Raw genomic sequence first — 113,031 nt, forward strand, 5'->3', positions numbered from 1 at the left:
TTCGGGGCTCCCCCCCGGGGCGGGGGCGGGGGGGGCGGGGGGGGGGGGTGGGGGTGCCGTGCCGGGGGGGCGGGGGGGCCTGTCTTCCCCCCCCCCCCGCCACCGCCGCGCGATCAGTCCAGGTCGAACTCGCCGTCCTGCGCGCCGGCGACGAACGCGTCCCACTCGGCCTGGGTGAAGACGAGCACGGGGCCGTCGGGCTCGGCGGAGTTGCGCATCCCGATCAGATCATCGACGAACGCGACCTCGACGGCGCTCTCCGAGGTGTCCCCCTCGGCCCGTTGCCAGACCGCCCGGGAGAGGTCGAAGTCGCCCTTGGGGTGCTGCGCCATGGTTCTTTCCTCCAGTGCCGGGGCCGTCTAGGGACCGCGTGCCGATCCCCATCGGGCAGGATAAGCGGATGCCGAGCCTGACCCGTGTAGAGGCGACCGCGCGTGGCGCGGCGATTACTGTCGAGTCCTATCAGGTGGACCTCGACCTGACCGGCGACGGGGACGTGTTCCGTTCCCGCGTCGAGATCCGGTTCCGGGCGACGCCCGGCACCGCGACCTTCGCCGAGGTCAAGCCCGCCAACCTCCTGGCGGTACGCCTCAACGACCGCGACCTCGACCCCGGCTCGTTGACCGACAACCGGCTGCCGTTGGCCGACCTCGCCGCGACGAACACCCTGTTCGTGGAGGCGGAGATGGCGTATTCCAACGCCGGGGAGGGGATGCACCGCTTCGTCGACCCGGCCGACGGCGAGACCTACCTCTACGCGGTGACGTTCCTCGACAACGTGCAGCGCATCTTCGCCGCGTTCGACCAGCCCGACCTCAAGGCGTCGTTCACCCTCACTGTCACCGCGCCGCCGCAGTGGACGGTCTCCAGCAACGCCGAGGTGGCCGCCAACCCGGCCCCGGGACGCTGGGAGTTCGCCCCGAGCGTGCCGCTTTCGACGTACTTCTTCTCGCTGATCGCCGGTCCGTACCACGTGTTGCGGGCCGAGCACGACGGGGTGCCGCTGGGCCTCTACTGTCGACTGTCGCTGGCCGAGCATCTGGACGCCGACGCCGAGGAGATCTTCACCGTCACCCGGCAGTGCCTGGACCGGTTCCACCAGCTCTTCGCGGAGCGCTACCCGTTCGGCAAGTACGACCAGGCGTTCGTCCCCGAGTTCAACGCCGGCGCGATGGAAAATCCGGGCATCGTCACGTTCCGCGACGACTACGTGTTCCGTTCGGCGGTCACCGACACCCAGCGCGAGCTGCGGGCCACCACCATCGCCCACGAGATGGCCCACATGTGGTTCGGCGACCTGGTCACCATGCGCTGGTGGGACGACCTGTGGCTCAACGAGTCCTTCGCGGAGTACCTGGGCACCCGGGTCACCGCCGAGGCGACACGCTTCGACCAGTCCTGGACGACGTTCGCCATGCGCCGCAAGGCCTGGGGGTACGCGGCCGACCAGCGCCCCTCCACCCACCCGGTGGCCCCCGAGGAGGTGGCCGACGCCGACGAGGGCCTGCTCAACTTCGACGGCATCTCGTACGCCAAGGGGGCCTCGGTCCTGCGGCAGCTCGTGGCGTGGCTCGGCGACGAGGCGTTCCTCGCCGGCCTGAACGCGCACTTCGCCGCGCACCGCTTCGGCAACGCCACCCTCGCCGACCTGCTGGCCAGCCTGAGCGCGGCCAGCGGCCGGGACCTGTCCGGTTGGGCCGACCTGTGGCTGCGTCGGCCACAGGTCAACACGCTGCGCGCCGAGGTCGCCGTCGACGCCGACGGCCGCTACACCGAGGTCGCAGTGGTGCAGACCGCGCCCGACTCGCATCCGGTGCTGCGTCCGCACCGGATCGGCGTGGGCCGGTACGCGGCGGACGGCACCGTGCGGCGTGCCGAGGTGGATCTCGACCCGGCCGTCGACGGCGGTCGGACCGTGCTCGGCGAGTTGACAGGCGAGCCGGCGGCCCAGCTGCTGCTGCTCAACGACGGCGACCTCACCTTCGCCAAGGTGCGCCTCGACGAGGCGTCGGCGGACGCCGTCGCGCTGGTCCTGCCGAGCCTCACCGACCCGCTGACCCGGGCGGTGCTCTGGAGCGAGGCACTGGACGCGGTGACCGACGGCGAGCGGCCGGTCGGCGGCCTGGTCGACCTGATGGTCGCGGCGCTGCCCGCCGAGACCGAGGTGATCATCGCGGAGGACATGCTGACCCTGAGCCGGTCCCTGGTGGACCGCTATCTCGACCCGCTGGCCCGGTCGGCGGCGCTGGCCCGGATCGCCCTGGCCTGCCGGCGGCTGCTGGACGGCGCCACGGCGGGGGAGTCGCTGCAACTCGCCGCCGCGCGCGGCTGGATCGCCGCGACCACCGACACGGACCTGCTCGTCGGTTGGCTCGCCGGCCGGGACGTGCCGGCCGGGTTGAAGGTCGACGCCGAGCTGCGGTGGGCGGTGCTGCGCCGACTCGTGGTGCTGGGCGCGGCAGGCGAGGCGGAGATCGCCGCCGAGGCGGCCGCCGATGTGAGCTCCACAGGTGCGGAACGGGCAGCCCGCTGCCGGGCCGCCGTGGGCGACCCGGTCGCGAAGCAGGCGGCCTGGGAGATCATCGTGCGCGACACCGAGCTGTCCAACCGACTGCTGGAGGCGACGGCCGAGGGGTTCTGGCAGCCCGAGCAGGCCGACCTGACCGCCTCGTACGTCGAGCGGTACTTCACCGAGATGCCGGCTGCCGCGCGTCGGCGTACCACGTGGACGGCCGACCGGGTCGCCAAGCTGGCGTTTCCCCACTACGCCGTGGCGCAGCCGACACGGGAGGCGGCCGCGGCGCTGCTGGCCCGCGACGACCTGACCCCGGGCCTGCGCCGGGTGGTCACCGACGCGGACGACGACCTGCGGCGCGCGCTCGTCGCCAGGACGGCGGTGGCCGCCGCGGCGGCCTGAGCCGAGGCGGGCGCGGGGCGGCGTGACGGCCACCCCGCGCCAGGCGTTCAGCGCAGCGCGGGCTCCGCCGTCACCGGTGCGTCGAAGTCGATGACGTAGCGCTGCTCGTGGGCGATGGTCCGCTCCGGGTCCATCGCCGTCCGCACGAGCAGCGGCATCAGCAGCGGCATCAGCGTGCGGGCGACCGGCCCCGGCGCCTTGGCGTGGTTGATCCGCGCCGCGCGGGCGGCGACCTTCTCGACCCGGTCGCGGCGCAGCCGCACGTACGCGTCGAACGCCGACGCCACGTCGGGCAGGTCCCGCAGGCAGCGGGCGAGCTGCACGCCGCTCTCGATGGCGAGCGAGGCGCCCTGCCCGGAGCTGTTCGACGGCGCGTGTGCCGCGTCGCCGACCAGCACCATCCGCCCCCGGTGCCAGTGCGGCACCGGCGGCATGATCTGCAACGAGCCGACCACCTGAAGTTCGTCGGCGGCGCTGGTGGCCATCAGCTCGCGCCCCGGGTCGTCGTCGCCGTAGCTGCTGCGCAGCGTGGCCAGCCACTGGTCCGCCGGCACCGCGCGGGCCTCGACGAGACTCATGGGTCGCTGCTGCGGCAGGTTGGCGCCCCAGCGGGTGCCGCCGCCGGGCTCCGGCCAGTACAGGTAGTAGCCACGTCGCCCGAACGCGAACGTCATCGTGCCCGGCGCGACACCCACCTCGTGCCGGGCCACCGCCTCGAAACTGAGCAGCCCGGTGAACCGGGGGCCGGGCGCGGCCGGGTCGATGAGGCCACGGACCGTGGACCGGATGCCGTCCGCGCCGACCAGGACGTCGGCGGTGGCCGTGCTGCCGTCCTCGAAGCGGGCTGTCACGCCGCTGTCGGTCTGCTCGACGGCCACCAGCCGCCGGCCGTACGCGAAGGCGACGCCCTCGGCTACCGCCCGGTCGTGCAGCACGCGGTGCAGCTCGGCACGGTGCACCACGCGCAGCGGCGGCACCCCGGCAAGCGTGGGCAGGTCGATGCGCCGACGGCCGACGGCCATGACACTGCTGTCGATCGGGGTGGCGGTCGCCGTCACCGCCTCGTCGGCGCCGACCGTCCGCAGGGCCGCCACGCCGTTGGGCGCGAGCGCGAGGGTGCCGCCGATGCCACCCACCCCGCTGGCCGTGGCCGGGTACGCCTCGTGGACGGTGGCGGTGATGCCGGCGCGGTGCAGTGCGAGTGCCGTCACCGGGCCGGCGATGCCGCCGCCGATGACGATCGCGGTTCGTACCGTGGTCATGCTCTCTCCCTGGGTGTCGTCGGTGCGTGCGCGTGAACCGACCTGGGAGGGAACCCGGTTATCCTCGTGGTTGCCGCTTCGGGCCGGGTGCCTGCTCAGGTGTCGGTTCGAGGTAGGGCTCCGGCGGGGTGTTGGCGCACCCCGCCGGAGCTGTCTTTCTCAGTCGGTGGTGTCGGGGCCGCTGGTCCTCTCCGCCAGCTCGGTCAGCTCGGGGGGCATCTCGCCGGTCTCGTGGAAGGCCCGCCAGGTGTCCAGGCCGGGATAGCTGCCCGAGGTCAGCTCCGCGAGCAGGGCCCGCAGCCAGGTCGTCTCGGCAGCTCGCATGGCGAGGTCGTACTCCGACTCCACCAGGAACAGCCGGGGGACCTCCCGCAGGTGGGTGTCGAGCGTCTCGCGGTCCCGGCGGAGCGCGTCGTCCAGCCGGTCGAGCCGCTGTCGGAGCAGGTCGATGGCCTCGTCCGGGTGCAGGGCGGCGAGCACGGACAGGCCGGCCCGGAAGCGGGGATGCTCCGGCATCGGGGTGGAGACCAGCTCGCGTGCCCAGTCGACCAGCTCCGCCCGCCCGGCGTCGGTGATCCGGTAGACGGTGCGTTCCGGGCGTCGCCCCTCGCGCAGGCTCTCGACCGCCTCGACCATGCCGTGTTTGTCCATATTGCCGATGACTGTGTAGAACGAGCCCCACTTGATCTCCATGTCCTGGTCCTTGCCCCAGGCGCGCAGTGTGGTTGCCATCTCGTACGGGTGCATCGGCCGCTGGACCAGGGCGGACAGCACGGCCAGCGCCAGCAGATTGCCGACCTTGCGCCGCTTCGGCACGACATGCCTCCGTTGCTCGTGGACGATTACTCGTAAACGAGTATACGCCTCCTTCTGCGCGGCGGGGCCGCCTGGGAGTGATCGACTCGCGTTCCGTGAAGTCGCGGTGTCGGGACGGGTACGACGCACCGATTTCCAGGAAGCCGAGTCGATCACCGCGGGAAGCCGAGTCGGCCGACGCCTGCCGTTGCCGGGCCGGGATGGCTGCCCCGGACGCCCGGCCTACGATCACGGGGTGGAGGAAGATATCCGGCGGATCGGGATCATGGGCGGCACCTTCGACCCGATCCACCACGGGCACCTCGTCGCGGCCAGCGAGGTGGCGGACCGGTTCGGCCTGGACGAGGTGGTCTTCGTCCCGACCGGGCAGCCCTGGCAGAAGGCTGACGAGCCGGTCAGCCCCGCCGAGGACCGGTACCTCATGACTGTCGTCGCCACCGCCTCCAACCCCCGGTTCCAGGTCAGCCGCGTCGACATCGACCGCAGCGGGCCGACCTACACCGTCGACACCCTGCGTGACCTCCAGGCCGAGTACGGCCCGAAGGTGCAGCTGTTCTTCATCACCGGCGCGGACGCGCTGCAACGCATCCTGTCCTGGAAGGACCTGGACGAGATCTTCGAGCTGGCCCACTTCATCGGGGTGACCCGGCCCGGCTTCCCGCTTACCGACAAGCACCTTCCGGCGGACACGGTCAGCCTGATCCAGGTGCCCGCGATGTCCATCTCGTCGACCGACTGCCGCGCCCGCGTGGCCCGGGGTGAGCCGGTCTGGTACCTGGTGCCAGACGGTGTGGTGCAGTACATCGCCAAGCGGCGCCTCTACCAGTCCTGATCCTGCCCGCTATGCACCGTTTCGTGCCGCTAACCGACCAGAACTCACGGGTCGGGACCTCGCCGGGTGTGAGACGCTTGGAGCATCGTAGGTTGATCGAAGGAGAACGGTGACAGTTTCCGCACGCGCTCACGAGCTGGCTATCGCTGCCGCCCAGGCCGCCGCCGACAAGAAGGCGCAGGACATCTCGATCATCGACGTCGGCGACCAGCTCGCCATCACCGACGCGTTCCTGCTCGCCGCCGCCCCCAACGAGCGTCAGGTGCTCGCCATCGTCGACGCCATCGAGGAGCGCCTGCTGGAGCTTCCGGAGAAGGCCAAGCCGATCCGGCGCGAGGGTGAGCGGGGCGGCCGCTGGGTGCTGCTCGACTACGTCGACATCGTGGTGCACGTCCAGCACACCGAGGAGCGCGAGTTCTACGGGCTCGACCGCCTCTGGAAGGACTGCCCCACCATCCCGTTCGTCGACCGCGACCTGGTCGAGGCCGACGCCGGCGGGACCGCCGCGGCCGAATGACCCGGCTGATCGTCTGGCGGCACGGCAACACCGACTGGAACGCCGCCAACCGCGTCCAGGGGCAGACCGACGTACCCCTCAACGAGCTCGGCCGCGACCAGGCCCGCGCCGCCGCCCCGCTGCTCGCGGCGCTGCGTCCCGACGCCATCGTGTCCAGCGACCTGAGCCGCGCCGCGGAGACCGCGGCGGCGTTGGCCGCGCTGACCGGGCTTCCGGTCCGCACCGACGCCCGGCTGCGCGAGCGGCACTTCGGCCAGTGGCAGGGCCTGCACCTCACCGAGGTCGCCGAGCGTTTCCCCGCCGAGTACGCCCGCTGGCGAGCCGGCGACCCCGACCCGGGCGCCGATCTCGAACCGCTGCACGACCTCGGCGAACGGGTCGCCGCAGCCCTTCGGGAAGCGGCCGATGCGGCCCCCGACGGCACAGTGGTCATCGCCACCCACGGTGGCGGCTCCCGGCAGGGCGTCGGTCACCTGCTCGGCTGGGACCCGGGCGTGCTGCGCGGCGTCGGCTCCCTGGCCAACTGCCACTGGACCGAGTTGCGGCGCGCACCCAGCGCGCCGGCCGTCGGCCGTCCCCAGGACGTCCGGGGTTGGCAGCTGCGGGCCCACAATGTCGGCCTGATCACCGCGCCGGTCGCCGTCGACGCGATCTGAGGGTTCGCGCTTCGGCGTTCGGGGCCCCGATCGGCTAGCGTGCCGGGCATGCCCGTCGCGGTCGTCATCGATTCCACCGCCTACCTCCCGCCCGAGCTGTCGCAGGCGCACCGGCTGACGGTGATTCCGCTGACCGTCGTGCTCAACGGCGCGGAAGGGCTGGAAGGGGTGGAGACCCAACCCGCCGACGCCACCCGGGCGCTGAGCGCCCGCCGGGTCACGGCGACCACCTCCCGCCCGGCGCCCGAGCAGTTCGCCCGGACGTACCGCCGCCTCCTCGACGACGGCGCCGACGGCATCGTCTCGGTGCACCTGTCCTCCGGCCTGTCCGGCACCGTCGAGGCGGCCCGGCTGGCCGCCGCCGACCTCGACGGTCGCGTCGAGGTCGTCGACAGCCGCTCCGCCGGCATGGGACTCGGCTTCCCGGCCATCGCCGCCGCCACGGCCGCCGAGGCCGGAGCAGACCTCGCGGGTGTACGCGACGCGGCTCTCGCCGCCGTCGCCCGGACCACCGTCTGGTTCTACGTCGACACGTTGGAGTTCCTCCGCCGGGGCGGCCGGATCAACGCGGCCGAGGCGCTGCTCGGCACCGCCCTGTCGGTCAAACCGATCATGCACATGCCGGACGGCGCGATCGTGCTGCGCGAGAAGGTGCGTACCGCCAGCCGGGGAGTGGCCCGTCTCGTCGACCTGGCCGTCGAGGCGGCCGGCGACGACGACGTGGACCTCGGCGTACACCACCTGGCCGCGCCGCAACGCGCCGAGGCGCTGCTCGCCGCGCTCACCGAGCGGCTCGGAGCACGGCTACGCGACACGTACGTCTCCGAGGCCGGCGCGGTGGTCGCCGCGCACGCCGGGCCGGGGCTGGCGTGCGTGGTCGTACACCGCCGGTCGGAGGGCTGAGCCGGTGGCCACCGCCTGCGTGGTGACCGGGGGCGGCCGAGGCATCGGCCGGGCCGTGGTGCAACGGCTGGTGACGACAGGGGTCACAGTCGTCGTCGTGGAGCGCGACGCCGACGCGGTGGACTGGCTGGCCGGGCACCCGGCAGCCGACCGCCTGCTGTCGGTGGTCGGCGACGCCGGCGACGAGCGGGTGGCCGAGCAGGCCGCCGAGGTGGCGGAGCGCGCCGCCCGACTCACCGGCTGGGTGAACAACGCTGCGGTCTTCCGGGACGCGGCGCTGCACTCGGCGTCGGCCGACACCGTGCTGGACCTGATCGGGCTGAACCTGCGCCCGGCCGTGGTGGGCGCGGCGGTGGCGGTCCGCCGGTTCCTGGCCGCCGGCACGGGCGGGGCCATCGTGAACGTCTCGTCGCACCAGGCCCGCCGGCCGGTGTCGGGCGCCCTGCCGTACGCCACGGCGAAGGCCGCCGTGGAGGGGCTGACCCGGGCGCTGGCCGTCGAGTACGGGCGGCACGGCATCCGCGCCAACGCCGTCGCGCTCGGCTCGATCGCCACCGAGCGGCACGCCGAGTTCCTCGCCGCGCAGGAGCCGTCCCAGGCCCAGTGGATCGACGCCGAGCTGACCCGGCTGCACCCGGTGGGCCGGATCGGGCGTGCCGAGGAGGTGGCGGAGGCGGTCGCGTACCTGCTGTCGCCGGCCGCCAGCTTCGTCAACGGGGTGACACTGCCTGTCGACGGCGGACGAGCTGTGCTCGGCCTCGATCCGGAGGCCCGCTGATCCGCTGATCCGCTGCTCGGTTGGTCGGTTCGTCACTTGGTCCGGCGCGCGCGTGCTGCCTCCGCGTCGTGGTGCTGACGCCGAGGCAGCACGCCCGGCTGCCTGATCAGCTACGCAGGGCCCACTGCTGGTTCTGCTGCCCGTTGCAGGCCCAGAGGATGAGCTTCGTGCCGTTGGCGGTGCCGGCGGCGTTGGCGTCGAGGCAGAGCCCCGACTGGACGCCGCTGATGGAGCCGTTGGAGTTGAGGTTCCACTGCTGGTTGGCCTGCCCGTTGCAGTCCCAGATGATCACCTGGGTGCCGTTGGTGGTGCCCTGGCCGTTGGCGTCGAGGCACTTGTTGCCGTACACCTGGATCTGCTTTCCGGCGGTGTAGGACCAGCGTTGGGCGGCGCTGTTGCTGATGCAGTCCCACAGTTGCACCTGGGTGCCGTTGGTGGTCGTGCCGTTGGGGACGTCAACGCAGCGGCCGGACTGGGCGCCCACGACCTGCACGTTCTGCTGGGGGTTGCTGCTGCCGCCGGCGGGGGTGTAGGCGGCAGCGGCGATGTTGGCCTGGACGGCGTCGTCGGTGGCGGCCGACGGGTAGCCGGACGTCAACACACCCTCGAAGAAGGTGCCCCGGCCGGTGATGCTGTTGTCGCCACCGATACCGAGCAGGATCGCCCCCTCCTTCTTCATCGGGTTGTAGCCGTTGGGGCGTCGGCCGTCGAAGTAGGTCGTCAGGCCGCCCGACTGCGCGTTCCCACCCCGGATCGCCCAGTGGTTCGGCTCGCCCTTGACCATGGCGGTCACGAAGCGGTGGTTGATGGGCGCGATGTTGTTGTAGCCGGCGTTCACGCCGGAGAACAGCCCCCACTCCAGGTCGGCCATGATCCAGGGGCCGGCCCCTGCTCCGTAGCCCCACTGCTTGTTGGCGCCGAAGTAGACCGTCTCCATGATGGCGCGTTCGTCGGCCTGGACGTTCGTCTGCGCGTTGCCGTAGTCGAAGCAGCACCACTGGTTGTAGTGCGTGCCGTCGACGACGGCATAGATGCCCTCGGGCTGGTCGCCGGTCGCGACGCCGTTGGTGTTGTTGTTGCGGTAGCCGGTGCCGGGGGCGATGTAGACGCCGTACGCCTTCTGGCCGCCGATGGTGACCGGTGCCGCCTTCGCGTCGGCGAGGTTGTCGTACCCGCCGGCTGCGGGGCCCCTGAAGCCGCCCGGAGGTGCCTGGGTGAGGCGGTTGTTGCGGCCGGACTGGTCGTAGATGACCGTGATCACGCAGTTCGTGTTGGCGCAGAACGTGTCCTGCGTCGCGGCGTTGGCGACGCCGCCGGCAGCGAGCACGCCAATGTCGCGTGTGGTGTTGTCCGACGAGCGGCGGACCTGGTAGAGCGGGCCGTTGTACGCGCCGTACAGGGCTCGGGTGGTGCTGTGCGCGGCCACACACGGCGTGCCGCCGGCGGCGTAGATGTCACACGGGCCGGTGCCGGCGGCGCGGGCGACGCCGGGCGTCTCCGAGACCACGTAGGCGCCGGCACCGGCGGCGAGGACCAGCAGGGTCCCCGCGGCGGCCAGCGAACGGCTCAGCCTTCTCTTGACGTCCATGGATTCCTCTTCACTGCTGGTGGGGGTGGTGGGGATGGGTGGCGGCCAGGCGGTCGGGAGCCCACGGACGTCGACGGAGGGGGTGTCCGTCGTGCGGGCGCGCGCCCCAGCGGGACGGCACGGGTCGGCGGTGCGGGACGTGCCGCGTGCCCCGTTTCCGGTGGGTGGGCGCGGTACGGGATCGATCCGCTGGGCGCTGGTTCACCGTGACGTCACACGTCACACCTCTCACATTAATGGTTGTCCATGCATCCGCGCTACCTCTCGTGCCTGGCCCCGGTGCGTCACGAGGGGCCGTTGCCCCGGGTTGCCCGATAGCAGATCCGGACATGATCAGGGCGTTGTCCACAGTGGCGCCGGTTGTCCACAGGTCCAGGTCGCGGCGCCCCGGCGTTCCGCCCGTCGTCCTAGCGTCGCGGTGTGTCGCAGGACGAGGAGACAGAGGTACGCCAGCGTCTGCGCCGGTTGACGGCCCGGACGGGTGGCGGCGGGCCGCTCGGGGAGGCGCTCCCGCCGCCACTCAGGAACGGTGCGCCGCTGACCAGTCCGGCGGACGTGCCCCCCGAACCCGACGGCGGTGCGGCACGGCTGCCCGGCCCCGGGGCGTTCGATCCGGGGCGGCGCGGTGTGCGGGCGCTGGCGGTCGTCGCCCTCGTGGTGGTGCTGGCCGCCGCCGGTTGGGCCTGGCGGTCCCGGCCGCACGCGGAACCGGTCGCCCCGTCGACCGCCGAGGCGGCCCCGGCCGTCGCGGCGGAGCAGGGGAGCGCGTCGGCGGCCGGCGAGCTGGTGGTGGCGGTCGCGGGCAAGGTCCGCAGGCCCGGGTTGGTGCGCCTGCCGGCCGGTGCGCGGCTCGCCGACGCCGTGCAGGCGGCCGGCGGCCCGCTGCCCGGGGTCGACGTGGCGCTGCTCAACCCCGCCCGCAAGGTCACCGACGGCGAGTTGATCGTGGTCGGGGTGACGCCACCACCGGCGCCGGGGGGTGGGGCCGATCCGGCGGCTGGCGGAGCACCTGCCGCCGGCGGTCCGCTGAACCTCAACACCGCGACGCTGGCCCAGCTCGACGCGCTGCCGGGGGTGGGGCCGGTGCTCGCCCAACGGATCCTCGCCTACCGGGATCAGCACGGCGGGTTCAAGGGCGTCGGTGACCTGCGCCAGGTCGACGGGATCGGTGACGCGCGCTATGAGCAGCTCAAGGACCTGGTGACGGTGTGAGCGGCGGTCACCAGGCACCGTCGCGTCGCGCCGCCGTTGCTCCACCCGGGGCCCCGCCGCCCGATCTTCGGCTCGCCGGGCTGGCCGTGGCCGCCTGGCTCACCGCGCTCACCGGCCTGCACGTCGGCGTCCGCCCGCTCCTGCTGGTGGGCGGGACAGCGGCCGTGCTGTCGGCGGTGAGCGCCCTGCACCTGCTCGGCCGACTCGGTCACCCCGGGGCTTCCGCCCGTCGGCACGGCTGGATCGCCGTCGCGGTCGGCCTCGGCGTGCTCTGTGGCGCGGCGGCGACCGCCGGCCGCCTGGCCGTCCGGGACGCGCCGCCGATCCGCGTCCTGGCCGAGCAGCGCGCTCCGGTCACCGCCGAGCTGGTCGTCCGGGATGACCCACGCCCGATCCGATCCGCCGGCCGTCCCGGCATGCTGCTGGTGTCGAGTGAGCTGATCCGGCTGACCGGGCCGAACGGCCAGCGGGTCCACACATCGGCGCGACTGCTGGTCCTGGCCACCGACCCGGGCTGGCGAGGTCTGCTGCCCGGGCAGCGCGTGACCGCCGAGGGTCGCCTCGGTGTTCCACGCGGCGGCGATCTCACCGCGGCGGTGCTCGGCGTCACAGGTCCCCCCGAGCGCCACGGTGCGCCGTCCTGGGCGCAGCGCGCCGCCGGCACGCTGCGAGCCGGCCTGCAACGGGCCTGCGCGCCCCTCCCCGACGACCCGGGTGGCCTGCTGCCGGGGCTGGTCGTGGGGGACACCACCCGCCTGCCACCCGCCGTCGAGGAGGACTTCCGGGCGACCGGGATGACACACCTCAATGCCGTCTCGGGCAGCAACGTCGCGATCGTGTTGGGTGCGGTGCTGTTGGCGGCCCGCTGGGCGCGTGCCGGCCCGTGGCTCGCCGGCCTGCTCTGCGGGGTGGCGCTTGTGGGTTTCGTCATCCTGGTCCGCCCGTCGCCGAGCGTCGTCCGGGCCGCCACGATGGGGGCGATCGGGCTCGTCGCGCTGGCCGCCGGTCGGCCCCGGGCCGCACTGCCCGCACTGGCCGCCGCTGTCACGGTGCTGGTGCTGGCCGACCCCGAGCTGGCCGGCGACGCCGGGTTCGCGCTGTCCGTGCTGGCCACCGGTGGTCTGTTGCTGCTCGCGCCGCGCTGGCGGGACGGGCTGCGCCGCCGAGGTGTCCCGGCCGGGCTGGCCGAGGCGTTGGCGGTGCCGGCGGCCGCCCAGGTGGCCTGCGGGCCGGTCGTCGCAGGCATCTCCGGCACGGTCAGCCTGGTGGCCGTGCCGGCCAACCTGCTGGCGGTGCCGGCCATCGCTCCGGCGACGGTGCTGGGCGTGACGGCTGCCGTGCTGTCACCGGTCTGGCCGGCCGGCGCCGGGTTCGTCGCGTGGCTGGCCAGTTGGCCGGCCTGGTGGCTCGTCGTCCTCGCCCGCCACGGCGCCCGCCTCCCCGCCGGTACCCTGCCCTGGCCGGGCGGCGCGTGGGGTGCCCTGCTGTTGGCCGGGCTGACCGTGGCGCTGCTGGTCGCCGCACGTCGACCGGTGGTACGCCGGCTGGTGGCGATCGTCGCTCTCGCCGCGCTGCTCGGTGCCCTCCCGATCCGGCTGCTGGCCACCGGCTGGCCGCCGCCCGGCTGGGTGGTGGTGGCCTGTGCCGTGGGGCAGGGCGATGCCCTGGTGCTGCCAGTCGCCCCCGGCCGGGCGGTGGTGGTCGACGCCGGACCGGACCCGGGCGCGGTGGACGGGTGCCTGCGGCGGCTGGGCATCCGGGAGGTGCCGCTGCTGGTGGTCAGTCACTTCCACGTCGACCATGTGGGCGGTGTGGCCGGGGTGTTCCGCGGCCGACGGGTGACCGCCGTGCTGACGCCACCATCGACGGACCCGGCGAGCGGCCGGGACGCGGTCCGCGCGGCGGCGCTGAGCGGGCGGGCCGCGCTGCTCGGCACCACCGCCGGGGCGCTGCATCGGGTCGGCGGTGTCGACCTGCTCGTGCTCGGTCCTCCGTACCCGCTGGCCGGCACGAGGTCCGACCCGAACAACAACTCGTTGCTGCTGCGCGCCACCGTCGCCGGCGTGCGAATCCTGCTGCCCGGCGACGCCGAGACCGAGGAGCAGCACGCCGTGTTGGCCCGGACGGCACCGGAACAGCTACGCGCGGACGTGTTGAAGGTCGCCCATCACGGCTCGGCGTATCAGGACGACGGCTTCCTGGCCGCTGTCCGGCCGGCGGTCGCGCTGGTGCCGGTCGGTGCGGGCAACACCTACGGGCACCCGAACCCGGCGCTGCTGGCCCGGCTGAGCAGGAGCGGCACCCGGGTCCTGCGGACCGACACCGACGGTGACCTGGCGGCGATCCGAACCGGCGCCGGTCTCGCGGTGGCCCACCGAGGGGTGCCACCCGGACGGCCGCCATGAGAGGCGACCGCCAGGGGGCGCCCGGACGGCCTCCATGAGAGGCGACCGCCAGGGGGCGCCCGGACGGCCGGCGTGAGAGGCGACCCGAGGGGGTGCCGGACCGGCCGGCGTGCAAGGCGACCACCGCCATTCGGGCGGCCCTGCCGTGGAAATTGCAGCGTCACGGACGAAATAGCGACCGTCTTGCGGATTAGATGGTGAACCGAGGTAAATGTCTGGATTTGCGCTTAGTGCGGGCTGTACCGACCGGGCGGCGAATGAGCAGGCCCGTACCCGCCATGGGCCGTGCGAATATGGGCGACGTGACCCCCGCCAGCCTCGCACCCATTCTGCTCGTCCTCGGCGACGAGGAGTTGCTCGCCACGCGCGCCGTGACCGAAGCTGTCGAGCGGGTCCGCGGCATCGACGCCGGGGCGGACGTTCGCGAGTACCAGGCAGGTGCGCTCACCGTCGGCGAGATCGCCGAGATGCTCAGCCCGTCGCTGTTCGGTGGGCGGCGGCTGCTCATCCTGCGCTCCGGTCAGGACGCCCGGAAGGACCTGGTCGCCGCGCTGCTGGCGTACGCGAAGAATCCCGACCCGGACGTCCAACTGCTGGTCCTGCACCTGGGCGGGGCCAAGGGCAAGGCGTTCGCCGACGGGCTGCGGTCGGCCGGCGCGACGGTAGTCCCGGCGGCCAAGCTCAAGGGGCACCGCGAACGGGTCGCCTTCGTCCGCGACGAGATCCGCCGGGCCGGCGGAAAGTGCACCGACGACGCCGCCGAGGCGTTGATCGCGGCCGTCGGCAACGACATGCGCGAGCTGGCCGCCGCCTGCTCCCAGCTCATCGCCGACACCGACGGGCGGATCAGCGCCGAGACGGTGGCCCGTTACTACCGGGGACGGGTCGAGGTGACCGGCTTCACGGTGGCGGATGCCACCATGGTCGGCGACGTGCCTGCCGCTCTGGAGGCGCTGCGCTGGGCCCTGCACGTCGGCGTCGACCCGGTGCCCATCGCCGACGCCCTGGCCGACGGGGTGCGCACTGTGGCACGGGTGGCGTCGGCCGGGCGAGGCAACCCGTACCAGCTCGCCAGCAGCCTCGGGATGCCGGCCTGGAAGATCGAGCGGGCGCAGCGGCAGGGGCGCGGCTGGACGCCGGAGGGGCTGGTCCGGGCCATGCAGGTCGCGGCCGAGTGCAACGCGGCCGTCAAGGGCGGCTCGGACGACCGGGCGTACGCCCTGGAGCGGGCGGTCTTCTCGGTGGCGGCCGCCCGGCAGGGCAGCAGTCGGTGACGGGGCCGAACCGTACGGCGTGGGCCACCATGCCCGCCGACGAGGAGCGGTACCGGCCGCTCTACGCCCGGCTCCTCGGCCTGCGGTTCGTCAACCCCGGAGGGGTGCTCTGCTTCCTCTTCTTCGAGGGTGCCGTCGCCCTGGCGGTGCTGCTCGCCCTCGCGGAGCTGGTGACCTGGTGGGCGGTGCTGGTGCTGCCCGTCGTGGTGGCGGCGATGGTCAAGCTCAACGACATGGTGGCCGCCGTGGTGGTGCGTTCCGCCGCGCTCGTGCCCGAGCAGGAGCGGGACCGTTTCCGCCGACAGATGGAGCCGGTGGTCGGTCGGGCGCGGGTGGCGAACGCCATGACCGGGGTGGTGGTCAGCGCCGACCCGATGCGGCCCGCCCGCCGCACCGACCCGTCGGACTGACCGTCGCCGAGCGCGCTGCCGGCGTGGACGACGAGCCCGGCGGGCCACGGCGTCGCCGACAGCACGGATGCGCCGATCGGCCGCCGACGCCACGCCGACCCGTTCGTGGACACACGGAAGCCCCGGACCGAGGGCCCGGGGCTTTCCGAATCAGTCTGACGGTGAGCCGTCAGGCGGAGAGCGCCACCACGCGCTTCGCGATCGCGGACTTGCGGTTCGCGGCCTGGTTGGAGTGGATCACGCCCTTGCTGACGGCCTTGTCCAGCTTGCGAGAGGCGTCCAGCATGAGCGCGGTGGCCTTCTCGACGTCACCGGCCTCGGCAGCCTCGTTGAACTTCCGGACGGCGGTCTTCAGCGACGACTTGACCGACTTGTTGCGCAGCCGGGCCTTCTCGTTCTGCCGGTTGCGCTTGATCTGGGACTTGATGTTCGCCACGCGACAGCCTCGTCTTGATAGCTCGGGTTGGTCAGCTTCTGTGCGCCGGATGACGAACATGCGTCATCGCTGCGCGAAGAGCCAGGTTACCAGGTCGTCCGGGACGAGCCAAAACGGCTCGGCCGGATACGGCGTCCGCTCGGGTCGTAGACGGCAACCGGACGCCTCGGCTTCCTGCAAACCAGGGTATCCGCCCGCGGTTGAGAGCCCGGTTTCCAGGAACCCGAGTCGATCACGGCCCGCCGTGGCCGCCGCGCTCCGAGGCAACCGGGATCGCGGGCCGCCGTGTCCCGTCACCCCCAGCCCTGCCGGCGGGCGAGCCAGTCGAGGGCCTGTTCGCCGCTCCACCGCTGGTGGGCGGAGCGGTGCGGAGAGGCCGTCACAGGTGTCGCGTCCGCTCCGGTGAGGTAGTAGCCGGCCAACGCGGCCAGTGTGGCGTCCAGCGCGTCCGGGGGAGCGCCCGCCGACGCCGGGTGCCCCGCGAAGAGCCGGTCGGTGTCCAGGCCGCTGGCGTACGCGGTGAGCAGCAGGCCGGCCAGGTCGAACCAGGCCGGCCCGGAGCAGGCCCAGGTCCAGTCGCAGAGCCAGGCCCGACCGACCGCGTCGATGAGCACGTTGTCCACCCGCAGGTCGCCGTGGATCATGCCGGTCGCGCCGTCCGCGTACCGGGGGAGGCGGGACTCCAGCGCCACCAGCTCGGGCAGTCGACCCCGGGCGGCGGCGGGCAGCGCCGGGGATGGTTCCCGGCCGGCGGCGACCTCCTCCCACCAGAGGATGTCCGAGCGGGCCAGTTCGGCGAGCTGTGGCAGGTTGAGCGCGGTCAGCTCGGCCGGCGGGGTGGCCAGGGCGGTGGCGACCTCGGCGTACGCGGCGAGCGTGGCGTCCAGCTCGGCGGGCGCCCAGGGCAGGCGCGGGGTGTGGCCGTCGACCGCGTCGGTGCAGAGCGCGAACCAGCCGGACTCGTCGAGCGTCCACCGCAGGCGGGGCGCCGGCAGGCCGGGCGGCAGCCGGTCGAGGATCGCGGCCTCCCGCGCGTACCCCTGCACGAGGCGCGGTTGCTCGACGGCGGGTGCCGCCTTGACGAAGGCCCGGCCGCCGTCGGCGGTGTCGAGCACGGCGGCGAAGCCGCGGGTGAAGCCGGCGGCGGCGATCCGGGCGGTGACCACCGGCGAGCCGAGGCGGCCGGCGATCGCGGCCCGCAGCGCCGCCGGCAGCGTCGGCCACGACGGGCGCAGCGCACCCGCGTGGTACGGCAGCGGGGGCAGCGGCGGGGAGGACACCACACCATGCTGCCCCGGGGTACGTGCGCGGCGCGCGGCGACACTGCCAGACTGCCAAGCCATGAGGACCGAGGACTTCTGGCAGCTGATCGACCAGGCCCGCGCCGGGGGCGGGGGAGAGCCCGGGCCGGTCGCCGCGCGGGCCGTCGCCCTGCTCGCCGAGCGCGACCCGGAGGACATCATCGGGTACGCCCACCACCAGCGCAGGGTGCTGGCGGCCTCGCACAAGGCGGACCTGTGGGGCGCGGCGTACCTGATCAACGGCGGTGCCTCGGCGGACGGCTTCGAGCACTTCCGGGGTTGGCTGATGACCCAGGGGCGGGCGGTCTTCGCTCGCGCGGTCAGCGACCCCGACTCGCTGGCCGAGCTGGCCCAGGTGCGGGCCGCCTCGCTCAGCGGGGAGGAGTTCTCCGCCGAGCAGATGCTCTCGGTGCCGTGGGACGCGTACCGCAAGGCCACCGCGTCGGATTTGCCGGAGGACCGCGAGCCGGTGCGGACGCCCGATCTGAACGACTTCTGGGACTTCGACGACGAGGAGGAGGCCCGCCGCCGCCTGCCCCGGCTGGCAGCGCTGTTCGTCGAGCCGCCCCTGGAGTGAGGGGTCCCGGGGGCGATCCGTCGCCCGCGCAGCGGGCGTACCCCGACGGCGTGGGAACATGGAGGGGGTCGGCGGCGCGCCGGCCTGTTCACGTCAGCCGACCAGAACGGACCGCTGTGCCACCGAAGCTCGATCCCGGCGCGAACGCCCCTGGTGCCACCGACCCCGGTCGCATCCGGAACTTCGGCATCATCGCCCACATCGACCACGGGAAGTCGACCCTGGCCGACCGGATGTTGCAGCTCACCGGCGTGGTCGACCCCCGGCAGATGCGCGCGCAGTACCTGGACCGGATGGACATCGAGCGCGAGCGCGGCATCACCATCAAGAGCCAGGCCGTCCGGATGCCGTGGACCATCCGTGAGGGCGAGCGGACCGGCGAGCACGCGGTGCTCAACATGATCGACACCCCCGGACACGTCGACTTCACGTACGAGGTGTCCCGGTCGCTGGCCGCCTGCGAGGGTGCCGTGCTGCTTGTCGACGCCGCGCAGGGCATCGAGGCGCAGACCCTGGCCAACCTCTACCTGGCCCTCGAGAACGACCTGCGCATCATCCCGGTGCTCAACAAGATCGACCTGCCGGCCGCCCAGCCGGAGAAGTACGCCGAGGAGCTGGCCCACCTCATCGGCGGCGACCCCGCCGACTGCATCCGGGTCTCCGGCAAGACCGGCGAGGGCGTACCGCACCTGCTCGACGAGATCGTCCGGCAGTTCATCCCGCCGGTCGGGGACGCCGAGGCGCCCGCCCGGGCGATGATCTTCGATTCGGTGTACGACGTCTACCGTGGCGTCGTCACGTACGTCCGGGTCATCGACGGCCGGATCAGCGCCCGCGACCGGATCAAGATGATGTCGACAGGCGCGGTGCACGAGCTGCTGGAGATCGGCGTCATCTCACCGGAGATGGTGAAGGCGGAGGCGCTCGGCGTCGGCGAGGTCGGCTACCTGATCACCGGTGTGAAGGACGTCCGGCAGTCCCGGGTCGGTGACACGGTCACCATCAACAGCCGGCCGGCGGCCGAGGCGCTGGGTGGCTACAAGGACCCGAAGCCGATGGTCTACTCCGGCCTCTACCCGATCGACGGGTCCGACTACCCGAACCTGCGTGAGGCCCTGGACAAGCTCAAGCTCAACGATGCCGCCCTGGACTACGAGCCGGAGACCTCCGGCGCGCTCGGGTTCGGCTTCCGCTGCGGCTTCCTCGGCCTGCTCCACCTGGAGATCATCCGGGAGCGGCTGGAGCGCGAGTACAACCTCGACCTGATCTCCACCGCGCCCAACGTCGTCTACCGGGCGATCACCGACGACGGCGAGGAGATCGTCGTCACCAACCCCAGCGAGTACCCCAACGGCAAGATCGCTGAGGTGTACGAGCCGGTGGTGCGGGCCACGGTCCTGACGCCCAACGACTACGTGGGCGCGGTGATGGAGCTCTGCCAGGGCCGGCGCGGCAGCCTGCTCGGCATGGACTACCTCTCCGCCGACCGGGTGGAGCTGCGCTACACGCTGCCCCTCGCCGAGATCATCTACGACTTCTTCGACCAGTTGAAGAGCCGGACCAAGGGCTACGCCTCGCTCGACTACGAGCCCTCCGGCGAGCAGGCGTCCGACCTGGTGAAGGTGGACATCCTGCTGCACGGCGAGCCGGTGGACGCGTTCAGCGCCATCGTGCACAAGGACAAGGCGTACAACTACGGCGTCACGATCGCCGCCAAGCTGCGTACGCTCATCCCGCGCCAGCAGTTCGAGGTGCCGATCCAGGCGGCCATCGGCAGTCGGGTCATCGCCCGGGAGACCATCCGCGCGATCCGCAAGGACGTGCTCGCCAAGTGCTACGGCGGTGACATCAGCCGTAAGCGCAAGCTGCTGGAGAAGCAGAAGGAAGGCAAGAAGCGGATGAAGATGGTCGGCCGCGTCGAGGTGCCGCAGGAGGCCTTCATCGCCGCGCTGTCCTCGGACTCCGGCGACGCCAAGACCACCAAGAAGTAAGCCCACCCCACCCCACGTGCCCGCGGTCCCGCCTGGGCGGGGCCTCTCCGCCCGCGGCCTTGCCTGCCCCTGCCCGTGCCGCGCGGTGATCAAGAGGTTTGGCGTCATCCGCTCCCCGGATCCTGATGCGAACGTCTTGATCACCGGTGGCGGGCGGCCGGGGGGCCCGGCCGGGGGAGAAATTTTTTGGGGCGTGGCGTGCGGTCGTCGCCCTGGGCAACATGATGCCTGACCTGTGTGGACGCGTTTCCCCTCCAATCGACGCAGCCGCTCCCGCATCGACCGCGACAACTTCTTCGGGGTTGAGTCGGTTTGGATTTTTGGTGGGTCGGGAACTTAGTCGTCACGACAGGAAGCACACATTGTGTGTCAGACATTCTTAGAAGGAGGGCGACCGTGGAGCTCACCGTGTGGGGCATCATCACTGCCATCGTTGTTGGTCTCATTGTCGGGGCGCTCGGCCGCCTGGTTGTTCCGGGTCGGCAGAACATGCCGATGTGGCTGCACCTGCTGATCGGTATCGGTGCGGCTCTGCTGGGGACGGTGCTGGCGCGGGCGATGGGTATCGCGACCGAGACGTCCGGTATCGACTGGACGGAGCTGCTGGTGCAGGTCGTGGTGGCCGCGATCGCGGTCGCGCTGGTGGCTGGCGTGGGTGGCCGCCGCCGCGTCACCCGATGACAGCAGCACACCCGTAACACCGCACCACTTCCGAGGGGCGCCCGGCCGACAGGCCGGGCGCCCCTCGGCGTTCGGGATCGGCCCAGCGGCGTCGTGATCGACTCGGCTTCAGTGAAAGCGCGGTGTCCCCGGTGCTCGGACACCCCGACTTCAGCGAAGCCGAGTCGATCACGATGGGGCGGGCGCCCAGTGGAACGTCCCCTCGTGGCCAAGTCGTGATCGTCTGGGCCCCGAAGTCGGTTTGGATTTTTGGTGGGTCGGGAACTTAGTCGTCACGACAGGAAGCACACATTGTGTGTCAGACATTCTTAGAAGGAGGGCGACCGTGGAGCTCACCGTGTGGGGCATCATCACTGCCATCGTTGTTGGTCTCATTGTCGGGGCGCTCGGCCGCCTGGTTGTTCCGGGTCGGCAGAACATGCCGATGTGGCTGCACCTGCTGATCGGTATCGGTGCGGCTCTGCTGGGGACGGTGCTGGCGCGGGCGATGGGTATCGCGACCGAGACGTCCGGTATCGACTGGACGGAGCTGCTGGTGCAGGTCGTGGTGGCCGCGATCGCGGTCGCGCTGGTGGCTGGCGTGGGTGGCCGCCGCCGCGTCACCCGGTAACAACCTGGCATCACCGCACCACGGAAAAGAGCGTCCGACCACCGGTCGGGCGCTCTTTCGTGGTGGAGTGCCCGGGTTCGGCCCTGTGCCACCGCCCTTCGGGTCGGTGCCCTGCGGTACCGTCGCCTCGCTTTGGCCAGCCCGCCCACTGTCGTAAAGGATTTCTTCGTACTAGGGTGCGGCGGAGAAGGTTAGTTCCAAGCGGCGCGAGGGGAGAAGTGGCGTGAACAGGTGGAAGCGGCTGGCCCCGGTCACCGCCGTGGTGGCCTCGGCCGCGATGGTGCTGACCGGCTGCGGAGGCTCCGACGACAAGGCGGCCGACGACAGCAAGCTCACGGTCTGGATGATGGGCGAGGGCGGCGACGCGCAGAACAAGTTCCTCGACGGCGTCGAGGCGGAGTTCCGCCAGAAGCACCCCGACACCGACGTGGTCGTGCAATACATCCCCTGGCTGGAGGCGCCCAAGAAGTTCCAGGCCGCGCTCGCCGGTGGTGCGGGACCGGACGTCACCGAGCTGGGCAACACCGAGACCCAGGGCTGGGCCGCGCAGGAGGCGCTCGCCGACGTGAGTGGTCGGATGGGCGGCTGGGCGGACGGCAAGGACCTGCTTCCCGACCTGGTGCGCAACGCGCAGCTCGACGGCAAGCAGTACGGCGTGCCCTGGTACGCCGGTGTGCGCGCGATCTACTACCGCACCGACTGGTTCGCCGAGGCCGGCGTGCAGCCCCCGAAGACCTGGGACGAGCTGGTCACCGTGGCCAAGGCCGTGCAGGCGAAGAAGAAGGGCACCTACGGCATCGCGCTGCCGGGCAACTCCGAGCTGCCCTTCTACTCGTTCCTCTGGGGCGCCGGCGCGGAGATCGCGACCAACCAGGGCGGCGCCTGGAAGTCCGGCTACAACACGCCGGAGGCGCAGCGGGCCGTCAAGTACTGGACCGACCTCGTGACCGTCCACAAGGTGGCCCCGCCGGCCGCCGCCGGCTGGAACGAGATCGACGCGCGCACCCAGTTCGCCACCGGCAAGGCCGCCATGGCGTTCGCCGGTAGCTGGCAGCAGGGCGCCATCAAGAAGGACAACCCCGAGATCGAGAAGGTCTGGGGTACGTTCCCGATCCCCGGCCCGGACGGCAAGGCCGCGCCCGGTTTCGCAGGTGGTTCGGATGTGGCGATCTGGAAGGACAGCGAGCGTCAGGATCTGGCCTGGGACTACCTGACCGTGCTGCTGAACAAGAAGAACGCGCAGAGCTTCGCGAGCAGCCTCGGCTTCTTCCCGGTCTACAAGGACCTGGTCGCCGGTGACACGTACGCCAACGACAAGGTGATGGCGGCGTTCGCCACCACCATGCAGAACACCAAGCTCACGCCGCTCACCCCGAAGTGGGTGGAGGTCAGCCGCACGAAGACGGTGACCCAGGCGATGAACAGCTCGGTCATGAAGGGTCAGAAGACGGTCGAGAAGGCTACCGCCGACGCGGCCGGTGAGATGGAAAGCATCCTCAACTCCAAGTGACCACGCTGACCGAGGTGCCGGAGACGGCCGCCGCGCGGGAGAACCCCGCGCGGCGGCGTCGCCGGGTGGACCGCCTGCCCTACCTGCTGCTCCTGCCCGCCCTGGTGATCATCGGGGTGCTGCTGCTCTGGCCGCTCGGCCAGGTGGTGGCCATGTCCTTCTACCGGCTGAACAGCGTCCGGCAGTTGCGCGGCGACCGGGAGTGGCCGTGGGTGGGGCTCGGCAACTACACGGACATCCTCTCCGACCCGTTCTTCCTGACGGTGCTGCGTAACACAGTGCTGTTCGCCGCGGCCAACGTGCTGCTCACGATGGTGCTCGGCACCCTGGTCGGGCTGCTGCTCAACCGGCTCGGCCGCAAGATGGCCACCTTCGTCGCCAGTTGCGTGATGCTCGCCTGGGCCACCCCGGCGCTGACCGGCACGATCGTCTGGAAGTGGATCTTCGACGACACGAGTGGTCTGGTCACCTGGCTGTTCAACGCGCTGCCGGACGGCCTGTCCAACGGTCTCTTCGGCCGCAGCGACTGGACCGGCTACGGCTGGTTCAACTCCCCGCTGCTCTTCTTCGCCATCCTGACCCTGGTGGTCGTGTGGCACTCGTTCCCGTTCATCGCGGTGAGCGTGCTCGCCGGTCTGAAGAGCGTGCCGAGCGAGTTGCACGAGGCGGCCCGCGTGGACGGCGCCAGCCCGTGGCGGGTCTTCTGGAAGATCACGTTCCCGCTGTTGCGCCCGGTCTTCGGGATCCTGATCGTGCTCTCCACCATCTGGGACTTCAAGGTCTTCACCCAGCAGTTCGTCCTGGCCGGCGGCACCCAGGACCGGCCGACGTTCATGCTCTCCATCTACTCGTACGCCGAGGCCTTCTCGCCGCCGCCGAAGTACGGCCTCGGCGCGGCCATCGCGGTGATCCTCACGCTGATCCTGCTCGTGGTGACCGGCTTCTACGTACGGATGGTGCTCAGGCAGGAGGACGAGTCGTGAAGAAGGTGGCCCTCAACGCCGCCGGGCTGCTGGTCGCGCTCTTCGCGGCGTTCCCGGTCTACTGGATGATCTCGACCTCGTTGAAGCCGAGCAGCGAGATCTTCTCGTCGACCCCGCAACCGGTGCCGGCCCACCCGACGCTGGCGCACTACCGGGAGATCCTGACCGGCAACCTGATCCCCGGCGTCAGCTTCCTGGACTTCTTCGTCAACAGCGCGATCGTCGCCGTCTCGACCGTGGTGCTCAGCGGCCTGGTAGCCCTGCTCGCCGCGACGGCGGTGGCCCGGTTCCGCTTCAAGCTGCGGACCAGCTTCCTGATCATGCTGCTCGTGGTGCAGATGATCCCGCTGGAGGCGTTGGTCATCCCGCTGTTCCTGATGATCCAGCGGCTCGGGCTCTACAACACCCTGCCCAGCCTGATCCTCACGTACCTCGGCTTCTCGCTGCCGTTCGCGGTCTGGATGCTGCGCGGTTTCGTCGCCGCCGTGCCGAAGGAGTTGGAGGAGGCGGCGGCCATCGACGGCGCGAGCCGGGCCCAGACGTTCCGTCGGGTGCTGTTCCCGCTCGTCGCGCCGGGCCTGGTCGCCACCAGCATCTTCTCCTTCATCACCGCGTGGAACGAGCTGATCTTCGCGTTGACGTTCATCAACGACCAGGGTCGCTACACGCTGCCGGTGGCGATGACGTTCTTCTTCGGGCGCGACGACACCAACTGGGGGCCGGTCATGGCCGCCTCCACCCTGTTCACCCTGCCGGTCATCATCTTCTTCCTGCTGGTGCAGCGGCGGATGGTCTCCGGCCTGGTGGCCGGCGCGGTCAAGGGCTGACCCACCGGCCGAGGGACGAGCCCCCGGCTCGAGGGTCGAGCCAAGCCGGAGGTTGCGGACGGTCGGGACACCGCCCCGCAACTAGGCTGTCGGTCATGACGGGCAGGGTGGCAGCGGTGAACATCGGCGTCGTGACCGAGGCGGCGTGGGCGGGCGACGCGAGCGGTCGCAGCGGCATCGACAAGCGACCGGTCGACGGGCCGGTGTCGGTGCTCACCCAGGGCCTGGCCGGTGACTTCGTCGGCGAGCGGGCCGTGCACGGCGGGCCGGACAAGGCCGTCTACGCGTACGCCGAGGAGGACGCCGCGTGGTGGTCGGCCGAGATCGGCCGGTCGATCCGCTCGGGCGGCTTCGGGGAGAACCTGACCACGTACGCCATCGACCTGACCGGCGCGGTCATCGGCGAGCAGTGGGCGGTGGGCACTGCGGTGCTCCAGGTGACGATGCCGCGTTACCCCTGCACGACGTTCGCTGGTTTCTGGGGAGTGCCAGACCTGATCCGGCGCTTCACCGTGCGGGCCAGCCCTGGGGCGTACCTGCGGGTGCTGCGCGAGGGTGAGGTGGGTGCCGGCGATCCGGTCGAGGTGGTCGACCGCCCCGCGCACGGGGTGACCATCGGCGAGGTGTTCCGGGCGACCAGCCTGGAGCCGGAGCTGCTGCCCCGCCTGCTCGACGCGGACGACCTGCCTTCGCCGATGCGCGAGAAGGTCCGCCGCCGCCTCTCCTCCCGCGGCTGACCGCGACTCCGCGCGGCCGGCGGCCGGTAAGAACCGGATGACGGGACTGCCGGCAGGGAGTTGCCCGTATTGTCCCCACTGAGGGCATGCGGTGGAGGCCGGGTGGGGCGCGATGTCGATGGCAACGGACGGCGACGCCGCCGCGGCGATGCCCACCGATCCGGACCTGGGGCGTCCGGCATTCCTGGAACTCTTCTTCGATCTCGTGTACGTCTTCGCGCTTGTCACCTTGGCGACCATGCTGGCCAAGGACCTGACCTGGACCGGCCTCGCCGAGGTGCTGGTGCTGCTGCTCGCGTTCACGATGATCTGGGCGCTTACCGTGTGGACGGCCGACACCATCGACCTGACCCGTCCATCCGGGCAGGGGCATCTCATCTCGGTGGCGGCGGCCAGTCTGCTGTTGGCCGCGGCGGCGGCCGACGCGTACGGCGATCGCGCACTGCTCTTCGCGGTCACCTTCCTGGCCATCCCGCTCAGCACCACCGCCTACTACGCCGTGTTCGTCGCGCGGGGCCGGAGCGTGCCGCGTTCGACAATCCGGATCCAGACCTGGAAGGCCGTCGCAGGCGTGGGCTGGATCGCCGGAGCGCTCGTCGGCGGCTCGGGTCAGCTGCCGATCTGGGCGCTCGCGATCGTCGTCGAGTACGTCGCGGCGGTGTTCGGCTGGCCGCTGCCCCGGATCGGCCGCTCACGACCCCGGGACTGGCGGCTGGTCGACGCGCGGGTGGCCGAGCGCTACCGGCAGTTCGTCATCATCGCTCTCGGGGTGTCGATCTTCGTGACCGGTACGACCTTCAGCAGGAGCGAGTACACCCTGGAGCGCGTCTGGGCCCTGCTCGTGGTGTTCAGCACTGTGGTGCTGATGTGGCGGATCTACATCTACCGCGCCGGTGAGCTGCTGACCGACGCGATCGCCAGGTCGACCGACCCGGCGCTGCTCACCCAGTCCGCCGCGGTCACCCACCTGATCATGGTGGCCGGAATCGCCGGCGCGGCGGTCACCAGCCACCTCGTGGTGGGTCGCCCGTTGGGCGAGACCCCGCCGTCGTGGGCCGCGGTCATCCTCGGCGGTCCGGCGTTGTACCTGCTCGGTCGGGGGGTCCTCGACTTCACAGTGTTCGGACGGATCTCGCGGTCCCGGCTGGCCGGTGTGGTGCTGCTGGCGTGCCTGGCGCCTGTCGCGCCCCTGCTGCCGCCGGTCATGGTCGCGCTGCTCGCCATGGTCGTGCTGGCCCTGATCGCCGTGGCGAACCTGGTCAGCACCCGACGACACGCCCGTACGCCGGCACCGCCGATGCTCGGGTGAGACTCCGTGCTGGCACGGTGGCCCCTCAGCGGGCCGGCGCGGTGGCCTCGACCCGTCCGCGACGGGCGGCCAGCCCTTCCCCGACCAGGGTGAGCAGCAGGACCAGGTTCGCCACCACCAGGACGGTGAGCGGCGGCAGCCGGATCACGCCGGGTGCCGCCAGGGCGCACAGCAGCACGACCGCGAGCACCGCGATCGCCAGCACCCGCGACCAGAGGAACCGGGCCGTCACCACGGCATCGAACAGCACGCTGCCGAGCAGGAACAGCACCGGCCCGCCGAGGATGGTGGCCATCAGCTCCACAGGCGTGTTACCGGACGGCCGAACGATGACCATCGAGGTGCCGGTCGAGATCACGACCACCCCGGCCACCATCACCAGATGGGTGTACGAGGTGGAGGTGCCGGAGCGGACCCGCTCCACAGTCGTGACGCTCGGTGGGGCCAGGATCCGCTGGACACGCTGGAAGTAGAGCTGGAACAGCAGGACCGCGCTGACGAAGGCGACAGCGCCGGCGGTCACCTGCCCGGCCGTGAACCCACTGCCGGCCAACCTCGTGCCGGTGCTGAGGATCAACTCGCCGAGCGCGACGATGAAGATCGCCCGGTGCCGCTCGGAGAGGTGCACCCCGGTGAAGATCTGGCTGGCGAGCTCGGTCCGCCCCAGCCCCGGCGTCGGCCAGCCGATCCGTGCCGAGCCGAGGTCGACCGCCACCGCGAGCGACCAGAGCACCAGACGAGCCGTGTCGTCCACGAACACCCCGGCCACCCAGGGCGTCGCGGTGATGCCGAACCAGAAGAAGACCCGGACGCTGCGGGCCTGGATCGGACGGTTCACCCGGGTGCCCGGGATCAGGACGGCGTCCCGGACCAGGTGGATGCCGAAGTACGCGGCGACGAAGAGCCACCCGTACCGGCCGAAGGCGTACGGTGTCGCGATCGCCATCAGCAGGGTGCCGAGCATGACCAGCAGGACGGTCGCCTGGATGATCGGCAGTCGGGGGTCGAACAGGTCGGTGAGCCATGCGGTGAGCACCCAGACCCACCAGGCGGCCAGCAGCAGGACGGCGGTCTGCGCCGCACTCCGGATGGTGAGGTCCTCGCCCAGGCTGGCAGCGAGCCGGGAGAGCAGGAAGATGTAGACCAGGTCGAAGAAGAATTCCAGGAAGGTCGGATATTCCGGCTCGCCGCGTCGGCGGAGGATCCGGGGGAGCGGAGCGGACGTCATCGCGGCTGCCTCCGGTGCCACCCCGCGCCCCGGGCGGGCGCTGCGCCCCGGGCCTGCCTACCGTCACGCTACCGACAGTGCGGCGCCGGGTGGCCCGGAAGCGGATACGAGAACGGCCCCCTGCCGCCGTTGGCAGGGGGCCGTTCTCAGCCGCGGGTGATCAGCGCAGCCAGGGAACGCTGCGGTCCAGCAGACCGCGCTCCTTGAGCTCCTTGCGCAGCGGGATCTCGTCGTCGACGTACCCGTCCCAGTTGATGCCCCAGTAGTTGGCGGTGTGGGTGCCCTCACCGATCAGCTGGCGCTGCACGGGCGTGCGGTTGCGGTACCACTCGCCGTCCAGGTCCGGGTGCAGCTCGTCGAGCGGGCGGATCCACCGGTAGGTGTAGCCGACGAAGAGCATCTTGCGGGTGATCGTCGACAGGTTCGTCGAGCGGGAGTGCCACTGCCGACGGTCGAAGATGAACGCGTCGCCCGGGTTCGCGGTGATCTCCACCGTGCCCTCCGGGTCGGGGTTCTGCACGGTGAGGTCCGCCGGCCGGGGCAGCGAGTTCTTCAGGTGGCTGCCCGGGATGACCTTGGTGGCGCCACGGCCGGTCTCCGACAGGTCGGAGAGCACGTACGCGACCTTCAGCGAGAACATCGGCCGGGGCAGGTTCGGGTCCATCGTCTCCGGGTCGGAGTTCTGGCGGTACCCGTCCTGGTGCCAGCCCCAGTACGGCTTCTCCGGCTCGAGAGCCGGCGGGGTGACGTCCAGGTGGTTGTGGTGGGTGTAGATGTTCCAGCCGGCCAGCCCCCACATGTACGGGAAGGCGATCGGGTGGGTGAGCAGCTCGCCGAAGAGCTCGTCGCGCTCCAGGAAGCCCAGCAGGTGCAGCGTGCCGTCCTTCTTGGTGTTGCCCTTGGCCTGCTCCTCCGCGTAGACGCGGTCGACCGCCGCCTCCAGCGCCGCCCGGTGGTCCTCCGTCAGGACGTTGCGCAGCAGGAGGAAGCCCTGCTCGTGAAACTCCTTGCGGTCAGTGTCGCTGATCGGTTCGTAGCCGGTCCGGTCGCCGTAATCGAACACCGCGTCGTACCCCTCCCCATGAGGTGAAACCATTTCTGGCACAGGCCGCCGATCGTAACGCGACTGTCCATGCGTCGGGGAGGGCGTGCGACGTGGGCGGGCCCCGGCCAGACCGCATGCAGCGGTACTGCTGCACACGGTGACATCTCTGGGGTCAATTGGGTGCTCTGTGGTGCCGTGACCGATTGTGCGGTGACTGCCGGTTAAGAGATCCGGGTCGCTCAGCCCTCGGCGAAGACCTCGGCCACCACCTGGCCCGCAGGACCCTGCTCGCCGGTGACCCGGCCCCAGGTGCCGTTGCGGGCGGTCCACTCCAGGTCGCCGAAGCGGACCCGTTTCACCCCGTGGTCCTGGGCGTGCGAGACCAGCCAGTGCGCGTACCGCCAGCCGTCGCGCTTGTCGTCCGCCGTCACCGCAAGCCCGGTCTGGCTGGCCGGGTCGGCGCTCGACACACCCCAGTCCAGCACCAGGTTGCGGGTCAGCTGGGCGGCCGCCGCCGCGCCGTGCATCACCGGGGTACGCCCCACCGTGCACGCCACCGCGCCTGTGACGTCGCCGAGCAGGGCCTTGGTGAGCACCTCGGAGTCGTCGGCCCACTTCTGGTACGCCTCGGGGAACGCCGAGCGCTGCACCCGCTGGGCGGCGTCGGTGACCCGCATCTTCTCCCAGCCGCGCACCTTCTTGAGCGCCTTGTAGAACCGGTTCGCCGCGTAGCGGGGGTCGCGGATCTGCGCCGACGTGCCCCAGCCCTGACTCGGACGCTGCTGGAACAGGCCGACCGAGTCCCGGTCGCCGTCGGGGAGGTTGCGCAGCCCCGACTCCTGGTACGCGGTGGCCAGCGCGATCACCACGGCCCGCTCCGGCATCCCGCGCTGGGCGCCGATCGCCGCGATGGTCGCCGCGTTGGCCATCTGCTCGACGTCCAGCGCGACCCGGCCGTCGGCCTGGACCGTGCAGGTGCGGCCCGCCAGCGGCAGGCGCAGTTCATTCCCGACCTGCCGGACGACGAGCCAGATCGCGATCACGGCGACGAGGATGAGCACCACTCCACCCGCCACGGCTGCCCGAGTTCGCACCCACACCCCCTGAACGACAGTTCGACAAGCGTACGTCCCCGTTGGCGTCGTCCGGGTCGTCCGAGCGGTTCGGGGTCCACGGTGCCGGCGCGTACCGAACGGGACGTTCCCGCTCCGGCGGCGAACTCACCTGCCGCGTCGGTCGGACTCCGGCCTGTCTTCCAGGTCACCCGAGCCTCGGTTGGGGAAGCGATCGACCGATCGGGGACTTGGGCGATTGACACGTCAATCAGGGGGCCGGAAACGGATCCTGACCAGGCAAGGAGAAGTTCGATGGGCATGCTGGACGGCAAGGTCGTACTCATCACCGGCACCGGCGGCGGTCTGGGCCGCGTCGCGGCGCTCACCTTCGCCCGCGAGGGCGCGAAGGTCGTCGGAGCCGACATCCAGGTCGACGGCAACAACGAGACGGTCGACCTCGTCCGGGCGGCCGGAGGGGAGATGACGAGCGTCGCGCCCGTCGACCTGACCGACCCGGAACAGGCCCGGAAGCTCGTCGAGGACGCCGCGACCGTCTACGGCGGGCTCGACGTGGTCTACAACAACGCGGCAGCGCTGCGCTTCGGCCCGATGCCCGACTTCTCGGTGGAGGACTGGCGCTACACGATCACCGGGGAACTCGACATTCCCTACTTCGTGTCGAAGTACGCCTGGCCGCACCTGGTCCGGCGCGGTGGCGGCGTCATCATCAACGCCGCCTCGATGGCCGGCATGATCGCGGGCCAGGTCCCCCCGATGGTGGGCCACACCGCGGCGAACGCAGGCGTCATCGGTCTGACGCGGCAGCTCGCGCTCGAAGGCGCACCCCACGGCATCCGCGCGGTGGCCGTCAGCCCCGGCCCGATCCTCACCCCGGCCAGTGAGCGGGACCTCGGTGACAACCAGGCGGCCCGGGACGCCATCACGGCGAAGACGCTCCTCAAGCGCTTCGCCCGCCCGGAGGAGGTCGCCGAGCTGGTGGTCTTCCTCGCGTCCGACCGGGCGTCGTACATCACCGGAGCGAACTACCCCGTCGACGGCGGCGCGACCGCCTGGTGACCCGACCGGACACCGGGGCGCCGACAACACGGCGGCGCCCCGGCAGGCCAACGGCCGGTCCTATCCGGCATGATCGCCGGAACCGTCGTCCAGAGCGGGCACCCAGCGCGCCGGCCTCTTCTCCCGGAACGCGGTGACTCCCTCGCGCCCCTCGTCGGAGAGGAAGTAGCCGGTGGAGAGGGCGGACAGCCGGGCCAGGTCACCTCGCAGCTCGGCGGCGCCCGGCCGGCGCAGCAGCTCCTTCGCGCCGGCCAGCGCGCCGGGCGCACCGCGCACCAGCGAGTCGCAGTAGCGCCGTACCGCGTCGTCCAGCCCGTCCGCCGGCACGCTCGCGGTGACCAGGCCGATCTCGGCGGCCCGTCGGCCGTCGAAGGTGTCGCCGGTCAGGTACAGCTCGGCGGCGGCACGCGGGTGCAGTCGGGGCAGCACGGTCGCCGAGATCACCGCCGGGATCACCCCGATCCGTACCTCGGTGAACGCGAACGTCGCCTCGTCGGCGCAGACCGCCAGGTCGGCGGCCGCGATCAGGCCCAGCCCGCCGGCCCGCGCCGGCCCGGCGACCCGCGCGAGCACCGGCTTCGGGCACTCCCACAGCGCCGCGAGGACGTCGCCAAGCATCCCGGCCGGCACCGTTCCGCTGGCGTACGCCGCGGCGGTCTCCTTCAGGTCCGCGCCGGAGCAGAAGACCGGGCCGGTGTGGTCCAGCACGATCGCCCGGACCGCGTCGTCGGCCACCGCCTCGGCCAGCCCGGCCAGCAACTGGGTCATCAGGGCTGTGGAGAGCGCGTTGCGGTTGTGCGGGCTGTCGAGGGTGAGGGTGGTCACCCCACGGGCCGTGGCGACCCGCACGAGGACGTCGGGAGAGGTCATGCCGGGCACACTAGTGGCCATGCCCGGCGTCCTTCCAGATGGTGAGACCGTCCCCGTCGACGGATCGCTGCCCGCCACCGCCACCTCGGCGGTCGGCGCGCGCGGCTTCGGCGTGTACGTCCACGTGCCGTTCTGCGCCAGCCGCTGCGGCTACTGCGACTTCAACACCTACACGGCAGCTGAGCTGGGTGGGGGCGCCAGCCGCGAGGCGTACGCCGACACCGTGCTGGCCGAGCTGGCGCTCGCCGCCCGGGTGCTCGGCGACAACCCGCCGCCCCGGGTCGACACGGTCTTCGTCGGCGGCGGCACCCCCACCCTGCTCCCCGCCGACGACCTGGCCCGCATCCTCGACGGCATCGACCGCACCTGGGGGCTCGCCGCCGACGTCGAGGTGACCACCGAGGCCAACCCGGAGTCGGTCACCCCGGAGTCGTTGCGGCGGCTGCGGGCCGCCGGCTACACCCGGATCTCGCTGGGCATGCAGTCCGCCTCCCCTGGGGTGCTCGCGATCCTGGACCGCAAACACAGCGCCGGTCGGGCCACCGCCGCCGCCCTGGAGGCACGCGACGCCGGGTTCGAGCACGTCAACCTGGACCTGATCTACGGCACGCCCGGGGAGCGCGCCGAGGACTTCGCCGCCACGCTGGAGCAGGTCGTGGCCGCAGGGGTGGACCACGTCAGCGCGTACGCCCTGATCGTCGAGGACGGCACCCGGCTCGCCGCCCGGATGAAACGCGGCGAGCTGGCGTACCCCAGTGACGACGTGGCCGCGGACCGTTACCTCGCCGCGGAGGCCGCACTCGACGCGGCCGGGCTCTCCTGGTACGAGGTCTCCAACTGGGCCCGCACCGACGAGGCGCGCTGCCGGCACAACCTGCTCTACTGGACCGGCGCGGACTGGTGGGGGCTGGGGCCGGGGGCGCACAGCCACGTCGGCGGGGTGCGCTGGTGGAACGTCAAACACCCCTCGGCGTACGCCCAGCGGTTGGCCGCGGGTGCGTCTCCCGGCCTGGCCCGGGAGGTGCTCACGGTCGACGAGGCGCACATGGAGGACGTGATGCTCCGGCTGCGACTCGCCAGTGGCCTGCCGCTGGCGGTGCTCGACGGCACCGGCCGGGCCGGTGCGGAGCGGGCGCTGGCCGACGGCCTGCTGGACGCCGATGAGTACGCGGCCGGTCGGGCGGTGCTCACCCTGCGCGGGCGGTTGCTCGCCGACGCGGTCGTGCGCGACCTGCTGCCCTGAGTGGGCTCCCGCTGCCCCGGAGCGGGGCAGCGGGTGCTGCGGGCCGGCCGGGGGAGCGGCCGGACCGGATCACTTGATGAAGTTGGCTGACATCGGGTAGCGGTAGGGGGTGCCCTCGTTGGCCTTCATGCCCGCGATGATCCCGAACAGGATCTGGATCACCACGACGGCGATGCTGGGCAGGAAGAGCAGGCACCAGCTCACGAAGAGCAGCACGAACGCGATGATCGACCAGAGGATCTGGAAGTTGAGGGCGGCCAGAGCATGCGCCCGGACGGTCGGCGACTGGTTGCCGCGGGCCAGGTAGGCGATGAGCGGGGCGACGAAGCCCAGCGGACCAAAGCTGATCAGCGCGCCGAGGGCACCGCCGAAGTGCGCGACCAACGCCCAGGTCTTGTCCTCGTTGTTGGCATAGCCGCCGCCGGGGCCGCCGTAGGCGCCACCGGTCGGGTACCCGCCAGCGGGGTAACCGCCGGGCGGGGGGTAACCGCCGGGCGGCGGATAGCCACCCGCCGGAGGGTAGCCACCTGACGGCGGTTGGTCACCGGTGGGCGGCGGATAGCCACCGGCCGGGGGATAGCCGCCCGGGCCGGGTGCCCCGGACAGTGGTGCGGTGGGCGGCTCGGCCGCGGAGGACGAGCCCGGGGGAGTCGGCTCCGGCGGGTAACTGCCGGGGTCTCCCGCACCGGGAGGGCGAGGTGGTTCAGTCATGACTGTCACGGTAGGTGCCCGCAGCAAGGTCGCACCAGAGCGACACCGGCCGGCCACGCGGGCCGATCGGCCGGATGGGGTGGCACGGGCCGCAGCGGCGGCCTGTCGTTGATCATCGCGTCGGCGGGGGCGCCGACGTAGACTGGCACTCGTTACAGTCGAGTGCCAGGGCGGCCGTCGGCCCCGGTGGGCCGTCGGCCGACGTGCGACAGGAGGTGCGGAGGATGGGTCTGGACGACCGCAAGCTCGCCGTGCTCCGCGCCATCGTCGAGGACTACGTCTCCACCCAGGAGCCGGTCGGCAGCAAGGCGCTTGTCGAGCGGCACCAACTAGGTGTCTCCCCGGCGACGGTCCGCAACGACATGGCCGTGCTGGAGGAGGAGGGCTACATCCGGCAGCCGCACACAAGTGCCGGCCGGGTGCCCACCGACCGTGGCTACCGGCTCTTCGTCGACAGGTTGTCCCGGGTCAAGCCGCTCAGCCCTGCCGAACGCCGGGCCATCGAGCGCTTCCTCGTCGGCGCGGTCGACCTCGACGACGTGGTGCACCGCACCGTACGCCTGCTTGCCCAGCTCACCCGGCAGGTGGCAGTCGTGCAGTACCCGTCGCTGGCCCGCTCCTCGGTGCGGCACCTGGAGCTGGTGCCGATCTCCACCACCCGGCTGATGCTCGTCATGATCGCCGACACCGGCCGGGTCGAGCAGCGGTTGGTGGAGCTGCCCGGGCCGGTGCCCGCCGACGACGTCACCGACCTGCGCCGAGTGATAAACGAGAAGCTCGCCGGCGCCCGCCTGTCCGACACCCCGCCGCTGGTGCAGGCGCTTGTCGAGGAGGTGCCGCCCAAGCTGCGTCCGACGATGACCACCCTCGCCACGGTCCTGTTGGAGACGCTCGTCGAGCGGCACGAGGAGCGCATCGCCCTGGCCGGCACCGCCAACCTCACCCGGGGTGGCCTGCTCGACTTCCAGGGCTCACTGCGGCCGATCCTGGAGGCTCTGGAGGAGGAGGTCGTGCTGCTCAAGCTCATCGGCGAGACCGAGCCCAGCACGACCCGGGTGCTGATCGGCGACGAGAACGAGTTCGACAACCTGCGCGCCGCCTCGGTGGTCAGCACCGGGTACGGCCCGGGGGCCACCATCGTGGGTGGCCTCGGTGTGTTGGGGCCCACCCGCATGGACTACCCCGGCAATATCGCCACGGTGCGCGCCGTGGCACGCTACGTGGGCGAGCTGCTGGCCCAGAACTGACAGGTCAGGGCCGACGGCCGGCTGCGGCCGCCGGTCGGCGTAACGCGAGACGAACATGAGGACACGGAACGCAGTGGCCAGGGACTACTACGGCATCCTCGGTGTCAGCCGGGAAGCCTCCGATGATGAGATCAAGCGCGCCTACCGCAAGCTGGCACGCCAGTTCCACCCGGATGTCAATCCGGACCCGGAGGCCCAGGAGAAGTTCAAGGACATCAACGCCGCGTACGAGGTCCTCTCGGACGACCGGAAGCGGCAGATCGTCGACCTGGGTGGCGACCCGCTCGCCCCCGGGGGCGGCGGCGCGGGCGGCCCGGGCGGCCCGGGTGGGGCCGGTCCGTTCGTCGGTTTCCAGGACATCATGGACGCGTTCTTCGGTGGCGCGGCGGGCGGTGCCCGTGGGCCGCGTCCGCGTACCCGTCCGGGCGCCGACGCGATCCTGCGCCTCGAACTCGACCTGCACGAGACGGCGTTCGGCGTCGAGGCACCGATCACCGTCGACACCGCTGTGCTCTGCACCACCTGCTCCGGCGCCGGCACGGCCGCCGGCACGCACCTCGCCACCTGTGAGGCGTGCGGTGGGCGGGGCGAGGTGCAGTCGGTGCAGCGCACCTTCCTCGGTCAGGTGGTCTCCGCCCGGCCGTGCACCGTCTGCCAGGGCTACGGCACCACCATCCCGCACCCCTGCCCCACCTGCGCGGGCGACGGCCGGGTGCGCACCCGCCGCTCGCTCACCGTCAAGATCCCGGCCGGCGTCGAGGACGGCATGCGGATCCGGCTGGCCCAGCAGGGCGAGGTCGGCCCCGGCGGCGGCACCGCCGGTGACCTCTACGTGGAGATCCACGAGCGGCCGCACGACGTCTACTCCCGCAAGGGCGACGACCTGCACTGCCGCGTCACCGTGCCGATGACCGCCGCCGCGCTGGGCACCCGGCTCACCATCAAGACGCTGGACAGCGAGGAGACCGTCGACGTCAAGGCCGGCACCCAGCCGGCCAGCACGCTGCGGCTGCGCGCCCGTGGTGTGCCGCACCTGCGCGGCACCGGCCGGGGCGACCTCTACGTGCACCTCGACGTCCGAACCCCCACCAAGCTCGACCCCGACCAGGAGAAGATGCTGCGCGACTTCGCCAAGACCCGGGGCGAGGAGGTCGCCGAGCTGACCAAGCAGGGCGGCTTCTTCTCCCGGATGCGCGACGCGTTCAACGGCCACGCCTGACGTGTCCGCGCCGCTCTTCCTGGTCGACGCGCTGCCCACCGGTGACGCGCTGACCCTCGACGGCCCCGAGGGGCACCACGCCGCCACCGTGCAGCGGCTACGCGTCGGCGAGGAGCTGCTGCTTGCCGACGGGCGGGGTGGCACGGCCGCCGCCGTGGTCACCGCCGTCGGCAGGGGCAGCCTGGAGGTCACCGTCACCTCCCGGGGGTACGCGGACGCGCCCGTACCCCGGATCGTCACCGTGCAGGGCATCGCCAAGGGTGATCGGGGCGAGCTGGCAGTGCAGGCGATGACCGAGGTCGGGGTGGACGAGATCGTGCCCTGGGCGGCGTCGCGTTCGGTCGCCCAGTGGCGCGGCGACCGGGGCGTACGGGCCCGGGAGAAGTGGGTCGCCACCGCCCGGGAGGCCGCCAAACAGGCCCGCCGGCCGTGGCTGCCCGTGGTGGCCGGTGCGCCGGACGAGTCCACCGCGACTGTCGCCCGCCGCATCGCCGGCGCCGCTGCCGCGTTCGTCCTGCACGAGGAGGCCGAGGAGCGGCTGACCACCGCCGAGCTGCCGTCCACCGGTGAGATCGTCCTGGTCGTCGGCCCGGAGGGCGGCATCGCCCCGGCCGAGTTGACCGCGTTCCGGGAGGCCGGAGGCCGGCCGGTGCGACTCGGCCCGGCCGTGCTGCGTACCTCGACGGCCGGCGTGGCGGCGCTCGCCGTGCTCGCCACCCGCCTGGGCCGCTGGTAGTCGATCTTGTCGGAGCGGGCCGTCAGCTGCGCAGGTAGGAGGCGCCGTTGAGGTCGACGATGGTGCCAGAGGCCCACTCGGCCTGCGGCGACGCCAACCAGTGCACGGCGGCCGCGATCTCCTCCGGCCGGGCCACCCGGTCGAACGGGCTCTGCGCCCGGATGGCCGCGCCGCGCTCGCCGCTCAGGTGCTCGGTCGTCATGTCGGTAGCCACGAAGCCCGGCGCGACGGTGGCCACCGTGATGCCGTACGGGGCGAGCGCCACGGCGAGGGACTGGCCCAGCGCGTTCAGCCCCGCCTTGCTGGCGCCGTACGCCGGCTGGTCCGGCTCACCCCGGAACGCGCCCCGGGACGACACGTTGACGATCCGGCCGCCACGCTCGCGCAGGTGCTGGGCGGCGCACCAGATGACGTTGCCGGCCCCGGTCAGGTTGGTCTCCACCACCTGACGCCAGCGCCGCTGCCACTGCTCGTACGAGGTGCCGAAAACCGGGTGCGGGTCGTCCCGGTCGCCGTACACCCCGGCGTTGTTAACAAGCACGTCGAGCCCGCCGAGCAGTTCGGCGGCCCGGTCGACCATGGCCCGGACGGCGTCCGGGTCGGTGAGGTCGGCGCGGACCACCACGTGCCCCGAGCCGGGCAGCCGCGCCCGTAGCTCCTCGGCCGCGTCGGCGGAGTCGCGGTGGTGGATTGCCACCCGGTCGCCGCCGGCGGCGAACGCCTCCACCACTGCGCGGCCGATGCCGCGCGAGGAGCCGGTCACCAGTACCGCCCGATCCGTCATGCCGGCCATCCTGCCCGAGCCGGTCGCGCTTACCTACACTGCCCCGATGGGATCCGACTGCCTGTTCTGCCGCATCGTCGCCGGGGAGATCCCGGCCACAGTGGTCCGGGAGACCGCCACCACGCTCGCCTTCCGCGACATCGACCCGAAGGCCCCGGTGCACGTCCTGGTCATTCCGAAGGAGCACTACGCCGACGTCGCCACGCTCGCCGGGGGCGACCCGGCGCTGGCCGGTGAAGTGCTCGCCACGGCCGCCGCCGTGGCCGAGGACGAGGGGCTGCTCGGCGACGGGTTCCGGCTGATGTTCAACACCGGGGCGTACGGCGGGCAGGAGGTGTTCCACGCCCACGCGCACCTGCTCGGTGGCGCGCCGCTCGGCCCGATGCTCGCCCGGGACCTGGCGTGACGAGCGGTACGGACGCGTACGACCGGTTGGGTCGGCTGGTCCGGCGGGTGCAGGCCGACGCGCGGGTGCCGGCGGTGTCGGCGGCGCTGCACCGCGCCGACCGGCCGCTGTGGACCTGCACCGTCGGGGGCACCGGGACCGACAGCCCGTTGGGGCCGGGCACCCAGTTCCGGATCGGCTCGGTCACCAAGACCTTCACGGCGGTGCTCACCCTGCAGTGCCGCGACGACGGGTTGCTGGACCTGGACGACGCGGTGGGCCGGCACCTGGACCTTCCCGCGCACGGCGAGTTGACCGTGCGTCGCCTGCTGTCGCACACCGGTGGCCTGCAACGCGAGCCGTACGGCGACGTCTGGGACACCCTGGACGCGCCGGACACCGAGCGGTTGGTGGGTGAGCTGGACCGCGCCGAGCGGGTGCTGCCGTCGGGCCGGCGTTTCCACTACTCCAACCTGGGCCTGGCAGTGCTCGGCCTGCTTGTCGGCCGGCTGCGCGACGCGAGCTGGGCGGAGGTGCTCGCCGAGCGTGTGCTGACGCCTCTGGGGCTTACCGACACCACAGTGACGCCCCGGCCCTCGGCGGCCACCGGCTACCTGGTCGACGCGTACTCCGACGAGGCGCACCCGGAGCCGCCCACCGACTTCGGCGCGGTCGGCCCGGCCGCCCAGCTCTGGAGCACCGCTACCGACATGGCCCGCTGGGCGGCGTTCCTCGCCGACCCGGCGGCGCTCGACCCGGCCGGCGCGGTACTCGCCCCGGGCACCCTTGACGAGATGCGCTGGCCGCTGACCACCACCGACGAGACGCTCTGGGGCACAGGCTTCGGGCTCGGCCTCATCCTCGTCCCGCAGGGCGAACGGGTGGTGCACGTGGGGCACGACGGCGCGATGCCGGGGTTCCTGGCCGGTGTGTACGGCCGCCGGGGCGGCGACGGGACGGCCGGCGCGATGGGCGCCGCGGTGCTCGGCTCGTCCGGTACGGCGGCCGAGCTGTTCGAGCTGCCGCACCGGCTGCTCGCCGAGGCGGTCGAGCACGACCCCGCCGACATCGAGCCGTGGGCGCCCGGCCCAGGCGCTCCGGCGGCCCTGCGGGGGGTGCTCGGCCGCTGGTGGGGCGAGGGTTCCGAATATGTCTTCTCCTGGCACGACGGCGCGCTGCGGGCGCGCGGGGTCCGGGACCCGGCGGGCCGCCCGCCGGCGGTCTTCGCGCCGCTGCCCGACCGCCCGGACGTGTTCCGGACGGTCTCCGGCCGGGAGGTCGGCGAGCTGCTGCGGTTGACCCGGGACGAGTCGCGGACGGTTGTCCGGATGCACTGGGCGACCTACCGGTTCACCCGCCACCAGGAGACCTTCGACAGGTACGACTTCCGGGCCGGGAGTTGATCGCGGCCAGCGGAAATGGGCGCGATGCGGCCCGCGTTGACCCGATACGATGGGTGTAACGTCCGCACGCCGTGCCAGCAGGGCCGGCGCCGAGATCGAGAGCAGGTGCGCAGGGCCCTTCGGCCCGACCTATGACCGGCACCCCACCTCCCGGCCCGCCCCGGGTGCAGACCAGGATCACCGTGCCCGACCCCAAGATCATGGTCAATCTGCTCGGCGCGGGCGACGAGATCCTGCGACTCGTCGAACGCTCGGTCGTCAGTGACGTGCACGTGCGGGGCAACGAGATCACGATCACCGGCGCCCCCGCCGACAACGCCCTCGCCGAGCGGGTCTTCAGTGAGCTGCTCGAACTCATCGAGAAAGGCGAGACCCTGACCAGTGACGCCGTCCGGCGTACCGTCGGCATGCTCGAGCAGGGCAGCGCCGAGCGGCCCGCCGAGGTCCTGACCCTCGACATCCTCTCCCGTCGCGGGCGCACCATCCGCCCCAAGACACTCGGGCAGAAGCGGTACGTCGACGCGATCGACTCACACACAATCGTCTTCGGCATCGGCCCGGCCGGCACCGGCAAGACCTACCTGGCGATGGCGAAGGCCGTCCAGGCGTTGCAGGCCAAGCAGGTCAACCGCATCATCCTGACCCGACCGGCGGTCGAGGCGGGCGAGCGGCTGGGCTTCCTGCCGGGCACGCTCAACGAGAAGATCGACCCGTACCTGCGCCCGCTCTACGACGCGCTGCACGACATGCTCGACCCGGAGTCCATCCCGAAGCTGATGGCCGCCGGGACGATCGAGGTCGCGCCACTGGCGTACATGCGGGGTCGCACCCTGAACGACGCGTTCATCATTCTGGACGAGGCGCAGAACACGACGCCCGAGCAGATGAAGATGTTCCTCACCCGGCTCGGCTTCAACTCCAAGATCGTCGTGACGGGTGACATCACCCAGGTGGACCTTCCCGGCGGGACGAGCAGCGGCCTACGGGTGGTCCGGGAGATCCTGGAGAACGTCGACGACGTGCACTTCTCCCAGTTGTCCAGCTCCGACGTGGTGCGCCACCGGCTGGTCGGGGAGATCGTCGACGCGTACGCCCGCTGGGACGCCGAGCGGGAGAACCAGCAGGCGCAGGGCGTCCATGCCGTGCCCGGGCGACCCGCCCAGGGCGGCCGGGCCGGCCGCCGCCGCTAAAGCAGAGGAAAGCAGTTGTCCATCGAGATCGCCAACGAGTCCGGTGTCGACGTCGACACCGACGCCGTGCTCGCCGTCGCCCGGCACGCCCTCGACGAGATGGGGGTCAACCCCCTCGCCGAGCTGTCCGTGCTGCTTGTCGACATCGACTACATGACCGAGCTGAACCACCGCTGGATGGGCGGGGACGGCCCGACCGACGTGCTCGCCTTCCCGATGGACGAGGGAAGCGTCGACCACGGCCCGGGCGAGAGCGCACCCGCCGGCGGCGAACCCGCCCTGCTCGGTGACATCGTGCTGTGCCCCGAGGTCGCGGCCAAGCAGGCGGCGACCGCGGGGCACGCCTCGGCCGACGAGCTGCACCTGCTCACCGTGCACGGGGTGCTGCACCTGCTCGGCTACGACCACGCCGAGCCGGAGGAGGAGCGCGAGATGTTCGCTCTGCAGGCTCGACTGCTGGCGAGCTGGCGGTCGACCCGCACCCAGTGATGTCCACTCCTCCGTTACTCGCGGTCGGCCCCACGGCCGGCCTTCCCGACCTGCAACTGATCGTCTTCGCGGCGGGCCTGGTGGTGCTGGCCGGCGTGATCGCCATGACCGAGGCGGCGCTCGCCGCGGTCTCACCGGCCCGGGCCGCCGAACTGGCCCGCGACGGCGTGCGCGGCGCGCGGACCCTCCAGGTCGTGGCCTCGGACGTCGTCCGGCACCTCAATCTGCTGCTGTTGCTGCGGCTGCTCGCCGAGCTGACCGCCACCACGCTCGTGGCGTTGGTAGCGGTGGACAGCTTCGGCGCCGGTTGGCGTGCCGCGCTTGTCACAGCCGGCGCGATGACAGTCGTCAGCTTCGTGGTGGTCGGTGTCGCCCCGCGCACCATCGGCCGGCAGCACGCGTACGCGGTGGGCCGTGCGGTCGCGCCGTTGGTCCGCTGGCTGGGCCGCGCGCTCAACCCCCTCGCGTCGCTGCTCATCCTGATCGGCAACGCGGTCACCCCGGGGCGCGGCTTCCGGGAGGGGCCGTTCGCCAGCCAGGTGGAGCTGCGCGAGCTGGTGGACCTGGCCGAGCAGCGCGGCGTCGTTGAGCACGGCGAGCGTCAGATGATCCACTCGGTCTTCGCGCTCGGCGACACCATCGCCCGTGAGGTGATGGTTCCGCGTACCGAGATGGTGTGGATCGAGGAGGGCAAGACCCTCGCCCAGGCGTTGGTGCTCTTCCTGCGCTCGGGTTTCTCCCGCATCCCGGTGATCGGCGAGAGCGTCGACGACGTGCTCGGGGTGCTCTACCTGAAGGACCTGATCCGCCGGTCGCGGGGCGGCGACCCGGACGCCGAGCAGTTGCCGGTGGCCGAGCTGATGCGCCCGGCCACCTTCGTGCCGGAGTCCAAGCCGGTCGACGACCTGCTGTCGGAGATGCAGGCGGCCCGCAACCACCTGGTCATCGTGGTCGACGAGTACGGCGGCACCGGCGGTCTGGTCACCATCGAGGACATCCTGGAGGAGATCGTCGGTGAGATCACCGACGAGTACGATGTCGAACGCCCGCCTGTCGAACGCCTCGCGGACTCCTCGGTGCGGGTGACCGCCCGCCTGCCGGTGGAGAACCTGGGCGAGATGTTCGGCGCCGACCTGCCCACCGACGAGGTGGAGACGGTCGGTGGCCTGCTCGCCCAGTCGCTGGGGCGGGTGCCGATCCCCGGAGCGCAGGCCGAGGTGGCCGGCCTCCGGCTGGTCGCCGAGGGCACCACGGGCCGGCGCAACCGGATCGACACCGTCCTGGTCAGCAGGGTGGAGTCGGGCGACGAGCAGGACAGCACCGGGCGCGGCGACCATGCCGGCCCCGGGGACGACCCGGATCATTATCGAGACGAGGAGAGGCAAGCCGCCGATGCCTGAGACACCCGCCGCGCCCGCCGCCCAGCCCACCCCCACCGCGCCGGCACCGCTGAGCGCCGAGGACGGCAAGCTCGTCGTCCTGGCCCGGGGCGCTCGCGGGCGGGTCGGTGCCGTGGAGGGCGCCGCGGTTCGGGATCAGGATGGCCGGACGTACGCGGCGGCCAGCGTCGCGCTGCCCTCGCTGACCCTCACGGCTCTGCAGTTGGCGGTGGCCTCGGCCGTGGCCGCAGGGGCGGGCCGGCTGGAGGCGGCGGCTGTGGTGACCGAGGCGTCGACGCTTGACGGCGCCGGGCACGCCGCCGTACGCGACCTCGCCGTGGACGCGCCGATCCACCTGGCCGCGCCGGACGGCACCGTGCTCGGCACGGTGACCCAGTGAGCCCCGTGCGGGATCCGGAGCCGCGTCCGTACCGGGCCGGGTTCGGCTGTTTCGTGGGCCGTCCCAACGCCGGCAAGTCCACGCTCACCAACGCCATCGTCGGCACCAAGATCGCGATCACCTCGAACAAGCCGCAGACCACCCGGCACGTCATCCGGGCGGTGCTGCACCGTCCGGAGTCGCAGCTGGTCCTGGTGGACACGCCGGGTCTGCACCGCCCCCGTACGCTGCTCGGCGAGCGCCTCAACGACCTGGTCCGCTCCACCTGGACCGAGGTCGACGTGATCGGCCTGTGCATCCCGGCGGACGAGCCGGTGGGCCGCGGCGACCGGTTCATCACCGGCGAGCTGGCCGAGCTGAAGGCAACAGTGCTGGCGGTGGTCACCAAGACCGACCTGGTCGACAAGCGCCGGCTGGCCGAGCAGTTGCTCGCGGTGAGCCAGCTGGGGGAGTTCGCCGAGATCGTGCCGGTGAGCGCGGTCTCCGGGCACCAGGTGGACACGCTCGTCGACGTGATGACCAAGTACCTGCCGCCGTCGCCCCAGCTCTACCCGGACGACATGCTCACCGACGACCCGGAGCAGGTGATGGTCGCGGAGCTGATCCGGGAGGCGGCCCTGGAGGGCGTCCGCGACGAGCTGCCGCACTCCATCGCCGTGGTGGTGGAGGAGATGATCCCCGAGGGGCAGGTCATCAAGATCTACGCCGACCTGTACGTGGAGCGGCCCAGCCAGAAGGCAATCGTTCTCGGCCACAAGGCGAGCCGGCTCAAGGAGGTCGGCACGAACGCCCGCCGGCAGATCGAGGAGTTGCTGGGCAGCCGGGTCTATCTCGACCTGCACGTACGGGTCGCGAAGGACTGGCAGCGCGACCCGAGGCAGTTGCGCAAGCTGGGCTTCTGAACGCCGCCGGGTGGGCCGGGTCGCCGGTCGGTCCGATCATCGGCCGAGCGTGGGCAGCTTCACGATCGGTGGGGGTCGGCGTCGTTTGGCGCGCGGGCCGCGGAGGGTAGGGGAAGAACACCCCCGCGTCCCCGACCCAGATGCAGGCTGATGCGCAACAGATACCTCGATCTGCTCCGTTTCCTGGCCATCGTCCGGGTGGTCGTCTACCACGTCACCGGCTTGGCGACCCTCACGCTCGTCTTCCCTGCCATGTCGGTGATGTTCGCGCTGGCCGGCTCGTTGATGGCCGCCTCGCTCGACCGCACCGGCCCGGTGGCGGTCGGCCGCCGGTTGCGCCGTCTGCTGCCGTCGCTGTGGGTGCTGGCGGCAGTCTTCGTGCCGGCCATGCTGCTCACCGGGCTGTCGCTGTCGCCCCGGGTGCTGCTGTGGCTGTTTCCGATAGCCGATCCGCCGGCGAACAACTGGGGTGCGGTGGGACTGAGCACCATCTGGTACCTGCGCGACTACCTGTGGTTCGTGCTCGCCTCGCCGGTCGCGCTCTGGCTGTTCCGGCGGGCGCCGCTGCCCACCCTGCTCGCCCCGTACGTGGTGCTGGTGACGATCGAGGTGGGAATCTACCCGGCGCCGCCGGTGGTGCGCGAGTTCGGGCTGTACTTCGGCGCGTGGTTGCTCGGTTTCGCCCACCACGCCGGGATGCTGCGCCGACTCGCCGGTCGGGTGCTGTACCCGCTGTCGCTGGCCCTCGCTGTCGCCGGCGGGGCCTGGATCGTCACGCATCCCGGCCCGCGCGGGTACGACCTCAACGAGAACCACCTCGGCAACGCGCTGTGGTCGGCCGCGTTCATCCTGATCGTGCTGGGTCGGGCTCCGGCCGGGGTGGCCTGGCTGGAGCGCAGCCGGCTGGCCGACCGGGTGGTGACAGTGGTCAACCGGCGGGCTCTCACCATCTATCTCTGGCACATGCCGTTCGTGGTGGCGCTCACTCCGCTCGTCGACGTGGTCGGATGGTCGCGCCAGGACCCGGTGGGGCTCGCCGTCCGGGTGCTGCTGGTCTTCGCGCTTGTCGGTCTGGTCACCCTTGTCGTCGGCTGGGTCGAGGACGTCGCCGCCCGTCGCCGCCCGGAGCTGATCCCCGCCGGCCCGGCGACCCCTACCAGCCGCCCGCTCCGCCCCGACCCGGCCACAGCGGGGCGGTACGGCCCACCGAGCGGTCCCGACGCGAGCCCGGCGAGTCTGCGCGACCGGAGCCCGGCGGGGCGGCCAGGCGCCGGCGGGGCCGGGACGGGTGACCGTACCGGCGCAGCCGGTGTCCGGTGCGGCGGCGACCGTTGAGATCAACGCAGGCTGATCGACATCAACGCTGGCTGATCGACACGTCGCCGCTGCCGGCCGAGCCGTCGAGCACCAGGGACGCGGCCGGGTCGTCGGCGACGGTGATCCGAGCGTCACCGGAGTCGGTGCTGGAGCGGACCCGGTAGCTGCCGGCCGGCACGACCAACGAGACGTCCCCACTTGAGGCGTGCAGACGTGCCGAGGCGGCCGTCTCCAGCTCGACGGTGACGTTGCCGGAACCGGCCTCGGCGTCCGTCGCGCCGTCCACCCGGCGAGCGGTGATGTCGCCCGAGCCGGCGCGCAGCCGTACTGCCGAACGGGCCTCACTCACCTCGATGTTGCCGGAGCCGGTCTCCACGTCGATCGCCCCGGCGACGTCGCTGATCCGCACGTCGCCCGAGCCCAGCCGCAGCTTCACCGCGCCGGTCTTGGTCAGCTCGACGTCACCCGAGCCGCTCTCGCCCTGCACGGTCACGCCCTCTCCAACTGTCACCTCGTACGAGACGCTGCACCGGTTGCCGCAGTCGGTGTCCAGCATCAGCTCGCTGTCCTTGATCTCGTACCGGGTCTTGGGTTCGCCGCCCTGGTAGCGCACCACCCGCTTGATCCGTGCCTCGCCCGCCGTGCCGGTGCCGCGGACGATCACGTCCCCGGAGCCCCCCTGCACCCGGATGGTGGTGATCTTCACCGCCTCGGTGTTGTCATAGTCGAGCCGGCGGAAGGACAGGTTGTCGCACCCGGCGAGCAGGATGAGGGCGGTGGTCAGCCCCAACGCGACGGGCGCGGCGGCGCGGCGACGACGGGCGGCGGTGGTCTGGTGCAGTGCCATGGCGAGCACGCTACGGCCGGTGACGAGCCGGGCGCATCGGGGTTCGTCCGCGCATCCACCCCGAGCCGACCCTGATTTCACACCCCGAGGGAGAATGGTCCGATGGCCGGGTACCGCCGACAGCTCTACCGCGACGACGCGGTGGTGCTGCGTGTGCAGAAGCTCGGCGAGTCCGACCGGATCATCACGCTGCTCACCCGCCGGCACGGCCGGCTGCGGGCGGTCGCCCGGGGGGTCCGGCGCACCATGAGCAAGTTCGGCGCCCGGCTGGAGCCGTTCGGTCACGTCGACCTCCAGCTCGCCGGTGACCCGAAGGGCAACCTCGGCAGCTCACTGCACACCGTCAGCCAGGTCGAGGGCATCGAGCTCTACGGCAAGCGGTTCCTCGGGGACTATCCCCGCTACACGGCGGCCAGCGCGATCGCCGAGACGGCCGAGCGGCTGACGCCTGTCGAGAGGGAGCCGTCACTGCGGCTGTTCCAGCTCACCGTGGGGGCGCTGAAGGCGCTGTCCCGGGGCGAGCACGCGACGACGCTGGTGCTCGACGCGTACCTGCTGCGCGGGATGGCCCTCGCGGGCTGGGCGCCGGCGCTTGTCGCCTGCGCGGTCTGCGGCACCCCCGGGCGGCACCGCGCGTTCTCCGTGCCGGCCGGCGGCGCGGTCTGCCCGGACTGCCGGCCACCGGGCGCGGCCCACCCCGCGCCGGCGACCATCGACCTGATGTCCGCGCTGACCACAGGCGACTGGGTGGTCGCCGACGCGACCGAGGCCGGTGTACGCCGGGAGTGCAGTGGCCTGGTCGCGGCGCACCTCCAGTGGCATCTGGAACGCGCGCTACGCTCGCTGCCGCTGGTCGACCGGGGTCCCTCGGTCGCCGGCACGGTCCCGCCGCCGGGCGGCGGTGGGGCTGCGATGCTCCGGCCACGCGGTGACGTCGAGGCCGGTGCGGACGGCACGAGCAGGGAGAGAGCCGAGTGATCCGATCGATGAGGCCCGGCCGGCGTGAGCCGACGCCACCGACGCCGCACCCGTCCGGTGCCCGGCCGCCAGCACTGCCGAGCGAGGCGGTGCCGAAGCACGTGGCGGTCGTGATGGACGGCAACGGCCGGTGGGCCAAGGACCGCGGGCTGCCCCGCACCAAGGGCCACGAGGCGGGGGAGCACAGTCTCTTCGACACCATCGAGGGCGCGATCGAGATGGGCATCCCCTACCTGTCGGCGTACGCGTTCTCCACCGAGAACTGGCGGCGCTCGCCCGACGAGGTCCGGTTCCTGATGGGGTTCAACCGGGACGTGATCCGTCGACGCCGCGACCAGTTGGTCGACCTCGGTGTCCGGGTGGTCTGGTCGGGGCGGCCGGGGCGTCTGTGGAAGAGCGTCATCTCCGAGTTGCAGACCGCGGAGGAGATGTCCCGGGGCAACTCGACGCTGACCCTGCAGTTCTGCGTGAACTACGGCGGGCAGGCCGAGATCGGCGACGCTGCCGCGGCGATCGCCCGGGACGTGGCGGCCGGTCGACTGGACCCGTCGAAGGTGACCGAGAAGACCGTCGCGAAGTACCTCTACCACCCGGAGATCCCGGAGGTGGACCTGTTCCTGCGACCCTCAGGCGAGGAGCGGATCTCCAACTTCCTGCTCTGGCAGACCGCGTACGCCGAGCTGGTCTTTCTGGACACGCTCTGGCCGGACTTCGACCGCCGCCACCTGTGGTACGCGTGCGAGCTGTACGCCCAGCGGGACCGGCGGTTCGGTGGCGCGCTGCCCAACCCGGTGGCCCCGACGGTCTGAGCGAGGCTTACCGACACGTCACGCTGGGTATCAGGAACGTCAGGCAGCTACTGACGGAGGTGAACCCACATGATCCAGAAGCGCATTGCCCAGTGGGCGGTGATGGCCGTCGCGGTGCCGCTGGCCGCGGCCGGCGCCCGCCGGCTCAGCCACACCCTGGAGGCCCGGCGTGGTCCCTCCGGGGCGACCCGGTTGCTGACCAGGGGCGCGGATCTGATCCGCCCGCAGAAGGCCAAGCGCCGCCGGTTCTGGTAGGTCGTGACTCTCCGGCGCCGCCCGCACGAATGCGGGCGGCGCCTTCTCGTGCCCGCGCCCAACCCCCTCGGGCGGGTTGGCGGTGGGCGTGGTGGCACCGCTCGGGCGGTTGGCCTGGGATGTGCGACTGTTCGCAGGTGGTGCGGGATGGGGGCGGGTAGGGTCCGGAGGTGGCGGGATGATGGCGGTTTGGGGTGGATATGCGGGATCTCCGATACAAGATGATCATGGCGTTGAACGCGGCCGATCTGGGTGACCCGATCTGCGAGCAGGTGGCCGAGATCTGCGCCGAGATCGCCGAGCAGCACTGCGCGGAGTTCGGTCACACGCCACAGCTGCGTACCGGTGAGATCGCCGAGCTGGCCACCGGCGAGCCGGCCCTGGCCTGGGCGCCGACGACCCCCGACACCGGGCAGCGTGCCTGGTGACCGCACCCGCGCCGTCGGTCGACCTGCGTCGCGCCGACGACCGGTTCGCCACCCGCATCTCCTGGTTGGACTCCAAGCACTCCTTCTCGTTCTCCCGGCACTACGACCCGGCCAACACCCATCACGGGCTGCTGCTGGTGAACAACGACGACGTGGTCCGGCCGGGCGCCGGCTTCGAGACCCACCCGCACGAGGACATGGAGATCGTCACCTGGGTGCTGCGCGGCTCGCTCGTGCACCAGGACTCCACAGGCCACTCCGGAGTGATCTACCCGGGCCTGGCGCAGCGGATGAGCGCCGGCACCGGCATCCTGCACTCAGAGAAGAACGATGCCTGGCGGCTCAACAACCAGGAGCCGCACAGCGACCCCGTGCACTTCGTGCAGATGTGGGTGCTCCCCGACGAGCAGGGCGTCGACCCCGGCTACGAGCAGTTGGAGATCGAGGACGAGTTGCTGCGCGGCGGCCTGGTGCCGATCGCCTCCGGGATGGACCGCTACGACGGCGCGTCCGCGATCCGGATCCGCAACCGGTACGCGACCCTGCACGCCGCCCGACTCGGCCCCGGCGACGAGGCCACCCTCCCGGACGCGCCCTTCGTGCACCTGTACGTGCCCAATGGCACGGTGACCCTGGAGGACAGCGGCCCCCTCGGCACCGGCGACGCCGCCCGGCTCACCATGACCGGCGGCCGGCGGGTGACAGCCGACGAGCCGGCCGAGATCCTCGTCTGGGAGATGCACGCCACAGTCGCCTGACCGGTGCCCCCGGACGCCTCCCGTCGGGCCCATGATCACGCTCGAACATGGAGGTAGGGGCCTCCCGTCGTCGGAAGGCCCCTCCATCACGGATTCAGCGCGATCTTGCGGGCGTGGAGCGCTTCCCGTTACGCCGGGGACTCGGTCTTGTCGCCGGCCCAGGTGGTGTGGAACGAGCCCTCGCGGTCGACGCGCTGGTAGGTGTGCGCGCCGAAGTTGTCCCGAAGGCCCTGGATCAGCGCCGCGGGCAGCCGCTCGGCGCGCAGCGCGTCGAAGTACGCAAGCGACGACGAGAACGCCGGCGTCGGCACACCCGCCCGGGCAGCGTCGGCCACGACCCGCCGCCAGCTCGGCACGCCGGCCGCGACCGCCTCGGCGAAGTACGGCGCCACCAGCAGCGTGGGCAGGTCGGGCTGCTCGTCGTACGCCTCGCGGATGCGGTTCAGGAAGCGGGCGCGGATGATGCAGCCGCCCCGCCAGATGGTCGCCGTGCCACCGAGGTCGATGTCCCAGTTGAACTCCTGGCTGCCGGCCCGGATGTGGTCGAAGCCCTGCGCGTACGCGACGATCTTGGAGGCGAGCAGCGCCCGGCGGACGTCCTCCACGAACGCGTCCCGGTCGGCGACCTGCCACTGCTCACCCGCGTCCGGGAATGCCCGGCGGGCGGCCTCGCGCTGGTCGACGTGCCCCGACAGCGAGCGGGCGAACGTCGCCTCGGCGATCCCGGTGATCGGAATGCCCAGGTCGAGGGCGCTCTGCACAGTCCACCGACCGGTGCCCTTCTGCTCCGCCCGGTCCTGCACGACGTCGACGAACGCGCGACCGGTCGCCGCGTCGGTGTGCGCGAGCACGTCGGCGGTGATCTCGATGAGGAACGACTCCAACTCGCCGTTGTTCCAGTCGCGGAAGATCTCCGCGATCTCCGCCGGCTTCGCGCCCAGACCGGCCCGGAGCAGGTCGTACGCCTCGGCGATGAGCTGCATGTCGGCGTACTCGATGCCGTTGTGCACCATCTTGACGAAGTGCCCGGCGCCGTCCGGCCCGACGTGCGTGCAGCACGGCACGCCGTCCACCTGGGCCGCGATCTTCTCGAACATCGGCCCGAGCTTCGCGTACGACTCGGCGGAACCGCCAGGCATGATGCTCGGCCCGAGCAGCGCGCCCTCCTCACCACCGGAGACGCCGGTGCCGCTGAAGTGCAGCCCCTGCGCGCGCAGCGCCTCCTCTCGGCGGCGGGTGTCGGCGAAGTGGGCGTTGCCGCAGTCGACGATGATGTCGCCCTCGTCCAGCAGCGGCACCAACTCGTCGATCACCGCATCGGTGGGCGCACCGGCCTTGACCATCACGATCACCGCGCGCGGCCGTTCCAGCGACGCCACGAAGTCGGCCATCGACTCACCAGGCACGAAGGTGCCCTCGTCACCGTGCTCGGCGACGAGAGTGCGGGTGCGCTCCGGTGACCGGTTGTGCACCGCCACGGTAAAGCCGTTGCGGGCCAGGTTGCGGGCCACGTTCCGGCCCATCACCGCCAGCCCGGTCACGCCGATCTGCGCCGTCGCCTGCTCAGCCATTCGTGCCGCCACCTCTCGCCGTCGAACTATCCTGCTGCGACCGTATCGCGGCGGGCGGCATCGTGGGCGGATAGGCGACGGCGGGTGCGTGTGACACGGCGGACGGTGGCGGCCGGCCTCCGGCGAGCCGGGCCGCCGCACGTCGCCGCGGCGAACCGGAGAAACCAGTGGGGCCCCGGCCGCGGCTGGGGTCCGTTCCCGGATTCGCGGGGCAGCGGGGCGTCGGCCGCCGTGCTAGAACTCTCCGATGTGGCACGGGCGGGGCGTGCCGCGCGAACGGGGAGCGGTCTGGTGGAACAACGTGAGGCAGCCGGAGATCTCAACTCCGAACTGCTGGCCAGCGACGTGTGGGCCGACGAGATGCTGGCCGGTGCCGGCATACCGGTGGTGGATGTCCCGTTCGTGACGGTCGGCGGCGGGATCGGTTCCTTCGTCACTGTGGACTACCTCCGCATCGCCGGAGTGGCTAGCGACCGGATCCGGGTGCTGTCCAACATCGACTATCCCTGGCAGACGTACGAATATCTGACCCGGGTGTCGCAGATTCCGCGCCGCGAGCGGATTCGCTCCGACTCGTCCTCCCGGCCCGACAACATCTGGGGCTTCCCGTCGTACGCGGTGGCGGAGGCCTGGCAGGAGCGCAGCCTTCGGCCGCTGCTGCACGTGCTGGGTGAGCCGTTGTTCACCGACTACTGGACGCCCCGGGCCGGGCAGGTGTTCGCCGGCCTGGAGCGGGAGGCGGAGCGGATCGGATACCGGGACATGCTGGTCAACGGCGTGGTGCGGATGGTCCGGCGGCGTGCCGGGGGCGGCTACTTCACCATCCTCACTCCGCCGGCCGGCAGCTCGTCGACCCGGCGGGTTGCCTACCGGTCCCGATTCGTGCACCTCGCGGTCGGCTATCCCGGCCTGCGTTTCCTGCCGGACCTGCAGCAGTTCCGCGAGACCCACCAGGATTTCGAGCACGTGGTCAACGCCTACGAGCCGCACGAGCACGTGTACGAGGTGCTCAAGACCCGGCCGGGCACCGTGCTGGTCCGGGGCGGCGGCATCGTCGCGTCCCGGGTGCTGCAGCGTCTGATGGACGACCGGGAACGGCACGGTCTGGGTACCGAGATCGAGCACCTGTTCCGCACCTATGTCAGCGGCGCGCACGGGCCGCACCCGTGGCTGCGCCGCCGGGGCGGCGACGGATGGGCGTACCAGGGGTTCAACTATCCCAAGTCGGTGTGGGGCGGCCAGCTCAAGGCCCGGATTCGCCGCCTCGAGGGCGCGGACCGGGCCGCCGCGTACGCCGCGATGGGCGGCACCAACACGCCGAAGCGCCGCCGCTGGCAGGAACAGATGCGCGCCGGCCGGGAGGGCGGCTGGTACCGCACCTGGCAGGGCACGGTCGCCCAGGTGGAACCGACCGTCGACGGCCGGATCGCCAGCCGGGTCACCGGCGACGCCGGCACGAGGACGCTGCTCGCGGACTACGTCATCGACTGCACCGGCTTGGAGGCCGACATCGCCGAGCACCGAGTCATCGCGGACCTGCTCGAACATGGCGGCGCCGGCCGCAACCCGGTCGGCCGCCTCGACGTGGAGCGGCACTTCGAGGTACGCGGGACCGCGAGCGGCGACGGTGCCCTCTACGCCTCGGGCACGGCTACCCTCGGCGGCTACTTCCCCGGCGTGGACACCTTCCTGGGGTTGCAGGTCGCAGCCCAGGAGATCGCCGACGACCTGGCGCGCCGAGGCTTCGGCGCCCGCCTCGGGCCGGTGCGCTCCACCGTGGAGTGGGTGCGGTGGATGCGTGGCCGGCCTGCCGGTCAGAAGGGCTGAGACGATGGTGCCCACCCTCGCCGGACGGATCCAGACCCGGCTCGTGCTCCTGGCGGTCGTCGGCTCACTCGTGACCGCGATCGTGACCCCGCTGCTGCCGTCCGGTGTCGGCTACCGGGACACCTTCGGGGTGCTGCTCACCGTCGCCGTCCTCGGCGTCGGCTGGGAGCTGGTCTACCACCTGCTCATGCAGTTCCGCTGGGAGAAGGACTGGCCGCTGCTGTTCGGTCTGGGCACGGGGGTGCCCGAGGCAGCGCTGATCTGGCTGCTGCTCGACCACCACGTGCTGCCGGGGCTCGCCGGGCCACCTCCGCTCGGTGCGTTCCTGCTGCACTTCTCGGCGGTCTGGCTGGCGGTCTGGCTGGTCGCCAACGGCCCGATGCGGGTGCCGTTCCTGCGCTGGCGCTTCTTCGGCGGGCGGCTCGGGTGAGCGGCCGGGAGCCGGACCCGGCCGTGCCGTTCACCGCGGTGCTGCTCGTTGCCGGCGCCACCGAGGTGATCGCGACGACGGCCGGTGAGCCGACGGTCGTGCTGCCGGCGATGGTCGAGGGCGTGGACTGCCGGAACGGCCACTTCAACGACCCCGGGCTGCGCTACTGCCAACGTTGCGGCATCGCCATGCATCAGCAGACGCTCGCCACCCGGCTGGCGCCGCGGCCGCCACTCGGCGTGCTGCTCACCGACGATGGGGTCACCTTCCGGCTGGACACGGACTATGTCGTCGGGCGCCGTCCGGAGCAGCATCCGGACGTCCGGGCCCGGCGGGCGCGGCAGGTCCGGCTCACCGGCGAGATCTCCGGAGTCTCCCGCCTGCAGTTGCGGATCCAGCTGCGCGGCTGGCAGGTGGCGGTGGTGGACCTAGGCTCCGCCAACGGCACCATGCTGCGCGAGGCAGCGGACGCCGACACTCGGCGGGTGCCCGCCGGCGAGCCGGTCGTGATCCGGCCCGGCACCCAGATCGAGTTCGCCGCACGGTGGCTGCGGTACGAATCCCACCGGAACCCCTGAGGAAGCCCGTGCGCGGCATCGCCGACTACACCTTCATCCGCCCGCTCGGCTCAGGTAGCCACGGGACCTTCTACCTGGCGAACCGGCCGGCCCGGCTCCCAATCCCGGCCGACCTGGTCGCCGTCAAGGTGCTGCACGCCGAGTCCGAGGAGACGGCGTTCCGGCGGGCGACCCGAGAGCTCGCCGCGTTCGCCGCGGTCAGGTCCCCGTGCCTGGTCGACCTTTACGACGCGGGTCAGCACGACGGCTTCTTCTACTACTCGACCGAATACCTGCCGGACGGCTCGCTCGCCCAGCCCGCCGTGCCTGTCGACCGGTCGACCGCGCTGCGGGCGCTCGCCGACGCGGCCCGGGCGGCGTCGGCCCTGCACGCGGCGGGCATCGCGCATCGCGACATCAAGCCGGGGAACGTGCTCCTGCGCGACGGTGGCGGTCGGCTGGCTGACCTCGGCCTCTCGCAGATCTTCACCGAGGGCGCCACCATCACCGGGATGGGGTCGGCCGACTCGGTTGAGTACGTCGACCCGGCGATGCTCCTCGGCGACCCCGCCGGACCCGACGGTGACGTCTGGTCCCTCGGCGCGACCGTGCACCGGGTACTTGCCGGCAGCGGCGTCCACGGCGAGTTGCCCCCGGGAAACGCGCTGCTCGCCCTGCGGGCGGTGCTCGCGCGACCGCCCCGCGTCGACCCCGACCTGCCGGACGCGCTGCGCGAGCTGGTGGCGGACTGCCTGGCGCCCGCGGGCGACCGTCCCACCGCGGCGCAGGTCGCGGCCCGGCTCGACGGGATCGCCGCGGAGAACGAGGCGTGACCGCGCACGCGGTCGGCCAACTCCTGCTCGCCCTGGCCGTCGTGATTGCGCTCGCCCGCCTGCTCGGGGCGGCGGCGAAGCGCCTCGGGCAGCCGCCGGTGGTGGGCGAGATCGTGGCCGGTGTGCTGCTCGGTCCGACCATCTTCGGTGCCGAGCTGAGCGGGCGGATGTTCCCCACCGAGATCCGGCCCGCCCTGTCCGGGCTCGCGAACGTCGGTCTCGTGCTGTTCATGTTCATCATCGGCTACGAGCTGGACCAGTCCCTGGTGCGGGGCCGGCTGCGGGCGGCGGCCGCGGTCTCGCTGGGATCGATCCTCGTGCCACTTGGCCTCGGCGTCGGTCTGGCCGCCTGGTTGGCGGGGCGGCACGACGTCGACCGGGTGGTGCCGTTCGCGTTGTTCCTCGGCGCCGCGATGGCGGTCACCGCCTTTCCGGTGCTGGCGCGGATCCTCGCCGATCGGGGGATGGTCCGGACGGAGTTGGGCGGGCTGGCGCTTGCGAGCGCCGCCGTCGACGACGTGGTCGCCTGGTGCCTGCTGGCCGGGGTCGTCGCGGTGGGCGGTGCGGAGGCCGGATTCCCGTGGCAGGTGCTGCTCGTGGCACCGTACCTGCTGGTGATGTTCGGCTGGGTGCGGCCGATGCTGCGCCGCTTGACGGTCGTCCGGGCACGTGCCGGCCGACTCACCCCGGACGTGCTCGGTGTCATCCTGGTCGGCCTGCTGCTGTCCTGCTACACCACGGAGCTGCTCGGCCTGCACGCCATCTTCGGTGCCTTCGTCTTCGGCGCGATCATGCCGCGGGTGGACGGTGCGGCGCTGCGGGAGGAGATCCTGGAGCGCCTGGAGCAGGTCTCCGTGCTGCTCCTGCTCCCGGTCTTCTTCGTGATCGCCGGGCTCCAGGTCGACCTGTCCCGGATCGGTCTCTCCGGTGTGCTGGACCTCGCCCTCATCCTCGTCACGGCGATCGGCGGCAAGTTCGTCGGCGCGTACCTCGGCGCCCGCTCGCAGCGGGTCGCCCGACGGCCGGCGGGGGCGCTCGCGGCCTTGATGAACACCCGTGGCCTCACCGAGATCGTCATCCTCACCGTGGGTCTGCAGCTCGGCATCCTCAACCCTGAGTTGTTCTCGCTGATGGTGGTCATGGCCCTGGTCACCACCGTGATGGCCGGGCCACTGCTCAATGTGATCTATCCCCGTCGCCTGGTGGACCGGGACATCGCCCAGGCACAGCGGGCCGCGCTCGGTGGGCCCGACACCCACCGGGTGCTGGTGGTCGTGCCGGAGGGTGAGCGGGCGGCCGAACTGACCGCGCTCGCGGTCGACCTGGCCGGATCCCGAAGACCCGCCGAAGTGGTGCTGAACCGCCTGCTGCCGTACCCGGTAGCCGCCGTGGAGGTCGGTGCGGGCCTGCATACGGAGCTGGCGGGGATGACCGCCGCGATGGGGGAGCTGGCCCGGTTGGCCGAGTCGGTCCGCAGCGCGGGTCTCGGCGCGCCGGTGCTGGTGCGGTATGCGACCGACCCCCAAGGTGAGCTGGCGGGCGAGGTGGCGACGACGCAGCCGGCCGTGGTGCTGTCCACCCAGCCCGCCGACGTGGACGTGCCCGACGCGGTGTGGGTCACGGCGCACCGGTTGCCGGCCCGCCCCTGGCCCGCCGTGGCGGTCGCCGCGGACGGCGCCGACGGGCCGGCTGCGCTGCGGGTGGCCGCCCAGCTCGCGGCGGGCGCGGGGGTGCCACTGGTGGTGGAGCCGGTCGGTTCCGGCGGCGGGGCCCGGCGGGCCAACGCGGCGGTTCGCGCGCTGGTCCGGCAGGGGGTGGCCGTGGACACTGGCGGGGAGGCGCCGACGGGGGTCCTACGGATTGCCGGCCGCGACGTCGCCTCCGACGGGGCGCACCTCACCGTCCAGGGTGGAAGGTCGGTGGACGCCGCCGCTGGGCAGTGGTTGGTTCCGCCGCGGCCTCGGGATGAGCGGGACGGGTGCGATACTGTGCCGGCTCCCGGCGCGGACCGGGCGTGAGGCACGGAAGTAGGACGGGATGACGGGCGATACCACCGAGGACCTCCAGCCGCTGCGCCCTGGCGATCCCCGGCACCTCGGGACGTGCCGGCTTCTCGGCCGGCTCGGCGAAGGTGGGATGGGCACCGTCTTTCTGGCGGAGCAGTCGGGTGGCCGACTGGTGGCGGTCAAGGTGATCCGCACCGACCGCTCCGACGACGCCGAGTTCCGGCGGCGCTTCCGGGGCGAGGTGAAGCGGGCCCGGCAGGTTCCTCCCTTCTGCACCGCCGAGGTGCTCGACGCGGACCCCGATCATGAGCCGCCCTACCTCGTCGTCGAATACGTCGACGGACCGAGCCTGGCTGCCGTCGTGGCGGAGCGGGGGCCGCTGGCCGCTGGCAACCTGCACGGTCTGGCGATCGGCGTGGCGACGGCGCTGACCGCCATCCATGGTGCCGGCGTGATCCACCGCGACCTCAAGCCGAGCAATGTGCTGCTGCCGCCGGGCAGCCCGAAGGTGATCGACTTTGGCATCGCCCGGGCGGTGGAGGGCAGCGCCGTCACCCGGACCGACCAGGTGGTCGGGACTGTCGCGTATATGGCGCCGGAGCGGTTCGAGCCGGCCGGCAGTGGGACGCTGACCGCCGCGGCCGACGTGTTCGCGTGGGGCGCGGTCGTCGCGTTCGCCGGTACGGGTCGGACCCCGTTCGCAGCGGACACGCCGCAGGCCACCGCGGTGCGTATCCTCACTCAGGAGCCGGGCCTGGACGGGTTGACCGGCCCGTTGCGCACACTGGTGGAGCAGGCGCTGGCGAAGGATCCGGCGGACCGGCCCGGTGCGCGGGAGTTGCTGGACCGGTTGCTGACGGTCGCTCCGCGGCCGGAGACCGGCTCCGCTGAAGTGACGGCCGACCGGTCCGCGCTGCTCGCCGCCGTCGAGCAGGCGCAGGCGGCGACCGACCAGCGTCCCCTCCCCGAGACCGAGCTCGCCGGTCGGCGGCACACCACCCACGGGTCAGTGGTCGCGTCCGGTGCCCCTGCCACGCCGCCTGCGGACGACGACGCCACCACCCGGTGGGGTGTCTCGTCCGCCACCCCGACGCCGAGGCCGACCTCCGTCGCGAGGCCGGCGGACGCCCTACCCGCCTCCGCGCCCCCGCCCGCGACCTCCGCGCCCGCGATGAGCCCGTCCGCGCCGACTCCCCGGCGGTGGCCGTTCGTCGCCGCCACGGTGCTCTCCGCCCTGGCGCTGGTCGCCGCGCTGGCCGGCGTCGGCGTGCTGACCGGGGTGCTGCGGGGAGGCCCGGGCGAGCCGCTCGACCTCGCCCCGACGCCGTCCGTCGGGCCGTCCGTCGGGCCGTCCGTCGGTCCGTCCGGCGTGACCCCGGCACTGCCATCGGTGGTGATCCGGGATCCGCTCACCGTCACCAACTACTGGCGGACCCGCACCGACGAGAAGAACCGGGTCAGCTGCGCGTTCGACGGGGCGTACGTGGTGACGAAACGGTCCGAGGGTCCGTACCGCTGCCTGGGGCCGCAGCAGTCCTTCGCCGACTTTCAGGTCGAGGTGGACGTGGCGTTGCGGCGGCCCGGCAGTTGCGCCGGCATCTGGTTCCGCTTCACCGACCTGACGGGTGGGCACGCCCTGCGGGTCTGCCCGGACGGATATCACCTCGTGGCGCACGGAGTGGACAGCCCGAACGCGGTCACCCCGGCGGGCACCTTCCCGTACCCGGCTGGGCAGCTGGCACTGGGCCGGACGATCAAGGTGGGCATCGTCGCCAGGGGCGGGCAGCTGCGGTTCCTCCGGGAAGGTGTGGAGATCGGCGCGGCCCGGGACGGTGCCCCGGTGCCGGGCCGGGTGGTGCTCGGCATCTTCCGCGACCCGGCCCGGGACGAGCCCGCAGAGCCGCCGTACGAGGTGGCCTTCCGCGACGTCGAGATCCGGCAGCTCGACTGAACGTCCGGTCAGTGCTTCCCGGCGCAGCAGGGCGTCGGGTCCGGCCGGCGGCGCGCCCACACGATCACACGCTGGATGGCATTGGCGACGGTCAGCGTCCCGACCGGACGGTCGACCCCGGGATGGCGCACCGCCCGACCCGAACGGCGGGTGCCGTGCTCCATGGCCGCATGTTCGGCGGCCTGTCTCAGCTCGGCGGGGCTCGCCGGCAGCCCGGCCAGCCAGTGCTCGGCCCGCCAGTGCTCGGCCTCCTGTGCGGTCCGGTGGCCCAGGCTCAGAGTCCGTCGGTGGCGGCCGTCTGGTCGTGGTCATCGCGGGGTGCCGGTCCGTGTCCCATGTGCCGCTCCAGTCGCGTTCGCGGGAGGCGTCCGGGTCAATCTGCTGCGGCCAGCGGAACGTCGGGTGTCCCGGTCACGGCAGGAACGCGAACAGGTGACTGCGTAGCCGCCCTCAGCCGAGCAGCGGGCGGAACGTGCCGAGCAGCACGCTGACCGTCAGCGCCGCCCCGGCCAGCGCCGCCGCACCGGCGACCAGCAGCCCGTCGGCCGCCGTGAAGCGCTGCCGCCGGGCGACCGTACGCGGGGTGCCGGCGTCGAATCCGCGGGCGTCCATCGCCACGGCCAGCCGGGTGCCTCGGCGGATCGCCCCGACCAGCAGCGCGAACGCCGTGGACGCGAACAGTCGCAGCTTCGCCACCGGGTTGCGTCCGGCGTCGACGCCGCGCGCCCGCCGGGCCATGCTGATCATCTGCCATTCCTGGCCGAGCAGCGGCACCAGGCGGAAGGCGGCCAGCGCGCCGATGGCGAACCGGGCTGGCGCCTTCGCGTTCTGGATCAGCGCGTCCGCCAGGTCGGTCGGGTCGGTGGTGGCGAAGACGATCACGCCGGGCAGGGCCACCGCGAAGATCCGCAGCACCAGACCGAGAGCGGTGCCCAGCACGCCGGTGCTCACCAGCACCGGTCCGACGTCCAGCAGGACCCGGCCGGACTGGTCGGCGGCGAAGAGCACGAGCGTGACCAGGATGCCTGTGGCGCTGAGCAGCAGGGGCAGGGCCCGCCGGGCCAGCACGCGGTAGCGGACGCCGAACAGCGGCAGGACGGCGAGTTCGACGGCGATGGCGATGGCCGGCGCCACCGGGTCGAGCGTCGCCAGCAGGGCGAACGAGAAGACCAGCGCGGCGGCCACCTTCGCCACCGGGTTGCGCCGGGCCAGCGGGGCGCCGGGCGCGGCGACCGGCTCGATGCTGATCATCCGCGCTCCAGGGTCACGGTCCGGTCGGCGAGCGCGGCGACGAAGTCCAGGTCGTGGGTGACCGCGACCACGCCGTGGCCGGCGTCGCGCAGGTCGGCGAGGAGATCGACAAGCTCCCGCCAGGTCCGCCGGTCCTGACCGAATGTCGGTTCGTCGCAGATCAGCAGGCGGGGCGCGGTGGCCAGGGCCGTCGCCACGCTCAGCCGCCGCGCCTCCCCACCCGAGAGGGTGTACGGGTTGGCCGCCGCGAGTCGGGTCAGCCGCAGCCGGTCCAGCAGACCCGCGACGGTCTCCCGGACCACCGCCTCGGGTTGACCCGTCCGGCGTGGACCGAGCGCCAACTCGTCGAAGACTGTTCCGGTGACGAACTGGTGTTCCGGGTCCTGGAACACCGACCCGATCCGCCGGGTCAGCGCGGGCGCCCGCCAGCGGTGCGGGGGAGCGCGGTGGTCGACCCCGGCCAACCCGACCGAGGCGGTGACCCGGCCGACGCCCGGTTTGAGCAGGCCGCCGAGCAGCAGCGCCAGGGTGGACTTCCCGGCGCCGTTGGGTCCGCGTACCGCGAGGGCCTCTCCGGCGCGTACCGCCAGGTCGGTGGGGCCCAGCCGGGGCGGCAGGCCGAGCCGCTCGGCGGTGAGCAACACGTCGCCGGGGGCGGCGGTGGCCGTGCGGGGCGCGATGGGGTGACCGGGCACCCAGACGCCCTCGGCGGCGAGGGTGTCGCCGTGCGCGGCGAAGACCGCGTCGGGCGTTCCGTCCGCGCGGACGCCGCCGCCGGGCTCCAGGACGATCACCCGGTCGACAAGCGGGAGCGCCTCGGCGACCCGGTGTTCGACGAGGATCAGTGTGGTGTCGGCGTCCACCGCGCTCGCCACCGTGCGTCGGACCAGGGCGGCCCCGTCCGGGTCGAGGTTGGCGGTCGGCTCGTCGAGCAGCAGGAGGCCGGGCCGCAGGGCCAGCGCGCCGGCCAGGGCGAGGCGTTGCTGCTCGCCGCCGGAGAGCGCGGCCGTCGGCCGGTCCCGGGGGTACGGGAAACCGACCCGCCGCAGCGCCTCGTCGACCCGGGGCCAGATGTCGTCTGTCGGCACGCCCCGGTTCTCCAGCCCGAACGCGACGTCGTCGCCGCTGCGCGCCATCACCAGTTGGCTCTGCGGGTCCTGGAAGACGATGCCTACCCGTTCCCGCGCCTTGCGGGGGTCGAGCCCGTCGATCTCGACGGTGCCCTCCTGCTCGCCGGAATCCTCGGGCAGCAGTCCGGCCAGCGCGCTGAGCAGGGTGCTCTTGCCGGCTCCCGATGGCCCGAGCAGCAGAATCCGCTCCCCGGCCTCCACCCGCAGATCCACCCCGCGCAGAGCCCAGGCCCGCCGCCCGGCATGCCGCCACCCGAACCCCCGCAACAGAACCCCGCCCCCCACACCCACCCCCTCCCGGCCCTACCGCCGCGTGATCAAGAGGTTTGCGTCAGAATTCCGCCCTCCGATGACGCAAACCTCTTGATCACCGGGGTGGGTGTGGGGGTAGGCAGTGGGGGTTAGATCAGGGCTCGGTTTTGGCCTGCGGGGAAGCGGTCCAGGGCGCCGGTGTTGGCCAGGGCGCGGGTCAGCAGCCAACCGCCCGCGCCGGCGATCACGGTGGCGCTGACGATGGTGAGCAGGGCGTACGGGATGCGGTAGTCGCCCAACGCGTAGTCGACGTTCCAGACGAAGAAGTCGAAGAGCGCCGCGCTGAGACCCGTCAGCGCACCGGCGAGCACGGCGGTCGGCAGCCGGTACGACCGGTACCGGAAGGCGGCGAAGGCCAGCTCGGCCCCGATGCCCTGCACGATGCCCTGGGGGATCACCGTGCCGGCCCACTGGCTGCCGAGCAGCGCGGAGACGACCGCGGCCACCGTCTCGCAGTAGAGCGCGGCGCCGGGCTTGCGGATGACCAGGCCGCCGACGACGGCCGGCAGCAGCCAGACGCCGTAGATCAGCGTCTGCGCCGGCGGGAAGAAGGCGAAAGCCCCCTCGGTGGCGCTCCAGACCAGGCCCCAGGCCCAGAAGATGACGCCGAAGGCGACCGCGATCACCGAGGCGACCACGATGTCGATGGTGCGCCAACGGCTTGTGGTGTTGTCCATGCTGTGCTCCCAGTTCAGTGGAACGAACCAGGAGAAGACGCACGCCGCGCGTCCGGTGGCACCGGACTCACGGCGCGGCTGGAGGTCGACCGAACTCCCTGCGCTGGCATTACCCAGATCAGGTTCGAGGGTCTGCGGGCGTGCCCGCACTCTCAGCGCTGTGCGCTCCCCTGTCGGATGTGAAGTTGTCTCGCTGACGCTAGCACCGACCAGGGGTAACGGCCCAGCAGGGCAGCCCGTCACCTGCGCGTCCGGACCGGCGCGGCGGCGGCTGGGTAGGCTGACGATCATGCAGGTCGACGCGCGAGGTCTCACGTTCGAGGTACGCACCGGCGGCCCGTCCGACGGCGTTCCCGTCCTGCTGCTGCACGGCTTCCCGCAGCACAGCGGCGAGTGGGACGAGGTCGTGCCGGCACTGCACGCGGCCGGGCTGCGCACGTACGCGCTGGACCAGCGGGGCTACTCGCCGAACGCCCGGCCGGAGGCGGTGGCCGCGTACCGGATTCCCGAACTGGTCGCCGACGCGGTGGCCGTGCTCGACGCGCTCGGTGTGCACGCCGTCCACCTCGTCGGCCACGACTGGGGCGCGATAGTGGCCTGGGCGGTGGCCGCCGCGCACCCGGATCGGGTCCGTACCTTGACGGCGGTGTCCGTGCCACACCCGGCGGCCATGGCGCACGCCCTCGGCACCGACACCGAGCAGAAGGCCCGCTCGTCGTACATCGCGCTGTTCCGCAAGCCGGGCAAGGCCGAGAAGGTGCTGCTGGCGTGGCACGCGACGGCGCTGCGCAGGATGCTCGGCGGGGTGGGCGACGCCTCCCGGGTGAACCGTTACGCCGATCCGATGCGGGAGCCGGGCGCGCTCACCGCAGCCCTGAACTGGTACCGGGCCATGTCCCGCACCGACCTGGCAAGCGTCGGTCCGGTCGCCGTGCCCACCACCTACGTCTGGAGCGACAGGGACATCGCCATCGGGCGTACCGCCGCCGAGGCGTGCGCCGCCAATGTCACAGGTGACTACCGCTTCGTACCGCTGCCCGGGGTGACCCACTGGATCCCGGACGCCGCGCCCGCCGCGCTGGCCGAGGCGGTCCTGGCCCGGGTCGCGGGGACGGCCTGAGCCGTGCCGGGCCGACGAGCGCCGGGGGGAGGCGCGCCGTGACGACCCCCGCCGACGGGCTGGGCACCCGTCGCTCGCTCGCCGCGCAGTTGCGCCTACTGGGTGTACGCCCCGGCTCGACGGTGCTGGTGCACGCCGGGATGCGCCCGCTGGGCTTCGTCTGCGGTGGGCCGCAGGCGCTGGTGCTCGCCCTGCGCGACGCGCTGGGCCCGGACGGCACGATCGTGGTGCCCACCCACACCCCCGACAACAGCGACCCGGCGCAGTGGCGTAATCCGCCGGTGCCTGTGGACTGGTGGCCGCTGATCCGCGCCGAGATGCCGGGCTTCGACCCGGCTGTCACGCCGAGCCGGCACATGGGCGTGTTCGCCGAGACGGTCCGGTGCTGGCCCACCGCGCTGCGCAGCGCGCATCCCCACGTGTCGTTCGCCGCGCTCGGGCCGATGGCCGAGGAGGTGGTCACCGGGCACGGCCTGACCGACATGCTCGGTGCGGGCTCGCCGCTGGCCCGGCTCTACGACCTGGACGCCGACGTGCTGCTGCTCGGGGTGGACCACACCGTCAACACCTCGCTGCACCTGGCCGAATATCGCCTCCCGGCGCTGGTTCGCGAGCGGCTGGGCGCGGCGGTGCGTACGGCCGACGGTGGCCGCGAGTGGGTGTGGTGGCAGGACGTCCGGCTCGACGCGAGCGACTTCGGCGCGTTGGGCGGGGACCTGGAGGCCACCGGGGCGGTGCGCTCCGGCCCGGTCGGCGCTGGGACGGGGAGATTGGTACGCCAGCGGACAGCTGTCGACTTCGCGGTGCAGTGGATGGCCCGTAACCGGACGACGGAGGATCTATGAGTGTGAGCGCCGAGGACTACCTGGCAGTGGTGACCGAGACGATCGGCCGGGTGTCCGCCAGCCAGCGGGAGGCGGTGGGGCGGGCCGCCGATCTGATCGCGGAAGCGGTCCGCGCCGACGGGGTGGTGCACGCCTTCGGCACCGGGCACTCCGAGGCGCTGGCCATGGAGATCGCCGGGCGGGCGGGTGGCCTGGTGCCCACAAACCGGATCGCGCTGCGTGACCTGGTGCTGCTGGGCGGCGAACCGGTCGAGCGTCTCGGGCCGCTGCTGGAGCGGGATCCGGCGGTGGCGCACCGGCTCTGGGAGTTGGCCCCCGTACGGCCCGCCGACGTCTTCGTGCTCGCGTCGAACTCCGGGGTCAACGGCGCGATGGTCGAGTTCGCCACGCTGATCAAGGAGCATGGTCACCCGCTGGTGGCGATCACCTCTGCGCAGCACTCCGGGCGGATGACGTCCCGCCACCCGTCCGGGCGCAAGCTGGCCGATCTCGCCGACGTGGTGCTCGACAACGGGGCGCCGTACGGCGACGCGACGCTGCCGCTGCCCGGTGGTGGCGCGGTCGGCGCGGTCTCGTCGATCACGGCGGCCCTCCTGGCGCAGCAGGTCACCGTGGAGGTGGTCGCCCGGTTGCTGGCGGCGGGGCAGCGGCCCCCGGTCTACCTCTCGGCGAACATCCCGGACGGCGACGCGCACAACAACGCGCTGGAGGCCCGGTACGCCGGCCGGATCCGCCGCGGCTCCTGACACCCTGCGTCGCGCGCTGGCGACGGATAACGCGGATAGCGGGCGGCGTGGCGGCGGCGTGGCGCGATGGCAGGCGGCGCGGGCGGCGTGGCGCGGGCGGCGCGGGGCGGGCGGCGTGGCGCGGGCGGCCCCCTGCGCGGCGGCCGGCCGATGGCCGACGGGTGACCGGGAGATGGCCCGGACATGTCGCGAACCTGTTTCGCGCTCGGTCGTGGGGGGCATTGGCGTTGCTGCCGGCGGCCGGGACCGCCGGCAGTAGCGTCTGACCGGAGGTAGCGCGTGTCCAAGGAGACCGAGAAGCAGCGTTGGCAACGCAACTTCGCCGACCTGTTGCAGGAGCTGCGGGTCGCCCAGACCGGTGTGCAGATCCTCTTCGCCTTCCTGCTCACCCTGCCGTTCAGCAACGGGTTCACCCGGACCACCGAGTTCCAGCGGGACGTCTACATCGTCGCGCTGCTCGCCGCGGCCGCCGCCACCGCGTTGATCATCTCGCCGGTGGCGTTCCACCGGGCGTTGTTCCGCCAGGGGCGCAAGCCGGAGCTGGTGCGGTTCGCGCACCGGATGGCCACCGGCGGCCTCGGCTTCATGCTGATCGCGATGGTCAGCGCGGTGCTGCTGATCACCGACTTCGTGCTGGACCGGCCGATCGCTTTCGTGCTCAGCGCGGTGGCCGGGCTCTGGTTCCTCGCGTTCTGGGTGATCCTGCCGTTCGCCCGACGCAACTGGGGTGACGACGACATCGACGACGAGGACGACGACCCGGACGCGGCCGGCGGTCGCTGAGCACGTCGATCCGCACGCAGCGCTACCCCTGGGTAACAACCGGGGGTAGCGTGACGGTAGTCACGCACGTCGACGCGGTCCGCGCCGGTCCGGCCGAGCCGCCGGGGGACGCGCAACAGCCGCAGCCGCAACCGAGCTTCGAGGGGGCAGCCGTGACCACGACGCAGAACGGCCGATCGGCACCGGACGGCCGCGACTCTCAGTCCGCGGCCGACACCGCCGGCACCGCGGCCCCGTTGCCCACCGAGGCCGGGCAGGTCTCCGAGAAGGAGGCCCGGCAGGTCGCCGAGGCCGCCCGGGAGTCCACCTGGGACCGGCCCAGCTTCGGCAAGGAGCTGTTCCTCGGGCGGTTCCGACTCGACCTCATCGACCCGTGGCCCACCTCCGACCCGGACGACGTGGCCCGCGCCGAGGAGTTCCTCGGCAGGTTCCGCGAGTTCCTCACCTCCGAGGTGGACGGCGCGGCCATCGAGCGGGACGCCTCCATTCCGGACTCCGTGTTCCACGGGTTGGCCGACCTCGGCGCGTTCGGCATGAAGATCGATCGGAAGTACGGCGGCCTCGGGCTGAGCAACCTGCACTACTGCCGGGCGCTGATGCTGGCCGGCTCGGTCAGCCCGGCCATCGGCGCGCTGCTCTCGGCGCACCAGTCGATAGGCGTGCCGCAGCCGCTGAAGATGTTCGGCACCGCCGAGCAGAAGCAGCGTTTCCTGCCCCGGCTCGCCGCCGGCGAGGTCTCCGCGTTCCTGCTCACCGAGCCCGACGTCGGCTCCGATCTGGCCCGGCTCGCCACCACCGCGGAGCCGACCGAGGACGGCACCGGCTACCGGCTCAACGGGGTGAAGCTCTGGGCCACGAACGGCATCGTCGCCACCCTGCTGGTGGTGATGGCCCGGGTGCCGGCCGCCGAGGGTCGGCGCGGCGGGATCACCGCGTTCGTGGTGGACGGCGACAGCGTGGGCATCACGGTGGAACGGCGTAACGAGTTCGTCGGCCTCCGCGGCTTGGAGAACAGCCTGACCCGGTTCCACGACGTGTTCGTGCCGGCGGAGAACGTCATCGGTGGTGAGGGCAAGGGGCTCAAGATCGCCCTGACCACGCTGAACACCGGTCGGCTCTCGCTGCCGGCCATGTGCGTGGGCGCGGGCAAGTGGTCGTTGAACGTGGCGCGCGGCTGGGCCGCCGACCGGGTCCAGTGGGGTCGGCCGGTCGGCGAGCACGAGGCGGTCGCCCAGAAGCTCTCCTTCATCGCCGCCACCACGTACGGCATGGAGACCATGCTCGACCTCTGCTGCCTGCTCGCCGACGACGACCGCAACGACATCCGGATCGAGGCGGCGCTGGTCAAGCTGTACGCCAGCGAGATGGCCTGGAAGATCGCCGACGAGCTGATCCAGATCCGGGGCGGGCGTGGCTACGAGACGGCCGACTCGCTGGCCGCTCGCGGCGAACGTCCGGCCAACGTCGAGCAGGTGCTCCGCGACCTGCGGATCAACCGGATCTTCGAGGGCTCGACCGAGATCATGCATCTGCTGATCGCCCGCGAGGCGGTCGACGCACACCTGTCGGTGGCCGGCGACATCATCGACCCGGAGGCGGGGCTCGGCCGCAAGGCCCGCGCCGGCGCACGAGCGGGCGCGTTCTACGCGAGGTGGCTGCCCACCCTCGCGGTCGGCAGGGGCCAGAGCCCGTCGGCGTACGCCGAGTTCGGCCCCCTGGCCGCGCACCTGCGGCAGGTGGAGCGGTCGTCGCGCAAGCTGGCCCGGTCGACGTTCTACGCGATGTCCCGCTGGCAGGGAAAGATGGAGCGCAAGCAGGCGTTCCTCGGGCGTGTGGTGGACATCGGCGCGGAGTTGTTCGCGATGTCCGCGGTCTGTGTCCGGGCGTCCGCCGAGCGCGACACGCGGCCGGAGAACGTCGAGCTGGCCGACCTGTTCTGCCGGCAGGCCCGGGTCCGGGTGGACGCGCTGTTCACCGCCCTGTGGGACAACACGGACTCCGTCGACACGGCCGCCGCCAAGCGGATCCTCGCCGGCCGCTACGCGGGCCTGGAGGAGGGCGTCGTCACCCCGTCCGACGAGTTGCCCTGGGTGGCCCGCTGGTCGCCCGGCCCGTCCACCGCCGAGGACGTCCGCCGTCGCATCCCGCCGAAGCCGTAACGGGTGCGACGTCGGGTGGTCAGCGGGAGACCGCCCAGGCCAGCACCGCCGCCAGGATCAGGCCGTTGAGTACCGCCAGGCCCAGGTACGCCGCAGGTGGGATCTTCTTGCCCCGGCGGACGAAGGAGACCAGGACGGCGGCGTAGCCGAGCAGCAGCACGGCGATGACGATCAGGAAGTAGAACACCCGAAGACCCTAACGGCCCTGGCTGCGTAGGCCGAAGTGGCGCGGTGGGCGTGCCCGACGGGAATGTTCGCGCGGGGCGGTGCGGCGGTGCCCGTTGATCAGGTGATGACAAGTAGGTCAGAAGTGGTTCTCAGACCTGTTCTTCATCACCTGATCATGGCAAGGGCGAGCGACCAGCGGCGGCCGAACGCGACGCGCCGACCTCAGCGGCTCCGGCCGCGCAGGCCGAGTTGGCGCAGCTCCAGCGCGGCCAGGGCGTCGACTGTCGCGTCGTCGCCGCGTCGCCACGCCTCGGCGACGTCCGGCGCGATCCGGGTCAGCCGGCCCAGCGGCTGGGTGGCCAGCGCGCGCAGCGCCAGCAGGTCCCGCCCGGCCGGTCCGGCGGCCAGCTTCGCGGCCGATCCGGCCCGGCGCATCCACCGCACCCGGAGCGGCAGCCACCCGAACAGCACCAGACCGAGCGGGAAGATCAGCACCGCGACGGCGAGGGCGAGGGCGAGTTGGTCGACCAGGTGCTGCTGGTCGCGGCCGGCGTCGGCGAGACCTCGGGCGGCGTCGGCGGCCCGCTGGAAGGGCGCGGTCAGCTCGTCGCCGACCAGCGGCACCCGCCGGACCTTGCCGCCGGCGTCGGCGAGGTTGTCGGCGAGGCCACTTCCGGCGCCCTCCAGCTTCTGCCCGGGTACGGCGAGCTTCTGCACCAGATCGTGCAGCCAGAGCGCGGAGCGGATCGCGACGTACACCCAGGCGACGACGAGCAGGTCGGTGAGCAACTGGCGGACGGCGGTCGGGAACCGATCGGCGTAGATCTTCACGCCGGACAGCGTGCCACGAACGGCTCCGGCCCGGCACCCGTCGATCGGTGGCCGGGGGCGGCCCGGGCGAAGGCGCGACCGCTTTCGGTCAGGCGAGCCGCAGGTCCACGAACGCGACGCTGTCGCCCGGCAGGACGTACCGCTCGATCTCGACGAAGCCGTGCTGTCGGGCGAACCGCAGGCCCTCGTCGTTGGACGCCAGGACGACTGTCTCGATGACCTGCGCGCCGAGCTCCCGGGCCCGCGCCAGCCCGCGCTGGTAGATCTGCTCCCCGTAGCCACGTCGGCGGCTGCCGGGCACGACCCGCGCGATCACGGTCGCGGCGTCGGGGGTCGGCGGTCGGACGGTCGAGCAGCCCACCGGCACCCCGTCGGCGTACGCGACCTCGAGGATGTTGCGCTCGGCGCGAGCGACGATCTCTTCCGCCGACAGCGGAGCCGTGCGGATGATCGAATTGTGGATGTGTTGCCAGTCGAGCAGGGTCGCTTCGTCGGGCACTGGCCGCACCGGCGTGAACTGAAGGTCGGTCACGGCGTCAGTGGGCGCAGGCCGGGCAGGTGCCGAAGATCTCCAGGGTGTGGCTGACGTCGGCGTAGCCGTGCTGCGCGGCGACCCGGTCGGCCCAGCTCTCCACGGCGGGGCCGGCGACCTCGACCGTACGCCCGCAGGCCCGGCAGACCAGGTGGTGGTGGTGCCCCTCGCTGCACCGGCGGTAGAGGTGCTCACCGCCCGGCGGGCGCATCACGTCGATCTCGCCCGCGTCGGCCAGCCCTTGGAGGGTGCGGTAGACAGTGGTCAGGCCGACCCGCTCACCGCGCTGCCTGAGCATCGCGTGCAGATCCTGGGCGCTGTGGAAGCCTTCCATCTCGCCCAGCAGCGCGCTCACCGCCGAGCGCTGCCGGGTGTTGCGCACCGCGGCGCCGCTCTCGCTCATGATCCCTCCCCGGCGTGACTGACCGCGTCCGCAACGATGTGCGCGACGTGCTCGTCGACGAGGCTGTAGGCGATCTCGCGGCCTCGGCGGGAACCGCGCACCACGCCCGCCCCGCGCAGCACCCGCAGGTGCTGGGACACCAACGGTTGTGCCGCGCCCAGCTTCTCCACCAGCTCGTGCACGCACCGCTCGCCGCCGGCGAGCTCGCTGACGATGGCCAGCCGGATCGGCGCCGACAGGGCTCGGAGCAGCTCGCTGGCTCCGTCGAAACCCTCGTAGCCCGTTGCGCTGGTCATCTTGCAACGGTAACCAATACCACCGACATCCGCCGATCAGCCTCCGTGGAGGACGACCTCGTGCGGCTCCGCCGCCGGTGCGGGGGCGGGGGCCGTGCGGCGGCGTACCGCCCGCCACAGAGCACCGGCCACGGCAACCACCAGGAAGGAGGCGATGGCCAGCAGCACCACCGAGGCGCCGGGCGGGGTGTCGGCGGTGGCCGCCACCCAGACGCCGGCGCCGGCGGCGAAGAGCCCGAGCGCCATGGCCGCGGTCATCGTGCTGCGGAAGCCTCGGGTGACCTGCTGGGCGGTGGCCACCGGAACGACCATCAGCGCGCTGATCAGCAGCACCCCGACGGCCCGCATCGCGATGGTCACCGTGACCGCGGTGGTGACCGCGATCAGCAGGTTGAGGGTGCGCACCGGCAGGCCGGAGACGCGGGCGTACTCCTCGTCGTGGCTGATCGCGAAGAGCGCCGGCCGCAGCACGATCATGGTGATCAGGATCGCCGCGCCGAGCACTCCGACGGTGATCAGGTCGGTGGTCGAAGTGGAGAGCAGCGACCCGAACAGGTAGGCGTTGAGGTTGGCGCTCGTCGCGTCGGACAGGCCGACCAGCAGGACGCCACCGGCGATGCCGCCGTAGAACAGCAGCGCCAGGGCCAGGTCACCGGAGGTCCGCCCGCGAGCGCGGACCACCTCGACGGCGATCGCGCCGACCGTGGCGACGATCACCGCCACCAGCACCGGCGAGCGGTTGAGGAGCAGGCCGGCGCCGACGCCTGTCAACGCCACGTGGCCGATGCCGTCGCCGATGAGCGTCAGTCGGCGCTGCACCAGGTAGATGCCGAGCGCGGGCGCGGCCAGGCCGATCACCAGCGCGCCGATCAGGGCGCGCTGCATGTAGGGGTACTGGAAGAGTTCCATTTTCTCAGTTGCTCCACAGCCCGGCGGGCTCGTCGGGACCGTGCGGGTGCACGTGGTCGTGGTCGGGCTCCGCGTGGTGGCCGGCCGGGTCCGGGACCGCGCCGTCGTGACAGATGCCGCCCTGGTGGACGACGACCGCCCGGGTGATCACCGGTCGCAGCGGGCCCAACTCGTGTGCCACCAGCAGCACGGTCCCGCCGTCGGCGACGAAGTCGCGCAGCGCGCCCGCGAACGCCTCCTGGCTGGCCGCGTCCACGCCGGCGGTGGGCTCGTCGAGGACCAGCAGCTCCGGCTGGCCGGCAAGCGCGCGGGCGATGAGGGTGCGCTGCTGCTGACCGCCGGAGAGGGTGGCCACCGGGTCGCCGGCCCGGTCGGCGAGCCCGACCGCGCGCAGGGCCGCGTCGACGGCGGCCCGGTCGGCCGCGCCGGGTGGACGCAGTACGCCCCGGCGGGCCAGCCGGCCGGAGGCCACCACCTCACGGACCGTGGCGGGCACACCTCCGCCGGCGCCGAGGCGCTGCGGCACGTACCCGATGCGCTGCCACTGGCGGAACTGGCGCAACGGCCTGTCGAAGAGGGTGATCGAGCCGGCGCCGAGCGGCACGAGGCCCAGGATCGCGCGGATCAGCGTGGACTTGCCGGAGCCGTTGGCCCCGAGCACCGCGACCACCTCCCCGGCGGTCACGGTGAGCGAGACGTCCCGGAGCACCGGGCGGCCGTCGTAGCCGACCGCGCCGTGCTCGACGGTGATGACGGGGGCGCTCACGAGCAGCTCAACGCCGTCCGCAGGGCCTGCAGGTTGGTACGCATCACCGAAAGGTAGTCCGAGCCGCTGCCCGCGGCGAGTCCTTCGATCGGGTCGAGCACCGCGGTCTTCGCGCCGACCTGACCGGCGATGGTCTCGGCGACCTTCGGGCTGACAAGCGACTCGAAGAAGATCGTGCTGGCCCGGTGCTCCTTGGCCTCCTCGATGACCTGGGCGAGCCGCTGCGGCGAGGGCTCGACGTCGGGGGTCAGCCCGGTGATGCCCACCTGGTCGAGCCGGTAGCGGTCGGCCAGGTAGCCGAACGCGGCGTGGCTGGTGACGATCTCCCGCCGCTGGCAGGTCGCCAGGCCCTGGGTGAACTCGCCGTCGAGGGCCGTGAGGTCGGCGCGCAGCGCCGTGGCGCGGGCGGTGTAGTCGGCGGCGTGGTCCGGGTCGACAGTGCCGAGACGCTTGGCGAGCTGGTCGCCGATGCCGGCGAGGCGGGTCGGGTCGAGCCAGACGTGCGGGTCCTTGGCGTGCCCGTGCTGCTCCTCGCCCTGCTCCTCCTCGCCCTCGTGGTTGTGGCCACCGGCGCTCGCGTCCAGCAGCGGCTGCACGCCGGCCACGTCGAACACCCGGTCGTCGTCGTCCTGCGCGACCGCCTCGTCCACCGCCGGCTGGAAGCCCTTGAGGTAGACGATCATTTCGGCCTCGGTGACCTGACCGACCTGGCTCGGGCTGAGTTCCAGGTCGTGCGGCTCGGCGCCGGGCTTGGCCAGGTTGGTCACGCGGACGGCGTCACCGCCGACGCGCTCGGCGAGGAACTGGAGGGGATAGAACGCGGCAACCACGTCGACCCGTTGCGGATCGGCGCCGCCGGCACCGCCGGTGGAGCAGCCGGCGGCGGCGCTCAGGGCGAGCAGGGCGGTCGCGGCGGCCAGGACGCGGGACGTGGTGCGGTTGGTCATGTCCCCAACTGTCCGTGGTAACGACAATGATTGTCAAAAACGCATGCTTGCATGTCAGAGCAGCTTCGCCAGACCCACAGTGACCAGCAGCGTCAGCATCAGCAGCCGGATCAGCCGGGTCTGCGGCGCCTGAACCGTCCAGGTGGTCGCCAACAGGGCGATCAGGGCGGCGGCGAGGGCCAGCGTCAGCAGCCCGCCGACCACCCCCGGCGTGAAGAACGCCACCAGCACCACCACCAGGGTGAGCAGGAACACCGACGTCGGGTTCGCCCCGGCCAACCGGGCCAGCAGAGGGCGCTGCGTACGCTGCATCCCACAGACTCTACGAGGAGGAACCCCCGGTGCTGGTGACCAACCGGTTCGTGGTCGACGTCGATGTCGCCGACGGCTTCACCGAACGGGCGCACGCTGCCCTCACCGCGCTGGCCGCCTGCCCCGGCTACCTGCGCGGCCAACTGGTCCGAGCCCTGGACGACCCCCGCTACTGGTCACTCGTCACCGAGTGGGAGTCGGTAGGCACCTACCGGCGGGCGCTGGGCGCGTTCGAGGTCAAGGTGAGCGCGGTGCCGTTGCTCGCCGAGTCGGTCGACGAGCCGTCCGCGTACGAGGCGCTGGCCAGCGCCGCGCCCGGGGGAGCCGTGGTGGTCGCCGAGAGTGATCGGGCTGCGGGTCCTTACCGCTGAGCGGCAGGACACTACGCTGCTCCTATGACCGCACCCGCCCCGCCGCCCGGTCCCGGTGTGGCTCCGCCGTTTGCCGCGCCGCCCACCGAGGGCCGCCGGACCCGGCTCTGGATCGGCCTCGGCGTCGGCGCCCTCGCCGTGGTGCTCTGCTGCGGCGGAGGAGGCACGGCGATCGTCGGCCTGGCCGTGAGTGGCGTGCAGGCGGTCCGCGAGCAGGGCCGCACGGTCACCGGCGACTACTACCAGGCGCTCGTCGAGCGAAACTACGGCCGGGCGTACGACCAGCTCTGCGACGACGCGCAGCAGCGCGAGTCCCGCCCCGAGTTCGAGCGGCGGGCGGCCGCCGAGCCGCAGGTCACCGCGTTCCGGGTGGGTGAGGTGGACACCACCAGCCTGACCGTCGGAGTCGACGTGACCCTCGACGGCGGCGACCGGGAGCGGCAGCAGGTCAGCCTGGGTCAGGACGGTCAGACCGGCGGCATGGAGGTCTGCGGGGTGAGCTGACCCTCGCCCCCGGTATTCTGCTGGGCTCGGGACGACTCTGGTCGTACCGTTGTCCCGAACCGACCGATCCATCCACATCTCGCCCCCGCCGACCGCCAGCCGGCGTAGGAGGAAACATGCCAGCCGACCGTATCGACGCCGTCGTCAGCCTCGCCAAGCGCCGAGGCTTCGTCTTCCCCTCCAGCGAGATCTACGGAGGCACCCGATCGGCGTGGGACTACGGTCCGCTCGGCGTGGAGCTCAAGGAGAACGTCCGCCGGCAGTGGTGGAAGACGATGGTCCAGCAGCGCGACGACGTCGTCGGCCTCGACTCCGCGGTGATCCTGGCCCGCAAGGTGTGGGAGGCGTCCGGCCACATCGCCGAGTTCGTCGACCCGCTCACCGAGTGCCAGTTCTGCCACAAGCGGTTCCGGGCCGACCACCTCGAAGAGGCGTACGAGGCCAAGCACGGCAAGCCGCCGGCCTCGCTCGCCGAGCTGAACTGCCCGAACTGCGGCAACAAGGGCACCTTCACCGAGCCGAAGATGTTCAACGGCCTGATGAAGACCTACCTGGGCCCGGTGGAGAGCGACGAGGGGATGCACTACCTGCGCCCCGAGACCGCCCAGGGCATCTTCGTCAACTACAAGAACGTCGAGACGGTCGCCCGCAAGAAGCCGCCGTTCGGCATCGCGCAGACCGGAAAGTCGTTCCGCAACGAGATCACCCCCGGCAACTTCATCTTCCGGACCCGCGAGTTCGAGCAGATGGAGATGGAGTTCTTCGTCGAGCCGGGCACCGACGAAGAGTGGCACGAGTACTGGCTCCAGGAGCGCTGGAACTGGTACCTCGACCTCGGCCTCTCGGCGGACAATCTGCGCCTCTACGAGCACCCCGCGGAGAAGCTCTCGCACTACTCGAAGCGCACCGTCGACATCGAGTACCGCTTCCAGTTCGGCGGCACCGAGTTCGCCGAGCTGGAGGGTGTCGCCAACCGCACCGACTTCGACCTCTCCACGCACAGCAAGCACTCGGGTGTCGACCTGTCGTACTTCGACCAGACCAAGAGTGAGCGCTGGATGCCGTACGTCATCGAGCCCGCCGCCGGTCTGACCCGCGCCGTGCTCGCCTTCCTGCTGGAGGCGTACGACGAGGACGAGGCGCCCAACACCAAGGGCGGCGTGGACAAGCGCACGGTGATGCGGTTCGACCCGCGGCTGGCCCCGGTGAAGGTGGCGGTGCTGCCGCTGTCCCGCAACGAGGCGCTGTCGCCCAAGGCGAAGGACCTCGCGACGCTGCTGCGTAAGCGCTGGGTGGTGGAGTTCGACGACTCGCAGGCGATCGGCCGCCGCTACCGCCGGCAGGACGAGATCGGCACCCCGTTCTGCGTCACAGTCGACTTCGACACCCTTGACGACAACGCCGTGACGGTGCGGAACCGCGACACCATGGGGCAGGAGCGGGTCTCCCTGGACCAGGTCGAGCGTTACCTGATCGAGCGCCTCCCCGGCTGCTGAGACGGTGGGCACGGGGCCCCGGCCGACGCGAAAAGCGCCGGTCGGGGCCCCGTACACTTGTGCGGTGACCGCCTCGACCGTTCCCGCGCTGCGCCCGTTGGCCCTCGGGCCGTACCAGGTGTCGCCGCCTGTGGTGCTCGCACCGATGGCCGGGATCACAAACGTCGGGTTCCGCCGGCTCTGCCGCGAGCAGGGCGGCGGCATCTACGTCTGCGAGATGATCACCACCCGGGCGCTTGTCGAGCGCAACCCGAAGACACTGCGCATGATCGCGTTCGGTGACGACGAGCAGCCGCGCAGCCTCCAGCTCTACGGCACCGACCCGGAGGTCACCGCCGCCGCCGTGCGGATCGTCGTCGAGCGCAACCTGGCCGATCACATCGACCTCAACTTCGGCTGCCCGGTCCCCAAGGTCACCCGGCGGGGCGGTGGCGCGGCGCTCCCGTGGCGACGCCGGCTCTTCGCCCGCCTGGTCCGGGCCGCGGTGGACGCCGCCGCACCCTCCGGGGTGCCGGTCACCGTCAAGATGCGCAAGGGCATCGACGACGACCACCTGACGTACGTCGAAGCGGGGCTCGCCGCCCAGGACGCCGGCGTGGCAGCCGTGGCCCTGCACGGGCGGACGGCCGCCCAGCGCTACTCGGGCACCGCCGACTGGGACGCGATCGCCACGCTGAAGCAGGCCCTCGACGTGCCCGTGCTCGGCAACGGCGACATCTGGGAGGCCGACGACGCGCTGCGGATGGTCGCCCACACCGGTGTCGACGGTGTGGTGGTCGGCCGCGGCTGCCTCGGTCGTCCGTGGCTCTTCGCCGACCTGGAGGCCGCCTTCAACGGGCGGCCCGAACGGCGCCTGCCCACCCTCGGCGAGGTGGCGGTGACCATGCGCCGGCACGCCGAGCTGCTCGTCGACCAGTTCGTGGCCGGCGCCCGCAACCCCGCCCGGGGTGAGCGGGACGGCTGCACCGACTTCCGCAAGCACGTCGCCTGGTACCTGAAGGGCTTTCCCGTGGGCGGCGAACTGCGTCGCTCGCTGGCGATGATCGAGAGCCTGGCCCAGCTCGACGACCTGCTCGGCAAGCTCGACCCGGCGGAACCCTTCCCGGTGGCCGCCCTCGGTCAGCCGCGTGGGCGCACCAACTCGCCCGGCAAGGTCTTCCTCCCGGACGGCTGGCTGGCCAGCCGGGACGACGACACCGTCCCCGAGGGCGCCGAAATGGACGACTCCGGCGGCTGAGCCCCTGGTTGGCCGAGCCCTTGCTCGGCCGAGCCCTTGGTCGGCCGAGCAGAGACGCCCCGCGACCGTCCCTTCCGAACGCGGCCCCGGCGCAGAGGCTGAACAGGTGAGTTGGGCGACCTATCGAGCTGATGTCGTGAACGAATCACCTGCTCGGCTCGGTCGGCCATGCTGCGATTCGTTCTCGGCTCGGTCGGCCATGCCGCGATTCGTTCTCGGCTCGGTCGGCCACGCTGCGATTCGTTCTCGGCTCCGTCGGCCACCCCCCCGATTCGTTCTCGGCTCGGTCGGCCACCCCCCGATTCGTTCACGACATCAGCTCCAAAGGACCCGTGCCGCGGTCGGCGGGTGGCCTGCTGTGCTCTGGACAGTGACCCGGTCATGCCGAAGGGCCGGACCCCGTGGTGGGGTCCGGCCCTTCCGGTGGTGTTGCTGGGTGTGCGGGTCAGCTGGTGGCGTAGCCGCGGGTGGCGATCCAGTCGGCGAGGTGCTCGACGGTGACCTCGTAGGAGGCCGTGTTCGGGTCGGCCGAGTCGGCGATCCGCACGATCGCACCGTTGTCGCGGTAACCCACGACGCTGATGTAGTGCCCGCCCTCGAACGAGTGCACGCCACCGTCGGTGTCAGTGGTGGTACCGGCGATGTTGGCGACGACGGCGCGGCCGTTGTCGACGGTCTTGACGATGTCGGCGCGCAGCTGGTCGGTCTGCTTGGCGTCGGCGTCGGGCTTGCTGATCTCGACGGAGTGGTAGGCGTCGGTCTTGCCGGTCTCCTTGTTCAGGACCGGGGTGATGTCGTTGATGCTGTTGGTGCCGGCCTCGGTGGTGCCCATCTCCTTGGCCATGTCGTCGACGCTGATGTCCTTGCCCTGCACGGACAGGGCGTTACGGGCCGCGGCGGGGCCGCAGTAGTAGAAGTTGGGCTGGGCCTCGTAGCGCACACCGAGCTGACGCTCACCCGAGGGCTTGCGGTCGGTCTGGGTCTGGGTGGTGGGCTTGGCGTCCGAGGCGGCGTAGGCGGCGGTGACGGGGCCGGCGATGGCGCCGCCGGTGAAGGCGAGGCCGGCAGCGGTCAGGGCAGTCTTACGGATCAGATCGGTACGCATGATGGCGTGCTCCTCTGCATCGGGGGATACGCGTCGGCACACGAATGGCGCGGGGGTGTGTGCCGGGCGGGAAGTCTCGGGGGATCTGCCCGGCGGCTCGGGGGCCTGCTCGGGTGTCCGGGGGTGTAACCGGTCCGGGTGGCGGGTCATTCCGCCGAGGGCTTCCGGACGCTGCCCGGCCAGTGGTGCTCGGCCGTGCGGGGGATGTAACCGTGGCGGCCGGTGGGGTGTTCCCGGCGGCTGCCACGCGGGCCGGCCAGTGGTGCTCGGCCGTGCGGGGGATGTAACGGTGGCGGCCGGTCCGGTGTTCCCGGCGGCTGCCGTGCGCCGCAGCCCGGGGGTCGCGGCGGCATGCCAGGTATAACGACCCCGCCCGGCCCGCGATTCCGCCACCCGAGTGCCGCCGACCACAGGACGCAACGGCCTATACCGGACAAACCTCGGCCCGTCGACGGCCGCCGAGACGTGATCGACTCGGGTTCGGTGAAATCGGGGTGTCCGGGCGCGCGGAATGCCCCGACTTCATGCAACCCGAGTCGGATCATCCTCCTGGCGGGGACCTACCGGGCTGTCGGATCATTCTCGGGGGTGCGGTCCTGGCGGGGGATCGTGGGAGTCGCCGGCCAGGGGATCTCGGGGGCGCGGTGGAAGGTGATCCCGGCGGTGGCCCAGCGCGGGCCGTGCCCGGCCAGGCGCTCGCGGAACCCGGCCCAGTCGTGTGCGGCCCGGGGCGACCAGCCCAGCTCGGCGATGGCGGGCAACCGGGGGAACAGCATGAACTCGATGTCGGTGAGCGAGGTGACCGATTCGGTCCACAGCGGGGCCTCCACGCCGAGGACGGCCGTGGTGGGCACGCCGGCGACGTGCGTGCCCGGATCCCAGTCGTACGCCCGGTGCACGTCGATCAGGCCGGCCCAGTCGTGCCCGATCGGGGTGTCCTCGGCGTACTTCATGTCCAGGTAGGCGTGGTTGCCGGGGGAGAGGATCAGTCGGGCGCCCCGCCGGACCGCGTCGGCAGTGGTGGGATCGTCGGCGTCGGTGCCCCACCACTGCAGGACCCGCCCGTCGAGATGCGCGGCCGGGGCGAGCTGGTGCCAGCCCACCACCGCCTTGCCGGTGTCGGCGACGATCCGCTGCACCCGCTCCACGAAGTCGGTGTAGACCGCGCCCTTCACCTTGAACGCCTCGTCGCCGCCGATGTGCAGCCACGGCCCGGGGGTGAGGGCGGCCACCTCGCCGAGCACGTCGGCGATGAAGTCGTACGTCTGCTCGTCGGCCGGGTCGACGTAGCTGAAGCCGACCTCGGTGCCGGTGTACGGCGGCGGCGCGAGCTTGTCCGGTGCGAGCCGTGGGTACGCGACGAGCGCCGCGTTGGTGTGGCCGGGCAGGTCGATCTCCGGGACCAGCGTGACGTGTCGGGCGGCGGCGTGGGAGACGATCCGCCGGTAGTCCGCCTTGGTGTAGTAGCCGCCGGGGCCGCCGCCGACCTCGCTCGCCCCACCGACGCCTGCCAGCTTCGGCCAGGAGTCGACGGCGATGCGCCAGCCCTGGTCGTCGGTGAGGTGCAGGTGCAGGTGATTGAGCTTGTAGCGGGCGAGGTGGTCGATCACCCGTAGGACGTCCTCGACGGCGAAGAAGTGTCGCGCCACGTCGAGCATCGCGCCCCGGTAGGGGAAGCGGGGGCGATCGAGGATCGTGCCGCCGGGCAGCGCCCAGCGGGTGGTCACCGGGGTCGGGCTCTCCACGGCGGCGGGGAGTAGCTGCCGGACCGTCTGGACGCCGTGGAAGAGACCTGTCGCGGTGTCGGCGGTGATGCGTACCTCGGTGGCGGTGACGTCGAGCCGGTAGCCCTCCGCGCCGAGGTCGGCGGGGGGCGCGGGGGTCGGGCCGGCGGGCGTGGTGGCCAGGGTGAGCGTCAGCGTGCCGGTCGGCCCGTCCTCGAGGGTGTCGGCTACCGGCAGGGGGAAGCCGGTTGCCGGTCGGAGCAGCTCGGCGAGGTGGTCGGCGACCTCGCGGGCGCCCGGGCGGGCGCTGACCCGGATGGCGGTGTCCCCGGTGAGCACGAAGGTGGCGCTGGGGTCCGTTTCCACCCGCTCCGGTGCCGGTACGACGGCGTCGAGGCGTACCGGAGGGGCGAGCAGGTCGTCGCCGGCCGCCCGCGCGGCGAGCACGGCCAGGTCGCCCGGGTCGGTGCTCGGCTCGGGGGCGGGGGAGGAGAGCGGAAGGGATGACACGACGACGGCTCCGGAGGGGGTTATTCGCGTCGGATATGGCAAAAGTGAGCTTCGGTAGAACCAGTGGCGTCAACAATACGAGGACCGGGGATATTGCGTGATCGTGCGCGTGGAAGCGTTCCCAAAAACCGGTACGAACGCGGATAGTCGTGATGGCTGTGCCTATTGTCACCGAACGGTCCCAGGCCGCCCGATCTTCGCTTAACCTTCGCCCTGAACCTTCGTTAAGTGTCAATCCGGCGCGCGTGGGAGGCTCTGGTGGCAGCGCAAGAGACCGACGAACACAAGTACGTCTACGACTTCTCCGAGGGCAACAAGGATCTCAAGGATCTGCTCGGCGGCAAGGGTGCCAACCTCGCCGAGATGACAAACCTCGGCCTGCCCGTTCCGCCCGGCTTCACCATCACCACCGAGGCCTGCCAGGCGTACCTGGCGACCGGGCGGGAGCCGGACGGCCTCGCCGGTCAGATCGAGGCGCACCTGGAGGCGCTGGAACGGGCGATGGGAAAGCGCCTCGGCGACCCGCGGGACCCGCTGCTCGTGTCCGTTCGCTCCGGGGCCAAGTTCTCCATGCCCGGCATGATGGAGACCGTCCTCAACGTCGGCCTCAACGACGAGAGCGTGGTCGGGCTCTCCGCGCAAGCGGGTGGGAACGACAGGTTCGCCTGGGACTCCTACCGCCGCCTGATCCAGATGTTCGGCAAGACCGTCTGCGAGGTGCCGGGCGAGGAGTTCGAGCACGCCCTCGACGAGGCCAAGGCCGCCAAGGGCACCTCCAACGACCTGGACCTGGACGCCGGCGACCTGCGGGGGCTTGTCGACGCGTACAAGAAGATCTTCGCCAAGCACACCGGTCGGGAGTTCCCGCAGCAGCCGCGTGAGCAGCTCGACCTGGCCATCCGGGCGGTCTTCGAGTCGTGGAACGCCGAGCGCGCGGTGCTCTACCGCCGCCAGGAGCGCATCCCGGCCGACCTCGGCACCGCGGTCAACGTGGTGACAATGGTCTTCGGCAACCTCGGCCCCGACTCCGGCACCGGCGTCGCCTTCACCCGCGACCCGGGCAGCGGCGCGCAGGGCATCTACGGCGACTACCTGGCCAACGCGCAGGGCGAGGACGTGGTCGCCGGCATCCGCAACACGGTGCCGTTGCAGGAGTTGGAGCAGCTCGACAAGTCCTCCTACGACGAGCTGCTCGGCATCATGGCCCGGCTCGAGGAGCACTACCGGGATCTGTGCGACATCGAGTTCACCATCGAGCGCGGCAAGCTGTGGATGTTGCAGACCCGGGTCGGCAAGCGGACGGCCGCCGCCGCGTTCGTCATCGCCGGTCAGCTCGTCGACGAGGGCCTGATCGACCTGGACGAGGCGCTGCACCGGGTCAACGGCGCGCAGCTCGCCCAGCTCATGTTCCCCCGCTTCCAGCTCGACCACGAGTTCGAGGCGGTCGCCACGGGCATCGGCGCGTCACCGGGGGCGGCGTCCGGCACCGTGGTCTTCACCTCCGCCCGGGCCGTCGAGCTGGCCGCCGAGGGGAAGTCGGTGATCCTGGTGCGCCGGGAGACCAACCCGGACGACCTGAACGGCATGATCGCCGCCAAGGGCATCCTCACCTCGCGCGGCGGCAAGACCAGCCACGCCGCGGTGGTGGCCCGGGGCATGGGCAAGACCTGCGTCTCCGGTGCCGACGCGATCGACGTGAACGTGCCGTCGAAGCGGTTCACAGTGGCCGGGCAGACCGTTCACGAGGGCGACGTCGTGTCCATCGACGGCACCACCGGCAAGGTGTACCTCGGTGAGGTGCCGGTCATGCCCTCGGAGGTCGTGCAGTACTTCGAGGGCAGCCTCGACCCCGAGCACATCGACAACGCGCTCGTCCGTGCCGTACACCGGATCATGACGCACGCCGACGGGAAGCGGCGGCTGGCGGTCCGCACGAATGCCGACACCGGCGCGGACGCGGCCCGTGCCCGGCGCTTCGGCGCCGAGGGCATCGGTTTGTGCCGCACCGAGCACATGTTCCTCGGCGACCGGCGGGAGCTGGTCGAGCGGCTGATCCTGGCGCGCGCCGCGGACGAGCGGGAGGCGGCGCTGGAGGCGCTGTTGCCGTTGCAGCGGGCCGACTTCGTGGAGATCTTCCGGGAGATGGACGGGTTGCCGGTCACCGTCCGGCTGATCGACCCGCCGTTGCACGAGTTCCTGCCGCCGTTGGAGCAGCTGGCCGTCAACGTGGCGGTCGCCCAGGAACGCGGCGAGGACGTGGCCAAGGAGGAGGCGCTGCTCGCCGCCGTCCGGCGGATGCACGAGGAGAACCCGATGCTCGGCCTGCGCGGCGTCCGCCTCGGCCTGGTCATTCCCGGCCTGTTCGCGATGCAGGTCCGGGCCATCGCCGAGGCGGCCGTCAGCTGTGCCCGTGGTGGCGGGGTCGCCAAGCCGGAGATCATGGTCCCGCTGGTAGGCGCGGTGCAGGAGCTGGAGACGGTACGCGCCGAGGCCGAGAAGATCATCGCCGAGGTGGTGGGGGACAGCGGGGTCGAGGTGCTGATCGGCACGATGATCGAGGTCCCGAGGGCGGCACTGACCGCCGGCCAGATCGCCGAGGCGGCGCAGTTCTTCTCCTTCGGCACCAACGACCTGACCCAGATGGGCTGGGGCTTCTCCCGCGACGACGTCGAGGGCGCGTTCTTCTGGCGCTACCTGGAGTTGGGCATCTTCGGCATCTCGCCATTCGAGTCGATCGACCGCGACGGCGTCGGTCGGCTGGTGCGGATCGCCGCCGAGGAGGGCCGGGCCGCCCGACCCGGGCTGAAGCTCGGTGTCTGCGGTGAACACGGCGGCGACCCGGACTCGGTGCACTTCTTCCACGAGGTCGGCCTGGACTACGTCTCCTGCTCGCCGTTCCGGGTGCCGGTGGCACGCCTGGAGGCGGGCCGGGCCGCCGTGGAGACGGGCGGCTCGGACAGCCGGTGAGCGGTGCTCCGCAGCGCCGCCGTGGTCAGCCGCGGCGGTGCTGCGGTAGCAGCAGGCTGACTACCGCGATAGCCAGGCCGATCCCGGCTGCCATGAGGAAGACCAGGTCGTAGCCGGCGGCGAGGGCGGCAGGAGTGCCCGCGTCGGCGGCGTCTGTTCCGACCTTGGCGCTGGCGGCTGTGGCGAGTACGGCCAGGGCTACCGAGCCACCTACCTGGCTGGCGGTGTTGGCCAGGCCGCCGATGATGCCCGCGTCGCCTTCGGGTGCGTCGGCGGTGGCGGCAGCCATCAGGGTGGGGAAGGTCAGGCCGATACCGACGGCGATGAGCAGCGTGGGTCCGAGCACGCTTGTGACGTAGTCGCTGTCCGTATGGGCCTGGCCGAGCCAGCCGAAGCCGGCCACGAAGCAGACACTGCCGGCCAGCACCAGAGGGCGTGCACCGGTTCGGGGGAGCAGATTGGCGGACAGTCGCGCGATCACCACGAACGTCACCGCTGCGGGTGTCTGCCCGAGGCCGGCTTCAAGCGCGCTGTAGCCGAGGGCGTTTTGCATGAACAGCGACGTGAAATACCACATGGCGATGGCGATCCCGCCGAACAGCAGCAACATGACGTTGCTGACGGCCACGGCCCGGATCGTGAACAGCCGCAGGGGCACCATCGGCTGGGTGGCGACACGCGCCTCCACCACGGCGAAGACGACGAGCAGGAGCAGGCCCGCCACGGCTGGCCCGACGAACCGCACGGACGTCCAGCCGTGGTCGGCGCTTTGCATGATCCCGTAGATCAACGCGGCCAGCCCCGCCGTGCCCGTGACCGCGCCACCGAGGTCGAGCGATTCTCGCCGGTTGGCTCGCCTGCCGACCAGCGACATCATGGCCTGCACGATCAGCATGGCGCCGATCGGTACGTTGATGAGGAAGACCCACCGCCACGACAGGCCCGTGGTGATGACACCGCCGGCGAGCGCGCCGGCCATCCCGCCCACACCGCCCGAGGCGGACCACGCGCCGAACGCCCGGGCCCGCGCCTGCGGCTCGGTGAAGTAGGTGTTGATCACGGCCAACGTGGCCGGGGCCAGCATCGCGGCGCCCACGCCCTGTGCGACGCGGGCCCCCACCAGGATCTCCGGAGCGGGCGCCAGGCCACCGACCACACTTGAGGCGGAGAACAGGAACAGCCCGGCGACCAGCATCCGGCGCAGGCCGAACAGGTCGACGGCCCGGCCGCCCAGCAGCATGAAGCCGGCGAAGGTAAGCACGTACCCGTTCACCACCCAGGCCAGGCCGGTGGCGGTAAAGCCGAGATCCCGCTGGACCGAGGGCAGCGCGACGTTAACGATGGAAACGTCCAGGATCACCATGAACTGGCAGGCGGATGCCAGCGCCAGGACCATCCAGGAGGATCCGGCCCGCAGCGTGGCCCGCTGAGTTGCGGTGCTGGTGCTTGTCATGACTTCTCTCCCTGCTTGCCCGCCGCTCACGCGGTCCGGGAGGCTGCTCCGGCGAGAGCTCCGTGGCTGTTTTCGTCACCAACGACGGCATCGGCGACGACGTGGTCGCCAAGCAGTTGACGTGTGATCGTGGCTAGCCGAAGTCCCTGGTACCTGGCCGCGTCCAGCGCCGCGGCATCGGGGCCGTCTCCGTTCGGGCTGGCCACGTGCGACGTGCCGTAGGGGTTGCCGCCTGCCGCGGACACGACCGGATCGGTGAATCCGGGCGGCACGATCAGCGACCCCCAGTGGTAGAAGACGTTGCTCAGCGACAAGATCGTTGCCTCGCTGCCACCGTGCCTGTTGAACGCCGAGGTGAAGGCCGTCACCGGCTTGTTGGCCAGCTTCCCCTCCCGCCACAGCCCGCCGGCCTGGTCGATGAACTGCTTGAGCTGCGCGGCCGGCGCGCCGAATCGAGTCGGCGTCCCGAACGCGTACGCGTCGGCCCATGCCAGGTCCTCGAGGGATGCCTGGGCAATCGACGCGGTCGCGTCGGCGTGCCGCCGCCACTGCGGGTTCTGGTCGATCGCGTTGTCGGGTGCCAGCTCGGCGACCCGCCGCAGGCGCACGACGGCCCCGGCCGAGCCGGCCCCCTCGGCGACGGCCTCTGCGAGTGTGTGCACGCTGCCTGTCGCGCTGTAGTAGATGACAGCGACCTTCACGGTCATGTCCGGCTCCTCGATGTTGCTAGAATTAGTTATCCGCATAATGTTATGCGCATAACTAATCTGTCAAGGAGAGTTCGTGGACTTCGAGTACGCCGACGCCCTCAACCAGGCCATCCGCCTGCTGAGCCTGCGCCACCGGGCCAGGGCCGCCGCGTTGCTGGCCCCGCTCGGCCTGCACCCTGGCCAGGAGGCACTCCTGCTCGAACTCGACCGGACCGGCCCGAGAATTCAGGCCCAACTCAGCGAGGCGCTCGGCTGTGAGCCGCCGAGCGTCACGCTCATGACCCGCAAGCTCGAAGCCTCCGGCCACATCCGCCGCAGGTCCGCTCCCTCCGACAAGCGCGCCAGCATCGTCGAACTCACCGACAGCGGCAAGGCGCTCGCCGACCAGGTCAAGGAGTTGTGGCATGGTCTGGCGGAGGAGACCGTGACCGGCTTGCCCGCCCAGACCGTGGCCGATCTACCCGCCATCCTCAACGCCATGACCGGCAACGTCGACACCAGGCGCCCGGCCACCCACACGGCCGCCGGCTAGTTCTTGTGCGGCAGGCCCGAGCTGTGCCGTCGAGGAGGTTCGGCGTTCGGCGTTCAGATCGGCGGGCGACGCCAGGTGGGCCGGGACGAGCGGCGCAACTGCGCCGGCAGGGTGGCCATCGGCGTACGCACGGCGAGCGGCCCGTGCGCGTCCTGAATCGAGGTGGTGCCGACAGCCCCGCCGCGCCTGTCCAGCACCGAGCCCGCCCGACGTGCCACGGCACGGGCCTCCTCGTGCAACCCTTCCAGATCCTCCGCCGCCGATGCGGTGACCAGTGTCAGCAGGGCGCTGCGCCCGGCCGGATACGTGACCACGCAGCCGCCGGTGGTGCGCACCACCGACTCGCGGAACTCGCCCCGCCGGACCGTGTCGGCGACCCGGTGGCCGAGCCCGTAGCTGGCCGCGGCGAGCGCGGCGAGGTGGGTGGCGTCGGTGCTCGGCAGGTCGCTGGAGATGAGCAGCCCGTCCGTGCCGGCCAGTACGGCGCCGGTGACCTCGGGCCGGCGTCGGCGCAGCCCGAGCAGTTCCGTTCCCACCACCGTGTCTGCATCCACGAGCGTCTCCCTAGCGGTCGGCTCCGCGTCTCGGTCGTTGGTCACTTTCCGCGCTGGGAACGCTACCGGTGGCCACTTCCGCCCGCGAGCCCGTAACCGACGGCGATCGGTTCACAACTCACAGCCGATCGGCGGTTGTGCGCCCGCCGGGGCTGCGTCGCGGGCAGGTCGAGCGGCATCGGCGGGCGTAACCTTGGCTCGCTCACACACGGTCGGCGGTGTCCGCCGTCGACGGGAGAGGTGGTTGTATGACAAGCGTCTGGGAGAACCTGACCATCGACGCCCGCGATCCGGCCCGACTGGCCCGCTGGTGGGCCGAGGCACTCGGGTATCAGGTCGTCGCCGAGAGCCCGGACGAGGTGGAGATCCGCAAGTCCGCCGACCGCCTTCCCGGGCTGGTCTTCGTGCCGGTGGCCGACGGCAAGGACCGCAAGAACCGGTTGCATCTGGACCTGCGCCCGGCCGACCAGGAGGCCGAGGTCGAGCGCCTGGTCGACATGGGCGCCCGGCACGTCGACGTCGGCCAGGGTGACGTGGAGTGGACGGTCCTGTCCGACCCGGAGGGCAACGAGTTCTGCGTCCTGCGTGAGCGCGAGGAGTGAGCCGGGTTTGCGAGCCCCGCAGTCGCGAACAACGAGAGCCCTGTGAGCGCGAGGAGTGAGCCGGGTTTGCGAGCCCCGCAGTCGCGAACAGCGGTGACTCGTGGGAAGTGAACCGGGGGCCGCTGACGCCCGGTTGGTCGAGGAGCCGCCCAAGGACACCGGCCACCGCCGGTCGCCCTACGAGCGTGACCGCGCCCGGGTGCTGCACTCGGCGGCGTTCCGTCGGCTGGCCACCAAGACTCAGGTGCACACCGCCGGCACCGACGACTTCCTGCGGACCCGGCTGACGCACTCGCTGGAGGTGGCCCAGATCGCCCGGGAGATGGGTGCCCGGCTGGGCTGTGACCCGGACGTGGTGGACGTCGCCGGGCTCGCCCACGACCTCGGGCACCCGCCGTTCGGGCACAACGGCGAGGCGGCGCTGGACCTGCTCGCCGCGCCCTGCGGCGGGTTCGAGGGCAACGCGCAGACGCTGCGGGTGCTGACCCGCCTGGAGGCGAAGGTGCTCGCCCCGGACGGTTCGTCCGCCGGGCTGAACCTCACCCGGGCGTCGCTCGACGCGATCGGCAAGTACCCCTGGCCGCGCCGCGACGGGCAGCGCAAGTTCGGGGTGTACGCCGACGACGCGGCGGTCTTCGGCTGGATCCGGGCCGGTGCGCCCGGCGACCGGCGCTGCCTGGAGGCGCAGGTGATGGACTGGGCCGACGACGTCGCGTACTCGGTGCACGACGTGGAGGACGGCATCCACGGCGGGTACGTCGTGCTGCGCCCGCTGCTCGCGGACGTCGACGAGCGGGCAGCGCTCTGCGCCGACGTGGCCGCCGCCTACTCCGGGGAGTCCGCGACCGATCTGGCCGAGGTGCTTGTCGAGTTGCTGGCCGACCCCCTGCTCGCCCCGCTCGCCTCCTACGACGGCAGCCACCGCGCCCAGGTCGCGCTGAAGGCCACCACGAGCGGTCTGACCGGTCGGTTCGTGTCGGCGGCGGTGGCGGCCACCGAGGAGCGGTACGGCCCCGGGCCGCACCGCCGCTACGCCGCCGATCTGGTGGTGCCGCGACGGGTCCGGGCACAGTGCGCCCTGCTCAAGGGCATCGCCCTGCGCTACGTGATGCGGCGCACCGGCTTCCGGGGTCGCTACGAGCGGCAGCGGACGATGCTTGCCGAGCTGGCGGCGGCGCTGGTCCGACGGGCCCCGGACGGGCTCGACCCGGTGTTCGCCCCGCTGTGGTCGGCCGCGCCGGACGACGCGGCCCGGCTGCGCGTGGTGATCGACCAGATCGCCTCGCTCACCGACCCGGGGGCGATGAGCTGGCATGCCCGTCTCACCTCCGGCGGCGCACCGCCGGAGGCATCCGCGACAACTTAGGCTAACCTAAGTGCATGTCGGAACGCCCAAGGAACGTCACAGCGGTCCAGGTGCTGCGCACCGAGCGACCCACCCCGCACCTGATCCGGCTCGTCCTCGGTGGGGACGAGCTGACCGGCCTGCCGGTGGGCGAGTTCACCGACCACTACATCAAGCTGGTCTTTCCGCACCCCGGCGTCGCGTACCCGCAGCCGCTGGACCTCGCCGCGATCCGCCGTGACCTGCCCCGGGAGCAGTGGCCCCGGCTGCGCGCGTACACCGTGCGACGGTGGGACCCGCTGGCCGGGGAGCTGACCGTGGACGTGGTGCACCACGGCGACGAGGGGCTGGCCGGCCCGTGGGCCGCCGCGCTGCGCCCGGGTGACCCGGTGCACTTCGTGGGCCCCGGCGGGGCGTACGCGCCGGATCCGGACGCGGACTGGCACCTCCTGGTCGGCGACGAGAGCGCCCTGCCGGCGATCGCCGCAGCCCTGGAACGGCTGCCGTTGGGCGCGCCGGCCCGGGTCTTCGTGGAGATCGCCGACCCGGCGGACGAGCAGAAGCTGCTCAGCCCCGGCGCGGTCGAGCTGACCTGGCTGCACCGGGGCGACCGCCCGGTGGGCGAGGCGCTTGTCGCGGCGGTGCGCGAGCTGGAGTTCCCGGCCGGTCGGGTGCACGCGTTCGTGCACGGCGAGGCCGCCTTCGTTCGGGACCTGCGCCGGCTGCTGCGCGGCGAGCGGGGTGTACCCCTCGACCAGCTCTCCATCTCCGGCTACTGGCGGCGGGGCATGGACGACGAGGGCTGGCGCTCCACCAAGGCCGACTGGAACAACCAGGTGGCAGCCGAGGAGGCCACCGCCGCCTGAGGCCACTCATTCCTCGGGTGTGCGATTCGCCGCTCCGGCCCGGGCGAGCCGTCGACTGAGCAGCACCGCGTACCCGACGACCGCCAGGGCGAGCAGCGACAGCATCACCCTCGGCCGGTGCACAGTCGCGGTGATCAGGGAGACCGAGAGCACCCCGTAGGCGGAGATCGCCAACCGGGCGAGGCTCGGCCGGTTCCACAACCAGTACAGGGCCAGGCCACACAACGTCCAGACCACCATGGATGCGCCCAGCAGCAGTCGCAGCTCCAGCGGCAGCCCGGCCGCGTTGTCGTCGACCAGCCGGACCACCTGGCCGAGCGCCCAGCCGAGCAGCAGCAGCGCACCGCCGAGCGGGATGTGCAGGAAGCTGTACGCCTGCCCGCCGCGCAGCCGACTCTGAAGCAGGCGGGTGGTCACGAATGTGGTGTAGACCCACCAGACGGCCGCCGGGATCAGAAAGGCCATCGCGGCGGTGAGGATCATGTGGGGCGGAGGGTGGTCCGGCACCGCGAAGAGCAGGCTGGCCAGCGCGCTACCCAGCACGATGATGGTGAACTGGCCGATCCGTTCCGGCAGGTGCCGGTTGTCCACCGGCCAGCGGTTGAGCCACCGCACACCGACCCAGGGCGTGGCAAGTTCGATGACCATCGCGACGATCCACAGGACCGGGCGCAGCTCGGTGGGCGTCATCAGCGACACCAGCCAGATCAGCCAGCCCGACCCGAAGCCGATCAGGTAGACAGTCGTCACCATGCGGGCCATCGGGCTGGTGGGGCGGGCCCGCAGGTACAGCAGGAGCAGCACACCTCGCACGATCAGGTAACCGACAGGCAGGAGCACGCTCTCCGGCACCTCGTCCACCCCGAGGGTCATCGCGCCCGCGCCGATCAGAGCGATGAGCACCAGCAGTCGGTGCGGCGCGTCGTCCGGGTCGAACCGGGTGTCGTAGTAGACCTGCCCCAGCCAGGCCCACTGAATCACGACGAAGAGCCCGATCACGGCCAGCACGGCCGTCGGCGACGGGCTCGGCTCGTTGCCCAGCCGGGCCACCACCGCCGCCAGCGCGTACACGAAGATGATGTCGAGGAACAGCTCCAACCAGGTGGCGTGCCGGTGGCCGGCCTCGTCGGCTTGCGGGACCAGTTCGCGCAGCCCCATCCGACCGGCCAGCCAATTCGGCAGTCGGGGAGCTCGGGTCCGTACCCTGCGCATCTGGTCATGGTCCCCGCGCGGGCCAAGCGGCCGGGCCGGAACCGCCCAGCTGGTAGCGGCGGTCGCCACACCGGCGTCCCCCGGCCGGCGTGTCGCCGGTCCGGCAGGGCAGGATGTACGCCGAGGGGGTGGCGCATGGCTGGGCGGATCCGGGACGAGGACATCGCACTGGTCCGGGAACGCACCTCGATCGGGGATGTGATCTCCGAGACGGTCACCCTGAAGTCCGCCGGCGGCGGCAACCTCAAGGGTCTGTGCCCGTTCCACGACGAGAAGAGCCCGTCGTTCAACGTCTCGCCGGCCCGCAACGTCTGGTACTGCTTCGGCTGCGGCGCGGGCGGCGACGCGATCAAGTTCCTGATGGACGCGGAGCACCTCAGCTTCGTCGAGTCCGTCGAGCGGCTGGCCGGGCGTGCCGGCATCCAGCTGCGCTACGTCGAGGACGACCGGAGCACCCCGCGTCCCCGCCCGCAGCAGGGCCAGCGCCAGCGCCTGGTCGCCGCGCACGCCGCCGCCGTCGAGTTCTACCGGGCGCAGCTCAGCACCGCCGGGGCCCGGCCGGCCCGGGAGTTCCTGGCCCAACGGGGCTTCGACCGGGCCGCCGCCGAGCGCTACGGGTGCGGGTTCGCGCCCGAGGGCTGGGACCTGCTCACCAAGCACCTGCGTCAGCAGGGCTTCACCCACCAGGAGCTGGTCACCGCCGGCCTGTCCCGGGAGTCCCGCTCGGGCACGCTCATCGACCGGTTCCGGCGTCGACTGCTCTGGCCGATCCGCGACCTGGCCGGTGACGTGATCGGCTTCGGGGCGCGCAAGCTCTTCGACGACGACGACGGCCCGAAGTACCTGAACACCCCCGAGACGCCGATCTACAAGAAGTCGCACGTGCTCTACGGCATCGACCAGGCCAAGCGGGAGATCGCCAAGCAGGGCCGGGCGGTGATCGTCGAGGGTTACACCGATGTGATGGCCTGCCACCTGGCCGGGGTGCCGACGGCGGTGGCGACCTGCGGCACCGCGTTCGGCGCGGACCACATCGGGGTGCTGCGCCGGCTCCTGCTGGACACCGACTCGGTGGCCGGCGAGATCATCTTCACCTTCGACGGGGACGCCGCCGGGCAGAAGGCGGCACTGCGTGCCTTCGCCGACGACCAGCGCTTCGTGGGCCGGACCTTCATCGCGGTAAGCCCCGACAACATGGACCCGTGCGATCTGCGCCTGGCCAAGGGCGACCTGGCGGTCCGCGACCTGGTGGCCCGGCGCGAGCCCCTCGTCGACTTCGCGCTGCGTCACGAGATCAGCCGCTTCGACCTGGACACCGTCGACGGCCGGGTCGAGGCGATGCGCCGGGCCGCGCCGCTTGTCGCGCAACTGAAAGACCGGGAAAAGCGCCCGGAGTACGTCCGTAAGCTCGCCATGGATCTCGGGATGGAGATCGAGCCGGTGCAGCGGGCGGTGCTCGCCGCCGCCAATACCCCGCCATCCGGCGCCCGGGAGGCCGCAACCGCCCCGCGATCCGCCCCGGCCCGCCCCGAGCCGGCCGTGGACAGCCCGCAGTCGATGGTCGAGCGTGAGGCGTTGAAACTCGCCCTGCAAGAGCCGGTGCTTGCCGGGCCGATGTTCGACGCGGTCGAGGCGACCGAATACCGCAACCCGGTGCACGTCGGCGTGCGGGCGGCGGTCGCGGCGGCCGGTGGGGCGGTTTCGGCGACCGGCGGCGCCGTGTGGATCGAGAAGGTCCGTGACGCCTGCGACGACCTGGCCTCGGCGGCGCTGGTAGGCGAACTGGCCGTGGAGCCGCTGCGGATCGACGGCGAGCCGGACCCACGCTACGTGTCGATCACCATGGCCCGGGTGCAGTTCGGGTCGGTGACGGCCCGCATCCGCGACCTCAAGTCGCGTATCCAGCGGATCAACCCGGTCAACAACAAGGACGAGTACTTTGCCGCCTTCGGCGAACTGCTGTCGCTGGAGCAGCATGCCCGGGCGTTGCGCGAGCAGGCCGCGGGAGGGCTCTAGATGGGACTGTTCAGCCGCAAGCCGAAGCTGCCGCCGGCCGACCGGCCGCCGCTTGCCGCCGACGAGCGGGTGCTCGCCTGGTCGGCGGCCGGCAACGGCGAGGGCGACGGGGTCGTCGTGGCCAGCAACCTCGGGCTGTGGCTGCCCGGGCGGGGGCAGCGCATCTGCTGGCACGACGTCCTCAAAGCGGTCTGGTCCGGTCGCGAGCTGACCGTCACGCCCGCCGAGACCGTCGTCGAGCGCGACGGTTACACAGTTGTCGTCGACGGGCCGGCCGAGACGTACCTGCTGCTCGACCCGGGTGAGCTGCCGCACCAGGTGCGGGCGCGGGTGACGCGTTCCGTCGCGTACACCGAACGCCACCAGGTGCCCGGCGGCGCGGCCCGGGTCGCGGCCCGGCGGGTGGCCGGCGTGGACGGTCTGACCTGGACGGTCCGCCTCGATCCCGGCACCCCGGCGGACGACGCGGCAGTGCTCGACGAGACCGACCGGCTGGTCGCCGCCGCACGGGCCGCCACCGCCCCGGTCGACGGCTGACGGGCGAATTTGCGTGGAGGTCTGTCGGACCTGGCGGTTAGGGTCGGGCGGTGACTTCGGGGCGACCACTGATTCAGGCTCGTGGGTTGGTGAAGCGGTTCGGTGACTTCACCGCCGTCGACGGCATCGACGTCGAGGTGCGCTCGGGTGAGGCTTTCGGGTTCCTCGGGCCCAACGGCGCCGGCAAGTCCTCCACCATGCGGATGGTCGGCTGCATCTCCCCACCCAGCGACGGTGAGCTGCGCATCCTCGACCTGGATCCGGTCCGTGACGGGCCGGCGATCCGGGCCCGCCTCGGCGTGTGCCCACAGATGGACAATCTCGACCCGGAGCTGACCGTCCGGGAAAACCTCATCGTGTACGCCCGCTACTTCGGCATCTCCCGTCGGGTGGCCCGGGAGCGCGCCGCCGAACTGCTCGACTTCGTGCAGCTCACCGAGCGGGCCGACAGCTTGGTCGAGCCGCTCTCCGGTGGGATGAAACGTCGTCTGACCATCGCCCGCGCCCTCGTCAACGACCCGGAGATCGTGCTGCTCGACGAGCCGACCACCGGGCTGGACCCGCAGGCCCGGCACCTGGTGTGGGAGCGACTGTTCCGGCTCAAGCAGCAGGGGGTGACGCTGGTGCTCACCACGCACTACATGGACGAGGCCGAGCAGCTCTGCGACCGGCTCGTGGTCATGGACGGCGGCCGGATCGTCGCCGAGGGGTCACCCCGCGCGCTGATCGAGGAGCACTCCACCCGTGAGGTGGTCGAGCTGCGTTTCGCGGCCGAGTCGCAGGAGCCCTTCGCCGGCAAGCTCGACGGTCTGGGGGAGCGGGTCGAGGTGCTGCCCGACCGGGTCCTGTTCTACGTCCCCGACGGCGACGCGGCGGTCGCCGAGGTCACCGCGTTGGGGCTCAACCCGGCCAACGTGCTGGTGCGCCGCAGCGGCCTGGAGGACGTCTTCCTGCACCTGACCGGCCGCACCCTGATCGACTGACCGGCCCGACCCCCGATCGTCCGGGCCGGCCGATCCCTGCCGTCGGAAGCAGAGTGCGGGCGTTCATGATCATGCGTACCATCGGCGGGCCCGGTCGAGGCACCTGCCCGACCCGAGGCTCGATCACGGGGGGTTCATGTCCACGCAGGTGACCAGTAGCCGGCATCAAGCCGGGCTGACCGCTCTCTACCTGGGCATCTTCGCGATGGTCTGGTTCAGTGTGCCGGCGGCCGAGCAGCCGTTGCGCGCTCTGCTGGTGGTGGGCAGCCTCGCCGCGCTCCTCACGGCCGTGCTGGGCGGCATGCTGTCGGCCCGCACCCGGGGCACGAGCGGCGGCCCCCGGAACCGGGCAACCGACCGCCGTTACCTGCTCATCGTCATCGTCGAGTTCGTCGCCGCCGGGCTGGGAGCAGCCGTCCTGGTCGCCGCCGGCTGGTCCGCGTACGTCCCGGTGCTGGTCTGCCTGATCGTCGGGCTGCACTTCTTCCCCCTCGCCCCGCTACTGGCGGACCCACTGCTGCGACCACTCGGCGTCGCGCTGTGCGTCGTGGCGGCGGCGGGTCTCGTCGTCGGGCTCGCCTCGGCGGTGTCCGCCGGTCTGGTGATCGGCACGGGTGCGGGTGTGTTGCTGCTCGGCTACGCCGTGCAGTCGCTGGTCCGCGCGCACCGGCCTGTCTGACGCGTGTCCGCCGGCAAGCTCGACGCCGTGGGGGAGCGGGTCGAGGTGCTGCCCGGCCCGCCGATCTGCTCGGGACCCACCGCTTATCGTGCCCTGGCCCAGGTGAGGAAGCGGTCGCGCAGGCGGTCGTGCCCGAGCTGGTCTGTGAGGTCCCCGTCCGCCTCCTGGAGAAGCATGGCGAGGTAGACCAGCAGACCCGTGCGGTTGTCGCGGTACTCCCCGAGCAACGCCAGGCGAGCGGGCGAGCACGGCCAGCCTGCGCCGCAGACCCGGCAGCGCCAGGACGGTCGTGCCGCCACGTGCGGGCGGTAGCGGGGCATCAGCGGCTGCCCCGGTCCCGGGCCAACCAGTGGCCGCCGTCCGGGCGGGCGCGTCGCAGGCACCTGAGTCGCACGGTGAAACCTCCGTCGGGTGGGAGGGGAGCGCCCCGGACTGCGGTGACGGGACGCTCCCGGCCTGGTTCCGCCCCCCGTCCGATCCCGTGAGCGGTTCCGCTGCGTGACAGTCTGGTGAGGATCCGACTACCGTGGGACGTTGCGCGCGCCGACGACAAGTGCGTGCGGTGATCGGCCCGGCGCGGTCCGAGGGTGTACGGAGGCTGTCCGTGGAGAGTTCGTCCATGCTGGAGCACTTCGCGGAGGAGCTGCGGCTGGCCCGCGCTGCCAACGGCATGTCCCAGGCGACGCTCGCCGAGGCCCTGAGCTATTCGGGGGCGCTTGTCGCCAAGGTGGAGACGTCCGAGCGGCGGCCGAGCCTGGACTTCGCGCGACGGTGTGACGCGGTGTTCGCATCCGACGGGCGCTTCGAACGCATCCAGCGGCGGATCAGCCGGGAGGCAGTGGTGCCGTGGTTCCGCGACTGGGCCGGCATCGAGCAGGAAACCACCGCGCTGCGCTGGTACGAGCCGGTCTTCGTGCCAGGCCTGGTGCAGACGGAGGGATACGCCCGCGCAATCCTGGCCGGTGCCGGGCTCTTCGCTGCCGACGAGGTCGAGCAGCAAGTGACCGCCCGGCTCGACCGGCAGGGCGTGCTCAGCCGAGACCGGCCGCCGCTGCTCACTGCCGTGATCGACGAATACGCGCTGCGCCGCCGCGTCGGCGGCCCGGAGGTGATGCGCGAGCAGTTGCGCCACCTGGTGAAGCTCGGCTCGGCCCTGCCCCGGGTCCGAATCCAGGTCGTGCCGCTCAGTGCCGGTGCGTACGCTGGGCTCGATGGTCCCTTCGTGATCGCCACCGCATCGTCCGGCGAGGATGTCGTCTTTCTGGACGGCCAGCGCCACGGGCAGGTGATCGATCGTGCCGAGTACGTGCGGCAGATGGTCGAGGTGTGGGAGTCGATCCGGGGTGAGGCACTATCGCAGCAGCAGTCGCTCGACCTGATCGCGGAAGTGGCGGAGACATGGAGCTGACCGGCGCCCGCTGGCGCAAGAGCACCCGCAGCAACGGCAGTGGCGGCGCCTGCGTGGAGGTGGCCGACAACATCCCCGGGTTGGTGGCCGTTCGTGACTCGAAGGACCCGACCGGCCCGGTGCTGGTCTTCGCGCCGGACGCGTGGCGGGCGTTCGTCGGGCTCGGCGCCCTTCGCGCGGGTTGATCAACTCCAGGTCCGCGGTATTGGGGTGTCCTGGCGACGGGATGCCGCCACATCGCCGATCCGGATTGGATCATCGCGTCAACGCGCCGCAAGCACGGCGGGATGCCGCCACAGCGCCGATGTGGAGGGTGCCGAGGTCGTCGCCCCGGGACCCGCCGGGTGGATCGTGGCGTCACTGTGCCGCGAGCGGGGCGCGCTGCCGCCGCTCGCCGGTCGCTGGTGCTTCGGACCGCCCCGGCCGCATAGATCCACTCGGTTTCCTGCAAATCGGGGTGTCACACCGCTGTGGACCCCCCGATTTCGGTGAACCCGAGTCGGTCATGACCGCGAGTGCGCCGGGACACCGCGGTTTCGGTGAACCCGAGTCGGTCATGACCGCGAGCGCGTCCGGACACCGCGGTTTCGGTGAACCCGAGTCGATCATGACCGCGAGTGCGCCGGGACACCCCGGTTTCGGTGAAACCGAGTCGATCACCAGCGCCAGCAGCGCAAAACCCGGGCGACACGTCGACGGGGTCGTCGTAGGGTGACCGGCGGCCTGTCGTACCCCGGGGGTAGGAAGGTCGGGGACGGGGGTGGTCGTGGTGAGTGTGGCGCAGCGGTCGCGGGTGCCGTGGGTGCCGGCGTACTCGGTGTTCGAGCACAACCTGGTCGGGCTTCGTCGCACCTGGCGGGCCGGGGTGTTCTCGTCGTTCCTGCTGCCGGTGCTCACCGTGCTCGGCTTCGGGCTGGGCGTCGGTTCGTACATCGACCAGGGTGTCGACGGGGCGCGTTATCTCGACTGGCTGGTCCCCGGGCTGATCGCCTCGACGGCGCTCCAGGTCACGGTGGGCGACTCGACGTGGCCGGTGTTCAGCAAGTTCCAGTGGGTCAAGACCTACTTCGCGCAGACGGCGTCACCGCTGCGGGTCGGTGACATCCTGGCCGGGCAACTGGCCTTCGTGCTGTTCCGGGTGCTCACGACGAGCGCGGCGTTCCTGCTGGTCACCGGGCTGTTCGGGGCGTTGCGGTCGCCGTGGGCAGTGGTCACCCTGCCGGTGGTGGTGCTGCTCGGGCTGGCCGTGGCCGCGCCGACCTTCGCGTACGCCGCGGTGGTGTCCAGCGACAGTTGGCTGGCGATGCTGTTCCGGTTCGCTGTCATCCCGATGACGCTGTTCGCCGGCGTGTTCTTCCCGGTCGAGTCGCTGCCCGAGGCGCTGCGCTGGCTGGCGTACGTGACGCCGCTGTGGCACGCCGTCGACCTGTGCCGTGCGGCGACCCTCGGTGTCGCTCCACAGTGGTCTGTCGCCGGGCACCTGCTCTACCTGGCCGCCTGGGCGGCCGTCGGTTACCTGCTGGCGCTGCGCACCTTCCGCCGCAAGCTCGTCGTGTAGGGAGATCCCGTGGTCACGCTGGTCCTGCCCCGGCTCGTCGACGTCTCCGCCGCGTCCCGCCGTTCGGCGTCGGTGGTCGAGCGCAACGTCGCCGCGTTGAAGTCGGTCTACTGGCTGCTGCTGCTCTCCGGCATCGTTGAGCCGCTGCTCTATCTGTTCTCCATCGGCGTGGGCGTCGGGACGCTCGTCGGTGACCTGCCGCTGCCCGACGGGCGGCTGGTGTCGTACGCCGGGTTCGTGGCGCCGGCGATGCTGGCCTCCTCCGCGATGACCGGGGCGCTCTCCGAGACGACATTCAACTTCTTCGGCAAGATGAAGTACATGAAGCTGTACGACGGGATGATCGCCACCCCGGTACGGCCGTTCGAGATCGCCCTCGGTGAGCTGGGCTGGGCGATGCTGCGGGGCACCGCCTACTCGGCCGCGTTCCTCGGCGTGATGATCGCAATGGATCTGACAAGCGTCGTCCACGCCCTGACCACCCTGCCGGCCGCGGTGCTTGTCGGGTTCGCGTTCGGGGCGCTCGGCATGGCGGTCTCCACCTTCATGCGCAGCTGGCAGGATTTCGACCTGGTGGCCTCGGCGCAGTTCACGCTGTTCCTCTTCTCCGGCACCTTCGTGCCGGCGCAGGCATACCCGACTCTGCTGCACTGGCTGGTCGAGGTCACCCCGCTGTACCGGGCGGTGCACCTGGTCCGTGGCATCGCGCTGGGCGCCGGGGGTTGGCTCTGGCTGCTCGACGTGCTCTACCTGCTGGCGATGCTGGCGGCCGGCCTGCTGGTGGCGTCGCGGCGGATGGGCAGGTTGCTCTACCCGTAGGGGTTATCCGCCTCCGTTCGCGGGGCATGTCCTCCAGACGACAGCGCCGACACCGGCGACGGCGACGGGGACACCGACGAAGAGGAGGGGCGATGGCCTCCGACGAGTCTTCCGCCCACCGCGAGCGCGAGCGTGCGCGCAGCGAACCGGTCGGGCCCGACGCGGGGCCGGCCAGCCCCACCGATCTTCCCGGCAGCGGGTGGAAGGCGGCGCTGCGCCGCACGGTCACCGAGTTCCAGGACGACAATCTGACCGACTGGGCGGCGGCGCTCACCTACTACGGGGTGCTGTCCATCTTCCCCGGCCTGCTGGTGCTGATCTCGATCCTCGGCCTGCTCGGCGAGAGCGCCACCAACGGCGTCCGGGACACGGTCAACCAGGCGGTGCCGAACGCCAGCATCAAGCAGATCATCACCGATGCCATCACCACAGCACACGACAACGGCGGCCTGGCCAGCGTCGCGGCGATCATCGGTGTGGTGGCCGCGTTCTGGTCGGCGTCGGGCTACATCGGCGCGTTCATGCGCGCGTCGAACAGCATCTACGACGTGCCCGAGGGCCGGCCGATCTGGAAGACGCTGCCGATCCGGCTCGGCGTGACCGCGGTGGTCGGGGTGCTCCTGCTGGCCAGTGCGGTGATCGTGGTCTTCACCGGCCGCCTCGCCGAGACGGTGGGAGACGTGGTCGGCCTCGGCTCGGCGGCGGTCACGGTGTGGGACATCGCCAAGTGGCCGGTGCTGCTGCTCCTGGTCAGCCTGATGTTCGCCATCCTCTACTGGGCCTCGCCGAACGCCCGGCACGGCGGGTTCCGCTGGGTCAGCCCGGGCGGGGTGCTGGCCGTGGTGATCTGGCTGGTGATCTCCGGCCTGTTCGCCGTCTACGTGAGCAACTTCGGCTCGTACGACAAGACGTACGGCGCGCTGGCCGGCGTGATCATCTTTCTGGTCTGGCTCTGGCTGAGCAACATCGCGATCCTGTTGGGCGCCGAGTTCGACGCGGAGCTGGAGCGCGGCCGTGCCATCTCGGCCGGCCACTCGGTCGACGACGAGCCGTACGTCGAGCTGCGCGACGACCGCAAGCTCAAGAAGAAGCGGAACTCGGCCGGCGGTCGTTGACCACACGACATCGCCCCGTCAGCGAAGATGCGCTGGCGGGGCGATTTCGTGTGCGTCGATGGAACTGCCCGCGAGCGCACGCGGGCACGTCGTAATCCTTTTCTTGATCAACTAGTAGCTTTTGCTCTTACGGACAAAAGTTGCCACCGGAACGGTTGAAGCTCTGGACAGGCGGTGCGCAACGCTCCTACTGTGTCGGACACAACACCTCGGCGTTGCGTCGATGTGAACGAGTTCGATGAAGAGGTGAATTCCCGGTGCGGACGGTCGAGCCCCTGCACGTCCGATTGTTGCGGTTGCTCCGCGACGAGGGGGCCGTGTCCCGGGCCGAGCTGGGCGACCGCCTCCAGATGCCCCGTCCGCGCCTGCTGGCCGAGCTGGATCGCCTGGTCGCCCTGGGTTACGTCGCCGAGGCCGGGCTCGCCGCCTCCCGGGGCGGACGTCGCTCCACTCTGGTCGAGCTGAACCCGAAGCTGCGCTTCGCGGCCGTCGACCTGGGCGCCAGCTCGATGGACGTCGAGGTGGTGAACGGTCGTCTCGAGCCGGTGGCCCACTACGCCGAGCCGGCCGACATCCGCAACGGACCGAAGGTGACCCTGCAACGGGTCAACGAACTGCTGCACAAGGCCCGGGTCGACGGCGCGTACGAGCGGTTGGACGCGGTGGGCATCGGCGTACCCGGGCCGGTCAGCTTCCGTGACGGCGTCCCGGTCTCGCCTCCGATCATGCCGGGATGGGACCGGTTCCCGGTCCGCGAGCTGCTCAGCCGCGAACACGGCTGCCCGGCGGTGGTCGACAACGACGTCAACATCATGGCCATCGGTGAACGCCACGGCGGGGTCGCCCACTCGGTGGACGACTTCCTCTTCGTGAAGATCGGCACCGGCATCGGCTGCGGCATCTACCTGACCGGCGACGTCTACCGCGGCACCGACGGCTGCGCCGGGGACATCGGCCACATCCAGGTCGACGCGCACGGGCCGATGTGCTCCTGCGGGAACGTCGGATGTCTGGAGGCGTTGTTCAGTGGCGCCGCGCTGGCCAAGGACGCGACAGCCGCCGCCCGCAGCGGATCGTCGCCGGCACTGGCCGAGCGAATGGGCCTGCGCGGCGCGGTGACCGCTCTGGACGTCGCCGAGGGCGCGGTCGAGGGCGACGTGACCTGTATCCAGCTGATCCGTGACGGCGGACGGCGGGTCGGCGGCGTCCTCGCCGGTCTGGTGAGCTTCACCAACCCGTCGATGATCGTGATCGGCGGTGGGCTGGCCCAGCTCGGGCACATCCTGCTCGCCGAGATCCGCAGCGTGGTCTACCGCCGGTCGCTTCCGCTGGCCACCGGCAACCTGCCCGTCGTGCTGTCCGAGCTGGGCGGACGGGCCGGCGTCGCCGGCGCGGCCGTGCTCGCCAGCGACGTCGCCTTCGGCGAGGCCTCATGAACCTGCGGTCGTCAGGCGCCAAACCCAACCTGAGCGAGGAGGAGACTGTGGCCCAGCCCGAGGAGAACGCCGCCGTCGCCGGGGCGTCGCTGGTCGAGGCCCCCGCGGACACCGTCGCCGGCGAGGTGGTCCTTCGCCTCACCGACGTGGTCAAGACCTTCCCCGGCGTACGCGCCCTGGACGGGGTGCAGTTGGAGGTGCGTGCCGGCGAGGTGCACTGCCTGCTCGGGCAGAACGGCGCCGGCAAGTCCACCCTGATCAAGGTGCTGGCGGGGGTGCACCAGCCGGATTCCGGCCTCATCGAGTGGCGGGGCGAGCCGACCACCTTCGCCAACCCGCAGGCCGCCATGCGCGCCGGCATCGCCACCATCTACCAGGAGTTGGACCTCGTCGAGGACCTGTCGGTGGGGGAGAACGCGTTCCTCGGCCACGAGCCGCGCCGGCTGGGCTTCGTCCGCCGCGGGCAAATGGTCCGACGAACCCGGCAGATCCTCGGTCGGCTCGGTCACGGCGAGATCCACCCCAAGCGGATGGTCCGCGCGCTGCCGGCGGCCGGCAAGCAGATCGTGAGCATGGCCCGGGCGCTGTCGCACGAGGCGCGACTGATCATCATGGACGAGCCGAGCGCGGTGCTGGCGCACGACGAGGTGGGCAACCTGTTCCGGATCATCCGGGAGCTGACCGCCCAGGGCATCGCCGTCATCTACATCTCCCACCGCCTGGAGGAGATCCGCGAGATCGGCGACCGGGTCACCGTACTCAAGGACGGCCGGACCACGGCGGCGAACCTGCCGGCGCGCGACACCCCGACCCGCGACCTGGTCAGCCGGATGACCGGCCGCAGCATCGAGTACGTCTTCCCGGAGCGCCCGGCGGCTGGTCCGGCCGGCGCGGAGCTGCTCCAGGTCGAGGGGTTGACCCGGGCTGGCGAGTTCGCCGACGTGTCGCTCGATGTCCGGGCCGGTGAGATCGTCGGCATCGCCGGGCTGGTCGGCTCCGGCCGATCCGAGCTGCTGGAGACGATCTACGGCGCACGCCGAGCCGACTCGGGCACCATCCGGATGGCCGGTCGGGCGCTGGGCACGGGCGTCGGAGCGGCGGTCCGGGCCGGTATGGGCATGGCGCCGGAGGAGCGCAAGAGCCAGGCGCTGCTGCTCGGCGAGCCGATCTACCGCAACGTCACCCTCTCCACCTTCAGCAGGTACGCCCGGTTCGGCTTCACGAACGTGGCGGCCGAGCAGGCCGAGGCGAACCGGATCGCCGCCGATCTCGAACTGCGCCCGCGCGACGTCCGCCGCCCGGTGCGCACCCTCTCCGGCGGCAACCAGCAGAAGGTCGTGGTGGGGCGGTGGCTCCTCGGTGACACCAAACTGCTGATCCTGGACGAGCCGACCCGAGGCGTGGACATCGGTGCCCGCGCCGAGCTGTACCAGGTGATCCGGGGCCTGGCCGCCCAGGGCGTAGGGGTCCTGCTGGTCTCCAGCGAGGTGCCCGAGGTGCTCGGTCTCGCCGACCGGGTGCTGGTGATGCGGGAGGGCCGGGTTGTCCGCGAGGCCCCGGCCGGCGAACTCGACGAGAACACTGTGCTCGACCTCGTGATGGCGGGGTCCCTGATGGAAGGCGCACCGGCATGAGCGACGCGACTCCCACCCCCACGGCGACCCCGGAGCGCCCGCAGCTGCCGGCGCAGTCGCCGCCTGTGGATCCCGCCGAGACGGCGGCGGCCAGCGAGGCGGCGACGACAAGCAACCGGCTCTCGTGGTGGCGGGGTGACAGCGGCGAAGGCGCCCGCCGTAACCTCGGCCTCATCGGGGTGCTTGTGGTCCTGGTCATCATCGGCGCGATGACCCGGTGGGACCTCTACTCCAACCCGGAGTGGGTGTGGGGCAACACCCTCACCATCCTCAAGCTGGCGTCGGTGGTCGGCGTGGTCACCGTCGGAATGACCTTCGTCATCATCGGCGGCGGCATCGACCTGTCGGTAGGCGCGATCCTCGCGCTCTCCGCGGTCTGGGCCACCACTGTCGCCACGCAGAGCTACGGCGCCGGCGGCATGATCTTCACCGCGCTTGTCGTCGGGCTGTCGGTAGGCGTGGTCAACGGAATCCTCATCTCGTACGGCCGGCTGGTGCCCTTCATCGCCACCCTGGCGATGCTGGTGGCCGCCCGCGGTCTGGCGGCGGAGATCTCCAACAAGCAGACCCAGCTGTCCAACAACACCTTCATCAACAACCTCGCCAGCGAGAAGGTGCTCGGCATCCCGCTGCTGGTCTACATCCTCGCCGCCGTGGTCGCGGCCGGTTGGGTGCTGCTCAACCGCACCACCTTCGGCCGGCGCACGGTCGCCGTCGGAGGCAACCCGGAGGCGGCCCGGCTGGCCGGCATCAACGTCCGGCGGCACACCCTGCTGCTGTACGCGCTGTCCGGCCTCTGCTGCGGCATCGCCGCCATCATGCTCACCGCCCAGGCCAACTCGGCCCAGGCGGCGACGGCAAACCTCTACGAGCTGGACGCGATCGCCGCCGCGATCATCGGTGGCACGCTGCTCAGCGGCGGGCGGGGCACGATCATCGGCTCCCTGCTCGGCGTGATCATCTTCTCGACGATCACCAATCTCTTCGCCATCAACGGCCTCTCCAGTGAGGCCCAGAACATGGTCAAGGGCGGCATCATCGTGGCGGCCGTCCTGGTCCAGCAGGTGCAGTTCCGCAGCATCACCCAGTTCCTCGGCCGTAACCGGCTCACCAGCAGCTGATCCACTCCCGCAACCGCACCACCTTGTCGCACCAGCACAGGGTCACCCGAGCATCGACGGTGACCGGATACCACGCACCCTTCACTCATCCCACCACCTGCGAACACAGGAGGTCGTCATGACCCAGCACAGTCCCGACCTGTCGCGCCGCCGAATGCTCTTCGGCGGGGTCGCGGTCGGCGCCGGCGTACTGCTGGCCGGTTGCACGAGCAACGAGTCGTCGCCCACCACCGCGCAGACCAAGGCGGCGGCGACCGGCGTCAACAACGAGCCCGGCAAGAAGGTGGTCATCGGCTTCTCCGCCCCCGCCGACGACCACGGCTGGATCGCCGCCATCACCAACAACGCCAAGGCGCAGGCCGGCGCGTACTCCGACGTGGAGCTCAAGCCCGTCGCGGCGGGCGCGGACCCGGCGGCCCAGCGGGCGGCGCTGTCCACCCTGGTGTCGCAGAAGCCCGACGTCATCGTGGTGCTGCCGCACGACGGCAAGGAGCTCAACGCGTTCGGCCTGGAGGCCATGACCGCCGGCATCCCGGTGATCAACCTGGACCGTGCCTTCCCCGACGCCAGGGCCTACCGCCTGCAGATCAAGGGCGACAACTACGGCATGGGCGTCGCCGCGGCGACGTACATCATCGCCCAGCTCAAGGCCAAGGGCGTCAGCAACCCGGTCATCGGTGAGATCCCGGGCATCGACGCGCTGGAGCTGACCCAGGAGCGGACGAAGGGCTTCAACGACACGCTCGCCGCGAGCGGCTTCAAGGTCGCCAACCGGCGGCCGGCGGAGTTCACCGTCGACTCCGGCCAGCAGGCCGCGACCGGGCTGTTCCAGGCGCTGCCGAAGATCGACGCGATCTGGAACCACGACGACGACCAGGGCGTCGGCGTGATGGCCGCGATCAACCAGTCCGGCCGCAAGGAGTTCTTCATGGTCGGCGGCGCCGGCTCGAAGAAGGCGATGGAGGACATCCAGGCGGACAACACCGTGCTGAAGGCCACCGTCACCTACAGCCCGTCGATGGCCTCCTCGGCCATCTCGCTCGCCCGCCTCATCGGCCAGGGCAAGGGCATGTCCGACCTGGTGGAACTCCAGGTGCCCAAGGAGATCGTGCTCGCCTCGGAGACGATCACGAAGGAGAACGCGAGCAACTACCTCAAGCTCGGGTTCTGACACACGGGGGGAGACCCACCTTGTCCACGACAGACAGAGAACTGCGGATCGGCATGGTCGGTTACGCGTTCATGGGCGCCGCGCACTCACAGGCGTGGCGCACCGTGAACCGCGTGTACGACCTGCCGGCACGGGCCAGGATGGCGCTGATCTGCGGCCGCGACACACCGAAGGTGGCCGAGGCCGCCGACCGGCTCGGCTGGGACGCGTACACGACGGACTGGCGTGACCTGATCAATCGGGATGACATCGACGTGGTCGACGTCTGCACACCGGGCGACAGCCACGCCGAGATCGCCCTCGCCGCACTGGCCGCCGGCAAGCACGTCCTGTGCGAGAAGCCGCTTGCCAACACGGTGGCGGAGGCACGGGCGATGACCGCCGCGGCGGAAACCGCCCGCGCCGCCGGGGTGCGATCGATGTGCGGGTTCAACTACCGCCGGGTCCCCGCGGTCACGATGATGCGCCAGATGGTCGCCGAAGGACGCCTCGGAGTAATCCGGCACGTCCGGGCGGTCTACCTGCAGGACTGGATCGTGGATCCGCAGTTCCCGCTGGTCTGGCGGCTGCAGAAGGACAGGGCGGGCTCCGGCGCGCTCGGTGACATCGGTGCGCACATCATCGACCTGACGCAGTTCGTCGTCGGCCAGCGGATCACAGGCGTCAGCGCGATCACCGAGACGTTCGTGAAGGAGCGGCCGCTGCCCGCCGAGTCGAGCGGTCTGGCCGCCACGGTGGACGGCGGCTCCGCGCCCACCGGGCCGGTCACCGTCGACGACGCCGCGATCTTCGTGGCCCGGCTCGACGGCGGCGCCCTGGCCACGTACGAGGCGAGCCGTTTCGCCACGGGCCGCAAGAACGCCCTGCGAGTCGAGATCAACGGCTCACTGGGCACCGTGGTCTTCGACCTGGAGCGCCTCAACGAGCTGGAGTTCTACGACGCCACCCGGCCCACCCTGGAGCAGGGCTTCAGCCGGATCCTGGTGACCGAGGGCGACCATCCGTACATGTCGGCGTGGTGGCCGCCCGGCCACCTCATCGGCTACGAGCACTCCTTCACCCATCAGATGCGCGATCTCATCGAGGCGATCGCCACCGGCACCGATCCGGCGCCCTCCTTCGCCGACGCGTTGCAGGTCCAGCTCGTGCTGGACGCGGTGACCCGTTCGGCGGACGTCGGATCCTCCTGGACCGACGTGGAACCGGCGCTCACCGCGGTGGCCGTCTGACCTCCTGACCATCCGCGACGGCGGTGCTCGCGCCGCCGTCGCCCGACCGGCTTTCCGGAGCCGACCGGCGAGGGACCGACAGCGGTTTGCGCCCCGCGGTCGGAACGAGGTCGGCTCCGGAGAGTGTGCGGCCGGGCCACATGGCCCGGTGGCGCACGAGCAGGACGGTCGTCCGGTGCGACCGGACCGGGATTCCCCGGCCGCACCGGAGGACCGCCACCACCTGAGACGTCCGATCGGGGCACGCCAACGCCCCGGCCGGCCGATGCGGGGGAGGCAGGGTCGAGACGCCGACCGACCCTGCCTGCCAGCCCCGTCTGCCCGCACCCGTACCGGGAGCCGGTCCGTCGTCGTCGCCGCCGACGCCGACGCCGGATCCGGCGTCGTTCCGGTACGGGTCGGGCGGGCGGGGCACCATCCTGCAAGGCCGTAGCTTTTCGAGAAATATTCTGATATTCCTATATTTAACTTCGCCGACTCTTTAACTACTCCGACGGTTCCTCCTGGACGGGAAGGAGCACCATGCGAACGGGTGTCTGGCTGGTAGGAGCACGCGGTTCGGTCGCGACCACCAGCATCGTCGGAGGGCTCGCGCTGCGAGCCGGTCTGGCCGGGCCGACCGGCTGCGTCACCGAGCTGCCGGATCTGCGCGGCCCCGCCCTCCCGTCCTTCACGGACCTGGTCTTCGGTGGCCACGACGTGGCCACCACCCCGTTGAGCAAGCGCGCGGAGGCGCTCGCCGACACCGGTGTGATACCCGGTCGGCTGGTCGCCGCGCTCCCCGACGAGCTGGCCGCCGTCGAGCAGGAGCTGCGACCGGCACCGCTCGGCGGCACCCAGGCCGACCGGGTGGCGACAGTCGTGGACGACCTCACCTCCTTCCGCGCGCGTCACCGGCTGGACCGCGTGGTCGTGGTAAACGTCTCCGCCACCGAACCCGCACCTCGACCGCACCCCGGGCACGCCGACCCGGCCGCGCTGCGCGCCGCCCTCACCGGCCCGGACGAGGTGCTGCCGCCCAGCTCCCTGTACGCGTACGCGGCGCTGCTTGCCGACTGCCCGTACGTCGACTTCACCCCGTCGACCGGGCTGCGGCTGCCGGCGCTGGCCGCGCTTGCCGAGGAGCTGCGCCTGCCGTACGCCGGGCACGACGGTAAGACCGGCGAGACCCTGGTCAAGTCGGTGCTCGCACCGATGTTCGCGATGCGCAACCTCGCCGTGCGCTCCTGGTCCGGGATGAACCTGCTCGGCGGCGGCGACGGCGCCACCCTCGCCGACCCGGCCGCCAACGCGGCCAAGGTGCAGAGCAAGCAGCGCGTGCTCGGCGAGACGCTTGGCTACGTCCCGCAGGGCAACACCCGCATCGAGTACGTCGAGGAGCTGGGCGACTTCAAGACCGCCTGGGATCTGATCACGTTCGCCGGCTTCCTCGGCACCGGGATGCGGATGGAGTTCACCTGGCACGGCTGCGACTCCGCGCTTGCCGCGCCGCTGGTGCTCGACCTGGCCCGGCTCACCGCCGCCGCGCACGCCGCCGGGCACGTGGGGCCGCTTGCCGACCTGGGCTTCTTCTTCAAGGACCCGCTCGGCTCGCCCACCCACTCGCTTGCCGAGCAGTGGGCCCGGCTGACCGACTTCACGCAGCGGTTGCACGCCGGCCTGGAGGGTGGCCATGACCACGCTGGCTGACGTTGCCGAGCTGGTCCGCGCGCCGGCCGCGCTCTCCGTCCCCGGTGACGTGGTTGCCGGCGCGGCGGCGGCCGGCGCGTTGAGCCCGCGTACCCCCGCTCTCGCCGGCGCGTCGGTGCTGCTCTACTGGGCCGGCATGGCGGCCAACGACTGGGCCGACAGGCGGTTGGACGCCGTCGAACGCCCCGAGCGGCCGATCCCCAGCGGCCGCGTCACCCCGGCCGCCGCGCTGGGCCTCGCGGCCGGCCTCACCGCCGCCGGCGTGGGCCTGGCCGCCGCCGTGGGCGGTCGCCGCGCCGCCGCGCTGGCGGTGCCCCTGGCCGCCAGCATCTGGGGGTACGACCTGCTGGCCAAGAACACCGCCGCCGGCCCCGCCGTGATGGCCGCCTGCCGAGGGCTGGACGTGCTGCTGGGCGCATCCGGCGGCAACCTGGCGCGGGCGCTCCCCTCGGCGGCGACCGTCGCGGCCCACACCTGGACGGTCACCACGCTGTCCCGGCGCGAGGTCTCCGGAGCGGACGCGGCCCTGCCGATGCGCACACTCGTCGGCACCGCACTGGTCGCCGCGAGCGCAGCCGTCGCCGTCCCCGGCGCCCGTCGCGCTGACGTTCCCGGCGGCCGTCGCGCTGACGTTCCGGGCGCTCGCCGCGCTGATGTTCCCGGCGGCCGCTGCGCTGACGTTTCCGCCGACGAAGCTGGCGGGGCCGACGAGCGGGCCGTCGTGAGCGCGGACCGGGGCCGGTCCCGGCCGGCAGGGGTCGCCGCCGCGCTGCCCGTGCTGCTGGCCGGGTGGTACGCCGCCCGCTACGGCGCGGCCCAGGCCCAGGTCGTCCGGGACCCCTCGGCCGGGAAGGTTCGCGCGGCGGTCGGCGCGGGAATCACCGGGCTGCCGGCCCTGCAGGGAGCGCTCACCGCACGCGGTGGGGCCGGCCTGCTCGGGCTGGCCGTCGCGGCGGCGGCGCCGCTGGGTCGCCGGCTGGCCCGGAAGGTCTCCCCGACATGACCGTGCCCCGGCCCCGACCCGCGCAGCCGGCCACTGACGCGACGACGCTGCGCCTCGGGTACGGCACGAACGGCTTCGCCAACCACCGGCTCGACGACGCGCTCGCCGTCATCGCGGACCTCGGCTACGACGGCGTGGCGCTCACCCTGGACCACGACCACCTGGACCCGTTTCTACCCGGGCTCACCCGCCGGATCGCGGCTGTCGGTCGGCGACTGGAGGCGCTGGGTCTGGGGTTGGTGATCGAGACCGGGGCCCGTTATCTGCTCGACCCGTGGCACAAGCACGCGCCGACGCTGCTGCACGACGACCCGACCCGGCGGATCGAGTTCCTACGCCGGGCGGTGCGGATCGGCGCCGACCTGGGCGCGGAGGCGGTCTCGTTCTGGGCCGGTGTGCGACCCGCGACGGTGTCTCCGCAGTGCGCCTGGGACCGGCTGGTCGCAGGCTGTGCCAGCGTGGTCGACGCCGCCGACAGCGCGGGCGTCACCCTCGGCTTCGAGCCGGAGCCGGGCATGCTCGTCGAGAGCATCACCGACTGGCGTCGACTGCACGCCGCGCTCGGGGCTCCGGCCCGCTTCGGCATCACCCTCGACATCGGCCACTGCCGGTGCCTGGAGCCGTGGCCGGTGCCGCAGTGCGTCGCCGAGGTGGCCGACCACCTGGTCAACGTGCAGATCGACGACATGCGCCGGGGCGTGCACGAGCACCTGGAGTTCGGCACCGGCGAGATCGACTTCCCGCCGGTGCTGGCGGCCCTGGCCGAGGCCGGCTACCGCGGGCTGGTCGCCGTCGAGTTGCCCCGCGACTCGCACGCCGCACCGGCGGTCGCCGCGCGGTCGATCGAGTTCCTGCGTTCCGCCGCCGCGACCGCGTCGGCGGGCCGCACCGATGGCGGGGTACCCGCCGGCGCCCTTTGCTCTGCTTCAACGGACGCACCAGATCCGGACACCATCCGTCGCATGGAGTGAAGCAGAGCGAGGGACGCGCTCGGGTACCCGCGGAGCGGGACAGCAGCACAGCAGCACAAGGGGAGGAGACGGGATGACACCGGATTCACTACGGGCCGCGCTGCGGGGCGTACCCGATCCCGACTGGCTGGACGCGGCGCTGCGCCAGGTCGCGGCCGAGCCCACCGCGATCACCAGGCTCTTTTCCGCCGTCGGCAGGCGTTGCGGCCGGGCCGCGCTACCCGACGCTCCCGGCTGGACCGCCGACGACGCGGCCCGGGTGCTGCTGCTCACCAGCCTGCCGGGCGAGCACGCCGCGTACGCCGAGAGCCTCTACCAGCACGGTGACGCGGCCGAGCGCCGGGCGGTGCTGCGGGCCCTGCCGCTGCTGCCGATCGGCGCCGAAGGGGTGCCGCTGCTGCACGACGCGATCCGGACCAACGACACCCGGCTGGTCGGCGCCGCCCTCGGCCCGTACGCCCGGCACCTCGACCCGGCCGCCTGGCGGCAGGCGGTGCTCAAGTGCGTGTTCAGCGGGGTGCCGTTGGCAGTCGTCGCCGACCTGGAGACCCGCGCCGACGGGGAGCTGGCCGCGATGCTGGCCGCGCTTGCCGCCGAGCGGCACGCCGCCGGCCGCGAGTTGCCCGCCGATGCCACCGACCTGCTCGACCGGCTCACCGCCGCACTGCCCCGGGAGGCGTGAATGCGCATCTTCGACCCCCACATCCACATGACCTCACGCACCACGGACGACTACGAGCGGATGGCCGCCGCCGGGGTGCGCGCGCTTGTGGAGCCGGCGTTCTGGCTGGGCCAGCCACGCACAAGCGCCGCGTCGTTCGTCGACTACTTCGACTCGCTGATCGGCTGGGAGCCGTTTCGGGCCGGGCAGTTCGGGGTGCGGCACTTCGCGACGATCGCGCTGAACCCCAAGGAGGCCAACGACCCGCGCTGCCGTCCGGTGCTCGACCTGCTGCCCCGCTACCTGGACAAGGACGCGGTCGTGGCGGTCGGCGAGATCGGGTACGACTCGATGACCCCGGAGGAGGACGAGGCGTTCGCCGCGCAGCTCGCCCTCGCCGTGGCGTACGAGCTGCCGGCGCTTGTGCACACCCCGCACCGGGACAAGGCGCGCGGATGCGAGCGCACCCTCGCCGTGGTCGCCGAGTCCGGCATCGACGCGGGACGCGTGGTCGTCGACCACCTCAACGAGGTGACAGTCAAGCTCGTCCGGGACAGCGGCTGCTGGCTGGGTTTCTCCATCTACCCGGACACGAAGATGACGCCGCAGCGGATGGTGGAGCTGCTGCGCGAGTACGGCACGGAACGGATGCTCGTCAACTCGGCCGCCGACTGGGGGCGCTCCGACCCGCTGCTCACCCGGGCCACCGCGGAGGCGATGCTGCTGGCCGGGTTCAGCGACGACGACGTCGACAAGGTGCTGTGGCGCAACCCGGTGGAGTTCTACGGGCAGTCCGGTCGGCTCGACCTGAGCGACCTGGACGTGGCCGCCAAGGTTGACCCGCAGACCGGCAACTCGATCCTGCGCGGCGGCAGCTGATGCGGCTGCGACATGCCGGCGGCGACACCGTCCACCTCGGCTACTGCACAAACGTGCACCCCGCCGAGGACCTCGCCGGCATCCTCGGGCAACTGGACACCTACGCCGTGCCGGTCCGCGCGGCGCTGGGCAGCGACGTGCTCGGCCTCGGCCTGTGGCTGGCCGCCCCGGTCGCCGCCGAGCTGGCCGCCGACCCGGCGCTGCGGCTGCGTCTGCGCGCCGAGCTGGACGCGCGCGGGCTGGAGGTGGTCACCCTCAACGGCTTCCCGTACGCGGCCTTTCAGGCGCCGGTGGTCAAGCAGGACGTGTACCACCCGGACTGGACCACCGAGCAGCGGCTGACGTACACGCTGAATCTGGCCCGGGTGCTCGCCGACCTGCTGCCCGACGACGCGGCCCGGGGATCGATCTCCACCCTGCCGCTGGCGTGGCGGCAACCCTGGGACACCGAGCGGGCCGACGCGGCCCGCCGCCGGCTGGACCAGCTCGCCGCCGGCCTGGCCGCCGTGCAGCGCGACACCGACCGCGAGGTGCGGGTCGCCTTCGAGCCGGAGCCCGGCTGCGTGGTGGAGAGCACCGGGCAGGCGGCCGCGCTGCTGTCCGGAATGGACACTGACCGGCTGGGCGTCTGCGTCGACCTGGCCCACCTGGCGTGCGCCTGGGAGGATCCGGCCGAGGCGCTGGAGCGACTGCGGGCGGCCGGGCTGCCCGTGGTGAAGGTGCAGGTCTCCGCCGCCGTCGAGGCGACCGACCCGGCCGGCGGCGCCGACGCGTTGCGCCGCTGGGTGGAGCCGCGCTTCCTGCACCAGACCCGGGGCGTCGGCTGCGCCGGCCTGGCCGACCCGGCCGATCCGGCGTACGCGGCCGACGACCTCGACGAGGCGCTGGACCGGGCGCTGCCCGGCCCGTGGCGGGTGCACTACCACGTGCCGCTGCACGCCCCGCCGGAGGAACCGCTCAGCTCGACCCTGCCCGTCCTGCGCGCCGCGTTGAGAGCGCTCTACAGCGGGCCGACCGCCGGGTGCGACCACCTCGACGTCGAGACGTACACCTGGGGGGTTCTACCGGCCGCGCGGCGGCCGGGCACCGACGCGGAGCTGGCCGCCGGCATCGCCGCCGAGCTGGCCTTCGCCCGTGACGAACTGGTCGGCCTCGGGCTGACCCCGGAACGCACCGTGAGCGCGGGAGTGACGCGATGAGCCGACGACTTGTGGTACTCGACGTGGTGGGGTTGACCCCCCGACTGCTGGCGCACATGCCCCGGCTGCGCGGCGTCGCCGATGGCGGCTTCCGGGCCGAGCTGGGCACCGTGCTACCCGCGGTGACCTGCTCGGTGCAGTCCACCTTCCTCACCGGCGAGCAGCCCAGCGGGCACGGGATCGTCGGCAACGGGTGGTACTTCCGGGAGCTGGGCGAGGTGTTCCTGTGGCGGCAGCACAACGCGCTCGTCGGCGGGGACAAGCTCTGGCAGGCTGCCCGTCGGGCCGAACCGGGCTACACCGTGGCGAACGTCTGCTGGTGGTACGCCATGGGCGCCGACGTCAACTGGACCGTCACGCCCCGGCCGGTCTACTACGCCGACGGCCGCAAGGAGCCGGACTGCTACACCGACCCGCCGGAGCTGCACGACGCGCTCACCGGCCGGCTGGGCACGTTCCCGCTGTTCACGTACTGGGGGCCGACCGCCGGGCTGCCGTCGTCGCGGTGGATCTGCCAGGCTGCCGAGCAGATCCTGGCCGACGTGTCACCGGATCTGACCCTCGTCTACGTGCCCCACCTGGACTACGACCTGCAACGCTTCGGCCCGTCGTCGGCCCAGGCCGCCGCCGCGGCGGCGGAGCTGGACGCGGTGCTCGGCCCACTGCTGGACGCCGCACGGGCCCGCGACGCCACAGTGGTCGTGCTCTCCGAGTACGGCATCACCGACGTGTCCCGGCCGGTGGACGTCAACCGGCTGCTGCGCGCCGAAGGGCTGCTGCGGGTGCACACCCAGGCCGGCATGGAGTACCTCGACCCGTGGACGTCGAAGGCGTTCGCGGTCGCCGACCACCAGGTCGCGCACGTCTACGTCAAGGACCCGGCCGACGTGCCGGCGGTGGCAAAACTGTGCGCAGGGCTGCCCGGGGTGGCCGAGGTGCTCGACGCCGAGGGCAAGGCCGCGCACGGGCTGGACCACCCGCGCGCCGGGGAACTGGTGCTGGTGGCCGAGCCGGACTCCTGGTTCACCTACTACTACTGGCTCGACGACGCCCGCGCGCCGGACTTCGCCCGGCTGGTCGAGATCC

The 113,031-nt window shown here is 72.0% G+C and carries 110 protein-coding genes, 1 pseudogene and 1 riboswitch (1 of these 112 cut by a window edge); of the genes and pseudogenes, 78 read left to right on the plus strand and 33 right to left on the minus strand.

Features of this window, described 5'->3' with window-relative positions:
* Window positions 1-113: 113 nt before the first annotated feature.
* Window positions 114-332, minus strand: a complete 219-nt coding sequence (locus ACLQ26_RS00180; RefSeq protein ID WP_091346888.1) for a DUF397 domain-containing protein — start codon at window positions 330-332, stop codon at window positions 114-116.
* A 68-nt stretch (window positions 333-400) separates the two neighbouring features.
* On the opposite strand from ACLQ26_RS00180, the gene pepN reads away from it, so the two are divergent.
* Window positions 401-2,917, plus strand: a complete 2,517-nt coding sequence (pepN, locus tag ACLQ26_RS00185; protein ID WP_425742520.1) for an aminopeptidase N — start codon at window positions 401-403, stop codon at window positions 2,915-2,917.
* A 47-nt stretch (window positions 2,918-2,964) separates the two neighbouring features.
* Here the strand turns inward: pepN and ACLQ26_RS00190 are convergent, their stop codons facing one another.
* Both ACLQ26_RS00190 and ACLQ26_RS00195 read right to left on the minus strand, forming a co-directional pair.
* A complete protein-coding gene (locus tag ACLQ26_RS00190) occupies window positions 2,965-4,179 on the minus strand; it encodes an FAD-dependent monooxygenase (protein ID WP_425742521.1) in 1,215 nt (404 codons plus the stop codon).
* 159 nt (window positions 4,180-4,338) lie between these two features.
* Entirely contained in the window at window positions 4,339-4,995 is a 657-nt protein-coding gene (locus ACLQ26_RS00195) for a PadR family transcriptional regulator (RefSeq protein ID WP_425742522.1), read from the minus strand.
* Between the two features lie 235 nt (window positions 4,996-5,230).
* Between ACLQ26_RS00195 and nadD the strand changes: the two genes are divergently transcribed.
* The 5 genes from nadD to ACLQ26_RS00220 all read left to right on the plus strand — a co-directional run bounded on the left by nadD (window position 5,231) and on the right by ACLQ26_RS00220 (window position 8,681).
* On the plus strand, window positions 5,231-5,827 hold the full coding sequence (gene nadD, locus ACLQ26_RS00200; protein ID WP_425742523.1) for a nicotinate-nucleotide adenylyltransferase: 597 nt from the start codon (window positions 5,231-5,233) through the stop codon (window positions 5,825-5,827).
* A gap of 109 nt (window positions 5,828-5,936) precedes the next feature.
* Window positions 5,937-6,344 carry a ribosome silencing factor gene (gene rsfS, locus ACLQ26_RS00205; RefSeq protein WP_425742524.1) on the plus strand — a complete coding sequence of 136 codons (408 nt, stop codon included), beginning with the start codon at window positions 5,937-5,939 and terminating at the stop codon, window positions 6,342-6,344.
* Window positions 6,341-7,000 carry a histidine phosphatase family protein gene (locus ACLQ26_RS00210; RefSeq protein ID WP_425742525.1) on the plus strand — a complete coding sequence of 220 codons (660 nt, stop codon included), beginning with the start codon at window positions 6,341-6,343 and terminating at the stop codon, window positions 6,998-7,000. Before rsfS ends, ACLQ26_RS00210 begins: the two co-directional genes overlap by 4 nt.
* A gap of 48 nt (window positions 7,001-7,048) precedes the next feature.
* Window positions 7,049-7,903 (plus strand): DegV family protein, encoded by an 855-nt coding sequence (locus ACLQ26_RS00215; RefSeq protein ID WP_425742526.1) that lies wholly within the window; start codon window positions 7,049-7,051, stop codon window positions 7,901-7,903.
* 4 nt (window positions 7,904-7,907) lie between these two features.
* Window positions 7,908-8,681, plus strand: a complete 774-nt coding sequence (locus ACLQ26_RS00220) for an SDR family NAD(P)-dependent oxidoreductase (protein ID WP_425742527.1) — start codon at window positions 7,908-7,910, stop codon at window positions 8,679-8,681.
* A 106-nt stretch (window positions 8,682-8,787) separates the two neighbouring features.
* Here the strand turns inward: ACLQ26_RS00220 and ACLQ26_RS00225 are convergent, their stop codons facing one another.
* A complete protein-coding gene (locus tag ACLQ26_RS00225; RefSeq protein ID WP_425742528.1) occupies window positions 8,788-10,269 on the minus strand; it encodes an arabinofuranosidase catalytic domain-containing protein in 1,482 nt (493 codons plus the stop codon).
* A 420-nt stretch (window positions 10,270-10,689) separates the two neighbouring features.
* Here ACLQ26_RS00225 and ACLQ26_RS00230 point away from each other — a divergent pair, with 420 nt between their 5' ends.
* From ACLQ26_RS00230 to ACLQ26_RS00245, 4 genes are all read left to right on the plus strand, one after another.
* Window positions 10,690-11,481 carry a helix-hairpin-helix domain-containing protein gene (locus ACLQ26_RS00230; protein WP_425742529.1) on the plus strand — a complete coding sequence of 264 codons (792 nt, stop codon included), beginning with the start codon at window positions 10,690-10,692 and terminating at the stop codon, window positions 11,479-11,481.
* Window positions 11,478-13,886, plus strand: coding sequence for a ComEC/Rec2 family competence protein (locus ACLQ26_RS00235; protein ID WP_425742530.1), 2,409 nt, complete (start codon window positions 11,478-11,480; stop codon window positions 13,884-13,886). Before ACLQ26_RS00230 ends, ACLQ26_RS00235 begins: the two co-directional genes overlap by 4 nt.
* Before the next feature lie 293 nt (window positions 13,887-14,179).
* Window positions 14,180-15,160 carry a DNA polymerase III subunit delta gene (holA, locus tag ACLQ26_RS00240; RefSeq protein ID WP_363689368.1) on the plus strand — a complete coding sequence of 327 codons (981 nt, stop codon included), beginning with the start codon at window positions 14,180-14,182 and terminating at the stop codon, window positions 15,158-15,160.
* Window positions 15,157-15,570 carry a hypothetical protein gene (locus ACLQ26_RS00245; protein WP_425742531.1) on the plus strand — a complete coding sequence of 138 codons (414 nt, stop codon included), beginning with the start codon at window positions 15,157-15,159 and terminating at the stop codon, window positions 15,568-15,570. Before holA ends, ACLQ26_RS00245 begins: the two co-directional genes overlap by 4 nt.
* Before the next feature lie 169 nt (window positions 15,571-15,739).
* Here ACLQ26_RS00245 and rpsT read toward each other — a convergent pair whose 3' ends face one another.
* Both rpsT and ACLQ26_RS00255 read right to left on the minus strand, forming a co-directional pair.
* Window positions 15,740-16,006, minus strand: coding sequence for a 30S ribosomal protein S20 (rpsT, locus tag ACLQ26_RS00250; protein ID WP_007464006.1), 267 nt, complete (start codon window positions 16,004-16,006; stop codon window positions 15,740-15,742).
* Between the two features lie 293 nt (window positions 16,007-16,299).
* Window positions 16,300-17,286: a phosphotransferase gene (locus ACLQ26_RS00255; RefSeq protein ID WP_425742532.1), complete on the minus strand. Its 987-nt coding sequence runs from the start codon at window positions 17,284-17,286 to the stop codon at window positions 16,300-16,302.
* Window positions 17,287-17,347: 61 nt separating this feature from the next.
* Here ACLQ26_RS00255 and ACLQ26_RS00260 point away from each other — a divergent pair, with 61 nt between their 5' ends.
* The 9 genes from ACLQ26_RS00260 to ACLQ26_RS00300 all read left to right on the plus strand — a co-directional run bounded on the left by ACLQ26_RS00260 (window position 17,348) and on the right by ACLQ26_RS00300 (window position 26,532).
* The gene (locus tag ACLQ26_RS00260; RefSeq protein WP_425742533.1) at window positions 17,348-17,884 is read left to right on the plus strand and encodes a DUF4240 domain-containing protein; all 537 of its coding nucleotides are present in this window, start codon (window positions 17,348-17,350) and stop codon (window positions 17,882-17,884) included.
* Between the two features lie 116 nt (window positions 17,885-18,000).
* A complete protein-coding gene (lepA, locus tag ACLQ26_RS00265) occupies window positions 18,001-19,875 on the plus strand; it encodes a translation elongation factor 4 (protein ID WP_425742534.1) in 1,875 nt (624 codons plus the stop codon).
* 396 nt (window positions 19,876-20,271) lie between these two features.
* Entirely contained in the window at window positions 20,272-20,556 is a 285-nt protein-coding gene (locus tag ACLQ26_RS00270; protein ID WP_266245137.1) for a GlsB/YeaQ/YmgE family stress response membrane protein, read from the plus strand.
* Between the two features lie 325 nt (window positions 20,557-20,881).
* Window positions 20,882-21,166, plus strand: a complete 285-nt coding sequence (locus ACLQ26_RS00275; protein WP_266245137.1) for a GlsB/YeaQ/YmgE family stress response membrane protein — start codon at window positions 20,882-20,884, stop codon at window positions 21,164-21,166.
* Between the two features lie 223 nt (window positions 21,167-21,389).
* Window positions 21,390-22,676 (plus strand): sugar ABC transporter substrate-binding protein, encoded by a 1,287-nt coding sequence (locus tag ACLQ26_RS00280; protein ID WP_425742535.1) that lies wholly within the window; start codon window positions 21,390-21,392, stop codon window positions 22,674-22,676.
* Window positions 22,673-23,659, plus strand: a complete 987-nt coding sequence (locus ACLQ26_RS00285; protein WP_363689262.1) for a carbohydrate ABC transporter permease — start codon at window positions 22,673-22,675, stop codon at window positions 23,657-23,659. Before ACLQ26_RS00280 ends, ACLQ26_RS00285 begins: the two co-directional genes overlap by 4 nt.
* Window positions 23,656-24,486 (plus strand): carbohydrate ABC transporter permease, encoded by an 831-nt coding sequence (locus ACLQ26_RS00290; protein WP_234587171.1) that lies wholly within the window; start codon window positions 23,656-23,658, stop codon window positions 24,484-24,486. The genes ACLQ26_RS00285 and ACLQ26_RS00290 overlap by 4 nt, the downstream gene beginning before the upstream one ends.
* A 95-nt stretch (window positions 24,487-24,581) precedes the next feature.
* Window positions 24,582-25,223, plus strand: coding sequence for an MOSC domain-containing protein (locus tag ACLQ26_RS00295; RefSeq protein WP_425742536.1), 642 nt, complete (start codon window positions 24,582-24,584; stop codon window positions 25,221-25,223).
* Window positions 25,224-25,335: 112 nt separating this feature from the next.
* Entirely contained in the window at window positions 25,336-26,532 is a 1,197-nt protein-coding gene (locus tag ACLQ26_RS00300) for a low temperature requirement protein A (protein ID WP_425742537.1), read from the plus strand.
* Between the two features lie 25 nt (window positions 26,533-26,557).
* Here the strand turns inward: ACLQ26_RS00300 and ACLQ26_RS00305 are convergent, their stop codons facing one another.
* From ACLQ26_RS00305 to ACLQ26_RS00315, 3 genes are all read right to left on the minus strand, one after another.
* Entirely contained in the window at window positions 26,558-27,760 is a 1,203-nt protein-coding gene (locus ACLQ26_RS00305; protein ID WP_425742538.1) for a low temperature requirement protein A, read from the minus strand.
* A gap of 160 nt (window positions 27,761-27,920) precedes the next feature.
* On the minus strand, window positions 27,921-28,823 hold the full coding sequence (locus ACLQ26_RS00310) for a phytanoyl-CoA dioxygenase family protein (RefSeq protein ID WP_363689248.1): 903 nt from the start codon (window positions 28,821-28,823) through the stop codon (window positions 27,921-27,923).
* 221 nt (window positions 28,824-29,044) lie between these two features.
* Entirely contained in the window at window positions 29,045-29,899 is an 855-nt protein-coding gene (locus ACLQ26_RS00315; protein WP_425742539.1) for a hypothetical protein, read from the minus strand.
* Between the two features lie 273 nt (window positions 29,900-30,172).
* Between ACLQ26_RS00315 and ACLQ26_RS00320 the strand changes: the two genes are divergently transcribed.
* Window positions 30,173-30,937 carry an SDR family NAD(P)-dependent oxidoreductase gene (locus ACLQ26_RS00320; protein ID WP_425742540.1) on the plus strand — a complete coding sequence of 255 codons (765 nt, stop codon included), beginning with the start codon at window positions 30,173-30,175 and terminating at the stop codon, window positions 30,935-30,937.
* A gap of 60 nt (window positions 30,938-30,997) precedes the next feature.
* Here ACLQ26_RS00320 and ACLQ26_RS00325 read toward each other — a convergent pair whose 3' ends face one another.
* On the minus strand, window positions 30,998-31,807 hold the full coding sequence (locus ACLQ26_RS00325) for an enoyl-CoA hydratase-related protein (protein WP_425742541.1): 810 nt from the start codon (window positions 31,805-31,807) through the stop codon (window positions 30,998-31,000).
* 19 nt (window positions 31,808-31,826) lie between these two features.
* Here ACLQ26_RS00325 and hemW point away from each other — a divergent pair, with 19 nt between their 5' ends.
* Window positions 31,827-33,050, plus strand: a complete 1,224-nt coding sequence (hemW, locus tag ACLQ26_RS00330) for a radical SAM family heme chaperone HemW (RefSeq protein WP_425743118.1) — start codon at window positions 31,827-31,829, stop codon at window positions 33,048-33,050.
* 69 nt (window positions 33,051-33,119) lie between these two features.
* On the opposite strand, the gene ACLQ26_RS00335 is transcribed toward hemW, so the two are convergent.
* Window positions 33,120-33,761, minus strand: a complete 642-nt coding sequence (locus ACLQ26_RS00335; protein ID WP_425742542.1) for a DUF4870 domain-containing protein — start codon at window positions 33,759-33,761, stop codon at window positions 33,120-33,122.
* A gap of 224 nt (window positions 33,762-33,985) precedes the next feature.
* On the opposite strand from ACLQ26_RS00335, the gene hrcA reads away from it, so the two are divergent.
* From hrcA to ACLQ26_RS00350, 3 genes are all read left to right on the plus strand, one after another.
* Window positions 33,986-35,008: a heat-inducible transcriptional repressor HrcA gene (gene hrcA, locus ACLQ26_RS00340; RefSeq protein WP_425742543.1), complete on the plus strand. Its 1,023-nt coding sequence runs from the start codon at window positions 33,986-33,988 to the stop codon at window positions 35,006-35,008.
* A gap of 73 nt (window positions 35,009-35,081) precedes the next feature.
* A complete protein-coding gene (gene dnaJ / locus ACLQ26_RS00345; protein WP_172899204.1) occupies window positions 35,082-36,227 on the plus strand; it encodes a molecular chaperone DnaJ in 1,146 nt (381 codons plus the stop codon).
* Between the two features lies 1 nt (window position 36,228).
* Window positions 36,229-36,963, plus strand: a complete 735-nt coding sequence (locus ACLQ26_RS00350; protein WP_425742544.1) for a 16S rRNA (uracil(1498)-N(3))-methyltransferase — start codon at window positions 36,229-36,231, stop codon at window positions 36,961-36,963.
* 22 nt (window positions 36,964-36,985) lie between these two features.
* On the opposite strand, the gene ACLQ26_RS00355 is transcribed toward ACLQ26_RS00350, so the two are convergent.
* On the minus strand, window positions 36,986-37,747 hold the full coding sequence (locus ACLQ26_RS00355) for an SDR family NAD(P)-dependent oxidoreductase (protein WP_363689234.1): 762 nt from the start codon (window positions 37,745-37,747) through the stop codon (window positions 36,986-36,988).
* 46 nt (window positions 37,748-37,793) lie between these two features.
* Here ACLQ26_RS00355 and ACLQ26_RS00360 point away from each other — a divergent pair, with 46 nt between their 5' ends.
* From ACLQ26_RS00360 to ACLQ26_RS00395, 8 genes are all read left to right on the plus strand, one after another.
* A complete protein-coding gene (locus ACLQ26_RS00360) occupies window positions 37,794-38,153 on the plus strand; it encodes a histidine triad nucleotide-binding protein (protein WP_425742545.1) in 360 nt (119 codons plus the stop codon).
* The gene (locus ACLQ26_RS00365) at window positions 38,150-39,535 is read left to right on the plus strand and encodes a serine hydrolase domain-containing protein (protein WP_425742546.1); all 1,386 of its coding nucleotides are present in this window, start codon (window positions 38,150-38,152) and stop codon (window positions 39,533-39,535) included. The genes ACLQ26_RS00360 and ACLQ26_RS00365 overlap by 4 nt, the downstream gene beginning before the upstream one ends.
* Window positions 39,536-39,666: 131 nt before the next feature.
* A complete protein-coding gene (locus tag ACLQ26_RS00370; RefSeq protein ID WP_425742547.1) occupies window positions 39,667-40,725 on the plus strand; it encodes a PhoH family protein in 1,059 nt (352 codons plus the stop codon).
* Between the two features lie 15 nt (window positions 40,726-40,740).
* Window positions 40,741-41,214 (plus strand): rRNA maturation RNase YbeY, encoded by a 474-nt coding sequence (gene ybeY / locus ACLQ26_RS00375; protein ID WP_030336457.1) that lies wholly within the window; start codon window positions 40,741-40,743, stop codon window positions 41,212-41,214.
* A complete protein-coding gene (locus tag ACLQ26_RS00380) occupies window positions 41,190-42,614 on the plus strand; it encodes a hemolysin family protein (RefSeq protein ID WP_363689364.1) in 1,425 nt (474 codons plus the stop codon). Before ybeY ends, ACLQ26_RS00380 begins: the two co-directional genes overlap by 25 nt.
* On the plus strand, window positions 42,607-42,993 hold the full coding sequence (locus ACLQ26_RS00385; RefSeq protein ID WP_425742548.1) for a cytidine deaminase: 387 nt from the start codon (window positions 42,607-42,609) through the stop codon (window positions 42,991-42,993). The genes ACLQ26_RS00380 and ACLQ26_RS00385 overlap by 8 nt, the downstream gene beginning before the upstream one ends.
* Window positions 42,994-42,998: 5 nt before the next feature.
* Complete coding sequence (gene era / locus ACLQ26_RS00390) at window positions 42,999-43,895, plus strand: GTPase Era (RefSeq protein ID WP_425743119.1); 897 nt, start codon at window positions 42,999-43,001, stop codon at window positions 43,893-43,895.
* 150 nt (window positions 43,896-44,045) lie between these two features.
* Window positions 44,046-45,230, plus strand: coding sequence for an acyltransferase family protein (locus tag ACLQ26_RS00395; protein ID WP_425742549.1), 1,185 nt, complete (start codon window positions 44,046-44,048; stop codon window positions 45,228-45,230).
* Window positions 45,231-45,252: 22 nt separating this feature from the next.
* Here ACLQ26_RS00395 and ACLQ26_RS00400 read toward each other — a convergent pair whose 3' ends face one another.
* A complete protein-coding gene (locus tag ACLQ26_RS00400; protein ID WP_425742550.1) occupies window positions 45,253-46,059 on the minus strand; it encodes a DUF4097 family beta strand repeat-containing protein in 807 nt (268 codons plus the stop codon).
* Window positions 46,060-46,161: 102 nt separating this feature from the next.
* Between ACLQ26_RS00400 and recO the strand changes: the two genes are divergently transcribed.
* The 5 genes from recO to ACLQ26_RS00425 all read left to right on the plus strand — a co-directional run bounded on the left by recO (window position 46,162) and on the right by ACLQ26_RS00425 (window position 49,287).
* A complete protein-coding gene (recO, locus tag ACLQ26_RS00405; RefSeq protein ID WP_425742551.1) occupies window positions 46,162-47,037 on the plus strand; it encodes a DNA repair protein RecO in 876 nt (291 codons plus the stop codon).
* 8 nt (window positions 47,038-47,045) lie between these two features.
* Window positions 47,046-47,846, plus strand: coding sequence for an isoprenyl transferase (locus tag ACLQ26_RS00410; protein ID WP_144057220.1), 801 nt, complete (start codon window positions 47,046-47,048; stop codon window positions 47,844-47,846).
* 69 nt (window positions 47,847-47,915) lie between these two features.
* Window positions 47,916-48,101 carry a hypothetical protein gene (locus ACLQ26_RS00415; RefSeq protein ID WP_007463934.1) on the plus strand — a complete coding sequence of 62 codons (186 nt, stop codon included), beginning with the start codon at window positions 47,916-47,918 and terminating at the stop codon, window positions 48,099-48,101.
* A gap of 227 nt (window positions 48,102-48,328) precedes the next feature.
* Window positions 48,329-48,529, plus strand: coding sequence for a thioredoxin reductase (locus tag ACLQ26_RS00420; protein WP_425742552.1), 201 nt, complete (start codon window positions 48,329-48,331; stop codon window positions 48,527-48,529).
* Window positions 48,526-49,287 (plus strand): pirin family protein, encoded by a 762-nt coding sequence (locus ACLQ26_RS00425; RefSeq protein WP_425742553.1) that lies wholly within the window; start codon window positions 48,526-48,528, stop codon window positions 49,285-49,287. The genes ACLQ26_RS00420 and ACLQ26_RS00425 overlap by 4 nt, the downstream gene beginning before the upstream one ends.
* A 128-nt stretch (window positions 49,288-49,415) precedes the next feature.
* Here ACLQ26_RS00425 and gndA read toward each other — a convergent pair whose 3' ends face one another.
* A complete protein-coding gene (gndA, locus tag ACLQ26_RS00430) occupies window positions 49,416-50,858 on the minus strand; it encodes an NADP-dependent phosphogluconate dehydrogenase (protein ID WP_425742554.1) in 1,443 nt (480 codons plus the stop codon).
* Window positions 50,859-51,149: 291 nt separating this feature from the next.
* Here gndA and ACLQ26_RS00435 point away from each other — a divergent pair, with 291 nt between their 5' ends.
* From ACLQ26_RS00435 to ACLQ26_RS00460, 6 genes are read left to right on the plus strand one after another with little or no spacing between them, the layout of a single operon-like run.
* The gene (locus ACLQ26_RS00435) at window positions 51,150-52,685 is read left to right on the plus strand and encodes a hypothetical protein (protein ID WP_425742555.1); all 1,536 of its coding nucleotides are present in this window, start codon (window positions 51,150-51,152) and stop codon (window positions 52,683-52,685) included.
* A 4-nt stretch (window positions 52,686-52,689) separates the two neighbouring features.
* Window positions 52,690-53,115, plus strand: coding sequence for a hypothetical protein (locus ACLQ26_RS00440; protein WP_425742556.1), 426 nt, complete (start codon window positions 52,690-52,692; stop codon window positions 53,113-53,115).
* On the plus strand, window positions 53,112-53,693 hold the full coding sequence (locus ACLQ26_RS00445) for an FHA domain-containing protein (RefSeq protein WP_425742557.1): 582 nt from the start codon (window positions 53,112-53,114) through the stop codon (window positions 53,691-53,693). The genes ACLQ26_RS00440 and ACLQ26_RS00445 overlap by 4 nt, the downstream gene beginning before the upstream one ends.
* Before the next feature lie 8 nt (window positions 53,694-53,701).
* Window positions 53,702-54,505: a protein kinase domain-containing protein gene (locus ACLQ26_RS00450; RefSeq protein WP_425742558.1), complete on the plus strand. Its 804-nt coding sequence runs from the start codon at window positions 53,702-53,704 to the stop codon at window positions 54,503-54,505.
* On the plus strand, window positions 54,502-56,523 hold the full coding sequence (locus ACLQ26_RS00455; RefSeq protein ID WP_425742560.1) for a cation:proton antiporter: 2,022 nt from the start codon (window positions 54,502-54,504) through the stop codon (window positions 56,521-56,523). The genes ACLQ26_RS00450 and ACLQ26_RS00455 overlap by 4 nt, the downstream gene beginning before the upstream one ends.
* Window positions 56,524-56,542: 19 nt before the next feature.
* The gene (locus ACLQ26_RS00460) at window positions 56,543-58,462 is read left to right on the plus strand and encodes a serine/threonine-protein kinase (protein ID WP_425742561.1); all 1,920 of its coding nucleotides are present in this window, start codon (window positions 56,543-56,545) and stop codon (window positions 58,460-58,462) included.
* A 450-nt stretch (window positions 58,463-58,912) separates the two neighbouring features.
* On the opposite strand, the gene ACLQ26_RS00465 is transcribed toward ACLQ26_RS00460, so the two are convergent.
* The 3 genes from ACLQ26_RS00465 to ACLQ26_RS00475 all read right to left on the minus strand — a co-directional run bounded on the left by ACLQ26_RS00465 (window position 58,913) and on the right by ACLQ26_RS00475 (window position 61,832).
* Window positions 58,913-59,713, minus strand: coding sequence for an energy-coupling factor transporter transmembrane component T family protein (locus tag ACLQ26_RS00465; protein ID WP_425742562.1), 801 nt, complete (start codon window positions 59,711-59,713; stop codon window positions 58,913-58,915).
* Window positions 59,710-61,128 carry an ABC transporter ATP-binding protein gene (locus tag ACLQ26_RS00470; RefSeq protein ID WP_425742563.1) on the minus strand — a complete coding sequence of 473 codons (1,419 nt, stop codon included), beginning with the start codon at window positions 61,126-61,128 and terminating at the stop codon, window positions 59,710-59,712. Before ACLQ26_RS00470 ends, ACLQ26_RS00465 begins: the two co-directional genes overlap by 4 nt.
* A 116-nt stretch (window positions 61,129-61,244) precedes the next feature.
* The gene (locus ACLQ26_RS00475) at window positions 61,245-61,832 is read right to left on the minus strand and encodes an ECF transporter S component (RefSeq protein ID WP_425742564.1); all 588 of its coding nucleotides are present in this window, start codon (window positions 61,830-61,832) and stop codon (window positions 61,245-61,247) included.
* A gap of 77 nt (window positions 61,833-61,909) precedes the next feature.
* Window positions 61,910-62,014, minus strand: a riboswitch (TPP riboswitch).
* Window positions 62,015-62,121: 107 nt separating this feature from the next.
* Between ACLQ26_RS00475 and ACLQ26_RS00480 the strand changes: the two genes are divergently transcribed.
* The 5 genes from ACLQ26_RS00480 (at window position 62,122) to ACLQ26_RS00500 (ending at window position 67,485) form a co-directional block, all read left to right on the plus strand.
* Window positions 62,122-62,952 carry an alpha/beta fold hydrolase gene (locus ACLQ26_RS00480; protein WP_425742565.1) on the plus strand — a complete coding sequence of 277 codons (831 nt, stop codon included), beginning with the start codon at window positions 62,122-62,124 and terminating at the stop codon, window positions 62,950-62,952.
* A gap of 38 nt (window positions 62,953-62,990) precedes the next feature.
* A complete protein-coding gene (locus ACLQ26_RS00485) occupies window positions 62,991-63,797 on the plus strand; it encodes an aminoglycoside N(3)-acetyltransferase (protein ID WP_425742566.1) in 807 nt (268 codons plus the stop codon).
* Window positions 63,794-64,543 (plus strand): sugar isomerase domain-containing protein, encoded by a 750-nt coding sequence (locus ACLQ26_RS00490; protein ID WP_425742567.1) that lies wholly within the window; start codon window positions 63,794-63,796, stop codon window positions 64,541-64,543. The genes ACLQ26_RS00485 and ACLQ26_RS00490 overlap by 4 nt, the downstream gene beginning before the upstream one ends.
* A gap of 279 nt (window positions 64,544-64,822) precedes the next feature.
* Window positions 64,823-65,326 (plus strand): DUF6328 family protein, encoded by a 504-nt coding sequence (locus ACLQ26_RS00495; RefSeq protein WP_425742568.1) that lies wholly within the window; start codon window positions 64,823-64,825, stop codon window positions 65,324-65,326.
* Between the two features lie 152 nt (window positions 65,327-65,478).
* Window positions 65,479-67,485 carry an acyl-CoA dehydrogenase family protein gene (locus ACLQ26_RS00500; protein ID WP_425742569.1) on the plus strand — a complete coding sequence of 669 codons (2,007 nt, stop codon included), beginning with the start codon at window positions 65,479-65,481 and terminating at the stop codon, window positions 67,483-67,485.
* A gap of 19 nt (window positions 67,486-67,504) precedes the next feature.
* Here ACLQ26_RS00500 and ACLQ26_RS00505 read toward each other — a convergent pair whose 3' ends face one another.
* The 9 genes from ACLQ26_RS00505 to ACLQ26_RS00545 form a co-directional block, all read right to left on the minus strand.
* Complete coding sequence (locus tag ACLQ26_RS00505) at window positions 67,505-67,672, minus strand: hypothetical protein (RefSeq protein ID WP_266245095.1); 168 nt, start codon at window positions 67,670-67,672, stop codon at window positions 67,505-67,507.
* Window positions 67,673-67,875: 203 nt separating this feature from the next.
* On the minus strand, window positions 67,876-68,484 hold the full coding sequence (locus ACLQ26_RS00510) for a hypothetical protein (RefSeq protein ID WP_425742570.1): 609 nt from the start codon (window positions 68,482-68,484) through the stop codon (window positions 67,876-67,878).
* Window positions 68,485-68,572: 88 nt separating this feature from the next.
* Window positions 68,573-69,016 carry a GNAT family N-acetyltransferase gene (locus ACLQ26_RS00515; RefSeq protein ID WP_425742571.1) on the minus strand — a complete coding sequence of 148 codons (444 nt, stop codon included), beginning with the start codon at window positions 69,014-69,016 and terminating at the stop codon, window positions 68,573-68,575.
* Between the two features lie 4 nt (window positions 69,017-69,020).
* Window positions 69,021-69,419 (minus strand): Fur family transcriptional regulator, encoded by a 399-nt coding sequence (locus ACLQ26_RS00520; RefSeq protein ID WP_425742572.1) that lies wholly within the window; start codon window positions 69,417-69,419, stop codon window positions 69,021-69,023.
* Entirely contained in the window at window positions 69,416-69,715 is a 300-nt protein-coding gene (locus tag ACLQ26_RS00525; RefSeq protein WP_007463903.1) for an ArsR/SmtB family transcription factor, read from the minus strand. The genes ACLQ26_RS00520 and ACLQ26_RS00525 overlap by 4 nt, the downstream gene beginning before the upstream one ends.
* Before the next feature lie 36 nt (window positions 69,716-69,751).
* A complete protein-coding gene (locus ACLQ26_RS00530; protein ID WP_425742573.1) occupies window positions 69,752-70,624 on the minus strand; it encodes a metal ABC transporter permease in 873 nt (290 codons plus the stop codon).
* A gap of 4 nt (window positions 70,625-70,628) precedes the next feature.
* On the minus strand, window positions 70,629-71,390 hold the full coding sequence (locus ACLQ26_RS00535) for a metal ABC transporter ATP-binding protein (RefSeq protein WP_425742574.1): 762 nt from the start codon (window positions 71,388-71,390) through the stop codon (window positions 70,629-70,631).
* Window positions 71,387-72,337, minus strand: a complete 951-nt coding sequence (locus tag ACLQ26_RS00540) for a metal ABC transporter substrate-binding protein (RefSeq protein ID WP_425742575.1) — start codon at window positions 72,335-72,337, stop codon at window positions 71,387-71,389. The genes ACLQ26_RS00535 and ACLQ26_RS00540 overlap by 4 nt, the downstream gene beginning before the upstream one ends.
* 54 nt (window positions 72,338-72,391) lie before the next feature.
* Window positions 72,392-72,649: a hypothetical protein gene (locus ACLQ26_RS00545; RefSeq protein ID WP_425742576.1), complete on the minus strand. Its 258-nt coding sequence runs from the start codon at window positions 72,647-72,649 to the stop codon at window positions 72,392-72,394.
* 29 nt (window positions 72,650-72,678) lie between these two features.
* On the opposite strand from ACLQ26_RS00545, the gene ACLQ26_RS00550 reads away from it, so the two are divergent.
* The 4 genes from ACLQ26_RS00550 (at window position 72,679) to dusB (ending at window position 76,257) form a co-directional block, all read left to right on the plus strand.
* The gene (locus tag ACLQ26_RS00550) at window positions 72,679-73,020 is read left to right on the plus strand and encodes an antibiotic biosynthesis monooxygenase family protein (protein WP_007463893.1); all 342 of its coding nucleotides are present in this window, start codon (window positions 72,679-72,681) and stop codon (window positions 73,018-73,020) included.
* A 24-nt stretch (window positions 73,021-73,044) separates the two neighbouring features.
* On the plus strand, window positions 73,045-73,524 hold the full coding sequence (locus tag ACLQ26_RS00555) for a hypothetical protein (RefSeq protein WP_425742577.1): 480 nt from the start codon (window positions 73,045-73,047) through the stop codon (window positions 73,522-73,524).
* A gap of 116 nt (window positions 73,525-73,640) precedes the next feature.
* Window positions 73,641-75,020 carry a glycine--tRNA ligase gene (locus tag ACLQ26_RS00560; protein ID WP_425742578.1) on the plus strand — a complete coding sequence of 460 codons (1,380 nt, stop codon included), beginning with the start codon at window positions 73,641-73,643 and terminating at the stop codon, window positions 75,018-75,020.
* Between the two features lie 64 nt (window positions 75,021-75,084).
* Window positions 75,085-76,257 (plus strand): tRNA dihydrouridine synthase DusB, encoded by a 1,173-nt coding sequence (gene dusB, locus ACLQ26_RS00565; protein WP_354854646.1) that lies wholly within the window; start codon window positions 75,085-75,087, stop codon window positions 76,255-76,257.
* 445 nt (window positions 76,258-76,702) lie between these two features.
* Here dusB and ACLQ26_RS00570 read toward each other — a convergent pair whose 3' ends face one another.
* Both ACLQ26_RS00570 and ACLQ26_RS00575 read right to left on the minus strand, forming a co-directional pair.
* Window positions 76,703-77,362, minus strand: coding sequence for a C39 family peptidase (locus ACLQ26_RS00570; RefSeq protein WP_425742579.1), 660 nt, complete (start codon window positions 77,360-77,362; stop codon window positions 76,703-76,705).
* Between the two features lie 560 nt (window positions 77,363-77,922).
* A complete protein-coding gene (locus ACLQ26_RS00575; RefSeq protein ID WP_425742580.1) occupies window positions 77,923-79,596 on the minus strand; it encodes a beta-N-acetylhexosaminidase in 1,674 nt (557 codons plus the stop codon).
* A 258-nt stretch (window positions 79,597-79,854) separates the two neighbouring features.
* Here ACLQ26_RS00575 and ppdK point away from each other — a divergent pair, with 258 nt between their 5' ends.
* Complete coding sequence (ppdK, locus tag ACLQ26_RS00580) at window positions 79,855-82,563, plus strand: pyruvate, phosphate dikinase (protein ID WP_425742581.1); 2,709 nt, start codon at window positions 79,855-79,857, stop codon at window positions 82,561-82,563.
* 25 nt (window positions 82,564-82,588) lie between these two features.
* Here ppdK and ACLQ26_RS00585 read toward each other — a convergent pair whose 3' ends face one another.
* Together ACLQ26_RS00585 and wrbA are read right to left on the minus strand one after the other, a co-directional pair.
* Entirely contained in the window at window positions 82,589-84,016 is a 1,428-nt protein-coding gene (locus ACLQ26_RS00585; protein WP_425742582.1) for an MFS transporter, read from the minus strand.
* Between the two features lie 26 nt (window positions 84,017-84,042).
* Window positions 84,043-84,723, minus strand: coding sequence for an NAD(P)H:quinone oxidoreductase (gene wrbA, locus ACLQ26_RS00590; protein ID WP_425742583.1), 681 nt, complete (start codon window positions 84,721-84,723; stop codon window positions 84,043-84,045).
* 76 nt (window positions 84,724-84,799) lie between these two features.
* On the opposite strand from wrbA, the gene ACLQ26_RS00595 reads away from it, so the two are divergent.
* Window positions 84,800-85,258 (plus strand): MarR family winged helix-turn-helix transcriptional regulator, encoded by a 459-nt coding sequence (locus ACLQ26_RS00595; RefSeq protein WP_425742584.1) that lies wholly within the window; start codon window positions 84,800-84,802, stop codon window positions 85,256-85,258.
* Between the two features lie 53 nt (window positions 85,259-85,311).
* On the opposite strand, the gene ACLQ26_RS00600 is transcribed toward ACLQ26_RS00595, so the two are convergent.
* A complete protein-coding gene (locus tag ACLQ26_RS00600; protein ID WP_425742585.1) occupies window positions 85,312-85,812 on the minus strand; it encodes a roadblock/LC7 domain-containing protein in 501 nt (166 codons plus the stop codon).
* A gap of 248 nt (window positions 85,813-86,060) precedes the next feature.
* Here ACLQ26_RS00600 and ACLQ26_RS00605 point away from each other — a divergent pair, with 248 nt between their 5' ends.
* From ACLQ26_RS00605 to ACLQ26_RS00615, 3 genes are all read left to right on the plus strand, one after another.
* Window positions 86,061-86,414 carry a VOC family protein gene (locus tag ACLQ26_RS00605; RefSeq protein WP_425742586.1) on the plus strand — a complete coding sequence of 118 codons (354 nt, stop codon included), beginning with the start codon at window positions 86,061-86,063 and terminating at the stop codon, window positions 86,412-86,414.
* 100 nt (window positions 86,415-86,514) lie between these two features.
* Window positions 86,515-87,780, plus strand: a complete 1,266-nt coding sequence (locus tag ACLQ26_RS00610) for a deoxyguanosinetriphosphate triphosphohydrolase (protein WP_425742587.1) — start codon at window positions 86,515-86,517, stop codon at window positions 87,778-87,780.
* A gap of 14 nt (window positions 87,781-87,794) precedes the next feature.
* The gene (locus tag ACLQ26_RS00615) at window positions 87,795-88,625 is read left to right on the plus strand and encodes a siderophore-interacting protein (protein WP_393295788.1); all 831 of its coding nucleotides are present in this window, start codon (window positions 87,795-87,797) and stop codon (window positions 88,623-88,625) included.
* A gap of 6 nt (window positions 88,626-88,631) precedes the next feature.
* Here ACLQ26_RS00615 and ACLQ26_RS00620 read toward each other — a convergent pair whose 3' ends face one another.
* Window positions 88,632-89,837, minus strand: coding sequence for a low temperature requirement protein A (locus tag ACLQ26_RS00620; protein WP_425742588.1), 1,206 nt, complete (start codon window positions 89,835-89,837; stop codon window positions 88,632-88,634).
* 113 nt (window positions 89,838-89,950) lie between these two features.
* On the opposite strand from ACLQ26_RS00620, the pseudogene dnaG reads away from it, so the two are divergent.
* The 4 genes and pseudogenes from dnaG to ACLQ26_RS00640 all read left to right on the plus strand — a co-directional run bounded on the left by dnaG (window position 89,951) and on the right by ACLQ26_RS00640 (window position 94,052).
* Window positions 89,951-91,853 (plus strand): annotated as a pseudogene (gene dnaG, locus ACLQ26_RS00625) (DNA primase).
* Window positions 91,854-92,390, plus strand: a complete 537-nt coding sequence (locus ACLQ26_RS00630) for a hypothetical protein (protein WP_425742589.1) — start codon at window positions 91,854-91,856, stop codon at window positions 92,388-92,390.
* Window positions 92,391-92,440: 50 nt separating this feature from the next.
* Window positions 92,441-93,373, plus strand: coding sequence for an ABC transporter ATP-binding protein (locus tag ACLQ26_RS00635; protein ID WP_425742590.1), 933 nt, complete (start codon window positions 92,441-92,443; stop codon window positions 93,371-93,373).
* 136 nt (window positions 93,374-93,509) lie between these two features.
* Window positions 93,510-94,052 (plus strand): hypothetical protein, encoded by a 543-nt coding sequence (locus ACLQ26_RS00640; protein ID WP_425742591.1) that lies wholly within the window; start codon window positions 93,510-93,512, stop codon window positions 94,050-94,052.
* 83 nt (window positions 94,053-94,135) lie between these two features.
* Here the strand turns inward: ACLQ26_RS00640 and ACLQ26_RS00645 are convergent, their stop codons facing one another.
* Window positions 94,136-94,372: a flavin reductase gene (locus ACLQ26_RS00645; RefSeq protein ID WP_425742592.1), complete on the minus strand. Its 237-nt coding sequence runs from the start codon at window positions 94,370-94,372 to the stop codon at window positions 94,136-94,138.
* A 284-nt stretch (window positions 94,373-94,656) separates the two neighbouring features.
* Here ACLQ26_RS00645 and ACLQ26_RS00650 point away from each other — a divergent pair, with 284 nt between their 5' ends.
* The 17 genes from ACLQ26_RS00650 to ACLQ26_RS00730 all read left to right on the plus strand — a co-directional run.
* Window positions 94,657-95,460: a helix-turn-helix domain-containing protein gene (locus ACLQ26_RS00650; RefSeq protein WP_425742593.1), complete on the plus strand. Its 804-nt coding sequence runs from the start codon at window positions 94,657-94,659 to the stop codon at window positions 95,458-95,460.
* Window positions 95,451-95,645, plus strand: coding sequence for a DUF397 domain-containing protein (locus ACLQ26_RS00655; protein ID WP_425742594.1), 195 nt, complete (start codon window positions 95,451-95,453; stop codon window positions 95,643-95,645). Before ACLQ26_RS00650 ends, ACLQ26_RS00655 begins: the two co-directional genes overlap by 10 nt.
* Before the next feature lie 584 nt (window positions 95,646-96,229).
* Window positions 96,230-97,018: an ABC transporter permease gene (locus ACLQ26_RS00660; protein ID WP_425742595.1), complete on the plus strand. Its 789-nt coding sequence runs from the start codon at window positions 96,230-96,232 to the stop codon at window positions 97,016-97,018.
* A 9-nt stretch (window positions 97,019-97,027) separates the two neighbouring features.
* A complete protein-coding gene (locus ACLQ26_RS00665; RefSeq protein WP_425742596.1) occupies window positions 97,028-97,837 on the plus strand; it encodes an ABC transporter permease in 810 nt (269 codons plus the stop codon).
* 92 nt (window positions 97,838-97,929) lie between these two features.
* Window positions 97,930-98,952, plus strand: coding sequence for a YihY/virulence factor BrkB family protein (locus tag ACLQ26_RS00670; RefSeq protein WP_425742597.1), 1,023 nt, complete (start codon window positions 97,930-97,932; stop codon window positions 98,950-98,952).
* Between the two features lie 257 nt (window positions 98,953-99,209).
* The gene (locus ACLQ26_RS00675; protein WP_425742598.1) at window positions 99,210-100,388 is read left to right on the plus strand and encodes an ROK family protein; all 1,179 of its coding nucleotides are present in this window, start codon (window positions 99,210-99,212) and stop codon (window positions 100,386-100,388) included.
* On the plus strand, window positions 100,385-102,022 hold the full coding sequence (locus ACLQ26_RS00680; RefSeq protein WP_425742599.1) for a sugar ABC transporter ATP-binding protein: 1,638 nt from the start codon (window positions 100,385-100,387) through the stop codon (window positions 102,020-102,022). The genes ACLQ26_RS00675 and ACLQ26_RS00680 overlap by 4 nt, the downstream gene beginning before the upstream one ends.
* On the plus strand, window positions 102,019-103,143 hold the full coding sequence (locus ACLQ26_RS00685; RefSeq protein ID WP_393295810.1) for an ABC transporter permease: 1,125 nt from the start codon (window positions 102,019-102,021) through the stop codon (window positions 103,141-103,143). The genes ACLQ26_RS00680 and ACLQ26_RS00685 overlap by 4 nt, the downstream gene beginning before the upstream one ends.
* Window positions 103,144-103,261: 118 nt before the next feature.
* Window positions 103,262-104,314 (plus strand): substrate-binding domain-containing protein, encoded by a 1,053-nt coding sequence (locus ACLQ26_RS00690; RefSeq protein ID WP_425742600.1) that lies wholly within the window; start codon window positions 103,262-103,264, stop codon window positions 104,312-104,314.
* A gap of 53 nt (window positions 104,315-104,367) precedes the next feature.
* Window positions 104,368-105,543, plus strand: coding sequence for a Gfo/Idh/MocA family protein (locus ACLQ26_RS00695; protein WP_425743120.1), 1,176 nt, complete (start codon window positions 104,368-104,370; stop codon window positions 105,541-105,543).
* Window positions 105,544-106,065: 522 nt separating this feature from the next.
* Window positions 106,066-107,232, plus strand: a complete 1,167-nt coding sequence (locus tag ACLQ26_RS00700; protein ID WP_425742601.1) for an inositol-3-phosphate synthase — start codon at window positions 106,066-106,068, stop codon at window positions 107,230-107,232.
* Window positions 107,216-108,235, plus strand: a complete 1,020-nt coding sequence (locus ACLQ26_RS00705) for an SCO3242 family prenyltransferase (protein WP_425742602.1) — start codon at window positions 107,216-107,218, stop codon at window positions 108,233-108,235. The genes ACLQ26_RS00700 and ACLQ26_RS00705 overlap by 17 nt, the downstream gene beginning before the upstream one ends.
* Entirely contained in the window at window positions 108,232-109,206 is a 975-nt protein-coding gene (locus ACLQ26_RS00710; RefSeq protein WP_425742603.1) for a sugar phosphate isomerase/epimerase family protein, read from the plus strand. Before ACLQ26_RS00705 ends, ACLQ26_RS00710 begins: the two co-directional genes overlap by 4 nt.
* Before the next feature lie 73 nt (window positions 109,207-109,279).
* The gene (locus ACLQ26_RS00715) at window positions 109,280-109,888 is read left to right on the plus strand and encodes an EboA domain-containing protein (protein WP_425742604.1); all 609 of its coding nucleotides are present in this window, start codon (window positions 109,280-109,282) and stop codon (window positions 109,886-109,888) included.
* Complete coding sequence (locus tag ACLQ26_RS00720; RefSeq protein ID WP_425742605.1) at window positions 109,889-110,746, plus strand: TatD family hydrolase; 858 nt, start codon at window positions 109,889-109,891, stop codon at window positions 110,744-110,746.
* Window positions 110,746-111,945, plus strand: coding sequence for a metabolite traffic protein EboE (gene eboE / locus ACLQ26_RS00725; RefSeq protein ID WP_425742606.1), 1,200 nt, complete (start codon window positions 110,746-110,748; stop codon window positions 111,943-111,945). The genes ACLQ26_RS00720 and eboE overlap by 1 nt, the downstream gene beginning before the upstream one ends.
* Window positions 111,942-113,031, plus strand: partial view of an alkaline phosphatase family protein gene (locus ACLQ26_RS00730; RefSeq protein WP_425742607.1) — the 5' portion only. Its footprint extends 332 nt past the window's final position; only the first 1,090 of its 1,422 coding nucleotides appear in the window; it begins with the start codon at window positions 111,942-111,944; its stop codon lies beyond the right edge, outside the window. Before eboE ends, ACLQ26_RS00730 begins: the two co-directional genes overlap by 4 nt.

This window comes from Micromonospora sp. DT43 (assembly GCF_049841645.1).
Classification (GTDB): Bacteria; Actinomycetota; Actinomycetes; order Mycobacteriales; family Micromonosporaceae; genus Micromonospora.

Bases quoted from the DNA above. Each gene is read 5' to 3' on its own strand.
- ACLQ26_RS00465 (WP_425742562.1), bottom strand. From the start codon at position 59,713: ATGATCAGCATCGAGCCGGTCGCCGCGCCCGGCGCCCCGCTGGCCCGG.
- recO (WP_425742551.1), top strand. From the start codon at position 46,162: ATGGCCGGGTACCGCCGACAGCTCTACCGCGACGACGCGGTGGTGCTG.
- ACLQ26_RS00525 (WP_007463903.1), bottom strand. From the start codon at position 69,715: ATGACCAGCGCAACGGGCTACGAGGGTTTCGACGGAGCCAGCGAGCTG.
- ACLQ26_RS00555 (WP_425742577.1), top strand. From the start codon at position 73,045: ATGACCGCACCCGCCCCGCCGCCCGGTCCCGGTGTGGCTCCGCCGTTT.
- ACLQ26_RS00295 (WP_425742536.1), top strand. From the start codon at position 24,582: ATGACGGGCAGGGTGGCAGCGGTGAACATCGGCGTCGTGACCGAGGCG.
- ACLQ26_RS00415 (WP_007463934.1), top strand. From the start codon at position 47,916: ATGATCCAGAAGCGCATTGCCCAGTGGGCGGTGATGGCCGTCGCGGTG.
- gndA (WP_425742554.1), bottom strand. From the start codon at position 50,858: ATGGCTGAGCAGGCGACGGCGCAGATCGGCGTGACCGGGCTGGCGGTG.
- ACLQ26_RS00225 (WP_425742528.1), bottom strand. From the start codon at position 10,269: ATGGACGTCAAGAGAAGGCTGAGCCGTTCGCTGGCCGCCGCGGGGACC.
- eboE (WP_425742606.1), top strand. From the start codon at position 110,746: ATGCGGCTGCGACATGCCGGCGGCGACACCGTCCACCTCGGCTACTGC.
- ACLQ26_RS00355 (WP_363689234.1), bottom strand. From the start codon at position 37,747: ATGACGGATCGGGCGGTACTGGTGACCGGCTCCTCGCGCGGCATCGGC.
- hemW (WP_425743118.1), top strand. From the start codon at position 31,827: ATGCCCGGCGTCCTTCCAGATGGTGAGACCGTCCCCGTCGACGGATCG.
- holA (WP_363689368.1), top strand. From the start codon at position 14,180: ATGGGCGACGTGACCCCCGCCAGCCTCGCACCCATTCTGCTCGTCCTC.
- ACLQ26_RS00585 (WP_425742582.1), bottom strand. From the start codon at position 84,016: ATGACAAGCACCAGCACCGCAACTCAGCGGGCCACGCTGCGGGCCGGA.
- ACLQ26_RS00605 (WP_425742586.1), top strand. From the start codon at position 86,061: ATGACAAGCGTCTGGGAGAACCTGACCATCGACGCCCGCGATCCGGCC.
- ACLQ26_RS00630 (WP_425742589.1), top strand. From the start codon at position 91,854: ATGGGACTGTTCAGCCGCAAGCCGAAGCTGCCGCCGGCCGACCGGCCG.
- ACLQ26_RS00540 (WP_425742575.1), bottom strand. From the start codon at position 72,337: ATGACCAACCGCACCACGTCCCGCGTCCTGGCCGCCGCGACCGCCCTG.
- pepN (WP_425742520.1), top strand. From the start codon at position 401: ATGCCGAGCCTGACCCGTGTAGAGGCGACCGCGCGTGGCGCGGCGATT.
- ACLQ26_RS00695 (WP_425743120.1), top strand. From the start codon at position 104,368: ATGGTCGGTTACGCGTTCATGGGCGCCGCGCACTCACAGGCGTGGCGC.
- ACLQ26_RS00180 (WP_091346888.1), bottom strand. From the start codon at position 332: ATGGCGCAGCACCCCAAGGGCGACTTCGACCTCTCCCGGGCGGTCTGG.
- ACLQ26_RS00260 (WP_425742533.1), top strand. From the start codon at position 17,348: ATGAGGACCGAGGACTTCTGGCAGCTGATCGACCAGGCCCGCGCCGGG.
- ACLQ26_RS00215 (WP_425742526.1), top strand. From the start codon at position 7,049: ATGCCCGTCGCGGTCGTCATCGATTCCACCGCCTACCTCCCGCCCGAG.
- ACLQ26_RS00685 (WP_393295810.1), top strand. From the start codon at position 102,019: ATGAGCGACGCGACTCCCACCCCCACGGCGACCCCGGAGCGCCCGCAG.
- ACLQ26_RS00320 (WP_425742540.1), top strand. From the start codon at position 30,173: ATGGGCATGCTGGACGGCAAGGTCGTACTCATCACCGGCACCGGCGGC.
- ACLQ26_RS00620 (WP_425742588.1), bottom strand. From the start codon at position 89,837: ATGCGCAGGGTACGGACCCGAGCTCCCCGACTGCCGAATTGGCTGGCC.
- ACLQ26_RS00570 (WP_425742579.1), bottom strand. From the start codon at position 77,362: ATGCGTACCGATCTGATCCGTAAGACTGCCCTGACCGCTGCCGGCCTC.
- ACLQ26_RS00520 (WP_425742572.1), bottom strand. From the start codon at position 69,419: ATGAGCGAGAGCGGCGCCGCGGTGCGCAACACCCGGCAGCGCTCGGCG.
- ACLQ26_RS00715 (WP_425742604.1), top strand. From the start codon at position 109,280: ATGACACCGGATTCACTACGGGCCGCGCTGCGGGGCGTACCCGATCCC.
- ACLQ26_RS00475 (WP_425742564.1), bottom strand. From the start codon at position 61,832: ATGGACAACACCACAAGCCGTTGGCGCACCATCGACATCGTGGTCGCC.
- ACLQ26_RS00490 (WP_425742567.1), top strand. From the start codon at position 63,794: ATGAGTGTGAGCGCCGAGGACTACCTGGCAGTGGTGACCGAGACGATC.
- ACLQ26_RS00370 (WP_425742547.1), top strand. From the start codon at position 39,667: ATGACCGGCACCCCACCTCCCGGCCCGCCCCGGGTGCAGACCAGGATC.
- ACLQ26_RS00545 (WP_425742576.1), bottom strand. From the start codon at position 72,649: ATGCAGCGTACGCAGCGCCCTCTGCTGGCCCGGTTGGCCGGGGCGAAC.
- ACLQ26_RS00645 (WP_425742592.1), bottom strand. From the start codon at position 94,372: ATGCCCCGCTACCGCCCGCACGTGGCGGCACGACCGTCCTGGCGCTGC.
- ACLQ26_RS00560 (WP_425742578.1), top strand. From the start codon at position 73,641: ATGCCAGCCGACCGTATCGACGCCGTCGTCAGCCTCGCCAAGCGCCGA.
- ACLQ26_RS00640 (WP_425742591.1), top strand. From the start codon at position 93,510: ATGTCCACGCAGGTGACCAGTAGCCGGCATCAAGCCGGGCTGACCGCT.
- ACLQ26_RS00395 (WP_425742549.1), top strand. From the start codon at position 44,046: ATGCGCAACAGATACCTCGATCTGCTCCGTTTCCTGGCCATCGTCCGG.
- ACLQ26_RS00460 (WP_425742561.1), top strand. From the start codon at position 56,543: ATGACGGGCGATACCACCGAGGACCTCCAGCCGCTGCGCCCTGGCGAT.
- ACLQ26_RS00410 (WP_144057220.1), top strand. From the start codon at position 47,046: ATGAGGCCCGGCCGGCGTGAGCCGACGCCACCGACGCCGCACCCGTCC.
- hrcA (WP_425742543.1), top strand. From the start codon at position 33,986: ATGGGTCTGGACGACCGCAAGCTCGCCGTGCTCCGCGCCATCGTCGAG.
- wrbA (WP_425742583.1), bottom strand. From the start codon at position 84,723: ATGACCGTGAAGGTCGCTGTCATCTACTACAGCGCGACAGGCAGCGTG.
- ACLQ26_RS00720 (WP_425742605.1), top strand. From the start codon at position 109,889: ATGCGCATCTTCGACCCCCACATCCACATGACCTCACGCACCACGGAC.
- ACLQ26_RS00420 (WP_425742552.1), top strand. From the start codon at position 48,329: ATGGCGTTGAACGCGGCCGATCTGGGTGACCCGATCTGCGAGCAGGTG.
- ACLQ26_RS00480 (WP_425742565.1), top strand. From the start codon at position 62,122: ATGCAGGTCGACGCGCGAGGTCTCACGTTCGAGGTACGCACCGGCGGC.
- ACLQ26_RS00325 (WP_425742541.1), bottom strand. From the start codon at position 31,807: ATGACCTCTCCCGACGTCCTCGTGCGGGTCGCCACGGCCCGTGGGGTG.
- ACLQ26_RS00710 (WP_425742603.1), top strand. From the start codon at position 108,232: ATGACCGTGCCCCGGCCCCGACCCGCGCAGCCGGCCACTGACGCGACG.
- ACLQ26_RS00655 (WP_425742594.1), top strand. From the start codon at position 95,451: ATGGAGCTGACCGGCGCCCGCTGGCGCAAGAGCACCCGCAGCAACGGC.
- ACLQ26_RS00530 (WP_425742573.1), bottom strand. From the start codon at position 70,624: ATGGAACTCTTCCAGTACCCCTACATGCAGCGCGCCCTGATCGGCGCG.
- ACLQ26_RS00705 (WP_425742602.1), top strand. From the start codon at position 107,216: ATGACCACGCTGGCTGACGTTGCCGAGCTGGTCCGCGCGCCGGCCGCG.
- ACLQ26_RS00690 (WP_425742600.1), top strand. From the start codon at position 103,262: ATGACCCAGCACAGTCCCGACCTGTCGCGCCGCCGAATGCTCTTCGGC.
- ACLQ26_RS00190 (WP_425742521.1), bottom strand. From the start codon at position 4,179: ATGACCACGGTACGAACCGCGATCGTCATCGGCGGCGGCATCGCCGGC.
- ACLQ26_RS00700 (WP_425742601.1), top strand. From the start codon at position 106,066: ATGCGAACGGGTGTCTGGCTGGTAGGAGCACGCGGTTCGGTCGCGACC.
- ACLQ26_RS00305 (WP_425742538.1), bottom strand. From the start codon at position 27,760: ATGACGTCCGCTCCGCTCCCCCGGATCCTCCGCCGACGCGGCGAGCCG.
- ACLQ26_RS00440 (WP_425742556.1), top strand. From the start codon at position 52,690: ATGGTGCCCACCCTCGCCGGACGGATCCAGACCCGGCTCGTGCTCCTG.
- ACLQ26_RS00335 (WP_425742542.1), bottom strand. From the start codon at position 33,761: ATGACTGAACCACCTCGCCCTCCCGGTGCGGGAGACCCCGGCAGTTAC.
- ACLQ26_RS00615 (WP_393295788.1), top strand. From the start codon at position 87,795: ATGTCGGAACGCCCAAGGAACGTCACAGCGGTCCAGGTGCTGCGCACC.
- ACLQ26_RS00300 (WP_425742537.1), top strand. From the start codon at position 25,336: ATGTCGATGGCAACGGACGGCGACGCCGCCGCGGCGATGCCCACCGAT.
- ACLQ26_RS00680 (WP_425742599.1), top strand. From the start codon at position 100,385: ATGAACCTGCGGTCGTCAGGCGCCAAACCCAACCTGAGCGAGGAGGAG.
- ACLQ26_RS00210 (WP_425742525.1), top strand. From the start codon at position 6,341: ATGACCCGGCTGATCGTCTGGCGGCACGGCAACACCGACTGGAACGCC.
- ACLQ26_RS00385 (WP_425742548.1), top strand. From the start codon at position 42,607: ATGCCTGAGACACCCGCCGCGCCCGCCGCCCAGCCCACCCCCACCGCG.
- ACLQ26_RS00400 (WP_425742550.1), bottom strand. From the start codon at position 46,059: ATGGCACTGCACCAGACCACCGCCGCCCGTCGTCGCCGCGCCGCCGCG.
- ACLQ26_RS00360 (WP_425742545.1), top strand. From the start codon at position 37,794: ATGGGATCCGACTGCCTGTTCTGCCGCATCGTCGCCGGGGAGATCCCG.
- ACLQ26_RS00670 (WP_425742597.1), top strand. From the start codon at position 97,930: ATGGCCTCCGACGAGTCTTCCGCCCACCGCGAGCGCGAGCGTGCGCGC.